General features: G+C 38.8%; 87 protein-coding genes, 1 tRNA gene, 1 other RNA gene and 1 pseudogene. 62 read left to right on the forward strand and 28 right to left on the reverse strand.

All coding sequences use genetic code 11. From position 1 onward, the window contains the following. Positions 1-392: 392 nt before the first annotated feature. From AC0N32_RS08055 to AC0N32_RS08080, 6 genes are all read left to right on the forward strand, one after another. On the forward strand, positions 393-1,103 hold the full coding sequence (locus AC0N32_RS08055) for a hypothetical protein (protein ID WP_476393348.1): 711 nt from the start codon (positions 393-395) through the stop codon (positions 1,101-1,103). After that, entirely contained in the window at positions 1,103-2,146 is a 1,044-nt protein-coding gene (locus AC0N32_RS08060; RefSeq protein WP_476393349.1) for a hypothetical protein, read from the forward strand. The genes AC0N32_RS08055 and AC0N32_RS08060 overlap by 1 nt, the downstream gene beginning before the upstream one ends. Positions 2,147-2,263: 117 nt before the next feature. Next, positions 2,264-2,908 carry a hypothetical protein gene (locus AC0N32_RS08065; RefSeq protein ID WP_476393350.1) on the forward strand — a complete coding sequence of 215 codons (645 nt, stop codon included), beginning with the start codon at positions 2,264-2,266 and terminating at the stop codon, positions 2,906-2,908. A gap of 6 nt (positions 2,909-2,914) precedes the next feature. Further along, positions 2,915-3,481, forward strand: coding sequence for a hypothetical protein (locus AC0N32_RS08070; RefSeq protein WP_476393351.1), 567 nt, complete (start codon positions 2,915-2,917; stop codon positions 3,479-3,481). A 114-nt stretch (positions 3,482-3,595) separates the two neighbouring features. Then, positions 3,596-4,240, forward strand: a complete 645-nt coding sequence (locus tag AC0N32_RS08075) for a DUF2931 family protein (protein ID WP_476393784.1) — start codon at positions 3,596-3,598, stop codon at positions 4,238-4,240. Between the two features lie 169 nt (positions 4,241-4,409). Continuing rightward, entirely contained in the window at positions 4,410-4,610 is a 201-nt protein-coding gene (locus AC0N32_RS08080; protein ID WP_476393352.1) for a hypothetical protein, read from the forward strand. 94 nt (positions 4,611-4,704) lie between these two features. Here the strand turns inward: AC0N32_RS08080 and AC0N32_RS08085 are convergent. After that, a tRNA-Gln gene (locus tag AC0N32_RS08085) sits at positions 4,705-4,775 on the reverse strand. Positions 4,776-5,082: 307 nt separating this feature from the next. On the opposite strand from AC0N32_RS08085, the gene der reads away from it, so the two are divergent. Together der and upp are read left to right on the forward strand one after the other, a co-directional pair. Beyond that, complete coding sequence (gene der / locus AC0N32_RS08090) at positions 5,083-6,393, forward strand: ribosome biogenesis GTPase Der (RefSeq protein ID WP_476393353.1); 1,311 nt, start codon at positions 5,083-5,085, stop codon at positions 6,391-6,393. Positions 6,394-6,473: 80 nt separating this feature from the next. Then, positions 6,474-7,127: a uracil phosphoribosyltransferase gene (gene upp, locus AC0N32_RS08095; protein WP_476393354.1), complete on the forward strand. Its 654-nt coding sequence runs from the start codon at positions 6,474-6,476 to the stop codon at positions 7,125-7,127. A gap of 53 nt (positions 7,128-7,180) precedes the next feature. Here the strand turns inward: upp and AC0N32_RS08100 are convergent, their stop codons facing one another. Then, positions 7,181-7,834, reverse strand: a complete 654-nt coding sequence (locus tag AC0N32_RS08100) for a ComF family protein (RefSeq protein WP_476393355.1) — start codon at positions 7,832-7,834, stop codon at positions 7,181-7,183. A gap of 151 nt (positions 7,835-7,985) precedes the next feature. Between AC0N32_RS08100 and AC0N32_RS08105 the strand changes: the two genes are divergently transcribed. Further along, positions 7,986-8,369, forward strand: a complete 384-nt coding sequence (locus tag AC0N32_RS08105; protein WP_476393356.1) for an acyl-CoA thioesterase — start codon at positions 7,986-7,988, stop codon at positions 8,367-8,369. Here AC0N32_RS08105 and AC0N32_RS08110 read toward each other — a convergent pair whose 3' ends face one another. Then, positions 8,370-8,876: a TlpA family protein disulfide reductase gene (locus AC0N32_RS08110; protein WP_476393357.1), complete on the reverse strand. Its 507-nt coding sequence runs from the start codon at positions 8,874-8,876 to the stop codon at positions 8,370-8,372. It abuts the gene before it with no gap. Positions 8,877-9,005: 129 nt separating this feature from the next. Here AC0N32_RS08110 and AC0N32_RS08115 point away from each other — a divergent pair, with 129 nt between their 5' ends. Both AC0N32_RS08115 and AC0N32_RS08120 read left to right on the forward strand, forming a co-directional pair. Continuing rightward, positions 9,006-9,452 carry a 6-pyruvoyl trahydropterin synthase family protein gene (locus AC0N32_RS08115; RefSeq protein ID WP_476393358.1) on the forward strand — a complete coding sequence of 149 codons (447 nt, stop codon included), beginning with the start codon at positions 9,006-9,008 and terminating at the stop codon, positions 9,450-9,452. 24 nt (positions 9,453-9,476) lie between these two features. Then, positions 9,477-10,268: a UDP-2,3-diacylglucosamine diphosphatase gene (locus AC0N32_RS08120; protein WP_476393359.1), complete on the forward strand. Its 792-nt coding sequence runs from the start codon at positions 9,477-9,479 to the stop codon at positions 10,266-10,268. Here AC0N32_RS08120 and AC0N32_RS08125 read toward each other — a convergent pair. Beyond that, entirely contained in the window at positions 10,258-10,431 is a 174-nt protein-coding gene (locus AC0N32_RS08125; RefSeq protein WP_476393360.1) for a hypothetical protein, read from the reverse strand. The two genes, AC0N32_RS08120 and AC0N32_RS08125, sit on opposite strands and share 11 nt — an antisense overlap. A gap of 9 nt (positions 10,432-10,440) precedes the next feature. On the opposite strand from AC0N32_RS08125, the gene AC0N32_RS08130 reads away from it, so the two are divergent. The 15 genes from AC0N32_RS08130 (at position 10,441) to AC0N32_RS08200 (ending at position 28,724) form a co-directional block, all read left to right on the forward strand. Further along, on the forward strand, positions 10,441-11,421 hold the full coding sequence (locus AC0N32_RS08130; protein WP_476393361.1) for a long-chain-fatty-acid--protein ligase: 981 nt from the start codon (positions 10,441-10,443) through the stop codon (positions 11,419-11,421). A 99-nt stretch (positions 11,422-11,520) separates the two neighbouring features. Further along, complete coding sequence (locus AC0N32_RS08135) at positions 11,521-12,075, forward strand: hypothetical protein (RefSeq protein ID WP_476393362.1); 555 nt, start codon at positions 11,521-11,523, stop codon at positions 12,073-12,075. 127 nt (positions 12,076-12,202) lie between these two features. After that, entirely contained in the window at positions 12,203-12,823 is a 621-nt protein-coding gene (locus AC0N32_RS08140) for a DUF5715 family protein (RefSeq protein ID WP_476393363.1), read from the forward strand. Between the two features lie 83 nt (positions 12,824-12,906). Continuing rightward, the gene (locus AC0N32_RS08145) at positions 12,907-13,638 is read left to right on the forward strand and encodes a hypothetical protein (RefSeq protein ID WP_476393364.1); all 732 of its coding nucleotides are present in this window, start codon (positions 12,907-12,909) and stop codon (positions 13,636-13,638) included. 146 nt (positions 13,639-13,784) lie between these two features. Continuing rightward, positions 13,785-14,261 (forward strand): hypothetical protein, encoded by a 477-nt coding sequence (locus tag AC0N32_RS08150; protein WP_476393365.1) that lies wholly within the window; start codon positions 13,785-13,787, stop codon positions 14,259-14,261. A 50-nt stretch (positions 14,262-14,311) separates the two neighbouring features. Continuing rightward, positions 14,312-15,040 (forward strand): sensor histidine kinase, encoded by a 729-nt coding sequence (locus AC0N32_RS08155; RefSeq protein ID WP_476393366.1) that lies wholly within the window; start codon positions 14,312-14,314, stop codon positions 15,038-15,040. Continuing rightward, positions 15,009-15,686 (forward strand): response regulator transcription factor, encoded by a 678-nt coding sequence (locus AC0N32_RS08160; protein WP_476393367.1) that lies wholly within the window; start codon positions 15,009-15,011, stop codon positions 15,684-15,686. The genes AC0N32_RS08155 and AC0N32_RS08160 overlap by 32 nt, the downstream gene beginning before the upstream one ends. Before the next feature lie 136 nt (positions 15,687-15,822). Next, on the forward strand, positions 15,823-17,169 hold the full coding sequence (locus AC0N32_RS08165; protein ID WP_476393368.1) for a T6SS phospholipase effector Tle1-like catalytic domain-containing protein: 1,347 nt from the start codon (positions 15,823-15,825) through the stop codon (positions 17,167-17,169). A 210-nt stretch (positions 17,170-17,379) separates the two neighbouring features. Beyond that, a complete protein-coding gene (locus AC0N32_RS08170; RefSeq protein WP_476393369.1) occupies positions 17,380-19,311 on the forward strand; it encodes an ABC-F family ATP-binding cassette domain-containing protein in 1,932 nt (643 codons plus the stop codon). 444 nt (positions 19,312-19,755) lie between these two features. Continuing rightward, positions 19,756-20,112: a hypothetical protein gene (locus AC0N32_RS08175; RefSeq protein ID WP_476393370.1), complete on the forward strand. Its 357-nt coding sequence runs from the start codon at positions 19,756-19,758 to the stop codon at positions 20,110-20,112. 178 nt (positions 20,113-20,290) lie between these two features. Continuing rightward, on the forward strand, positions 20,291-22,663 hold the full coding sequence (locus AC0N32_RS08180; RefSeq protein ID WP_476393371.1) for a TonB-dependent receptor: 2,373 nt from the start codon (positions 20,291-20,293) through the stop codon (positions 22,661-22,663). Positions 22,664-22,681: 18 nt separating this feature from the next. Further along, complete coding sequence (locus AC0N32_RS08185; RefSeq protein ID WP_476393372.1) at positions 22,682-23,269, forward strand: hypothetical protein; 588 nt, start codon at positions 22,682-22,684, stop codon at positions 23,267-23,269. Between the two features lie 141 nt (positions 23,270-23,410). Further along, complete coding sequence (locus tag AC0N32_RS08190) at positions 23,411-24,745, forward strand: trigger factor (RefSeq protein ID WP_476393373.1); 1,335 nt, start codon at positions 23,411-23,413, stop codon at positions 24,743-24,745. A gap of 107 nt (positions 24,746-24,852) precedes the next feature. Next, a complete protein-coding gene (locus tag AC0N32_RS08195) occupies positions 24,853-25,539 on the forward strand; it encodes a hypothetical protein (RefSeq protein ID WP_476393374.1) in 687 nt (228 codons plus the stop codon). Positions 25,540-25,862: 323 nt separating this feature from the next. Next, positions 25,863-28,724, forward strand: coding sequence for a M16 family metallopeptidase (locus AC0N32_RS08200; RefSeq protein ID WP_476393375.1), 2,862 nt, complete (start codon positions 25,863-25,865; stop codon positions 28,722-28,724). A gap of 111 nt (positions 28,725-28,835) precedes the next feature. On the opposite strand, the gene AC0N32_RS08205 is transcribed toward AC0N32_RS08200, so the two are convergent. Further along, positions 28,836-29,420 (reverse strand): DUF3109 family protein, encoded by a 585-nt coding sequence (locus AC0N32_RS08205; RefSeq protein WP_476393376.1) that lies wholly within the window; start codon positions 29,418-29,420, stop codon positions 28,836-28,838. Positions 29,421-29,426: 6 nt separating this feature from the next. After that, a complete protein-coding gene (locus tag AC0N32_RS08210; protein WP_476393377.1) occupies positions 29,427-30,332 on the reverse strand; it encodes a DUF6427 family protein in 906 nt (301 codons plus the stop codon). 42 nt (positions 30,333-30,374) lie between these two features. Here AC0N32_RS08210 and AC0N32_RS08215 point away from each other — a divergent pair, with 42 nt between their 5' ends. Further along, positions 30,375-30,608 (forward strand): DUF6341 family protein, encoded by a 234-nt coding sequence (locus AC0N32_RS08215; RefSeq protein WP_476393378.1) that lies wholly within the window; start codon positions 30,375-30,377, stop codon positions 30,606-30,608. 77 nt (positions 30,609-30,685) lie between these two features. Here the strand turns inward: AC0N32_RS08215 and AC0N32_RS08220 are convergent, their stop codons facing one another. The 5 genes from AC0N32_RS08220 to AC0N32_RS08240 all read right to left on the reverse strand — a co-directional run bounded on the left by AC0N32_RS08220 (position 30,686) and on the right by AC0N32_RS08240 (position 33,964). Further along, positions 30,686-31,123: a universal stress protein gene (locus tag AC0N32_RS08220; protein WP_476393379.1), complete on the reverse strand. Its 438-nt coding sequence runs from the start codon at positions 31,121-31,123 to the stop codon at positions 30,686-30,688. Between the two features lie 60 nt (positions 31,124-31,183). After that, on the reverse strand, positions 31,184-31,789 hold the full coding sequence (locus AC0N32_RS08225; protein WP_476393380.1) for a fumarylacetoacetate hydrolase family protein: 606 nt from the start codon (positions 31,787-31,789) through the stop codon (positions 31,184-31,186). Between the two features lie 232 nt (positions 31,790-32,021). Further along, positions 32,022-32,420, reverse strand: a complete 399-nt coding sequence (locus AC0N32_RS08230) for a putative signal transducing protein (RefSeq protein ID WP_476393381.1) — start codon at positions 32,418-32,420, stop codon at positions 32,022-32,024. A gap of 2 nt (positions 32,421-32,422) precedes the next feature. Then, positions 32,423-33,187, reverse strand: a complete 765-nt coding sequence (locus AC0N32_RS08235; protein WP_476393382.1) for an exonuclease domain-containing protein — start codon at positions 33,185-33,187, stop codon at positions 32,423-32,425. A 63-nt stretch (positions 33,188-33,250) separates the two neighbouring features. Continuing rightward, positions 33,251-33,964 carry a CDP-alcohol phosphatidyltransferase family protein gene (locus tag AC0N32_RS08240; protein ID WP_476393383.1) on the reverse strand — a complete coding sequence of 238 codons (714 nt, stop codon included), beginning with the start codon at positions 33,962-33,964 and terminating at the stop codon, positions 33,251-33,253. A gap of 196 nt (positions 33,965-34,160) precedes the next feature. Here AC0N32_RS08240 and AC0N32_RS08245 point away from each other — a divergent pair, with 196 nt between their 5' ends. The 9 genes from AC0N32_RS08245 to AC0N32_RS08285 all read left to right on the forward strand — a co-directional run bounded on the left by AC0N32_RS08245 (position 34,161) and on the right by AC0N32_RS08285 (position 45,266). Continuing rightward, a complete protein-coding gene (locus AC0N32_RS08245; RefSeq protein WP_476393384.1) occupies positions 34,161-36,092 on the forward strand; it encodes an LTA synthase family protein in 1,932 nt (643 codons plus the stop codon). Positions 36,093-36,260: 168 nt separating this feature from the next. Beyond that, complete coding sequence (locus AC0N32_RS08250; protein ID WP_476393385.1) at positions 36,261-36,677, forward strand: DUF2147 domain-containing protein; 417 nt, start codon at positions 36,261-36,263, stop codon at positions 36,675-36,677. A gap of 111 nt (positions 36,678-36,788) precedes the next feature. Further along, the gene (locus AC0N32_RS08255; protein ID WP_476393386.1) at positions 36,789-37,769 is read left to right on the forward strand and encodes a pyruvate dehydrogenase complex E1 component subunit beta; all 981 of its coding nucleotides are present in this window, start codon (positions 36,789-36,791) and stop codon (positions 37,767-37,769) included. A gap of 124 nt (positions 37,770-37,893) precedes the next feature. Next, positions 37,894-39,888 (forward strand): KUP/HAK/KT family potassium transporter, encoded by a 1,995-nt coding sequence (locus AC0N32_RS08260; protein WP_476393387.1) that lies wholly within the window; start codon positions 37,894-37,896, stop codon positions 39,886-39,888. 67 nt (positions 39,889-39,955) lie between these two features. Continuing rightward, complete coding sequence (locus tag AC0N32_RS08265; RefSeq protein ID WP_029294631.1) at positions 39,956-40,429, forward strand: Fur family transcriptional regulator; 474 nt, start codon at positions 39,956-39,958, stop codon at positions 40,427-40,429. Continuing rightward, the gene (locus AC0N32_RS08270) at positions 40,422-42,182 is read left to right on the forward strand and encodes an OstA-like protein (protein WP_476393388.1); all 1,761 of its coding nucleotides are present in this window, start codon (positions 40,422-40,424) and stop codon (positions 42,180-42,182) included. The genes AC0N32_RS08265 and AC0N32_RS08270 overlap by 8 nt, the downstream gene beginning before the upstream one ends. A gap of 390 nt (positions 42,183-42,572) precedes the next feature. Beyond that, complete coding sequence (locus AC0N32_RS08275; protein ID WP_476393389.1) at positions 42,573-43,748, forward strand: aspartate aminotransferase family protein; 1,176 nt, start codon at positions 42,573-42,575, stop codon at positions 43,746-43,748. A 246-nt stretch (positions 43,749-43,994) separates the two neighbouring features. Then, entirely contained in the window at positions 43,995-44,381 is a 387-nt protein-coding gene (locus tag AC0N32_RS08280) for an START-like domain-containing protein (RefSeq protein ID WP_034709946.1), read from the forward strand. A gap of 75 nt (positions 44,382-44,456) precedes the next feature. Further along, positions 44,457-45,266: an aminotransferase class IV gene (locus AC0N32_RS08285; protein WP_476393390.1), complete on the forward strand. Its 810-nt coding sequence runs from the start codon at positions 44,457-44,459 to the stop codon at positions 45,264-45,266. 81 nt (positions 45,267-45,347) lie between these two features. Here AC0N32_RS08285 and AC0N32_RS08290 read toward each other — a convergent pair whose 3' ends face one another. Next, complete coding sequence (locus tag AC0N32_RS08290) at positions 45,348-45,932, reverse strand: N-acetylmuramoyl-L-alanine amidase family protein (protein ID WP_476393391.1); 585 nt, start codon at positions 45,930-45,932, stop codon at positions 45,348-45,350. Between the two features lie 107 nt (positions 45,933-46,039). After that, positions 46,040-46,588, reverse strand: a complete 549-nt coding sequence (locus AC0N32_RS08295) for a YqgE/AlgH family protein (protein ID WP_476393392.1) — start codon at positions 46,586-46,588, stop codon at positions 46,040-46,042. 24 nt (positions 46,589-46,612) lie between these two features. Between AC0N32_RS08295 and pdxH the strand changes: the two genes are divergently transcribed. Further along, positions 46,613-47,254 (forward strand): pyridoxamine 5'-phosphate oxidase, encoded by a 642-nt coding sequence (gene pdxH / locus AC0N32_RS08300; protein WP_476393393.1) that lies wholly within the window; start codon positions 46,613-46,615, stop codon positions 47,252-47,254. Positions 47,255-47,318: 64 nt separating this feature from the next. Here the strand turns inward: pdxH and AC0N32_RS08305 are convergent, their stop codons facing one another. After that, positions 47,319-47,609: an HU family DNA-binding protein gene (locus AC0N32_RS08305; protein ID WP_476393394.1), complete on the reverse strand. Its 291-nt coding sequence runs from the start codon at positions 47,607-47,609 to the stop codon at positions 47,319-47,321. A 400-nt stretch (positions 47,610-48,009) separates the two neighbouring features. Here AC0N32_RS08305 and panD point away from each other — a divergent pair, with 400 nt between their 5' ends. The 4 genes and pseudogenes from panD to AC0N32_RS08325 all read left to right on the forward strand — a co-directional run bounded on the left by panD (position 48,010) and on the right by AC0N32_RS08325 (position 50,865). Beyond that, positions 48,010-48,360 (forward strand): aspartate 1-decarboxylase, encoded by a 351-nt coding sequence (gene panD, locus AC0N32_RS08310; RefSeq protein ID WP_029294648.1) that lies wholly within the window; start codon positions 48,010-48,012, stop codon positions 48,358-48,360. A 4-nt stretch (positions 48,361-48,364) separates the two neighbouring features. Beyond that, positions 48,365-49,444, forward strand: coding sequence for a lysylphosphatidylglycerol synthase transmembrane domain-containing protein (locus AC0N32_RS08315; protein WP_476393395.1), 1,080 nt, complete (start codon positions 48,365-48,367; stop codon positions 49,442-49,444). 165 nt (positions 49,445-49,609) lie between these two features. After that, a complete protein-coding gene (locus AC0N32_RS08320; protein WP_476393396.1) occupies positions 49,610-50,185 on the forward strand; it encodes a TerD family protein in 576 nt (191 codons plus the stop codon). 2 nt (positions 50,186-50,187) lie between these two features. Further along, a pseudogene (locus AC0N32_RS08325) lies at positions 50,188-50,865 on the forward strand (TerD family protein). A gap of 55 nt (positions 50,866-50,920) precedes the next feature. On the opposite strand, the gene AC0N32_RS08330 reads toward AC0N32_RS08325, so the two are convergent. The 4 genes from AC0N32_RS08330 to AC0N32_RS08345 form a co-directional block, all read right to left on the reverse strand. Beyond that, positions 50,921-51,526, reverse strand: a complete 606-nt coding sequence (locus AC0N32_RS08330) for a hypothetical protein (protein ID WP_476393397.1) — start codon at positions 51,524-51,526, stop codon at positions 50,921-50,923. 273 nt (positions 51,527-51,799) lie between these two features. Further along, the gene (locus tag AC0N32_RS08335) at positions 51,800-52,183 is read right to left on the reverse strand and encodes a tetratricopeptide repeat protein (protein WP_476393398.1); all 384 of its coding nucleotides are present in this window, start codon (positions 52,181-52,183) and stop codon (positions 51,800-51,802) included. Between the two features lie 25 nt (positions 52,184-52,208). Then, positions 52,209-52,679, reverse strand: coding sequence for a GNAT family N-acetyltransferase (locus tag AC0N32_RS08340; protein ID WP_476393399.1), 471 nt, complete (start codon positions 52,677-52,679; stop codon positions 52,209-52,211). Between the two features lie 87 nt (positions 52,680-52,766). Next, positions 52,767-54,800: a M3 family metallopeptidase gene (locus AC0N32_RS08345; protein ID WP_476393400.1), complete on the reverse strand. Its 2,034-nt coding sequence runs from the start codon at positions 54,798-54,800 to the stop codon at positions 52,767-52,769. A 211-nt stretch (positions 54,801-55,011) separates the two neighbouring features. Here AC0N32_RS08345 and AC0N32_RS08350 point away from each other — a divergent pair, with 211 nt between their 5' ends. The 6 genes from AC0N32_RS08350 to rimM all read left to right on the forward strand — a co-directional run bounded on the left by AC0N32_RS08350 (position 55,012) and on the right by rimM (position 58,900). Next, the gene (locus AC0N32_RS08350; RefSeq protein ID WP_476393401.1) at positions 55,012-55,545 is read left to right on the forward strand and encodes an SRPBCC family protein; all 534 of its coding nucleotides are present in this window, start codon (positions 55,012-55,014) and stop codon (positions 55,543-55,545) included. A 258-nt stretch (positions 55,546-55,803) separates the two neighbouring features. Beyond that, positions 55,804-56,253 carry a hypothetical protein gene (locus AC0N32_RS08355; RefSeq protein WP_476393402.1) on the forward strand — a complete coding sequence of 150 codons (450 nt, stop codon included), beginning with the start codon at positions 55,804-55,806 and terminating at the stop codon, positions 56,251-56,253. Between the two features lie 89 nt (positions 56,254-56,342). Beyond that, on the forward strand, positions 56,343-56,978 hold the full coding sequence (locus tag AC0N32_RS08360) for a DoxX family protein (protein WP_476393403.1): 636 nt from the start codon (positions 56,343-56,345) through the stop codon (positions 56,976-56,978). A 48-nt stretch (positions 56,979-57,026) separates the two neighbouring features. Continuing rightward, positions 57,027-57,545 carry a nitroreductase family protein gene (locus tag AC0N32_RS08365; RefSeq protein WP_476393404.1) on the forward strand — a complete coding sequence of 173 codons (519 nt, stop codon included), beginning with the start codon at positions 57,027-57,029 and terminating at the stop codon, positions 57,543-57,545. A 241-nt stretch (positions 57,546-57,786) separates the two neighbouring features. Then, the gene (locus AC0N32_RS08370; protein WP_476393405.1) at positions 57,787-58,344 is read left to right on the forward strand and encodes a 30S ribosomal protein S16; all 558 of its coding nucleotides are present in this window, start codon (positions 57,787-57,789) and stop codon (positions 58,342-58,344) included. 13 nt (positions 58,345-58,357) lie between these two features. Beyond that, positions 58,358-58,900 carry a ribosome maturation factor RimM gene (rimM, locus tag AC0N32_RS08375; RefSeq protein ID WP_294225429.1) on the forward strand — a complete coding sequence of 181 codons (543 nt, stop codon included), beginning with the start codon at positions 58,358-58,360 and terminating at the stop codon, positions 58,898-58,900. Positions 58,901-58,920: 20 nt separating this feature from the next. Here rimM and AC0N32_RS08380 read toward each other — a convergent pair whose 3' ends face one another. Then, positions 58,921-59,850 (reverse strand): helix-turn-helix domain-containing protein, encoded by a 930-nt coding sequence (locus tag AC0N32_RS08380; protein WP_476393406.1) that lies wholly within the window; start codon positions 59,848-59,850, stop codon positions 58,921-58,923. Positions 59,851-59,955: 105 nt separating this feature from the next. Here AC0N32_RS08380 and AC0N32_RS08385 point away from each other — a divergent pair, with 105 nt between their 5' ends. The 6 genes from AC0N32_RS08385 (at position 59,956) to rpoN (ending at position 64,907) form a co-directional block, all read left to right on the forward strand. Further along, positions 59,956-60,522 (forward strand): hypothetical protein, encoded by a 567-nt coding sequence (locus AC0N32_RS08385; protein ID WP_476393407.1) that lies wholly within the window; start codon positions 59,956-59,958, stop codon positions 60,520-60,522. A gap of 5 nt (positions 60,523-60,527) precedes the next feature. After that, the gene (locus AC0N32_RS08390) at positions 60,528-61,127 is read left to right on the forward strand and encodes a CDP-alcohol phosphatidyltransferase family protein (protein ID WP_476393408.1); all 600 of its coding nucleotides are present in this window, start codon (positions 60,528-60,530) and stop codon (positions 61,125-61,127) included. A 134-nt stretch (positions 61,128-61,261) separates the two neighbouring features. Then, the gene (asnS, locus tag AC0N32_RS08395; RefSeq protein WP_476393409.1) at positions 61,262-62,710 is read left to right on the forward strand and encodes an asparagine--tRNA ligase; all 1,449 of its coding nucleotides are present in this window, start codon (positions 61,262-61,264) and stop codon (positions 62,708-62,710) included. Between the two features lie 77 nt (positions 62,711-62,787). Beyond that, positions 62,788-63,003, forward strand: coding sequence for a DUF2683 family protein (locus AC0N32_RS08400; protein WP_476393410.1), 216 nt, complete (start codon positions 62,788-62,790; stop codon positions 63,001-63,003). After that, the gene (locus AC0N32_RS08405) at positions 62,991-63,284 is read left to right on the forward strand and encodes a type II toxin-antitoxin system RelE/ParE family toxin (RefSeq protein ID WP_476393411.1); all 294 of its coding nucleotides are present in this window, start codon (positions 62,991-62,993) and stop codon (positions 63,282-63,284) included. Before AC0N32_RS08400 ends, AC0N32_RS08405 begins: the two co-directional genes overlap by 13 nt. 159 nt (positions 63,285-63,443) lie before the next feature. Further along, positions 63,444-64,907 carry an RNA polymerase factor sigma-54 gene (rpoN, locus tag AC0N32_RS08410; RefSeq protein ID WP_476393412.1) on the forward strand — a complete coding sequence of 488 codons (1,464 nt, stop codon included), beginning with the start codon at positions 63,444-63,446 and terminating at the stop codon, positions 64,905-64,907. A 64-nt stretch (positions 64,908-64,971) separates the two neighbouring features. Here the strand turns inward: rpoN and AC0N32_RS08415 are convergent, their stop codons facing one another. From AC0N32_RS08415 to AC0N32_RS08425, 3 genes are read right to left on the reverse strand one after another with little or no spacing between them, the layout of a single operon-like run. Further along, the gene (locus AC0N32_RS08415; protein ID WP_476393413.1) at positions 64,972-66,594 is read right to left on the reverse strand and encodes an AMP-binding protein; all 1,623 of its coding nucleotides are present in this window, start codon (positions 66,592-66,594) and stop codon (positions 64,972-64,974) included. A gap of 58 nt (positions 66,595-66,652) precedes the next feature. Further along, positions 66,653-67,327: a beta-carotene 15,15'-monooxygenase gene (locus AC0N32_RS08420; RefSeq protein ID WP_476393414.1), complete on the reverse strand. Its 675-nt coding sequence runs from the start codon at positions 67,325-67,327 to the stop codon at positions 66,653-66,655. Continuing rightward, the gene (locus tag AC0N32_RS08425) at positions 67,320-67,811 is read right to left on the reverse strand and encodes an RNA polymerase sigma factor (protein WP_042722258.1); all 492 of its coding nucleotides are present in this window, start codon (positions 67,809-67,811) and stop codon (positions 67,320-67,322) included. Before AC0N32_RS08425 ends, AC0N32_RS08420 begins: the two co-directional genes overlap by 8 nt. A 180-nt stretch (positions 67,812-67,991) precedes the next feature. Between AC0N32_RS08425 and rnpB the strand changes: the two genes are divergently transcribed. Next, positions 67,992-68,316, forward strand: an RNA gene (gene rnpB, locus AC0N32_RS08430) — RNase P RNA component class A. Between the two features lie 70 nt (positions 68,317-68,386). On the opposite strand, the gene AC0N32_RS08435 is transcribed toward rnpB, so the two are convergent. Beyond that, the gene (locus tag AC0N32_RS08435) at positions 68,387-69,256 is read right to left on the reverse strand and encodes a polyphosphate kinase 2 family protein (RefSeq protein ID WP_476393415.1); all 870 of its coding nucleotides are present in this window, start codon (positions 69,254-69,256) and stop codon (positions 68,387-68,389) included. Positions 69,257-69,460: 204 nt separating this feature from the next. After that, entirely contained in the window at positions 69,461-69,928 is a 468-nt protein-coding gene (locus tag AC0N32_RS08440; RefSeq protein WP_476393416.1) for a DUF1573 domain-containing protein, read from the reverse strand. 128 nt (positions 69,929-70,056) lie between these two features. Here AC0N32_RS08440 and AC0N32_RS08445 point away from each other — a divergent pair, with 128 nt between their 5' ends. The 6 genes from AC0N32_RS08445 to AC0N32_RS08470 all read left to right on the forward strand — a co-directional run bounded on the left by AC0N32_RS08445 (position 70,057) and on the right by AC0N32_RS08470 (position 76,505). Continuing rightward, complete coding sequence (locus AC0N32_RS08445; protein WP_476393417.1) at positions 70,057-72,669, forward strand: valine--tRNA ligase; 2,613 nt, start codon at positions 70,057-70,059, stop codon at positions 72,667-72,669. A 68-nt stretch (positions 72,670-72,737) separates the two neighbouring features. Further along, the gene (locus AC0N32_RS08450; RefSeq protein WP_476393418.1) at positions 72,738-73,373 is read left to right on the forward strand and encodes a DUF4241 domain-containing protein; all 636 of its coding nucleotides are present in this window, start codon (positions 72,738-72,740) and stop codon (positions 73,371-73,373) included. Between the two features lie 43 nt (positions 73,374-73,416). Next, the gene (locus tag AC0N32_RS08455; protein WP_476393419.1) at positions 73,417-74,307 is read left to right on the forward strand and encodes a ribokinase; all 891 of its coding nucleotides are present in this window, start codon (positions 73,417-73,419) and stop codon (positions 74,305-74,307) included. A gap of 87 nt (positions 74,308-74,394) precedes the next feature. Then, positions 74,395-75,249 (forward strand): alpha/beta hydrolase family protein, encoded by an 855-nt coding sequence (locus tag AC0N32_RS08460; RefSeq protein WP_476393420.1) that lies wholly within the window; start codon positions 74,395-74,397, stop codon positions 75,247-75,249. Continuing rightward, complete coding sequence (locus AC0N32_RS08465) at positions 75,233-75,904, forward strand: HD domain-containing protein (protein ID WP_476393421.1); 672 nt, start codon at positions 75,233-75,235, stop codon at positions 75,902-75,904. The genes AC0N32_RS08460 and AC0N32_RS08465 overlap by 17 nt, the downstream gene beginning before the upstream one ends. 13 nt (positions 75,905-75,917) lie before the next feature. Then, positions 75,918-76,505, forward strand: a complete 588-nt coding sequence (locus AC0N32_RS08470; protein ID WP_476393422.1) for a hypothetical protein — start codon at positions 75,918-75,920, stop codon at positions 76,503-76,505. A gap of 48 nt (positions 76,506-76,553) precedes the next feature. On the opposite strand, the gene AC0N32_RS08475 is transcribed toward AC0N32_RS08470, so the two are convergent. The 4 genes from AC0N32_RS08475 to AC0N32_RS08490 form a co-directional block, all read right to left on the reverse strand. Continuing rightward, complete coding sequence (locus AC0N32_RS08475; protein ID WP_476393423.1) at positions 76,554-76,784, reverse strand: hypothetical protein; 231 nt, start codon at positions 76,782-76,784, stop codon at positions 76,554-76,556. A 193-nt stretch (positions 76,785-76,977) separates the two neighbouring features. Further along, complete coding sequence (locus tag AC0N32_RS08480) at positions 76,978-77,868, reverse strand: DUF72 domain-containing protein (RefSeq protein ID WP_476393424.1); 891 nt, start codon at positions 77,866-77,868, stop codon at positions 76,978-76,980. Positions 77,869-77,969: 101 nt separating this feature from the next. Further along, positions 77,970-79,628 carry a ribonucleoside-diphosphate reductase subunit alpha gene (locus AC0N32_RS08485; RefSeq protein ID WP_476393425.1) on the reverse strand — a complete coding sequence of 553 codons (1,659 nt, stop codon included), beginning with the start codon at positions 79,626-79,628 and terminating at the stop codon, positions 77,970-77,972. A 135-nt stretch (positions 79,629-79,763) separates the two neighbouring features. After that, complete coding sequence (locus AC0N32_RS08490) at positions 79,764-80,738, reverse strand: ribonucleotide-diphosphate reductase subunit beta (protein WP_476393426.1); 975 nt, start codon at positions 80,736-80,738, stop codon at positions 79,764-79,766. Positions 80,739-81,165: 427 nt separating this feature from the next. Here AC0N32_RS08490 and AC0N32_RS08495 point away from each other — a divergent pair, with 427 nt between their 5' ends. Both AC0N32_RS08495 and AC0N32_RS08500 read left to right on the forward strand, forming a co-directional pair. Further along, a complete protein-coding gene (locus AC0N32_RS08495) occupies positions 81,166-81,855 on the forward strand; it encodes an ABC transporter ATP-binding protein (protein ID WP_476393427.1) in 690 nt (229 codons plus the stop codon). Positions 81,856-81,970: 115 nt separating this feature from the next. Then, positions 81,971-83,200 carry an ABC transporter permease gene (locus tag AC0N32_RS08500; RefSeq protein WP_476393428.1) on the forward strand — a complete coding sequence of 410 codons (1,230 nt, stop codon included), beginning with the start codon at positions 81,971-81,973 and terminating at the stop codon, positions 83,198-83,200. Positions 83,201-83,534 lie beyond the last annotated feature (334 nt).

Here is an 83,534-nt window from a genome sequence, read left to right on the forward strand (position 1 = left end):
CGGAAAGGCTTTGAAAACGGATAGTATCCGTATTTATCAATGGTCTGGGGGTTACAAAGAGAGCTATAAGTAATAAAATAAATCTTTCTGCTTTTAAACGGCAATCCCTGATCTCGAATGAAGTGGCGGGAGAAGTTTCCATGTTTAGCGAAAAAGAGAATATGACGATTCAGAGTGGTAAAATGGTAGAGTTCAACAGCGCAGAAAAATCTAAACTTTTTTAAACTTAAACGATATAGCGATAAAAAAGAATGCTAAGAATATTTCGATAAGAGTGCAAAACGAATATCATCTTATTGTTGGAGGGAAATTGGAGAAGATTGCGGATGAGATATTTATTCATGCTACTAAGAAAAATCTAACGCTCGGCAGTAACAAGAAAATTGTATCAGATGGGAACAAGCATTAATTTCGGAGAGGTCAGAGAAAGAAAATTAGACTTCCTGCCATTGGATGTAGGTATTAATGGGCACATTATTTTTTGTAATGGATATTTAAGCAGTCCTACAAAAAATCCTCAGTCCTATCTAAATGTTATTATGGATAAAGTTCCTGATGATTTATCTCAAAATCCATTCAGAGGAGCAGATATGAGTGAAAAAATGTTGACGAAAGGAGATGATATTGTCAGCAATAAAGAGTTGAACTTAATCGACAGGAAGGGAGGAGAATGGTTGTTTAGTGACGAAATGTATGCTAAATCAGAATATGGACGCTGGTTTTTTGCAACCAAAGAGCAGTTTGAAGGATACTGGAATGGATATGATAATGTTTCTAGAAAAAGATTATCAAAAGTTTTTGAAGAATATTTTCATGCAAAGAATAACTCCCACTTTATAAATGGTTCGCATGGATTACAATCTTCTGGTGCCCATAGGGTTGATCATGGTATTGCACAAGGTTATGCTTGGGCTAAAAGTAATTGGAAAATAAAGAAATATTCTGAAGTAGAACAAAAAAAAGAAGAAGATGCAAGCATTTTAGCCTATTCTCCTTCCTATCAGCCAATAACGGTGGTTGGACATAGCCAAGGGGCAGCTGTAGCAGCAGGCGTTGCGATAGGTGTTATATATTATATGAAATGGGTTGGCAGGAAATTCTGATGAACCTCTTGTTTTTGGGAACACATCAACCACAGGGGCTATATGAAAATGATTACGAAGTTTTTGAAAAATATTATTTTGAAGATTTTATCAATGAATGGCTGTTGGAGTGGGTTTCGGATATCTTTAGTAAAGAAAAGCTAAAACAAAAAGAGGGCATATACGAAAGGATGAATGACTTTTTGGGTTCAGGCTGGGGAGGACTCATTAAAAGAGCTGTACAATTTACTTTCCCAAATGACAGAGCTCTTTTTGTGACCAGGATGGGGGATATTCCCTATGTAAAAAATGCCTGTAGTGAAACTGATGCTTTGCAAATTGCAAGCTGGTATTTTGCCGCTGAAAACAATATTCCAAATTTCGTTAGAGAAAAAGATGGCTATATCTTTCCTAGGAGGCTTTTAGATAAACATTTTAATGAAGATGGAAGTATTAATCCTAAAGCATTAACCTTTAAAAATACCATTAAAAAATATTGGCAAACCTATCATAGTTATAAAAATTACAGGGATTTGGTGAAAAATAATCCACAACTAAAATATGAAAAAGCAAAATATCAGATTCCGGATATTAAGTTTCTGCCGTATTGGTTTGAGATCATGATTAATAAGTCCATAAAGAAAGCGGAAGGAGAAAAAGCAAACCTGTATTTGCAAAGTGAATTATATAGAAAAAAGCTTGATGCTTTAATGGCTTTTGCTGCTGTGCACGAATTGGAATTGCAGGCACATTTCGCTCCGGTTGGATTAATGTTCAACCAAGGAACCCTTTCTGACTGGGACAAATATCAGGATCAGACTATTTGGGATAGGATAAGAGAAGCAGGCCATGATATTTTTTACAGAGTAGAATATTCTTCACAGAATATTGGAATTCCTGAAAGGATGAAGCAAGATAAAGCATATACGGAAAGTAAAGGAAAAGAGCTTATGGTAAGTACGTCTATTGCCAATAATGCTAAAGTCAAGGAATGGATTGATAAAGCCAAAGGCGAGATGGCAGAAGAAAGTGGTTGGCTGGCTGATATAAAGGCGTGGTGGTAAGGAGATAAAGAATATGACGGCTCAGGCTGGGGACATGGCGCTCGTACTGAACTGGCAAAAGTTATAGGATTTGAAGATGGTAAAATAGACAATATTTTCGAGGCGGGTGTTTACTCTATGTTACAAAGAGGAGAAGTAATTATTGATGATAAAAGTAAACTGAAGAAAAGTTTGAATGAAGATCCCGCACTGAAGGATAGGGAAAAAATAGTTTCTAAAACTATTTTTAATGATTCTAGATATTTGAAAGAAAGTTTTAAAATTGAGTTACCAGTGAAATCTATTCAATTTGGTGGCAAAAGAGCAAAGGGAGCTATGTGGAAACAATTTGTAAATCCTTTGAATTCAAAATATAGAGATACATGGAAAGTTGCAGCCAATGATTTGTCTTGGCTAGTTCGCAGTGTAGGCTTATATACTACGGCTAATATAAAAAAAGATGGAAATGTAAAGTTTGAGCATACATTTAACGATAAGTTTGATTTGCGTCCTTCCGTTGGAAGAGACTGGGAATATAATGTAGTCAACATTATTTTAGGATTTCTATATCATGATGCGGCAGGAGGAAATGATTTGATGCGGATAAAAGCGGACTGGCATAATGAATATACCAAAGAAAAAGTTGATTGGATGGCAAACGGAGATAAATACTTCAGAAGTACAATGGATAATATAAAGCAGCAGCAAAACTCATTAAATAATGAGTTGGAAAAAGCTGATCAGTGGAATAGAAATACGTCCTTTTTCGAAAATTTAGAATAGGAATATATGAAATATTTTAAAGTAATAATTATAGGGTTATTAACTACCTTATTTAGCTGTAATAAAATTAAAAAAATTAAAAATAATTTGGATACGGTAGATTTATATAAAAAATCAAATATTGATAGGTTTTACTGGGAAGATAGCGGATATGATTATGAGGTGTTACCTGTGCTTAAACCTTTTAAGCTTATAAATCTCCAGGGAAATAGTGAGTGGATTCTAAATTCATCTGAAATGCCAGATGAAATAAATGATATAAGCCCTGTTGCGTCCATCAATCTCTACAATAATAAAATATATGGATTTCAAGATAATCAATATCAATTAAATTCTAATGAAGTAAGAATTCCAGCAAGGTGGTTTATCATAGATACCCAAGCAAAAAAAATATCATATTTCGAAAAAGAAACTGAATTTAAGGCAGCATTAAAAAGACACAACCTTCCAGAAAAGTTTTTAAATCCCGACGAAGTGTATGAAGAATTCAAGCAAGACCCTGTTTTAGAGTGGTTCCCGCGAAATATTAAAAAACAATTGAACGAAGTAAAGTCCAGTCTTAAAAATAAATAATTTTTGCACCAAAGAGTATGATAAGTAGAACAAAGTACATGAATGAGACCAGATGTTTTGATATAGAGACTGACATACCAGCGAAATGAAATTTTTAAAAATTTTGCATATCCCATACGTCCTTACAATAGCTTTAGCGACTTGGTGTTTGGCTTCGCCCCCAAAGGTATGGTGGTGGTGTGGCTGCGTTTCGGAGCAGGAGTGCAGATCGAATTAGGGCGTTATCAAGCAGAAGTAATAACTAATAAGCAAGAAATTACAGGAATAAAAGAAAAATATCTTAAAACCTATCGCATTAGCCAAGAGAGATTTGAAGAAGCCAAAAAAGAATTGGCTATCCCCGATGCTTCTCCAAAAGAATGGGACAATTACAGGGAAAGGTATAATTACGCTGCTGTTTTTACATCGGAAAACAGAGGGTTGAGGTTATTTAGAATGTGGATAGATTACTTCAACGGAGAGGAAGAATTATTTTATCGCCCATGGATTGGTGAAGTCTCTTATGAAAAAAGAGCCATCCCCAAAGAACTGAATTTTACTTGGGAAACAGGCAAAGATCAACAGTATACGGGATATGCATACTTTAATTGGGAAAAGGTCAATGACGTTTTTAAAAAAACAGGTAACCAAGTCAGGCTGGAATTTAAAATAGCTTCTGACAACGGTTCTTTTGAGGTGTTATTAGATAATCATCCTGTACCAACGGATAGTATAAGGGTTTTTAAAACCAATGACAAGTTCAATGATTCTTACAAGTAATTATAATTTAGGAATTTGTTAGACTAATGAGACTACTTAGAAAAAATGTTCTGAAGATATAAGCCCTATTACATTCATCAATCTATACAATAATACAATATATGGATTTCAAGATAATCAATACCAATTAAATTCTCATGAAGTAAGAATTCCTGCAAGGTGGTTTATTATGATAATTCAATCAAAAAAAATAATATTCTTTGAAAAAGAATCTGAATTTACAGCAGAATTAAAAAGACTCAACCTTCCGGAAAAGCTTTTAAATCCGGATGAAGCGTATGAACAATTTAAACAAGATCCTGTTTTAGATTGGTTTCCTGAAGATGTTAAAAATAAGTTAGAGAAAGTAAAAGCAGAATTAAAGAGATGATTTTGAATAGATAAAATAACGCCTTTTTGGCGACAAGATTTAGTAAGGTTAAAAAAAAAGAGAAACAATCAAAATGATCATTTCTCCTCAAATGTAGACCCACAGGGATTCGAACCCCAGATGACTGAACCAAAATCAGTAGTGTTACCGCTACACCATGGGTCTGTATTTCTATGTCGCGAAATTATATAAATTATTTTAAAAATAAAAATGAAATATTAAGATTTATACATCCCCGAAACAATATGAGCCTTTATTTACTGATAGTCAAAGAATTATTTTTTCCTGAAATGAGAGTAGGTAAAAGGCTTATTCCCGGGATTCCGGCGCTGGGATTCACCTTGATATTGGCCTGTCGTAAACTACAATTAAATAAAAACAGTATCTTTGCAAAAAAATTGGGCTCCAAAAGTTGGAGAAACCCATTAATAACTTGTCCCGAGCTTCGGCAAAGGATTATTAAACATTTTTTATGTCGAATATTGTCGCAATCGTTGGGCGCCCCAACGTAGGAAAATCCACGTTATTTAATCGTTTATTGGAAAGGAGAGAAGCCATCGTAGACTCTACGGCTGGGGTAACCCGTGACCGTCACTACGGGAAATCCGACTGGAATGGAGTAGACTTCACCGTTATCGATACCGGAGGGTATGATGTGAATAATGATGATGTGTTTCAGGGAGAAATTTCCAAGCAGGTTCAGCTGGCCGTAGATGAAGCCACGTCGATCATTTTCATGATGAATGTGGAAGAAGGACTTACCGATACGGATTATGAAATCCATGAAATGCTCAGAAGATCCAATAAGCCAGTGTACATTGTCATCAACAAGGTAGATTCGTCTAAAGAGGAACTGGCCGCTACCGAATTTTACCAGTTGGGAATCGAAAAATATTATACTTTATCGTCTGCAACGGGTTCAGGGACGGGTGATCTGCTGGATGACATCGTAAAAGATTTTCCGACCACGGAATACAAAGACCCTTTTGAAGGATTGCCGAAAATCACCATCGCCGGCCGTCCGAACGTAGGGAAATCTACGCTGACCAATGCTTTGCTGGATACGGACAGGAATATTGTAACCGATGTGGCAGGAACCACGCGGGACAGTATTCAGACCCTGTACAATAAATTCGGACATGAATTCGTACTGGTAGATACTGCCGGAATGAGAAGGAAATCAAAAGTTTCCGAAGACCTTGAATTCTATTCGGTAATGCGTTCTATCCGTTCCATCGAATATTCTGATGTGGTAATCATCATGGTGGATGCGACCTTAGGCTGGGAATCCCAGGACATGAATATTTTCGGACTGGCACAGAAAAACAGAAAAGGAATCGTTATCGTGGTAAACAAATGGGACCTGGTCGAAAACAAGCAGACCAATACTACCCGTGATTTTGAAAAATCCATCAGGGATAAAATCGGACAGTTCAGCGATATTCCAATCCTTTTTGTGTCTGCACTCACGAAGCAGAGAATCTTAAAAGTGGTGGAAACCGCCATGATAGTGTACGAAGACCGTAAGAAGAAAATCAAGACTTCAAAACTGAACGAGGTAATGCTTCCGATTTTCGAAGGTACGCCGCCGCCGGCCAACAAAGGAAAATACATCAAAATCAAATACTGTGTACAGCTTCCGACGCCATCGCCACAGTTTGTGTTCTTCTGCAACCTGCCACAGTATGTAAAAGAGCCATACAAAAGATTTACTGAAAACCAGCTGAGAAAAGAATTCGGGTTTACCGGAGTTCCTATCGAAGTTTATTTCAGACAAAAATAATATACAGTCCCTTTTAGATCTTTCTAAAAGGGATTTTATTCTTAGATTAATTTTATATTTTAGATAAAAGTTTCACAACAATGAATACAGTTGTATTATCAGAACAGTTTTCTCTGGTGAATTCATGGATCAATGAACTCAGAAATGTCGACATTCAGCATGACAGGTTGAGGTTCCGCAGGAATATGGAAAGGATCGGTGAAATTGCAGCCTTTGAGATCAGTAAAAGTTTAGAGCAGAAAGAAATCGAAATTCAGACCCCTCTCGATAAGATTAAAGTAAAGGAAATTGCTGTTCAGCCTGTCATTACAACCATCCTGAGAGCTGGAGTTCCTCTTTTTCAGGGTATTTTAAATTACTTCGACAAAGCAGACTGCGGTTTTGTGGCAGCGTACAGAAAGCATGATGCCAACGATTATTTCTCTATCAAACAAGACTATCTTACATGCCCGGACATTGAAGGAAGGCCTCTGATCGTCGGAGACCCGATGCTGGCCACCGGAGCCTCTCTGATTGAAGCGATTAAAGACCTGTTGACCAACGGCAAACCAAGCCAGCTGCATATTGTTGCCGCCATTGCCTCAAAGCAGGGCGTGGAAACCATTGAAAAAGAGTATCCGGAGGCGAAGATCTGGGTGGGAGCCATCGACGAGCAGCTTACCTCAAAAGGTTACATCACTCCGGGATTAGGCGATGCCGGAGATTTAAGCTATGGCGAAAAACTTCAGCGGTAATTTTAAATCTGAATTAATTTAACCATAATCTTTCGTAGCGATTGGTTTTGATGCTAAATATCAATCGCCATGACGAGAATACTTACTTTATTGTCGCCGGCGCCCAGGATTTCCCAGGCCATGGCGGCTAAAGTATTTCCCGTTGTAAAAACATCGTCAATGATCAAAATATGTTTTCCGGAGACTTTCCTGGTGATTGAAAATATATGTTCCGTTTCAAGGCGGTGTTGTTTGCTTTTCAGGGCCTGGGCTTTCGAATAATGATTTCTTTTAATGAGATCGTGATCAAACGGAATTCCATAGAATTCGGAAAGTTTCTCTGTGAAGGCGTGCAGCTGGTTGTAGCCTCTTTCCCTTTGTTTTTTCGGGTGAAGAGGTACCGACACCAGTAAATCAGGGGTCTTATCCTTAAAATCCAGGCGTTCATTTGTCCATTCGGCTAAGGTTTTTCCCACCCGTTCCCTGTTTCTGTATTTCAGTTGGTGGATGATTTTCCTGCTTAGGTTTTCTTTTTTGAACTGCATCAGAGCAAAAGTGTGCTCGACCGGAAAAAGCAGTTTGCACTTTTCGGTAATAAAATGATCGTCAAAAAAGGTGAAGTGTGTAAAATCGATCTGCTCGAAACAAAGCTCACAGACCAGAAGATCGTCGTCAATAATACGATTGCAGCCCAGGCAGCGGTTCGGAAATAAAATATCTAAAATCATTTGTGCGGAATTTTTTTGCTAATATACTAAGTTCCGGCAAGCAAATGTTGAATCCGATCCGTTATTTGATGTTAATATTGCAGACCGGAATGGTTTACAGAGGGTTTAAATTTAATTTTTAAGCCTTATTTTTGATTAAATATTGAAGAAGATGAGTTTGATTTATGAAAAACAAATACAGGTCACGGAAGAACATATCGACAGGAATAATCACGTCAATAATGTGCAGTATGTGAAATGGGTAGAGGAAATTGCCGCAGAGCACTGGGATTTTGTGAAACATGAAACAGACCATCCTGAAGATATATGGATGCTTCTCGATCATCATATTCAATACAAAAAACAGGTCTATCTTGGCGATATTCTTACGGTAAAAACATATCCTAAAGCACCCGAAGGAATCCGGCAGCCCAGGAAAGTGGAATTTTACTGCAATGACCGGCTGGTAGTCGATTCGTTGACACTCTGGGTTTTCATCCATAAAGAAACGGAAAGAATCATCAGGCTGGAAAGCAACTGGCTGGATGTTTTGTAATTATTGCTCAAGGAGAGTGGCAAGCAGGTCCATTTTCGATTCGTCGATAATCCCGGTAATTTCCTGCACATTTCCTTTTTTATCAACAATAAAAGTAGTGGGATTTCTGATTGTCGAAAAATAAGACTGCAGTTCTTTCAGAGAATCTGTGATATGGATAAAATTGAATTCATGAGCCGTTAAGAAACGGTCGACTTTCTCTTTCGGGTCGTGGGTGATGGCAATGAAATTTGCTTTCGTACCCAGGGTTTTCCTCAGCTTGTTCAGATAAGGAAGCTCTTCGATGCAGGGCGCGCAGGTGACCGACCAAAAGTTAATCAGCGAGACTTTGCCCTCAAGCTCGTCAGCACTGAAGTTTTCCCCTTGATCGTTTTTATAGTTTTCAATCGGAAAATGTTGCCCGATCTTCTTTTCCAAAAGCGGGTGGGCCTGGAAATACCTCTGGGCATTTAGCGATAAACTTAAAAACAGCAGGATCGATAAGAAGAATTTCGGGACTCCGAACATTTGATTATTGATTTCTTTTACCAACGTGATCCGGGGCTTGTTTCGTATGTGATGGAATTGGAAGTTAGTCAACGGGCATTTATAATATGGCCAAACCAAAACTCAAATCAAATTCCTTATCTTTGTCCTATGATACGTATTACAAAAATTTTTACATTCGAGACGGCGCATGTTCTGTATAATTATGATGGGAAATGTAAAAATATGCACGGGCATTCCTACAAGCTGTTTGTAACGGTAAAAGGGAAACCTGTAAATGATCTGGAGCACCCTAAAAACGGGATGGTGGTTGATTTTGGAGATATAAAAAGTATCGTAAAGTCAGAGATTGTAGACGTCTGGGATCACGCAGTGCTGATCAACGGGTTGTCTCCTCATAAAGAGCTGGGAGAAGATCTGGAAGAGAAAGGGCATAAGGTGATTTACTGTACCTTCCAGCCGACCTGCGAAAATATGCTCTATGCGATTGCTGCCAAAATAAAGTCTAAACTTCCCGACGGGATTTCTTTAGCTTATCTTAAGCTTCATGAGACGGAAAACTCTTACGGAGAATGGTTTGCAGAAGATAATCAGTAATTTATTTCAATAAACATTTCAGAAGTGTTAAAAACAACCATCAATTTAGAGCCGGGGAAAAAAGTATATTTTGCTTCCGATCAGCATTTTGGCGCGCCGAATCCAAGAGAAAGTAAGGTACGCGAAGAGCGGTTTATCCGCTGGATGGATGAGATCAAGCATGATGCACAGGTTCTGTTTTTAATGGGTGACCTGTTTGACTTCTGGCACGAATGGAAGCATGTGATCCCAAAAGGATATGTTCGTGTTTTAGGGAAAATTGCTGAGTTGAAAGACCGCGGGATTCACATCTATTTTTTCGTGGGAAACCATGATCTCTGGATGAAAGATTACCTGGAAGAAGAGATCGGATGTACGGTTTTCTACACTAAGCAGTATTTTGAAATGGGCGGAAAACAGTTTCTGCTGGCTCATGGAGATGGCCTGGGGCCAGGTGACAAAGGATATAAAAGAATGAAGAAAGTTTTTACCAATCCTGTCGCACAGTGGTTTTTTAAATGGCTGCACCCGGATATCGCCATGAAGATCGCGTTGTATATGTCCCAGAAGAATAAAATGATTTCCGGTGATGAGGACAAAGAGTTCCTCGGTGAGGATAAAGAATTTCTGATCATCTATTCCAAAGAAAAGCTTAAAACACAGAAAATCGATTATTTTATCTATGGCCACCGGCATCTTCCCATGGTCATGGAACTGGAGGGAAAAGCAAAATACATCAATCTCGGAGACTGGATTTCTTATTTTACCTACGGGGTTTTTGAACATGAATTTCAACTGAAAACGTTCGGCGACAGCACAAAAAAAATTACCCCATAAGAGGTAATTCTCCGAATGAACCGAAGTTCACTCTTGTTTTTAATCCATATTCCGGTTTTGTAGTTGCAATAACCTGACCAAAATTTAATTTTTTAATTAAAAAAATATTAAAAACCTTATTTGTTTTGTTAATAGATTTATAATGAGGCAGTAAGAAAATCATTTTTTACAAGTGAAAACAATATTCGACATACAAACCGACCGGGATTTCCTGGATGCAGCGCTGAAAACTTTCCGTTATCAATACGATCATGTTGACGTATACCGGCGTTTCGTGGATTATCTTACTATTGATCCGAATGATGTGGATAGTCTGGATAAAATTCCTTTTCTTCCCATCGAAATGTTTAAAAATCATGAGATTCTCGATAAAAATGTCTCAGCCGGTCTTTTTTTTCAAAGCTCAGGCACCACGCAGATGAATTTGTCTAAACATTATATTGCAGATGAAGAAATCTACAAAGAAAGTATTTATAAAAGCTTTGAACAGTTTATCGGGAAACCGGAAGATTTTATTTTCCTCGGCTTACTGCCAAGTTATCTTGAGCGGCAGCATTCTTCCCTGATCTATATGGTTGATTTTTTAATGAAGAAATCGGCAAAGCCCGAAAACGGGTATTTTCTTTACAATCATGAAGATCTGTTTACCCTTTTAAACCAATTGGAACATAAGAAAGTCATTCTTTTCGGAGTTTCATTCGCCTTACTCGATTTCCTGGATTATTGCAGCTCGAATTCCAGAACGCTCACATTCTCCGACTCTTTAACGGTGATTGAAACCGGTGGCATGAAAGGACGAAAGGAAGAAATGACCAAAGATGAACTCCTGCAGCTCCTGCAGAATGGCTTTAAAACAGAAAAGATCTACTCAGAATATTCCATGACCGAGCTTCTTTCCCAGGCGTATTCCCTTGGAAACAATGAATATAAATGCCCCAACTGGATGAAGATCATGATCAGAAATGCGGAAGATCCTTTTAATTATGAGAAAGAAGGCAGAACAGGGGCGATCAACATTATCGATCTGGCAAACATCCATTCCTGCTCATTCATCGCGACCCAGGATTTGGGGAAAACTCTGGACCGTAAATTTCAGGTATTGGGAAGGATTGATCATTCAGATATTCGCGGATGTAGTCTTCTGGTGAGTTGATCGTGTCTAAGGATGGGAAAGTCTGGAAGTGAATTTAAAACAAAAAAAATCGAAATCCCGAAGGGAGTACTTAAATAAGAATAGGCGCAGTCCTGTGAAATGAAAAACGTTTTAAAAATAGAAGAATTGGTGCATGCCTTCATATATTCTCAATGTGATTTTGAGAAGGAAATTGTACTCACCAACCATTTTCAGGCAGATTGGGAAGCGGATATACTGGTTGTGGACTCTGAAGGCTTCAGCCACGAGATTGAAATAAAGCTTTCCAAAAGTGACTTTAAAAATGATTTTAAAAAATCCTATACCAATGCCAGTACCGGCGAAAAATTCCTGAAGCACGACAAAATATCCTGTGGCGACTATATGTGCAACGCGTTCAGTTTTCTGCTTCCGATGGGAATGGTCGATCACGACCTCATTCCCGAACATTGCGGGATCATTGAGTTTTACCATAATGTTGATTCCTGGGATACCGAATTTTATGTGATCAGAAAACCCCGGAAAGTTCATGAAGATCCTTACTGGAAACTGAACGACAAAGATCTTTTTATCCGGAAAATGGCGCTCAGTTTATTGCAGCGTAAAATGGAAATCAAAGGAAAACATGAAGAGCTCATCTTTAAGAATCCTTTCGAAATTAAAAAACAGAAATGATATTCTGTTAATTAATCTGATGGTTTTGAACCATATTTTTATTTAAAAATCTAAGATAAATTGTTCTTGCAGTTCATTCGTGTAAAATATTTTCATTATTTTTAGTTGAATAATTAAAACATCTTTAATGAAAAAGTTTTTATGCGTGGCGTTTGTTTCCGTTATTCAGGGGACATATTCTGCTCAGGTAGCCAAAAAAACTTTACCATGTTACGATCTTACCGAAGTATTGAGAGTAGAGCCGACGCTGTTGTACAAGCCTCATCTGGATGCTTCCAAAAGTTTTGGGGTTAAACTTCTGAAAGATTCTAAAACGGTTCTGAAATATATCAACAACGGAAAATTTCATAAAGTCAATAAATCCGGGAAAGGATATCGGGTGCAGAAACTCGACTACAGCAGGGCCTGGATGGTTTCCAAAGGCAAGTTCATGCTGGAAAGAATAGGTGCACGCTTCAGCAAAGAAACGAAAGGCAAAACCTTTACGGTGTCGTCTATCACAAGAACACTGGAAGACCAGTGCAGATTAAGAAAAGTTAACAGTAACGCTTCTCTTGGGATCAGCTCCCACAATTACGGCAATTCTTTCGATATTTCTTATGTACGCTTCGATGGGGTTTTAAGATATAATTCGGGGTTAGAGAAGGCTTTAGAGAAGGTTTTGAAATATTATTACGACGCGGGACGGATTTATTACATTAAAGAAAAGCAACAGAGCTGTTTTCATATTACGGTTAGGAATTATTAAATGATTTTCATTTACATGTGATATACTTGCACAGATAATTTAGTTTCTTTAATTTTATGGCACTTTAAAAAAACCATGAAATTATGAATGCACTCAGCAAAGAACAGTTTAATGATGCCACAACAGAATGGGCTGCGCGTTGTTCGGATTATACTGCAATTACAAAACTGATTCCTTCCAACTACGTGTTCACTTTTGAAGCGGAGCAGATCATGTGGATGAAAAAGTACAACAGGTATAAAGATTTTTGTACTGAAATAGGTGTTTTCCAGGGACAGCTTGTCGCTGTACTTTGTCCGCTTGACGATAAAGGGCAGAGACTGGTAGTCGATCAATTTCCTTACAGTCCGCTTAAACCGTTGGACGGAGACCTGAGACTTGTAGAAACTGAGCAGTATACGGTGACCAAAAACGCTATTCTTTCTAAAGATCTGCAGAGGATAGATGATAATTCAGACACCTATTTGCCGGTAACCAATAAGCCGATTCTTGCGCAGGATATCGCTGTTGCTGCCATTGAAGAATGGAGAGACGAGGCCATGATGTGGTTCTACAGAGAGTGCTCGGAATTCAAAGGAAGCCGCGTTTTCAAAAAATTCTATGTGCCTTCTGAAGATATTTATCCTACGAAAGACAATCTTAAGCGTATTATCTGTTCTTTCGGGCTTAAAAATTCAGCGGTGTACCAGAGACTTTTGCCGACGCTTATCTTTATCTCTTTCTACGAAGAGTTGCAGGGGAACGGCAGTGCTTCTACCATTTCAAATACTTACGACTGGTCTCAGCCTTGCCCGCCGATGTGCCCGTTTAATTAATATTTAAATCTATTGTGGATACGTACAAAGTAATACTTTATCTTAATAATAGTTTACTTTTCATTTGTGCCGTCATAGGACTTATCCGGTACAAATTTTTAAAAAATACAGAAAAATGGTATGTCTATTATATCATTTTTCTTTTTTTGATTGAAGCTGTTGTTAAACTCTGTTTTTATATTTTCGGAATAAAGGATGTCAATTTTGTTTTTCCTTTTTATGTAGCCGGAGAATTCCTGTTGCTGGGGATTTTATTTATCAGGAAGCTGAAGATGCCCAATTACTGGTATATTCCGGTGGGGTTGCTTGCCGTTTTGTTCCTTGCAGACTTCCATCTGCTGGAAAATGATGTGAAAAAAGCAATATCAAATATTGTTGTGATCTGTTTTGCAGGATATGCATTGCTCACGGAGATCAAAAGCAGTAAGGTGAATGACCGCTTTATGCTCGCGGACAGCATGATTTTCCTGTATTACGGGCTTTCAGTATTTCTGTTTTTTCTTCTAAGGCAGTTTTCAGAACTGGCGAAGGATGAAGCCGTGACGCTGTGGAGCATTAATAATATCTTAAGCAGTGTTTTGTATGTAACGTTTATTTATACCTTTTTAAAATTAAAGAAATAACCCTCAATATCAGCTTTTTTATCACGCTAATTGTCGTTCTGATAATTATCATGACCTTTATCCTTCTTGCGTACAGAAGCTTTATCAAAAGAATAATTGAAGAGAAAAACGTACAGCACGAGGCTGAAGTACTCCATCAGAAAAATCTGGTGCTCGAAAACATAAAAGCCCAGGAGTCTGAAAGAAAAAGAATTGCCGTTATGATTCACGATGATATCGGAAACAGGCTGAATATTTTGTCATTATGGCTGAATAATCTTGATACGAAAGGGGATGAGCTGATCAGAAAAAATATCACGACACAGATGTCTTCCCTGATTGATTCGGCCAGAAGCATTTCACACTCATTGTATCCGGTGAACCTAGAGTCTGTGGGTTTGGTCTTATATATTGAAGAACTGATCGCCAACCTGTCCGGAAGAATAAATATCTCTTTGAGTGTAAGCCCGAAATTTCAGAAAAAGGATATTTTTATCGAAGTGCAGCTGTACAGGATTATTCAGGAGTTTACCACCAATGTCCTCAAGCATTCGGAAGCATCAAGAGTCTGGATTTATATTAAAGATAACCAACCGAGCCTGGCAGTGGTTATTTCGGATAACGGAGAAAGCTTCGACTATGAAGAAGTGAAGAAAGGAATGGGGATTAAGAATATAGAATCCAGAATAAAATCCATGAACGCCATACACAAATGGAAAAACGTTTTAGATAAAGGCAGTCGGTTAATCATTAAAATTCCGTATCATAATGAATTCACAGATCAAAATAGCGTTAATTGATGATGAGCAGCTCATCCTTGAAGGGGTGAAAATGCTGTTGTCTTCCGAGCAGAATATTTCCGTAAAGTTCACTTCCGGCAACGGACCCGATTTTTTGGAAATTCTGGAAAGCACTTCACCGGAAAACTTCCCGGATATTGCCCTGGTTGATGTCCAGATGCAGCCGATGAATGGTTTTGAACTGGTGGAAATCCTCAAAGAAAAATATCCTGATCTTAAAATCATCATACTTTCTTCTCACTACAAAACGACCATCCTTGGCTATATGGTGAAATTGGGAGTTGCAGCGTTCCTGCCTAAAAACTCAAACCGGAATGCTTTCATAGAAGCCATCACCATGGTATATAAAAACGGGATATTCTTTACTCCCGAAGATCATCAGATGATCTTTTCCTACATGAACAGCCCCACCAAGAAAAGAACACTTTTTGAAATGGACGACGAGCTGTCCGACCGGGAAAAAGACGTCGTAAAACTGATTTGCCAGGAATGTACCAATAATGAGATCGCCGAAAAACTCTTCATCAGCCCCAGGACGGTAGAAAGCCACCGCCAGCGGATCGTGGAAAAAATTGGCGCTAAAAATACCGTTGGAATCGTCATTTATGCGATCATTAATAATATCCATCCTTTAGAAAGAATATGATTCCGTAGAAATACGGAATTTTTTATTTGGTACTTTTTACGCTACTGTTCCTGTTTTTTTTAGCGTTACTTTGAAAAATTCATAAAAATAAATCCTTCATTATCAGAATATATGCAGGATAAAATCACAAGGTGACATGAAAAGCAACATAATATCCGTCGGGATTTTTTTTGACGGAACCGGGAACAACGGGATGAATGCCACTTCTCCCGGAAAACCTCCGAAAAACAATGAAAGCTATTACGGAAATATGACCAATATTTATAAATTGTTTACGCTGTTTAATGGTGAGGAAAAACTTTATATTGAAGGAATCGGAACGCTTACTGCCAGGGAAGACAGTGACTTTGCGATGGCTACCTGCAAGAATCCTTCCGGTTTTCAGGGATATTCTTCTGATGACAAACTTCAGAAAGCATTTTCTTTTGTTCAGGATGTAATGGCTGATCATGAAAAATATTATGAATTTTATATTTACGGATTCAGCAGAGGAGCCATGCTGGCCAGAAGCTTTTGCCACGAACTGTTGAAGCCGGATTCGTCGTTACCGGGGAATTTTAAAGTGAAATTTCTCGGCGTATTTGATACAGTGGAATCTGCACCTTTCAATGACTATCATGTAATGGTGCCGCCGGCTGTAGAAAAAGCCCTTCATATCTGTGCGGTGAATGAATGTCGGTTTTTCTTTCCTTTAACCGGTTTTTTTGAAGATTCAGGTTTGATGGAAGATTCGGAATTTCAAACAGGACACACGACCTGGAAAGAAATATTTGTTCCCGGTGCTCATGCGGATATTGGCGGCGGATACCTCGAAGGCTCACAGTCGGTGTACGTGTCCCCGAATTTTCTGCTTGCTGATGAGTTGGATGGCTATATCAATACAATCAGAACAACGGCGACCGATATTACTGGTCAGGAAATATGGAGCGCCCTTCTTGATGGATATAAGATAGACCAGGGAGAGGTTTTCGCTCAGGCATACATTTCCAGAACACTTGTTTATAATGAACTTTCGAAAGTCTACGGAAAACTTATGCTGGAAGAATCAAATGCCGAAAAGCCTGTTTTTAATACAGATCCGGAGCATTCACATTTCGCAATTGATCCTGAAAAACATCCTTATTTGACCCTGCTTTCGGAAGACTTGGAAAAATACATTAAAAATATTTCTCAGGAAATGAAACCTGCCTACGACTATAATAAGCTGAAGGATTATATTCATATTTCAGGAAACTTCGGTTTGTATCATCTTGCTATCAGTAAAAATTCCAACAGCGCCGGCAGTACGGAATTGATCAACAACGGATTGAATGTTCCCGGAAATTCAGACGATCAGTTTATGGCCAACCAGTCGAAGCTGCAGCAGGAAATTCATCATATAGAAGATTCTATAGTAGATTATGCATACGGAACAAATATTCCAAATAATGACCTTTGGAATCGCACGATATTGATTAAGGAAAATTTATACTATAAATGCTAGTACTTTTTCAGTTTTAAATTTAGGTGTGGAGCTGCCTTGGTAAGGCAGCTCTTTTTTTGTTTAAATGATATGTTTAGGCTAAAAAACGACAATATTAAAAACAGGTGCAATCTATTCGAAAATAGCCATTCTTTTTATTTTCGGCTATTCATTTCTTTTTCCGTATTTTTGCACGCGAAAATTCATTATTCACATTAATCATTATTCAACATGCTTTCGGTTCAAGGTTTAGGATTACATCATTCGGGAAACTATCTGTTTCAAAACGTAAATTTCACCATCAAAAAAGATGATAAAATCGGTTTGGTTGGTAAAAACGGAGCGGGAAAATCCACATTGCTGAAGATGCTTTCCGGAGAAATTACGTTTTATGAAGGAAATGTGGTTCCCGAGGGAAATATCACCATCGGATTCCTGAAGCAGGATCTCGATTTTGTAAAAGGAAGAACCGTATGGGCAGAAGCGATGCAGGCCTTTGAGCAGATTAATGCATGGAAAGACGAACTGGAGGAAGTTAACCATCAGATGACGGTAAGAACCGATTATGAAAGCGATTCCTACACGGATCTTATCAATAAAATGACGGAGCTTAATGATCTCCTGATGCATCACGATGCCTATAATCTGGAAGGTGATGTCGAGAAAGTTCTTTTCGGATTAGGTTTCAAAGCTGATGATTTCCAGAAGATCACCGACGAGTTTTCAGGCGGCTGGAGAATGAGGATCGAGCTGGCCAAGCTGCTGCTTCAGAAAAACGACCTGATGCTTCTCGATGAGCCTACCAACCACCTGGATATGGAATCCATCATCTGGCTGGAAAACTTCCTGAAAGATTATCCCGGAGCAATTGTGCTGGTAAGTCACGATAAGCAGTTCATGACTGCAGTCTGCAACCGTACTTTTGATGTGAATAACCGAAAAGTAGATGATTATAAAGCCAATTATTCCAAATACCTTATCATGCGCGAAGACCGCCGCGAAAAACTGATTCAGGCTAAAAAGAACCAGGACGCGGAGATCAAGCAGATGGAAGACAACATCAACAAATTCCGGGCAAGTGCCACCAAAGCATCTTTCGCCCAGTCGTTGATTAAAAAGCTGGATAAAATCGAGCGTATCGAAGTGGACAACGAAGACGTGTCTAAATTCAACATCCGTTTCGTGCAGTCTGTCGTTCCGGGGAAAGTAATCTTTGAAGCGGAAAAATTAGGAAAAGCATACGGTGAAAAACAGATCTTTGATGATGTGGATTTCATCGTTCAGCGAGGCGATCGGATTGCTTTGCTGGGCCAGAACGGACAGGGAAAAACAACCCTGGCAAAAATCTTAGCGGGTGATATCAAAGATTATTCAGGAAACTGGAATCTTGGCCACAATGTAAACATCGGCTACTTTGCCCAGAATCAGGAGGAAGTTTTAACCCCGAATAAAACCGTTCAGGAGGAAGCGGAAGATGCCGCGACGGAAGAAACGAGACCGAGAGTCCGTGACCTTTTAGGATCTTTCCTGTTCCAGGGAGAAGCGGTGAATAAAAAGACAAAAGTACTTTCCGGAGGGGAAAGAAACCGTCTGGCACTCTGTAAATTACTATTGCGTCCTTTCAACACCCTGATTATGGACGAACCTACAAACCACCTTGATATCCAGTCCAAAGAAATCATCAAGCTGGCCTTGCAGAAGTTTGAAGGTACTTTGATCGTCATTTCGCACGACCGGGAATTCCTACAGGGGCTTTGCGATAAAATTTATGAATTCCGTGACGGAAAAATGAAGGAATTCTTAGGAGACATCAACGAATATCTTGAATTCAGACAGAAAGAATCAATCCGCGAGATCTCTGCTGAAAAGGCAAAGCTTCACAATGAAGTGCCGAAAGCGGAAGTGAAAAAGACGGAAGAAAAACCTGCGGCCAACAGCGGTCAGCCGGCAACGATCGTCAGCAAAGAGCAGAAAAATATCCAGAATAAGATAAAGAAGGTCGAAGAAAAAATTTCTGAGCTTGAAACAAAAGTAGAGGAGTTTGAAGCTTCTTTCGCCAAAGAAAACCCTTCCGAAGAAACTTTGGAAAAATACAGCAAGACGAAAGAAGAGCTGGAAGTCGCTCTTCAGGAGTGGGAGTATCTGGGTACTCAGCTGGACTAATTCCTAGATTCCCTTCGGAAAATCCCGGATTCGACGTAGTCAACAACAAATGGGGTTGCAGAAACTTTGCTATAGAAAATAAACAATTGCATTAATACGTCAAATTTGTCATTCTGTAAGAATCTAAACGCGAATCTTTCCAGCTTGTCTCTAATACTATGCTTAGATTCCCTGCGGGAATGACAAATAGGATACGGAAGCTATCTAATAAAAAGTAACGCGTATGTTAACCTTCAAATTTGTAACCCCGGTGGAAGTTGGAATTTGTAGAAATTATTTATACTGCATAGTCTAAATCAACGGCAATATCTTAATCGAAGACACGCTAAGATTCGTGAAAATCCGTGTCATCCGTGGGAGATTCTTTCACTTTTATTTATCAATTAAAATATTTTAAGAAAACTTTAATCCCGATCTTTTAAAATATTTTTATAATTTTGAAGCATGATTTTTAAAGAAAGCAGAAATCTGAAAAATTTCATTTCCAAATTGCTGTTTGGGATCTATTTTCTTGCGCTGTTTTCCCAAAACTTCCACAGCCACAGCTCAGAGGAAGTTTTTAAAAATTTCAGCTTTAAAAAATCGGAAAATACCGTAACCAAAAACGTAGCGAAAGAAAAGGCGGCCGACTGTCTGGCCTGTCATTTTATGGCTACGGGACATACCTTAATTCCTGAAGAATTCAGTTTTTCTTTTGAAAGCTATACCCATGAAGTACAGCAGATCATCAGCATTCAGGAAAAGATCTGGTCTCAGACCAAATTTACGTTTCAGCTCCGCGGTCCGCCGGCAATTTCATAACGTATAGATTCTTATTGGTTTAAAGTTTAATGTCTTAAGTTCAGGATGAATTTTCCTGGCGGTATATAGGTACATACATTTCACTTTATCCGATTCCAACCATTAATTTTTTACGAAAAAATGTATCTGAAAGGGTACGCAATCAATCTATTTAACAATGAAATTGATATACAGTGTTATGCTTATCCTATGTGGATTCGCATTGACCAACGCGCAGCAAACTTATACCGTAGAAGGAACTGTTCAGGATTTTCATGACAAAACCATGCTGGAAAATGCCGTGATAAAAATCGGAAACTTCTCGGCAAAAACTGATAAAAGCGGTAAATTTTCCATTGGCAAAATTCCTGCGGGAAACTATATACTCATTGCTAAACATCCGGATTGTAATGATTATACTGAAAATGTAGGAGTTACAAAGGATTTGCATTTGGCAATCACACTTGAGCATCATATCCAGGATATTGAAACGGTAACGGTACATGGGAGCCATAAAAACAACGGAAGCATGGTGGTTAAAACCATCGATAAATCCACGATTTCCAGGAATATAACCGAAAACCTGGGAAACCTGCTTACCAATATTTCAGGAGTAAATACCCTTAAAACCGGGAATAATATTGCAAAACCTATTATCCATGGTCTTTATGGAAGCCGTGTAGCCATTCTGAACGACGGTGTAAAGCTGGCAGAACAGGAATGGGGCGTAGAGCATGCTCCCAACGTAGACGTCAATAATTTCGAACATATTGATGTGGTAAAAGGAGCATCTGCGCTGAAATACGGAAGTGGTGCCGTAGGAGGCGTTGTGGTTTTGCAGCCTCAGGTATTACCTAAAAAAGATACGATCATGGGGGCGGTTTCTCTCTCAGGGATTTCCAACGGGCGTGGCGCAGATCTTAATGTAAGGCTTGCAAAAACCTGGGAAGATGGCTGGGCCATCAAAACCAATGGAAGCTTCAAAAAGCTCGGAGATCTTGAAGCGCCAGATTATGGGTTGATGAATACAGGACTTCAGAGCTCGGGATTTAATTTCGGAGTCCAGAAAATGACTTTTAACAAAGGTTTTTCTTTTGATTACTATCTTACGAAAAGCTCCATAGGAATTCTCAGAAGCTCCCACGTCGGAAATTCTGAAGATCTTCTGACGGCCCTTACTTCTCCGGAGCCTATTTATCAGAGAGATTTCAGCTATGATATCGATAATCCGAGACAGGATATTGAACATCATATTGCTAAAGTTTCCGCTTATCAGAGATTTAAAAATTTCGGTAAAATCACGGCTACATACAGTTTTCAGTACAACCACCGAAAAGAATATGACATCCGCCGCGGAGAGGAACTGAGTAAAAAACCTGCTCTCGATCTTGAACTGATCACCAATGACCTGAATATCGACCATCTTATCGAAAGAGGAAAGTGGAATCTGGAATCAGGAATTAATGCAGGATATCAGAACAATTACTCCAACACAGAGACCGAGGCGAGGAGACTTGTACCGAACTATGACCGGTATTACGCCGGAATTTATTCGGTTTTGAAATACAAACTTACACCTGATCTCGATCTTGAAGCGGGCGGAAGATATGATTTTGATCATTACGAAGTAACCAAATGGTATGATCTCAGTGACTGGAATAAATTATATGCCTCGGATTATCCGCAGTTTGTTGTACGCATCAATAAGAACAGGATTCTTACCAAACCTTCATTAAGCTACAATAATATTTCGGCAAATGCAGGAATTACATACCGGCCCGCACCGAATTTTGACCTTAAATTCAACTACGCGAGAGTCTCAAGATCACCGAATGTTGCTGAACTGTTTTCAGATGGCTTGCATCATTCGGCGGCCATTATTGAAAAGGGAGACATGAGAATTAAAAATGAAACGGGAAATCAGTTTAATTTCGTAGCCGATGTAAAGGCGAATGTCTTAAAGGGATTGAATGTTTCGGTAAACCCTTATTTCTTTTATACCAAAAATTTCATTAATGAGATTCCTTCAGGATATCAGAATACCCAATGGGGCGGTGCTTTTGTCGTGTACCAATATGAGCAGATCGATGCGAAAATGTATGGGGTAGATCTCGATGTTCAGCTTAAGATCACAGATAATCTGGCTTATAAGGGAAGTGCGGCTTATGTATATGGCCAGGATCTTACGCATGATGTACCTTTAATCATGATGATGCCGCCAAATTTAAATAATTCATTGGAATTCAGCAAGAAAGAATGGGGCAACTTTTATGTAAATGTAAGTAACAATACGTATCTGAAGCAGACAAGATTTCCAATTTATAATGTACCGATCAGACTATTCGATTCAAACGGTAATGCGTACAACCAGGAAGTGGATATTTCGACACCTCCAAACGGATATTCGCTTTGGAACCTTCAGGCAGGGGTAAAGCTGTCTAAAAATTTCGGCGTTGATTTTTCAGCCCGAAATGTATTCAATAAAGCCTACAGAGATTATCTCAACAGGCTTCGTTTCTTTGCCAATGACATGGGAAGAAACTTTATTTTAACTTTTAAATATCAGTTTTAATTACTTAAATCAAAAAAAATGAAAAATATTTTTAAAAATACAACACTTATCGCAGGACTATTATTTTTATCAGCTTCTTTAAGCTTAACGTCTTGTAACAGAAGCGACGACGAAGCAGATGACCTTCCTCAGGAAGAATTATCGGACGTTTTGTTGAAAGTAACCGATGCCTCAACAGGAACTTCTGTGGTGTACGATTATCAGGTAAACAGTACCAGCAACCCGAATGTTAAACTGGTGGATGGGCATACTTATAATGTGGAAGTAATCTTCAAAAACGGTGACGAGGATGCTACCCAGGAAATTAAAGAAGCAGTGAATGAACATTTCCTGGTTTATAATTTCCCGAATTCGGATATTACTTTGACGCGTACTGACGATCCGGGATTTGTAAGAGGAGATGGAAACCATGTCGGGATAAAAACAAAGTGGGTGGTCAACACAGCAATAAAAAATACTTCCGCTCCCGCACAGCTTGTTCTTACCCTTTATCACGAACCGGTGACGGTTTCTGAAGCCTCTTCTGTAAGCGGAAACGGCGTGATCTACGGAACTCATACCGGTGGTGAAACCGACGCTCAGGCAACTTATAATATTATTCATTAATATATTCTTCAATCTTGTTATGAAAACCACTGATTTTTTCGGTGGTTTTTTATTTAACAATTATTTGGCTTTTTAAGTTCATTTTAATTGAGGATTTTCATAAAATTTTCCTATTTTTGCAACCTAAAATTTTAATCAATAATGAAGGTTACCGCACAAAACCATGATGATGTAAGTGCATTGCTTACAGTGACATTGGAAAAATCTGACTATAAAGAAAGAGTTGAAAAGCAGTTAATTAATTATGCTAAAAATGCGCAAGTTCCTGGTTTCAGAAAAGGAAAAGTGCCTTTAAGTATGGTTAGAAGACAATATGAAGCAGGTATTGCTTTCGAAGAAATCAACAAACAGGTTTCTGATGCTTTAAACAGTTATGTCAACGAAAACAAATTAAGATTAGTTGGTCAGCCTGTACCTCAGCCTGTAAACGAATTCGATTACAATGCTGATCAGTTGGAAGTGGCTTTTGAAGTAGGATTTGAGCCTGAATTCAGCATCGATTTAGCTAAATATGAAGCCCCTCACTACAAAGTGGAAGCTTCTGAAAAAGAAATCAACAAGAGTATCGAAAACATGCAGAAGCGTTTCGCAGAGCAGGTTCCTCAAGATAAAATCACTAAAGATTCTTACATTGCCTTAGAAGTTTCTCAGGTTGTGGAAGAAGATGCGGAAGGAGAACACCACCACCATCCTAAAAACGTGACCATTACCGCTGAAAACAAAGAAGCTTTCAAATTGGTGAAAGGTCTGAAAATGGACGGGTCTGTAAAAGTTTCCAAAGAAACTCTTGCCGGAAGCGAAGAATTGGCTAAGGAATTAGGATTCTCCAAAGAAGAAGTTGAGCACTTACACCACAATGAAGTGGAAGTAAAAGTGAAAGATTTTTATTCTTTGAATCTTGCTGAACTGAACCAGGATCTTTTCGATAAAGTATACGGAGAAGGAAACATCAAGTCTGAAGAAGAATTAAAAGAAAAAGTGAAATCTGAACTTGACGAATATTTCCAGCAGAATGCAGACGTTCACTTTGTGAATAAAGTATTGGAGCAGGTTTCTGAAAAAGAAGAAGTAAAATTACCGGAAGAATTCCTTGTAAAATGGTTAATGTTCTCCAACCAGAACATCCAGTCTACGGAACAGGCAAAAGAAATCCTTGAGTCTGAGAAAAACCAGTTGAAATATCAGATCATTGAAGGTAAGCTGATGAGTGAAAACGAAATTCAGTTAGACTATGCTGATGTTCTGGCTCAGGCAGAGCAGTTGGTAAGAAACCAATTGGCGATCTATGGAATTCACCACCTGGGTGACGAAGAAATTCAGAAATACGCTGTTGAGATGTTGAAAGATCAGGAGCAGGTAAGACAGATTTCTTCAGAAGTTGCGATGACAAAACTTAAAGATGTTATCCTTGAGAAAGCAACGAAAAAAGAAACGGTAATCTCTCACGATGAGTTTTTAGAAGAGCTTAAAAAATAATGTATTTTCTATAAATATTTTGAAACCACCATTTTGGTGGTTTTTTTTATGATTAACTCAAAACTTTATCACTCAATATTCATATATTTACGGTCTAAATTTAGTATATGAAAAAGATCATCGTTCCGTTTTTATGCGCTGTGCTGTACGCTGCCCCGGTAGCTGCACAAACTACTACGGCTGCTCCCGCTAAGACGGAAGCCGTAAAATCGAAATTAACACCCAAAGAAGTTATTGATAATTATCTTAAAGCTTTGGGAGGTAAAGATAAACTGGAAAACATCAAAACAACACTTATCGATAATACCCTTACCGTTCAGGGAATGGAAGTGATGATGACCACAAAGAAAATGGGTAACAAATTCAAATCTGAACAATCGGTAATGGGCCAGAAAATGGTTCAGTTTTTCGATGGTGAAAAAGGATATTTTGAGCAGGGAGGCCAAAAAATGGATATTCCGGCTGACAAAATTACAGAATTGAAAAAAAGCAAAGTTATTGATGCTTTAGCTTATGACCCTGCTACTTTCTCAAGCGTTACCATTGAAAAAATCGACGGGAAAGACTACAATGTTTTGACTTCGGATAAAGGTACTTTCTACTTTGATGCTACTACGGGATTGTTGTATAAATCTAAAGCCGCAGAAGGAACTGCCACTGTAAAAAGCTATATGACGGTAGACGGAATCAAATTCCCACAGGAAATAGAAGCTGAAGGAGGAGGCCAGAAAGTCGTAATCAAAACGACAAAAGTCACGGTCAATTCAGGAGTTTCCGATGCTGATTTTAAATAAAAGTTAGTTATTTAACATATTATAGCCGGGTTTTCCCCGGCTTTTTTTATTGATTTTATATTTTTAACTAAAAGTTTAACCAAAATAATGAACGGCGTTTTCTTTAAATATATATTTTTATCTGAACTAAAATACAACTTGATAAAAAATATTCAAAGTGCATCATGAGTTCTCCGAAATAAATTATCATTAAGCAGTAAGATGACAACCAGTAAAAGTTTAACGATAATTACGAATATTTAACTTAATATAATAATTTAAATATTTCTTCGTTTTGGGAATAAAGATTACTTTTGAACCATAAAAATTAATAATCAGAATATATGAAGAAAATGCTATCTTCATTTGCAGTCGTTTTTTTATTCTCTGCAAATGCATTCGCACAGAATCTTCCTACAGATCCTTCTGTAAGAATCGGTACTCTTTCAAACGGAATGAAGTACTACATCAAAAAAAATACGTTACCCGAAAAAAAGGTAGATTTCAGATTGGCCATCAATGCCGGATCTATTCTTGAGGACGAAAACCAAAGAGGTCTTGCGCACTTTATGGAGCACATGAACTTCAACGGGACAAAAAATTTCCCGGACAATAAACTGGTGGATTTCCTGCAGTCGATCGGGGTAAAATTCGGCCAGCACCTAAATGCGTATACAAGCTTTGATGAAACCGTTTATATGCTTCCGGTACCGCTGGATAAGCCGGGAAACCTGGATGCAGGTTTAAAAGTGATGGAAGACTGGGCATTCAATGCCACCCTTTCCGACGAACAGATCAATAAAGAAAGAGGTGTTGTTCTTGAGGAATTACGATTGGGTCTTGGGGCCGATAAAAGAATGTCGGATAAATATCTTCCTAAGTTGTTGTACAATTCTCAGTATGCCAACAGGCTTCCGATAGGGAAGAAAGAAGTTTTGGAAAACTTTAAGCCTGAAGTCATCAGACAGTTTCATACAGACTGGTACAGACCCGATCTCATGGCAATCGTAGTTGTGGGAGATATTAATGTAGATGAGGTTGAAAAGAAGATTAAGGATAATTTCAGCAAATATAAAAATCCTCAGAAGCCGAGAGAGCGGAAAACATTTGACCTGCCTAACCATAAGGAAACTTTAGTCGCAGTAGAGACTGATCCTGATGCGACGAGTTCAATGGTGCAGTTCATCATGAAAGATTCTGAAGCTTATAAGCCGGATGTTACGGTTGAACAGTATAATCAGAGCATTGTTGAAAACCTGACCTCTACCATGCTGAATAACAGACTGAGAGAGCTTGTAAACTCCAATAATCCTCCGTTTACTTACGGATCGGTGTATCATGGCGGTACTTATGCAAGGAGCAAAGAGGCTTTCCAGGGGTTTGCTATGGTAAAAGATGGCGGCCAGATCAACGCATTGAAAGTCCTTCTTGAAGAAACGGAAAGAGCAAAAAGATTCGGATTTACACAGACGGAACTCGACAGGGCAAAAGCGCAGGTTTTGTCTAATTTAGAAAGATCATACAACAACCGTGATAAAACGGAAAGTGATATTCTAATGGATGAATACGTAAGAAACTTCCTAGAGCAGGAGCCGATTCCGGGGATCGCGTGGGAGTATGAAGATACGAAGAAATTTTTACCATCTGTAACACTTGCTCAAACGAATGATATTATCAAAAAATTCGTAAAAGACGACAGCAGGGTCATAGTGATCACGGGTCCTAAAAAAGACAATGTTCCGATGCCGACAGAGGCGATGGTTTTAAATACTTTCGAAAGCGTAAAAATGGCTGATCTTAAGCCTTACCAGGAAAAAGAAACCATTAAAAATTTAGTAAAACCTTTCAAATCCGAAGGTAAAATTGCCAAAACAGAAAGCGATGCCAAGCTGGGTACCACAACCTGGACGCTCAGCAACGGTGCAAAAGTGACTTTCAAGAAAACGGATTTTAAAGATGATGAAATTGTTTTCACGGCCAGAAGTATGGGAGGAAGCTCTCTGATCAACGATGCAGATTACAATAAAACACAGTTTGCTTTTTCTGCCCTTTCTGAAGCAGGGGTGAACGGTTATTCAAAATCTGATCTTACGAATTACCTTGCCGGAAAACAGGTAAGCGTAAATACTATGGTAAGCTCTATGTTTGAAGGTGTTTCAGGACGTACTACACAAAAAGACCTGGGTACGGCTATGGAGTTGATGTATGCTTATTTCACAGGTTTAAACTACAACCAGGACGCTTTCAATGCCTATAAAACGAAACAGTCTGCGATGTTGGATAATCTGTTGTCGAACCCGCAGTTTTACTTTTCAAGCGAGCATGCTAAATTCATGAACCAGAAAAACCCAAGGTTCATCGGGATCATTCCAACGGAAAAAGAATGGGCAAATACGGATTATAAAAAAGCTTACGACATTTATAAAGAGAAATTTGCCAATGCCGGAAACTTCCATTTTTATTTTGTAGGAAACATTGATGAGGCTAAATTTAAAAATGAAGTGCTGCAGTATATTGCCAGCCTGCCGTCTACAGGGAAATCCACAAACTTCAAGGATACGGGATACCGACAGATGACGGGAGATTTTACAAAAACCTACAAAAAAGGTAAAGACCCTAAAAGTATGGTTACCATTTCCTATTGGGGCGAAACGCCGTACAATGAGAAAGAAGCCCTGGCGTTGGAAGCCCTTGGAGAAGTAGCGACTATAAAAGTCATTGAAAAGCTTCGTGAGGATGAAAGCGGAATCTATGGAGGCGGAGCAAGAGGCGGAATGTATAAAGCACCTTTCAATAATTACAACTTCAGCATCAGTTTCCCTTGTGGCCCTGAAAATGTAGAGAAGCTTACAAAAAGTGCGATGACAGAACTTCAGAAGCTTATCGAGAAAGGTCCTGAACAGAAAGACCTCGACAAATACAAAGAAGGGGAATACAACGATTATAAAACCAGCCTCAGAGATAATTCGTACTGGATGAATGCGCTGACCAAAAACCAAATGGATGGAAGCGACAAGTACGAGATCCTGAATTACGAACAGAAAGTAAAAGCTTTAACAGTAAAAGACCTTCAGGATGTAGGCAAAAAATACCTTACCAAAGGGAGAATAGTAGCTACTTTAATGCCGGAAGACGGTTGGGAAAATGCCAAAAAAGACGAAACCAAAACCGAAACGGCAGTAATCAAAGCCGGTGCGGTGAATTAATATTCCATTTTAAACGATATAAAATTTCAAATAAAAAACCGTCTCATCAATATGGGACGGTTTTGTTTATTATTAAAATTCCCAGGCAGTCAGGCCCAAAAACTCAACGGTTTACGATTCGTATTCCTTTTTCCACTCTTCGGCTACGTCACTCAGGACATCATAAAAATCTTCACCGTATTTCCTGATCAATGGTGTTTTGAGGAATTTATAGACAGGAACCTGAAGCTCTTTCCCAAGTGTACAGGCATCATTGCACACACTCCATTCGTGATAATTTAAAGCTGTAAAAGATGAATATTCCGTCACACGGATCGGGTAGAGGTGGCATGAGATCGGTTTCTGCCAGTCTATGGCTCCGTCTTCATACGCCTTTTCGATTCCGCATTTTGTGATGCCCTTCTCATCAAAAGTTACGTATGCGCATTCACGGTCTTCCACCATCGGGGTCACATACATTCCGTCCATAGGATCGGTGGTCCATGTTCCCTGTTCTTCGAGGGCTTTAATGCCTTCCTGCGTAAGGTAAGGCTTAATTTTATCAAAAATATTATCTAAAATCACCAGCTCGTCTTTATCCAAAGGAGCACCTACGTCCCCTTCCACACAACATGCCCCCTTGCATTTGGTAAGGTTGCAAACAAACTCTTCAGAAAAAATTTCTTCGGAGATCAATTTATCGTCTATCTGAATCATAATCTTTTAAAATAAATCAAAATAATTTCCGGCTTTAAAGCCGATTAAACTAAAAATTATCAGCCATAAGCTCAGCTCCTGCATCCAGTATTTCGGTAAAAACCTCAGCATCCGGCTGATGATGATGGTAGACGGAAATGCAAGAAGCAGTAAATATTCATAGGCCTTATTCATGTACAGGATAATGGTAATCAGCTGTGCTACGGAGAAAACCAGTAAGAAAGTGTATTTGTACCGGCTGACCGGGCTTTTCTTATTGTAATTTCTGAAGTGGTCATACACGGCATAGATCAGCATCAGGACAATAGGGATCAGTGGCAGAAGGCCTGTATAATCTGTCACGAAGGTCATTTTCCCAAAAGGAAAGTAATTCATATTCCATGACGTGTAATCCATAAAAAACATTACGGAAAAATAGCTGAACACAATAAGCAGGATTCCCAGGAAAAATCTGAAAATATTCAGGCCTATTCTTTCGGAGGTGGCAATAACGTGAATGATCACAAAAACTGCCATGGGCCAGGTCGTAGGAAGAAAAATAAAATTCAGCGCCACGATCGATCCTACCAGTACGTAAGATTTTTTTCTGATGTCTTCATTGGTGCTCGTCAGAAGAAGCAGAAGAAAGGAATTGGTAAGTAAGGCAACGGCAATTCCGATATCAAGGGTTCCGGGATACAACCCGATAATAAAAAATGTATATAAAAATAACGGCAGATGAGTCTGATAATTCAGCGCGATGCTGTGAAAGCAGAAATATCCCAGAGCAATTCCCAAAAACGTAATCACCGCGATAATCGCTTCATAAGTGTTGAAATTCAAAAAGTTAAAAGTTATTACTACTAAAAGAAGAAACCCAATATAGACCGGGATGGAAAAAATATTGCTTTCTTTTGAAAGTAATCTAAACATTTTTTATAAATTTGTACAAAGTTAATTTAAAAAAGGAAAATAATGACGTCTTTCTTTCTATTCTTAAGCAAAGTTTTCAAATGGTCGTTTGGATTTTTTGATACATTTGGAAACGTGTTAAACTGGATTTTATTTATTGTTTGCTGCGTATTGTTTACCTACTGGTGCTATGTGTTGGTGGTTACGCTTGGTGGCGATAAAGATAAAGACTACTATTCTCCAACGGAAGGTAAGTTTCCTTACTACGATCCGAATATCTACAAAAACGAAGGTTAATTAATTGGTTATATAGTAAAAAGCCGGTCAAACAGAATTTGACCGGCTTTTTTATTTGTTTAAGCTAAGACTTTCCACTATTCATGAATGGGCAGTACCAGCACAGGAATATTTGAATCTTTCGTAATTCCTTTGGTCAGGCTTCCTACGAAGACATCATAAATACCGCTTCTACCATGAGACCCCATCACAATGAAGTCCGCTTTTTTGTCCTGGGCATGCTCCAGGATAATATCTTTAGCGAGACCCTGTTTCAGGATGTGTTCACAATCGACATCGTGGGCCAGTATTCTCTGCTGTATTTTATTAAGCTGAACCAGCTCCTCTCTGATCTCGTTCTCTTCAACTTCCGGGAAATATTGAAATCCCATATCCCCAATGGCAAAACCGATATCCGACGGTGCCACATGGATCAGAAAAATTCTGCCATTCACCTGCTTTGCAAATTTTACCGCACCTTCTATAAGCTGCTCTGTTTTGTCCCCAAAATCTACGGGCAATACAATATTTACCATAACCTTTAATTTTGTTTACTAAAGTTAAGAAAAATATGCCGGAAAACCGTGTTAAATTATCTATAATATTCTGATATCAATCACTTTTTTATCTTCCAGGTAGGCTTCAAGAATATCGTTTTCATCAATCTTTCCGACGCCTTTCGGAGTTCCCGTGAAAATCAGATCACCGACCCTCAACGTAAAATATTGGGAAACAAAGGCGATAATATCATCAATACTGAAGATCATATCTTTCGTATTTCCGTCCTGAACTTTTTCTTTATTCTTTAGTAATGAGAAACTCAAAGTTTCAAGGTTAAAATCCTCTTTTTTAAAGAAATTTCCAACTACTGCAGAGCCGTCAAACCCTTTGGCAAGCTCCCATGGCAGGCCTTTCGACTTCAGTTCGCTTTGCAGGTCTCGCGCTGTAAAATCAATTCCTAAACCGATTTCTTCATAATGTTTATGGGCGATTTCTTTCTGAATATATTTTCCGCCTTTGGAAATTTTCACCACCACTTCCAGCTCGTAATGAACATCATCCGAAAATTCCGGGATGTAAAAGTCATTGCCTTTCAGAACAGCGGTGTCCGGTTTCATGAAAATAACCGGTTTTTCAGGGATTTCATTTCCCAGTTCTTTGGCATGTTCGCTGTAATTTCTACCTATACAGATTATTTTCATAATTATTTAATACTAAATGTTGTGTCGATATTAAGTTCTTTATCAATCAGTTTACTTTTGATTTTTTTTCAGGAGCTTTTTCCCGCTTTCCACTGTATCTTTTTGGTCTGCAACCAAAAAGGATGTCGTTGCAATCGGGGCTATGAACACTGAATGGTCAATTTTATCATTAAAAATAGAAAGACTTTAGATCAGATGAATATCAGGATGTCTTACTAAGCTTGTTGATACATTAATGCATAAACTCATTTCCGCAGTAATAGCAGACAAATTTATGGCTCGTCAAAATTGAAATCCCAAAGAAACTTGTCGCACTGTCGTCCCTGTAGATGTGATTGGAGCCGCATTTCGGGCATACAAAATCAAATTCGGGATCTGCAATGGTATGTTCTACTTCCAAAGAAAACGCGTCGTTTTCTTTGTACTCCTCCAACACCCGATGGGCCTTTTCCAGGTCTTCCTCGAAAACCTGCAGCTGAATACCGCCGACAGCCTGCGACAGAAGCCAGTCCGACTGGATCAGCTGTTCGTTGGCAATAAAGCTGTTGATGCCTTTTTCGGCCAGGATCTGCTTGTCACGGTTAGCCTGGAGCGCCGTTTCATAAAATTTGAATTTTACCAGTTCGCTCATCGTTAAAATCTGCTGGATAATTGAATTTTAGTAAAAACTTTCTTTGTATACAGAGGGAATTCTGCATTCTGAAGCCATCCGAAGTAGCCGAGATCTTTTTTGAAAACGACTTTTACACACTGTCCTTTATATTTTCCGAAATTAAAAACCTCTTCCAGTTTTTCGTTGTACCCGATAAATCCGGCAAGATCTGCGTGTTTATTGTGGAAGGTAAATTCGCTCAACGGTCCTATTTCATTCGGAATATCGTCGTATTTTCCGACCTGGGCATCCAGTACCTCAAAAGTTGCCATGACGTCTGCTTCAGCAGAGTGCGCATTTTCCAGGGTCTTTCCGCAGTAAAACTGATAAGCCGCGCTGAGATTTCTAGGCTCCTTTTTATGAAAAATAGTCTGCGCGTCTACCAGCCTGAACTTGCTCAGATCAAAATCAATCTCTACCCTCAATAATTCTTCGGCCAGCAGAGGAACATCAAAACGGTTGGAATTAAATCCACCCAAATCGCTTCCTGAAAGCATTTCCATGATTTTCGGCGCAATTTCCCTGAAGGTAGGTGCGTCTTTCACATCTTCATCATAGATTCCGTGGATTTCGCTGCTCTCTTTCGGGATCGGCATTTCAGGGTTTACTTTCCATGTTTTACTTTCTCTGGAAGCATCAGGATTCACTTTTAAAATACAGATTTCAACGATACGGTCTTTTCCGATGTTGGTTCCTGTTGTTTCCAAATCGAAGATACAGAGCGGTTTATGTAATTTTAAGTTCATTTGTTGTAATTTGAAAATTTGAGAATGTGTTAATTTGAAAATGGAATTGCATTATCATCAATCCTATTTCAATTGTTTTTGAAAGACTAAAGAGACCAGAATATAGTAGATGATGACTAAAGGAATTCCGACCGTTTTAAAAATAATCAAGATAATAATTGAACCGATTAATAAAGCTATTTTTGGATAATTATCCTGTAATTTCATTGATTTGAATTTCATGGCGATCATCTTTATAGGCGAAATCAGAAGCCATGATAAAAATACGGTTAAAAAGATAAGTACTAAGCTGTTATTTAATAAAGAAGCAAAAACCTCCTCGTGTCTGAAAGCGTAATACAATCCGAAAATTAATATCGTATTGCTCGGCGTATTGAGACCTTTGAAATAATATTTCTGTTCTTCATCCAGGTTGAAGATCGCAAGACGTAAACATGAAAAAAGCGTAATAAGCAAGCCGAAATACTTGAGTTCAAAAGGTAATGCGATTCCTGCCAGATTGCTGCCGAACGGTTCAAGAATTTTAAACATCGTAAGTCCCGGAACCAATCCGAAACTCACCATATCCGCCAATGAATCGAGTTGAACCCCAAGATTGGAATTGGCTTTTAAAGCGCGGGCCACAAAACCATCAAAAAAATCTAAAATCAACGACAGAAGCAGGCAGATCGCAGTCGTCTGATAATCACCCAGAATCAGATGAATAGCCCCTACGCAGCCTGAAAAAAGATTTCCCAGCGTGATGATATTGGCTACGTTATTTTTAATAAAATTCATAATCACAAAATTAAAACAATAAATCTGTTAAACAAGGTAGCAATTTAACAGCAGAACAATTTAACAATAATTATTGAATTATTTCAGGGCCTGCCCCTCATCCGTACACTGCCGGATTGATAAACTATTACATTGATACACTGTTACATTGTTGCATTGATATACGGTTACATTATTTATTTTGGTAAATTTGCGCATGAAATTTTTTAAAGAATTTAGAAAACAAGAGGTTCTGGTATTGTTATACCGGATTTTTTTAGCCTATTTTTTCTATCAGATTGCCCGGTTTTTATTCTGGTATTTCAATCGCGGATTGATAAAAATAGATTCTGTGTCAGATTATTTTAGCCTTTCTTTCCATGGAATTGCGTTTGATACCACGGCAATTTTATATGTGAATGCACTTTTTATCCTGTTGAGTATCATTCCTGTTATCATCAATACCAAGGCAGCATATCAGAAGTTTCTGTTCTGGCTGTACTTCATCACCAACGGAATTGCCTATGCCATGAATTTCGGTGATATGGTATACTTCAGATTCTCCCAAATGAGGCTTACTTCCGCAGCACTTCAGGTGGCACAGCACGAGAATAATATTTTGAAGGTTTTTACCTCTTCGGTCACTCAAAACCCTTTTGTGATCATCTGGTTCGTGATATTAATGGGATTGTGGATTTTCCTTTACAGAAAGGTAAGAATAACAGAACGTAAGCCGGCAAAACTGGTTCCGTATTTTATCTGGTCTGTCGTTGTACTCTGCTTGACGGCCGTTCTTACCGTTGGCGGAATACGCGGCGACTTTAAACACAGCACAAGACCCATTAACCTTGTTGATGCAAACCGTTTTGTAAAACTGCCTGCGCAGGGAAATATAGTGCTGAACAGTACGTTTTCCTTTTTCCGGACTTTAAATACCAATAATTTTAAGGAAGTACATTTTGTCGATGAAAAATTTATTGATGACAACATCCACCCGTATAAACTGTACGAAAGAATGGTAACGGAAAAACCGAATATCGTGATTTTTATTGTGGAATCTTTCAGCAGGGAGTATTCCGGAGCATTTAATAAGGATAAAAACATCAAGGATTATGTTTCCTATACTCCTTTTATGGACAGCCTCGCGGGGCAGAGCCTTATTTTTCCCAATACTTTTGCCAACGGACGGCAGTCCATCCACGGGATGAGTTCCGTTCTGGCAGGAATTCCGAGTTTAACGGACGCTTTTACGAGCTCACCGTATTCCAATCAGAAAATTCAGTCCATTGTTTCTGTCTGTAACGAAATGGGCTACGATACGTCATTCTATCACGGTGCCCCGAATGGTTCCATGGGCTTTTTGGGCTTTGGGAATATTTTAGGCTTTAAGCATTATTTTGGTAAGACCGAATATAATAATGACAGCGATTTTGACGGAATGTGGGCCATCTGGGATGAACCTTTCCTGCAATATTTTGCGAAAAATGTAGGTAAAAAGCAACCTTTTCTGGCCACCGTATTTACAGCATCTTCACATCATCCGTTTAAAATTCCTGAAAAGTATAACGGTAAATTTAAAAAAGGAAAGAACCCGATGCATGAGCCGATTCAGTATACCGATTATGCGATTAAAAAATATTTTGAAACGGCAAAAAAACAGCCATGGTACAAAAACACGATCTTTGTTTTCACAGGAGATCATACCAATGAAGTGTATTATCCCGAATATGAAAAAATTATGAACCGTTTTGCTGTTCCTCTGATATTTTATTCACCAAATCCTGAATATCATTTAAAAGGCGTAAATAATGAACTGGCTCAGCAAATTGATATTTATCCTACACTGGCCGACCTGATCGGTTATAATAAAAAAATCCGAAGCTGGGGCCGAAGCCTGGTAAGCGAAAATCAGTATCCTCCGGTTATTGCCAATTCAGACGGTTCCGTAGAGCAGTTTATGATCGGAAATTACATTTATCGGTTCGATGGCAAAGAAGTCGTGGGAATTTTTGATATAACTGATCTGGGACTGGAAAAGAATCTTATGGATCAACTAAAGAATAATCCTGAAACAAAAAAGGGTATACTGATTGCCAAGGCATGGTATCAGGATTACATGAACAGGGTGATCAACAGGAAATTGTATTGATCTGAACATGAATTTTCAGCAATGCCCGTTTTAACTATTTGAGTTAAAGCGCATCTATCTTAATGTATGTTCCGGATAATAATATTTTTTGTTATTTGGAAATTAATTTCTATTTTTAAAGATAGATACGTAACAGAATTATTTTATTACAATTAAAACTATAAGAAAATGAGAAAATTATTATTAACATTTATTCTTTCCTTTTTCGGAGTCCTGTCATTTGCCCAGATCGAAGGAAAATGGAAAACAATAGATGATGAAACCGGAAAACCGAAATCGATCGTGGAAATTTTTAAGAAAAACGATGGTAAGTATTACGGGAAAATTGCTCAGCTCCTGATCAAACCGGAAAACAACAATTGTGTTAAATGCAAAGATGACCGAAAAAACAAACCCCTGATCGGTTTGGAGATCATCAGAGGTTTATCGAAAGACGGAGACGAGTTTAGCGGAGGAACGATTACCAATCCTAAAGACGGCAAAAGCTATAAAACCGAAATCGTAAGAGAAGGAAATACTTTGAAAGTGAAAGCTATTGTTCTGGGGATTGCCGTAAAAACACAAACGTGGCATAAGGTAGATTAAGAAACAGAACACCAGTATAAAAATATGAGACAATTCAGCAATGAGTTGTCTTTTTTTGTGATATAAATAATAAAAAACACTATTTTTGTACTCTAAATTTTTCAAAAAGATATGGCAGAATATACTTTTCGTGAGGTAATTGCACAGGCAATGAGTGAGGAAATGCGTAAAGACGAATCCATTTATTTGATGGGGGAGGAAGTCGCAGAATACAACGGTGCATATAAAGCTTCAAAAGGAATGCTGGATGAATTCGGTCCTAAAAGAATAATCGATACACCTATTGCTGAGCTTGGTTTCGCAGGAATCTCTGTGGGAGCTGCAATGAATGGGAACAGACCAATCGTAGAGTTCATGACGTTCAATTTCTCATTGGTGGGGATTGACCAGATTATCAATAATGCTGCAAAAATCCGTCAGATGAGCGGTGGTCAGTGGAACTGCCCTATCGTTTTCCGTGGTCCTACGGCTTCTGCAGGACAATTGGGAGCAACACACTCGCAGGCTTTTGAAAGCTGGTATGCCAACTGCCCGGGGTTGAAAGTGGTAGTGCCTTCCAATCCTTATGATGCAAAAGGATTGCTGAAAACAGCAATTCAGGATAATGATCCTGTAATTTTCATGGAATCTGAGCAGATGTATGGTGATAAAATGGAGATTCCTGAGGAAGAATACTATTTACCAATCGGGAAAGCAGATATCAAAAGAGAAGGAAGCGATGTAACGCTGGTTTCTTTCGGTAAAATCATGAAACTGGCGATGCAGGCCGCTGAAGATCTTGCGAAGGAAGGAATTTCTGTAGAAGTGATCGACCTTAGAACTGTTCGTCCTTTGGATTATAATACGGTTTTGGCATCTGTTAAAAAGACAAACAGGCTGGTTGTTCTTGAAGAAGCCTGGCCTTTTGGTTCTGTAGCTTCGGAAATTACCTATATGGTTCAGCAGAAAGCATTCGATTATCTGGATGCTCCTATTAAGAGAATTACAACCCCTGATGCACCTGCTCCTTACTCCGCTGCTTTATTTGCAGAATGGTTCCCGAAACTTGAAAAAGTGAAAGAGGAAATCAAAAAAGCGATGTACGTGAAATAATTAACATAATTATAGAGAAAAACTTCCGAAAGGAAGTTTTTTCATTTATTATATTCATGAAGAAAAATTCTCAGGGTTGTAAATTTGATTTAAATTTGCGCGTTTAAAATAAAATTTAGCTGATATGGCAGAAGTTACAGAAGGCGGTCAACACTTTGACATTAAGAAGCTTTCTTTCATTGGGGTTCTGGTTTCTCTGGGTATTGTTTTTGGAGATATCGGTACTTCACCGCTTTACGTAATGAAAGCAATAGTAAATGCTAGAGACGTTGGAAGCACAATGCCTTTTAACGAATATATCGAAGGGGCGCTTTCCTGTATCATCTGGACGCTGACTCTTCAGACCACCATAAAATATGTTATTATAGCCCTTAGAGCGGATAATAAGGGAGAAGGTGGGATTCTCGCCCTTTTTTCACTGGTGAAAAACCTCAAGAAAGGATGGCTTTATCTTATTGCTATTGTCGGAGCGGCGGCACTTATTGCCGATGGGGTTATCACGCCTTCGCTTACCGTAATGTCGGCTATTGAAGGTCTTGAAATTTATAATCCGCATACACCGGTAGTTCCGATTACCATTGCCATTTTAATTGTTATTTTCGTTGTACAGCAGTTCGGGACAAGTTTTATCGGTAAGTTTTTCGGACCGGTAATGGTGATCTGGTTTCTGGTATTAGGCGGTTTGGGACTGTCTCATTTAAGCGAAAATATAGAGATCCTCAGGTCTTTTAATCCATATTATGCCTATAAGCTTATTGTAAATTCTCCGAGTGCGATCATTATTCTTGGCGCGGTTTTTCTTTGTACTACAGGGGCTGAAGCTCTTTATTCAGACCTGGGACATTGCGGTGCGAAAAATATCAGGGTAAGCTGGGGATTTGTAAAAGTAATGCTTATTCTAAACTATCTGGGACAGGGGGCATGGCTTTTAACCAACTATAATAAACCGGGCTTCTCTGTGGTTAACCCTTTCTTCGGAATCATGGAAGAGTGGATGGTCATTCCGGGCGTAATTCTGGCAACAGCGGCTGCGATTATTGCCAGCCAGGCCCTTATTACAGGTTCATTTACGATTTTCTCAGAGGCCATGTCGCTCAATTTATGGCCCAACCAAAAAATCGACTATCCTTCAGGGGTTAAAGGGCAGATGTACATTCCGAGGATCAACTGGGGATTATTGTTGTTCTGCATTATTGTTGTCCTGCATTTTAAAGAATCCGGGAAAATGGAAGCGGCGTATGGGCTGTCGATTACCGTCACCATGCTGATGACCACTGTTCTTTTGGTGTACTGGTTGTTGAAACACAGAGTCAATAAGCTTTTAATCCTCGTCTTTGCCTTAGTGTATATGGCTATTGAGATGGGCTTTTTCAGTGCCAATGTCATCAAATTTATGGAAGGAGGCTGGATCACGGTCGTGCTGGCAGGTTCCATAGGAGTATGTATGTACGCCTGGTACAATGGCAGGCTTATCAAAACCAAATTTATCAAATTTATCAAGCTCGAAAACTATATTCCAATCATCAAGGATATGAAACTTGATGAGACGATTCCCAAGTATGCAACCAATTTGGCTTATCTCAGCAGGGCAAAAAGAAATGATGAAATAGAATCAAAAATTATCTATTCTATCATTAAAAAGCAGCCGAAAAGAGCCGATCACTATTTCATTCTTAATATTACCAACCAGGAAGACCCATATACCTTCAAATATGCCGTAGATGAGGTGCTGCCCGGAACAATTTATAAGATCAACTTCATGTTAGGTTTTAAAATCGACCGGAGGATCAATGATTATTTTGATATGGTTTTAAGGGATATGATGGCCGATGGCACAATCCCTTCAAGAAGCAGCCATCCTTCGCTGAGGGCACACAATATTCCGCCGGATCTGAAATATGTCATCATAGATAATACCTATATCAACGATATATTACTTACCGTAAAAGAGAAAATTATTCTTAATATTTATAATTTCGTTAAGTATATCGGAAGTGATGATTTCAAAGCATGGGGAATCACTTCGCACAACGTAGAGGTCGAATCTGCGCCGATGACAGAAGACTGTGTAAGCAAATCGAGAATCGAGCAGTGTGGTTTTATACGCCATAATAGTTAAATTCTTTAACATTTGGGTACAATAGGTATTTAAATAAAAATCAATAAATTTGTACATAAATTTTTTGATGGATACGATACAAAAGGAAAAAAATATTGCACTTATTAAAGACGTTTTAAGGAACTATTTGCTTGAAAAAGGTTTTCGGAATACTCCTGAACGATATACAATATTAGAAGAGATTTACAGTATGGATCATCACTTTAATGTTGATGATCTGTATCTCCTGATGCTGCAGAAAAAATACCATGTTTCCAAAGCAACCATTTACAATACCATTGAGATTTTCCTGGATGCAGGGCTGATCCGTAAGCACCAGTTTGGTGAGAAAACACTTACCTCTTCATCTTACGAAAAGTCTTATTTTGATAAACAGCACGATCATCTCGTGATCTATAAAAAAGATTCCGATAAGGAAATTGAGGAAATCATAGAATTCTGTGATCCGAGAATCCAGGGAATTAAAGAAGCTATTGAGGAAGCATTTGGGGTAAAGATCGATTCTCATTCGCTGTATTTTTATGGTACAAAGAATGACTAACCTTTCTGTGAGGCTGATGTACGGCCTTCTCATATGTATTTCTTCGGTCCTTTTTGCACAGGATAATCCTAAGCCTTTGCAGAAAGATCCTTATTTTACACCGAAAACGGCCCCGCAGAAAAATGCCCCGCCACCGGAAAAGGTGAAGCATATCCATTCTGATGAATTGCGGAAAGATGCTGGCAAATATGACGGAAACAACTACTTTACGGGTAATGTTCAGTTTGAGCATCAGGGCTCGTTGCTGAATGCGGATCTGGTAATCGTTTATGAGGAGCAAAACTTTGTGAAGGCAATCGGTAATGTAAAACTACAGAATGCCGACGGGTCGGTGATCACCGCAGATGAAATGGAATACGACGGGAATACCCAGAGAGGGATTGCCCGGAAAAATGTCGTGCTCACAGACCCGAAAGGGACGGTGATTAAAACCGAAACCATGTATTATGACAGGATTTCTAACCAGGCATATTATAATACAGGAGGGACGATTAATGACGGTAAGAGTACGACGTATTCAAAATCGGGAACCTACTTTCTCAGTACACGGACGATCGATCTTTCGGGAAGAGTGAAAATCGAAGATGCGCAGTATGTTCTGGAAGGTGATAATGTCGTCCAGAACCAGAATACCAATGTGGTTAACATCAACGGCCCGACAACCATCGTTAATAAAAAAGATCCTAAAAACCGTATCGTCACAGATAAAGGAAATTACAATACCAATACCAAAGAAGCATTCCTATACAAGAATTCAAGGGTGTATTACAACGATAAGATTCTTACCGGTGACGAGATGTACTACAATCAGCTCACGGGTTTTGGAAAGGCGACCGGTAATGTAACATTGGATGATCCCAATGAAAGACGATGGATAAAAGGCGGATATGGTGAAATTTTCCAAAAGAAGGATTCTGCGATGATGACCAAAAATCCGTATGCCGTAAAAGCGCTGGAGAAAGATTCCATGTATTTTGCCGCCGAAAAGATCATATCCTTCCAAAAACCTGATTCTTCGGATGCCACAGTTAAAAAAAGTTTTCTGAGGGCATTCAGAAAAGGAAGGTTTTATAAGTCGAATGCGCAGGGTAGAGCCGATTCTATTGCTTTTAATGAAACCGACGGCGTATTGCATATGTACAGAGAGCCTATTCTTTGGAGCAATGGGAAGCAGGTGACCGGAAACAAGATAGAAGCCTATTTTAATACCCAGAAAGAAAATATAGATTCCCTGAAAGTCATTGGGAATGCCTTTGCCATCAGTAAAGTCGATTCGTTGAATATGAAAGACGAATTCAATCAGGTTAAAGGAAAACTGATGAGTGTCTATTACGGAGAAGATAACAATATACGCGAAGCAAAAGTAATCGGAAATGCACAGGCCATTACGTATTCTGATGACGAAAATACCCAGACCAAGCAAAAGGAGCGGATCGGGATTTCCGTAAGTACTTGTGGAATCATTGATGCCATCTTTGAAGAAAGAGCTTTATATGTGGTGGAATGTAATATCGGTGCGTCTTCAGACACTTATCCGATGAGTATGATTGAACCTTCCAAACGGAAGTTCCCCGACTTCAACTGGAATACGAAAGACAGAATCCTGAAATGGCAGGATATTCTGGTCGACACGCCGAATTATCCGGAAATTAAATATGAATCTGATACGAAACTTTATGATTCTGCACAGAAGGTGATAGATGACGAAAAAGCTAAAGAGGAAGCCAAAAAACCAAAACGCGTCAGACGATAATCTTTATTGAAATAATACAAACTCACTGTCGAAAGATAGTGAGTTTTTTTATGGAAGAGTTTACAGGGAATTAAAGACGAATTCAGTATAAAAAACATCTCATAAATGTGAAGTTTTCATGTTATTGAGCTGTTTGAAGTTTTTGATATTGTGAATCAATTTATTACTTAAATTATATCCATCAGAACGTAAAATTCTTTGTTAATTGTGTATTTTGATTCGTTTTTTACATATCTTTGAGTTAGAAAATAATTAAGCATATTAATATTTTGTGATTTGGTGGTGTCGCTTACAGTTAAATCTCTGTAAGCGATTTTTTTATTCTATCGGTTATATTTCGAAGTGTGACGAATGTTTTTTAGCTTTGCTGAAATTTTTCAATTGATAGAAATGCAAAAAGATTTTTTTACCTACCAGGCACAAACCACGCGGTTTGCGGCAGGTTTTGAAGTGGAAAAAGCGGAAGGAAGCTATATTTATGGCACCGACGGAAAGAAATATCTGGATTTTGTAGCGGGGGTCTCTGCGAACACCCTGGGACATTCTCATCCGAAAGTAGTTAGTGCCATTAAAGAGCAGGCAGAAAAATACCTTCATGTTATGGTTTACGGAGAATATGCGCAGGAAAAACCGGTGGCTTTATGTAAACTGCTGGCGGAATCTACTCCCGATCCTTTGGAAATCACGTATCTGGTAAACAGCGGCGCTGAAGCCATCGACGGAAGCCTGAAGCTGGCCAAAAGATATACCGGGAGAGAAGAAATTGTTTCCTTTAAAAATTCTTATCATGGCAATACGCATGGAGCATTGAGCGTCTCGGGAAATGAAACCCATAAAAGAGAATTCCGGCCGCTTCTGCCGATGATAACCTTCATTGAGTTCAACAATGAGAAAGATTTTGATAAAATTACCAAAAAAACAGCTTGTGTCATCCTGGAAACCATTCAGGGGGCAGCAGGCTTCCTGGTTCCTGATCCGCATTATTTAATCAACCTGAAAAAAAGATGTGAAGAAGTCGGGGCATTATTAATCCTTGATGAAATACAGCCGGGATTCGGAAGAACCGGGAAATTATTTTCTTTTGAACATTTCGGAATTGTTCCTGATATTCTGGTCATGGGAAAAGGAATGGGAGGCGGTGTTCCTGTCGGCGCATTTATGAGTTCTGCGGAAATCATGGGAACCCTGGCGCATTCTCCAAAGTTGGGACACATTACAACGTTTGGCGGAAACCCACTGATTGCCGCCTCCAGTTATGCCACGCTTAAGGAAGTTCTTGAAAGCGGCTTAATGGATGAAGTTGAAGAAAAAGAGAAATTATTCAGAAGTCTTCTGGATCACCCGAAAATTAAAAATATCAATGGAAAAGGCCTGATGCTCGCAGTAAATCTGGGCGCTCCGGAATATACCTTACAGGTCGCCAAAAAATGTATGGAAAAAGGGCTGATTGTCTTTTGGCAGTTATACAGAAATGAATACTTACGCATATCGCCGCCTCTCACGATTTCAAAAAAAGAAATTGAAGAAGGCTGCCGTATTATTCTGGAAGTTCTGGATGAAAATTAATTTGTAATGGCATACATACGGGCATCGAATTTTTTCGATGTCTTTTGTTTTGATTCAATATGAAGCAATAAGTATACTCTCTGATGGAGAAAGCACTTATAAAGGTAAATTTATTACAAAATATCATTAAACAAATATTTGAAAATCTCTGACAAATGTCATGAAGATTATGTAAAAAAGTAAACACATTTTTGTGTAATAAAAAAATTAATTTATATATTGCGGGACGATTAAAACAAAGATTATATGGCGAAACATAAAGTCCATTACGAATTCCCAATGCATTGCTTATCAGAGATTTTATACGAATATCTGGCCACTGCAGAAGGGTTGTCTGAATGGTTTGCGGATGAGGTAGTAGAGAAAGGAGATGACTTCTTTTTTAGTTGGGGAGGCGGCCCTGCCGAGAAGGCGACTTTAATTAGATATAAGCCTGAAGGTTTCGTACGTTTTAGATGGGAAGAAGATGAAGGGACCAAGCATTTCTTTGAAATGACCATCACGATTGATGATATTACAGAAGATCTGGCTTTAAATATCACAGACTTCTGCGAAGAAGGAGACGAAGAAGAGAATGCCATGTATTGGGAAAACCTTATCGAAAACCTTAGAATAAAATTAGGTGCTGCTTAAACGTAAGCAGTATTTGCAGATAAAACTGATGAACGATTTATCGTTCATTATTTTTTTATAATAAATCATATTAAATTGGAAAATCAATATTTTACATCGGGAGAAATAAATGTGGCAAACAGGGCTTTTCTATCAGGAGATGCAGTGAAGGTTTCTTTTTTTATAAGAAACTCGAAATTGATTATGGATGAAGAATGTTATTTTTTTCTGATGGCTTCCATGAGAAAAATGAGACTGAATATTCCCCTGACATACACCCTGGAATTTTTCCAGTCCACTTTTACCAAAGATGTGATCGAAGGCAAAGGAATCGGCAACGGAATCATTAATTTCCATGTCTTCAGAAACAGGGACGGAATTACTTTATCCAAATCCTCCGTATCGTATTATTATGAAGTGACGCCTGTGGATGATGTTTTATCTGTTCACGAAAGGCTGCTTGAATTGGATTTAATCAAGGAAATTAACGTCAATAATAATCTTTTGAGCAATATCCGTGTTCATAGTCCTGAAAATATTTATGGAGAGATTTACGCCCAGGAGAACGATCTCGACGACGTTATATTCCTGAATCCCAATAAAAGGATTGCCAGGACCATATCCGGAAATCTTTTGCTTCTTGAAGGAGATGTTATTAAAATTCCAAAGCAGACGGAAGGAGCCTATATTTCGCCTCTGATGGAAAATTTTGTCACCTTTTTGCATAAAAATAATCTGGCGGATATCCAGGAGCAGGAAATTATTGCATTCGAATCTCAGAAAGCTGAAGAGATCTTTTTGATCTCCGATGAAAAAGGAATTTTTTCGGTAGGTAAAATAAGAAATAAAACTTTTGAAAGTTCCAGGTTTGCAGGATTTGCAGAAGCTTGGCGCAATAGTTTTTAAAATTGACAAACCCGGTAAACAACGAAAGTTCCAAAGTCCTTTACCGGGTTTTATTCTGAAAAATCAGAATTGTTTCTTTATTTAGTATTCATTAAAAACATCAATGAATTTTTGGGCAACTTCCTTCTGGCCTTTCTCGCTGGTCAGATATTTCCGGTCTTCCGTATTGTTGATGAAACCTAGCTCCATAAGTACTGAAGGTGCATTGGATTCCCTTAAAATATGAAGGTTTTTTTCGCCTGCAATCTCACAGGGATTAAATTTTTCAGAAACCAGCCGGGCCAGCTTTTTTGAAGCCTCTGTGTTTTGAGTAAAAATTTCCGGTCCATGCCTTACGGATTCGTCGTGCGGACTGCTGTTCAGATGAAGGGAAATGACCATTACCGGGTTCAGTTTATTGATCAGGTTTGTTCTTTCCGACAGTTGGAAGTCGGTGTCATGATCTCTGGTTAAAACTATTTCGTATTTATCCTGGGCAGCATTGAGCTTCAGGATTTCCCTGCTGATATTGAGAGCAATGTCCTTTTCATAAATACCGTTTTTTATAGAGCCCATATCATTGCCGCCATGGCCGGCATCGATCACGATTATCTTTTTATGTAATGGGGTGAAAGAAAGAAAAGCAGTAGAAAAAACGGATATTGCAAGTAGTCTGATTCCTTTCATATTAGCTGAGTTTTTGGTTAGACAAATAACGTGAATTATTTGCTTAAAAAAGGTTAATGCTTTCCTAAAAAATTGTTAAAAGAAAATGGGTAATCAGTTGATTTGTTTTAATTTAGAGAAATGTCTTCGGGAGCATTCGCCCAAAGTAAGAATTCACCACCGAGATTCTGCATGATGGATTTCCAGAGGGTCTGGTCATTGGGCAAGGTGTAATCGAGATTGTAAACGTCGACTACCGTCCATACTTTTCGCTGGATTTCTTCATCGAGCTGCATCGACGTCCATCCCGAATAGCCGGAAAATATTTTGACATCATTGATATTCAATTCATTGCTTAGAACGGCGCTGATGATATTTTCGATGTCTTCTGTTAAATAAAATTCAGGGGTGATCTCTACCAGATTTTCTGTTACTTTCTTGCCTTTAACGATAAAGAAAACCTTGTCGTTTTCTACCGGTCCGCCGTCGTAAACTTCAATTTTAAACTCAAAAAGATCTATGAATTTATCGCTCATCTGGCTGTTTTTCTTATTTAATATCAAGCCGAATGCGCCCTGTTCGTTATGTTCAATAACCAATACTACCGATCGGGAAAAAATATCACCGGAAATGTCAGGTGTGGAAATTAATATTTTACCTTTGTAGGAGTAATTCATACTCAAATTTAATAAAAAATATTTATGGAAAACCTGCACGATAAAAGAAAAGTGTACGAGAGATCCCAACTTATTGAAAGTGAGATAAAACAAAATCCTATTGAGCAGTTTCGCGAATGGTTCTCGGAAGCAGGCGACAATCCGGTTATTTCTGAAGCTAATGCAATGGCGGTTTCCACGGTAGAGGCAGACGGATGCCCGCGTACCAGAATGGTTTTGCTGAAGGCGTACACCTATGAAGGTTTTATTTTTTACACCAATTACGAGAGCAGAAAAGGAAAGGCTATTGAAACGACCCATAAAGCCTGTCTTCACTTTTTCTGGCCGAATCTTGAGCGCCAGATTATTATTAAAGCTTATCTCGAGCGTATTGCTGAAAACCTCAGTGACGGATATTTCCATTCAAGGCCAAAAGGGAGTCAGCTGGGGGCGGTGGTTTCGCCGCAGAGCCAGGTTATCCCAAACCGTAATTTTTTAGAGGAAAAATTGAAAGACCTTGAACAGGAGTTTGAAAATAAAGAAGTTCCGAGACCGGAAAACTGGGGCGGATATATCGCAAAACCTTATGAAATAGAGTTCTGGCAGGGAAGGCCCAACCGCCTTCACGACAGGATCCTGTATACGTTGGAGGATTTGGACTGGAAAATAGAAAGACTCGCTCCTTAGTTCCAGGAGTTTACATAAAAAAACCTCATCGTGTGATGAGGTTTTTTTTACTTAATCTGAATGATTATTTTTTCTTAGCTCCTGAAACTGCATTTGATAAATCAGCACCAGCTTTGAATTTAGCAACTTTTTTAGCAGCAATTTTGATTGGTTTTTTAGTGGCAGGGTTAATACCTTGTCTTGCAGCTCTTTCTGCTACTGAGAAAGTACCGAATCCTACTAAAGAAACTTTTCCGTCTTTTTTCTTTAAAGTAGTCATTACGTTATTGATGAATGATTCTAAAGCAGATTTGGCTGCAACTTTAGTGATACCTGCATCTTTTGCGATTGCGTCGATTAATTCAGACTTGTTCATAATTTTTCTAATATTAAAGTTAGTTCGTAATAATAGCAAATATAATACTATTTTGTATATGTGCAATTTTTTTATAAAAAAATAAATAATTTTTTTGTTTTTAGGTAAAAATGATTAAAATATCATAATTTACTTTTCTACGTAAAATGTACGTTACACGTTACTAAAATCATGCCAAATGCTTATGTACATTGACTTTAGCAAAATTGAGGTATTGTTTTTTGTTTTTATTAAATCCTGAATTTAAGGTAAAGTATTAATGGTTTTCAGATATATTTGTTGATTTTGCAATTATTGAGAGAAAAAATTGTGTTTAAAGAAATTAAAATGCTGTGATTCTGATAGTTTTAAAATCCATCTAAAAAGCTGTTTTATTGATTTTTATTAATAAATTTGCAGTATGTTAATAGAAGTTTTTAAGTCTAAGATTCACAGGGTGAGAGTTACGGCTTCTGACCTTAATTATATCGGAAGTATCACCATAGATGAAGACCTTATCGAAGCCGCCGGTCTTGTAGTAGGAGAGCGGGTATATATCGTTAATGTAAACAATGGCGAGCGCTTTGATACCTACGTCATTAAAGGAAAAAGAAAATCGGGAGAAGTTTGCCTGAACGGGCCTGCAGCAAGGAAAGTACAGAGAGACGATATCATTATCATCATCGCTTATGCACAGATGACTCCCGAAGAAGCTAAAGATTTTCAGCCTAAAATTGTCTTCCCGGATGAAAAGACCAATCTTTTGACATAAACCGATGGAGAAAAATACGAAGAGTCCCCTTAAATCAATCTTAACAATAGTAATCTCGCTTGCTTTTGCAGGCTTTTTTTTATGGTTTGCCTTAAAAGGATTAGACTTTAAAGTCATACAGAAATCATTATCGAAAGCCAATTACTGGTGGGTGGCCTTTGCAGCCTGCTTCGGAATTGCGGCGTATTGGTTCAGAGCCATACGCTGGAATCTTATGCTGGAACCCATGGGGCACACCATCTCAAATTCCAATTCACTGTGGTCGATTTCGTTTGGATATTTAATGAACCTTACTATTCCGAGAAGTGGTGAAGTTGCCAGGGCGACCGCTTTATATGGAGTGGAGGAAGTTCCTGTAGACCAGTCCTTCGGGACGATTATTCTGGAAAGAGTTGTAGATCTGGTGTGTATGGTTATTTTTCTTTGTCTAACTGCTATATTTAAATTTAATACGATTTTATCGGTCTATAATTTTATAATGGAAAAGAAGGAGAACGAAGAAAAATTTGTTCCTAACTTTTTTGAAAGGCAGATGATGAAATTGGGAGTAAACGATTTCGGTTCTTTTTATCTTTATTTAAAAGTAAGTATCGTATTATTGGTGATAATAGGCCTTGCTTTTTTTTATAAATACAAAAAGGAAATGCTTATTAATTTTGGTAAGGGCATTCTTCAGGGACTCACTTCGATATTTAAACTGAAACAAAAAGGAAAGTTCGTCTTATATACCACAGGAATCTGGGTGTCTTATTATTTTGCAGCATATCTCGTATGTTTTGCATTGCCGGAAACTTCAAATTTTACTTTTGACGATGGGTTTCTGATTCTTGTCGTTGGTACTTTCGGAATGATCATTCCGGCAAGCGGCGGGATCGGCGCTTTCAATCTTGCCATGAAATATGGCTTTATGGCGTTGTTTATTTCCATGGGAAAAAGCGGTGAAGCAGGCGGCGAAATAGGCCTGACTTACTCTTTTATTTCATTGCCGCTGCAGATCATTATTATGTTGACGATGGGCCTTATTTCAATTCCTATGCTGGCCGGAGCGAGAAATAAAAAGACTGCGGAAAAGGAAATTGCTTAATCATTCTTTACGTTTTTAAAATACAAATCCGTTTGCCTTCCAAGGGAATCGGATTTTTTATTTTGTAATCTACAAGGTACATATTTTTTTGTCATGAAATATTTTGGAAAATTCCTAAATCAGCCATAACTTCGAAGAAAGATACATAAAACACATAACATTATTATGGCAATTAATTTACAGAAAGGACAAAGAATTGATCTAGGATTCACAAAAATGACCATCGGCCTAGGCTGGGATCCGAATGAAGGAATGGGATATGATTTTGACCTTGATGCCTCAGCGATCATGATCGATGCTGAACGAAAGCTGGTAAGTGAAGAATACTTCGTTTTTTATAATAATTTAAATTCTCCCGACGGCTCACTTACCCACACCGGGGACGACCCAAGTGGGAAAAACAGTGACGGTGATGATGATGAGGCCATCATTATCGACCTTGAAAAAGTGGATGAAAGAGTACAGGAAATTCTTTTTGTGGTCACCATCGAAGATTTTGAAAGAAGAAAGCAGAATTTCGGACAGGTAAGAAATTCATATATCAGGATCATCGACAATCTTACCCATCAGGAAATCGCCAAATACGAGCTTGATGAAGATTTCTCCATAGAAACCGGCATAGAGTTCGGAAGACTCTACAAACGCAACGGAAGCTGGAAATTTGAAGCTTCGGGAATCGGATACAGGGCAGATCTGGGATTTTTCCTCGAGAAATATTATAAAGGACAAATAATCAAATAATCATGGCTATTAATTTACAAAAAGGCCAGACCATCAATCTCCGTAAAAATGAACTTGGAAATGAAGTCCATGATCTTTCGTCCGTAACCATAGGATTGGGTTGGGATGTCCGCAAAACCGGCGGATTTTTCAGTCGCCTGCTGGGAATCACTGACGGTCCGGAATATGATCTTGACGCGATTGCCTTTCTGCTTGATGAAGACGGTAACGTCGCCAATATGGGGAAAACTTTTCCCACCGGAAACGGCAGGGAAGTGGTTTTGTACCAGAGCGATGTGATTTATTTTAATTCAATGCGGCATCCCAGCGGCAAAATATAGCTTACCGGAGACAACCGAACCGGTGCGGGAGAAGGAGACGATGAACAGATTATCGTAAAACTGGATCAACTGGATCAACGGTTTCATAAAATTGTTTTTGTGGTGTCAATTTATCAGGGAATCAGCAGGAAACAGCATTTCGGGATGATTGAAAATGCTTTTATCCGGGCCGTTGATGCAAAAGGAAAAGAAATTACAAAATTCAGCCTCTCCGGCGATGTAAGTTTGAACGGAATGTGTACCATGACTTTTGCGGAAGCATACCGGTACAACGGTGACTGGAAATTCCGGGCTATCGGAGAGCCGCACCCCACCGACAATTTTATTGATGTGCTGGTGCCCTACACCTATCGCCATTGATTTCTGAATTTGAATACAATTATGAAAAGAGACTTGCGTGAAGTGTTTTTATCTATTAAATCATGATGACAGAATCCTTATAAAATCTGGTATTGTCGTAAAGATCCGAAAAATACTGATACATCTCCGGCTGCAGTATAAGGCCGTATCTCTTCTCTTCATAGCCTTTTTCTGCGAGGGCGTACAATACTTTATGCTCATGCTTTAAGAAATCAAAAAGATATTTTTCTTCAGAATGATACATGCCTGTAAAAAATATACCATAAATCAGAAAATGATTAAAACTTTCGGAATTGATAAGGAAAGAAAACCGGTAGTCTAAATACACTTCATAATCCGTAAGAATTTTTGAAAAATTTTCGACGCATAACGGGTTTGAAATATCATAAAAAAGATCAATGCCGTGAATGAAAAGCTGGGTTTTCAGCTCTTCATCATCCGAACCGTAGCGGGCGTTAAACCAGTTGAAAATGCATAAAAATTCTTCCCGTGACAGATCTTTGATATTGTCTGCCGTTTTTCTTTTAATGATTTCAAGACTTGCCTTTTTATCATCCTCCATAAATTCAAGCATGCTGTTTTCTTCGCCGCAGAGTTTGTGGTAGAGGTTGATCTTTGCGCTCACAGGATTGGTCTTAATGAAATAGAGTCTGTCTTTCATGGTGCTATGTAATCCCTTGTTTATTTGGTGTTTCCAATACTAAAGGTAGTGAAAAAAAATACATGAAAATGAAGACCGGTAATATTTCATATCAGCTTCCCCGGTGATTTTGCCAGGTCGGCTGTGAAAAACAGTAACCGGAGATAATATCCTGCTTTTTGCGGTTTATTCATTCTGTTTGTCTGTTGTTGAAAACTGCAATGGCGCTATAATTTGTTTTTTAATTTAAAATATTGGAAAATAGGGAATTGAATGCTGTTTCAGATTGTATAATCAGTGGGACTGAGGATCGAAATAGGCTTTGAAGGTCAGCGGATCTTCAGATTTGTCTTCGGCGGTTTCCAGATATTCATGATATTCTTCAGGGTGCATTTCCATGTATACCATGACGATGGCCAGATTGATGAAGAGGTTTTTATCAACGGATCCAAGCTTCAGTGCGTGTTGTAAATACTCCAACGCTTTTTCGTTTTCCCCCATATCCGAATATACGGCGCCGATATTAATCAATGCTGCAGTATTCCGGGGTTCTGCCAATAAAATATCGTCAAGTTCCTGAATCAGAAGATCGTTGATTTCGTCCCAGTGGTCTTCGTTTTCCCATCTTTTGGCCTGGAGTTTTTTTACGTTTTCCAGTCTTTGGTTGATCGTATTCATAATTTAAATGATAAAGGTGAACGACTCAGTTTAAAATTTTCTCCATTTTGATATCTGCCCGTTCATACAAGTCCGATTCGAGCGGTACTTCCTGAAACCCATACTTTTTATAAAGGTGAATGGCCGACTCTAACCTCGTATTGGAATACAGGATCAGTTTTTCGATGGAAAGTTTTTCTGCAAATTTAATACAATGATCCAGCAATACTGTTCCAATCCCGTAACCCTGCACTTTTCCGGAAACTGCCATTTTACCGAGTTCAAAAACAGATCCGGATTTTTTAAGTAAGGAAGCTGTCCCTACGATTTCACCGTGTAGTTTTGCGTAAAATATAAATCCGCCTTGGTCAATAATTTCCTTTCTCGGGTCTGATAATGAAATACGGTCGCCTTTTTCAACCCGGAAATATTTTTCCAGCCATTCATAGTTGAGGATTTTTATATGATCCTGAAGGTCATCGGAGAAGGGGATGATTTCAATGTGGGTTTGTTTCATAGGTTTGCTCTATGCATATTTAATTAAATGGAAAATAATAAAGCCTTTATCGTTTTTTTAGACAAAGGCTTTATCGTTAAAGTTTTTCTACCCAAACGCCCTCTTCAGCAGACTCTCCACCTTCGGCTCACTTCCTCTGAAACTTTTATAAAGCTCCATCGGATCTTTGGTACCGCCGGAAGACAGCAGGACCTTATATTTTGCGGCAATTTCGGGATTGAAGATCCCGTTCTCCTTGAAATATTGGAATGCATCGGCATCCAGTACTTCCGCCCATTTGTAAGAGTAATATCCAGCAGAGTATCCGCCCTGGAAAATATGCGAGAAGCTTGGACTCATCGCTGTTTCCGGATTGGCAGGATACAATTGGGTCGCTTTCGTATATTCATCCTCAAACTCCTTCACGCTTTTGCTCTCTAGCTCATTAATCTTAGTATGGTAATTCATATCCAAAAGCCCGAAACCTATCTGTCTTAAGGTTTGGTAGCCTTCCATGAAGTTTTTGGATTGTGCTATTTTTTCAATTTTCTCGTCAGGAAGCACTTGTCCAGTTCTGTAATGTCTGGCAAAGGTTTTCAGGAACTCCGGTTCGTAACAGAAATTTTCCAGGAACTGGGACGGCAATTCCACAAAATCCCATTTCACGGAAGTTCCGGAAAGGGTAGGGTATTGCGTATTGGCCAGCATTCCGTGAAGAGCGTGTCCGAATTCATGGAACAGCGTAGTTACTTCCTGGAACGTCAGTAAACTCGGCGTATCTTTCGTCGGTTTCGTAAAATTGCAGACAATGGAAATATGCGGGCGCGAATTTTCTCCGTCTTTTTGGTACTGATTTTTGTAGCTGGTCATCCAGGCTCCGGCTCTTTTGCCTTTTCGCGGGAAATAATCGACGTACAGAAGCGCTTTAAATGCTTCCGGCTTCTGGCTTTCCCCTTCCCAAACTTCATAGACTTTTACATCCTCATGGTATTTCGGGATATCGTTTCTTTCTGTAAAGCTTAACCCGAAAAGCTGTCCGGCCAGTCCGAAAACAGCATCCTGAACCTGATGTAAAGGGAAATACGGTCTAAGCTCTTCATCATTTAAATCAAATTTGGCTTTACGTAATTTTTCAGCATAAAAAGCATGGTCATAAGACTGTATGTCTTCGATTCCGTCTGCCTTTGCCAACGTTTTCAGCTCTTCAATTTCTTTATTGGCGTAAGGTTTGGCTTTGGTTAAAAGCTCGTTCAGGAAATCAATGACTTTCGCCGGTGATTTTGCCATTCGCTCTTCCAGAACATAATCGGCATAGTTGTTATAGCCTAATAATTCTGCCTTTTGTTGTTTTAAAGAAAGGATTTCTTTAATTAATTTCTGATTATCAAATTCACCGCCATCAAAAGATTTTTTGCCGTTGGCAAGGGCCAGCTCCTTTCGCAACTCACGGTTTTCGGCGTATGTCATAAACGGCACATAGTTTGGATACTGCAAGGTCACCACCCAGCCGTCGAGGTTGCGCTCTTTTGCCTCTTCAGCGTACTGTTCAAGAATGGCATCCGGAATTCCGGCGAGATCTTCTTTATGGGTGATGTGTTTAAAATAATTATTGGTAGAAGCTAAAACATTCTGCCCGAACTGAAGAGACTTTACGGATAAATCCATACTGATTTTTTTTAGTTTTTCTTTGTCTTCATCGCTAAGCAGGGCGCCGCTTCTTACAAAACCTTTGTATGTCTCATTTAAAAGCATTTCCTGTTCTTCGTTCAGGGCATATTTCTCTTTTTCATCGTAGACTTTTTTTATCTTTTTAAACAATGCCTCATTTTGGGAAATTTTTGATGAATATTCGGTTAAAACCGGAGATACTTCTTGGGCGATCTGCTGCAGTTCATCACTGGTTTCCGCTGAATTCAGGTTGAAAAAAATATTGGAAACCACATCAAGCTTCTCACCGGAATAAGCGAGTGCCTCAATGACATTTTCAAAAGTAGGTTCGTCCTGGTTGCTTACAATTGCATTGATTTCTTCCTCGGATTTCCTGATCAGTTCCCTGAAGGCGGGAAGATAATCCTCAATTTTAATCTGATTAAAAGGGGCCGAATGATATGGTGTGTTAAAATTTTCTTTTAAAATATTCATATTCTGATTTTTAATTCCTGTAAATTTAATGATTCTGCCGAACCGTCAGCGAAGATGCTCAAAAATGATGCCTGAACAGGAAGATGTGACAGAATTACGGAACAGGATAAATCTTGTCATATGCGAAGTTAAGATGAGATGGTATTTGATTAATTTTAAAGCTTTGAAATATGATTAATTGTTTAAAATTTAACTTCTAAATACAGTCACTATGAAAACATTTTTAAAAATTATCGGCATCCTGATTCTTATGATCGTGATTTATGCTATAATTGCCATGCTGGCTTTCGGTAAAAACTATCATTACGAAAAATCCATGGTGATCCATGCGTCGAAAGAGAAAATCTGGCAGCAGATCAGCTCTATGCAGGCTGTCAACCAATGGAATCCATGGCTGAAACTGGATCCGAAAATGAAGCTTGTCTATTCGGGAACTGCAGGACAGGTTGGAGATAAATACTGCTGGGACAGCCAAAACAACGATGCAGGAGCAGGCTGCCAGGAAATCAAAGAACTGGTTCCGTACCAAAGACAGAAAACGGAAATGATTTTTAAAAAACCGTTTAAAGGACAGGCGACTTCCGAAATGATGCTGTCACCCGAAGGAAGCGGAACGAAAGTAACATGGACCATGGATACGGAGCAGGATCCTATGATGAAAATAATGCGCCCGGTGATGGATTATCAGATGGGAAAATCCTATGAGGAAGGGCTCAATAACCTGAAAAAATTAACTGAAAAATAAATGAAAGCCTTGTCTCTGTGCAGGGCTTTTTTGTATCATATTTAGTAAGGAGTTTTTAAATATCTATTTTAAAATCTATCTGGAACTCTTTTAATACTTTGCATTCTCCTGTTTTATACTGAACTTAAAAATGTTTTTCAATCCCGAATAAATGCATCCGAAATGTCATAATTGCACATGAATAACGTTGTTATAATATTTACAAGGTTCAAACTATAATTATCTAAAAAATATTATCTTTATATAAAGATTTGATGTATGGAGAAGACAGTATTTGAGAAAAATAACATAAGAGATTATGTAAAAACCGTTATTGCAGAAAAAATAGAGAAGCTGAAAAACTTCATTGAATTCACCCTTGAAGCAAGCCGCGATATAAAAAAAACTCCGAAATATGACAGTATGCGTGAAGAGATGCAGGAGGAGATCTACCAGATGCAGCGACAACTGGCCGCTCTCAATGATCTTCGGAGAAATATGGGAAGAGTGCTGAATACCGCTACCAACAGAGTACAACTCGGCTCTCTCGTTATTACCAATAAAGCGAGATTTTATATTTCGGTTTCTCTGGGAGAGTTCTTTTTTGAAGGCGACCGGTTCTACGCTATTTCTTCCGAGAGCCCAATGGCAAAAAAGATGATGGGGATGAAACCAGGAGATGAGTTTACTTTAAATAAGATCCATCAGAAAATTATCGAGGTTCTCTAAGTTATGGTTGAAAAAACTTCAGATTTTATTTGGAGTTTTATTTTTAATTAGTACCTTGCAATGCATATTATATTGCGTTAACTATTATTATGGAATTTAAACAACTGAGAACAAGCTCTTTTAGTCAATGGGTGATTATTCATTTACGTTATCTGGTAGGATTTGCTTTTTTTCCTTCAGGGCTTGTGAAAGTGATGGGTGAAAGGTTTACACGGGTTTCTGCTTCGGAACCGATAGGATATTTTTTTGAAGCGTTATACCAATCCGGATTTTATTGGAATTTTCTGGGATGGGCACAGGTTTTTGCCGGAATTCTGCTGATGACCCAACGGTTTGCAACACTGGGAACACTGATATTTCTCGCTATACTAACCAACATCTGGGTGATTACCCTCAGCTTGTCGTTTAGCGGAACCTGGATCATCACTTCCCTGATGATGGTGGCTGTTTTAATCCTGCTGATTTGGGATAAACATAAACTGATGCCACTCTTCAGCTACAACAGTTCATTCAAGACCAAAAAATACCCGGATCCACACTTTATCTGGATCGTTTCAGGAATGATATATGCGACCTGCTTTATAGGCCTTCAGCTGCTGGGACCTGCGAATGCAAGCCCTTTTACACGATGGTTTTCACTTTTTCTCGGGGTCGTAATTCTCCTGACTTTCGTAACCAGTACCGTTATGGCCTACCGGAAAAGGAAAATATTATTGAATACTTAAAAACGAAAAAACAACAGGAATAAATCAACATGTCGTAAATTTGCTTTTATGAACAAATCAGAAATTTTAAAAGAAATCATAGAGCAGAGAAGAAGTATTTTCCCAAAAGATTATACAGACGGGGAAATCCCGCAGGGCATTTTGGATGAAATTGTACATTCTGCCACATTTGCGCCCAATCATAAACGCACAAAACCATGGCGCTTTAAAATATTCAGAGGCGAAGAAAAAGCAAAACTGGCGTCTGAGATGCAGGCTATCTATAAAGCGACCCAACCCGGACATCTTTTTTTGGAGAAAAAATACAACGACATCGGTTTTAAAATCAACAAGGCCGACACCGTGGTTTCCATTGTGGTGAATTTCAGCGGCATGGTTCCGGAGTGGGAAGAAATCGCCGCCGTTTCCATGGCCGTTCAGAATATGTACCTGACGTGTACCGCAAACGGGATCGGCTGCTACTGGAGTTCCCCGAAGCTGGTAGACCACCTGAAAGAATCTCTGACCATTGAAGAAAACCAGAAATGCCTGGGCTTGTTTTATTTGGGCGTCGCAGATGCAATGTAACAATATAACAATGTAACAATGCAGAGATTACCAATACAATAGTGTAGCAATGTATTATGAAAAAATAAGACAATAATACCACGTAAAAATGATTTTTCAGATAGATAAGGTCATACTGCTAGATTGGTAAACCGTTACATTTATTAATTGTTACATTTATTGATTGTCCAATAATTTTTTTTGTTTATATTTGCACTCTTAAATATTTAACTGGGACGAGTTCCCTTAAAATTCAAACATTATGTCAGTAAAAATCAGATTACAAAGACACGGTAAAAAAGGAAAACCTTTCTTCCACATCGTGGTTGCAGATTCAAGAGCTAGAAGAGATGGTAAATTCATCGAGAAGTTAGGAACTTACAACCCAATCACCAACCCTGCAACAATCGATTTGAATGTTGATTCTGCAGTAAAATGGTTAAACAATGGTGCTCAGCCAACTGATACGGCAAGAGCCATTCTTTCTTACAAAGGTGCCCTTTACAAAAAACACTTACAAGGTGGTGTGGCTAAAGGTGCTTTTGACGAAGCTGAAGCTGAAAAAAGATTCAATGCTTGGGTAGAAGCTAAAGATGCTAAAGTACAAGGTAAAGTAGAAGGTTTGGCTACCGCTAAATCGGATGCTAAAAAAGCGGCTTTAGATGCTGAAACTAAAGTAAACGAAGCGAGAATTGCTGCTGCTGCACAAGCTGAAGCGGATGCTAAGGCTGCTGAAGAAGCTGCAAACGCACCTGCTGAAGAAACGACTGAAGGAGAAGCTCCTGCTGCTGAATCTACAGAAGAAAACACCGAAGCTTAAGAAAAAATTCCGTATGCGTAAAGAAGATTGCTATTTATTAGGAAAAATCACACGCAGACACGGACTTGCGGGAAACGTTATCCTTAAACTGGATACCGACCAACCCGAGCTTTACAATAAACTGGAATCAATATTCGTTGAAATCAACGGATTATTGGTTCCTTTTTTTATTGCCAGATCATCCTGGAGCAAACTGGATGCGCTGAATATTGCCTTTAAAAATTCTACGGAAGCCCTGGTAGACCAGTCTTTAGGAAAAGACGTTTATCTTCCGCTTTCCACGCTGCCGAAACTTACCGGCAAACAATTCTATTATCACGAAATCATCGGATATACCATTTACGATGAAAACGACAATGACTGCGGCGTGATCCGGTCTGTAAACGACCAGACGGCACAGGTTTATTTTATTACCAATCTTGATGGCAAAGAAGTTGTGATCCCGATGATTAAAGACTGGATACTGGAAGTAAACCGGGAAGAACGGTTCATCAAAATGCAGCTCCCGGAAGGCCTTATCGATGTTTTCCTGGTACCGTCCAAGAAAGACGAATAATTTTGCCATAAGCCATAAACTCAGCTTAATTTATCTCCCACATTTTCAATCTGCCTATACATTTTATTGAAAAATATTTTCCGGTCCCTGTTTCCGGAAGTATTCAGCGATTTTGAATTTTTGATCTGGTGCTCAAAATAATTCAGGGTCTCTTTGCAGGTTTTTTCATCATTGATGAGGATGTAGCCAAACATATTCGTAGGAATCGCAAAAAGTGACTGCTGCGGGTGATGGAAAAAGATGTCGTTGGACAGGTGCATCAGCTCATTTTCGTACAGATGGAATCTGGGGTTATTTTCCGTTTTCCTTTCGATGTATCCGATCAGTTCCTTTAATTCTTCCAGTATGGTTACGGCTTCCTTTTTTCGGAGAAGTCCTGTTTCAAAATAATACAAAATCTGTTGCAGAATGCTTGAAACCGTCATGTCGTTCCACAATTCCACCACATCCTGTTCTTCGTATTTCTTTTTTAATTCCTGGGCAGCCGGTTCAAAATCAGGCGGTGAGAACTGCAGAAAGGGAATGAACACCTGTTTCTCATTCAGCAGATTCATCCACACATAAATTTTAAATCGTGAAAGTAACGTGTCCGACAGTGTATAAAAGAACGGGATATCTTTCGCAGAATAGTAAATCGTCATTCCATCTGAAATCGGCAGGCTCTCAAAAACGTTCAGGTTGTGTCTGAAAAATGACTGCAAGTCGTTTGTTTCGGTGACGGCTGTTGTTTTCTGGACTAAAATATGATGATCCGAAGTCAGGAACTGGTCCAGGGAAATCTGATAATATTTTGCGAGTTCCAGGGCTTCTTCAAAACTGAATTTCGCTTTCAGGGAGGTCCTGCGGTGGGCAGCATCATAACTGATGTTAAGGATATTCGCAATCTCGTCATTCAGAGATTTGTCCCCTATTTTTTTACGGATTTGCCTGAGTAAAATTTCCTGATGCATGCTTTTGCGATTTTCACAAATGTAAGTATTTATTTTAATTTTTTTTCACATTCGTTCCGGCGATTTTCACCAGTATTTTTGAACCATAATTCTAAATAATGTGCTATGAAAAAGTATGTAATATCTCTGCTGTTCATTTCTATTCTCACATCTTGCGTGGGCTTCAGCAGAAAAATGATTAAAGATGATCTATCCGTGATCACCAGGAGTAATGTATCTGCAATTGATGGAGCTTACGAATTTAAAGGATACGAACATATTAATGCCGGGAATGAAAAATCTGCCAATTCAACAGATTTCTCTGAAATGCTGGATATTAGGCGTTCCGGGATTTCAGATTGTGACAAAGTTGTGATACAGTCTACCGCTTTAGAAAGAAAGAAAAAATATTCCATCCATTTTAAATTGCTTAAAAGTGATTCCGTGAAATATCATTTTGCTTATGATGGAAGATTGAAAAACGGAATACTGGTTTTGGACAATTACACTTCAGGATGCCATGGAATTCCTTTTCTATTTGGGGGCTGCAGGAGTTTTCAGAGCAGAATAGGACTTACGAAGGAAAAAAACCTGATGGTTCAGGATTATTATGACAATAGTGGAGCCCTTTTATTTGTGTTATGGGCTGGATATACGATTAATTATGCAGAAAAATTTAAACGAATTCAATAATTATCATGAAAACAATACCTTATCTTTTAACTGCTGTAAGATTTATTCTTGCACTGGTCATTGTTTTACTTTCTTATTCCAATAGTGAAAATTCCAGACATTTAATTTTAATCCTGATGTATTTGGGACTACTGACCGATATTTTTGACGGAATCATTGCCCGGAAAGTCGGTGTCTCTTCTGAAAAATTACGCAGGCTGGATAGCCAGACAGACCTTGTATTTTGGCTGTCGTTAGGTATCGCCGCTTACCTCTTAAACCCTGATCTGATCAAAGGGGAATGGAAAGGGATTCTTTTAGTCTTTGTTATGGAAGCACTTTGCTATATTGTCAGCATCCTGAAATTCGGCAAAGAAACGTGTACCCATGCTTTTTTATCAAAAATGTGGGGACTGAGCCTGCTGGTTGCTTTTACGTATTTAATCGGATTTCAGCAGACCGGCTGGGCTTTTTATCTTACCGTTGTACTGGGATTTATTTCTCACCTTGATGTTATCCTGATTATTCTGTTGCTTCCCAAATGGCAGTACGACATTCCTAGTTGCTACCATGCCTGGCAAATCCGTAGAGGAAAGCAGCGGAAAAAATCCATTTTCTTTAATTGATTTTTATGCAGAACATTATTTTTTGTATGATAATTGATAAGGATTCTTTAATTCAGGCAGCGCGGCCATCAGATTGCGCTGTTTTTTTGTACCTTTGCAGACATTAATTTTTACACAAAAATTTTAATCAACAAATGAAAAAGCAGACCATTAAGGAAATCCTACAGGATTACAAGAAAGTACTACATCATGACATTACGGTTTACGGCTGGGTAAGAACATTCCGGGCCAATCGCTTCATCGCGCTTAATGATGGTTCTACAATTAATAATTTGCAGATTGTTGTTGATTTCGAAAATTTCGACGAAGAAATTATCAGTAAAATCAGTACCGCTTCTTCCCTGAAAGTAGTGGGTGAAGTGGTAGAAAGCCAGGGAGCCGGGCAGGCTGTGGAAATTATCGCTAAAAAAATCATTATTTTAGGCGATAACTTTACGGAAGATAGGGACAAAACCATTCTTCAGCCTAAAAAACACTCGCTGGAAGTGCTTAGGGAACAGGCGCATTTAAGATTCAGAACGAATCTGTTTGGTGCGGTGTTCAGAGTGCGTCATGCCGTAAGCTTTGCCGTGCATTCATTTTTCAACCAAAACCAGTTCTTTTATATCAACACGCCGGTGATTACCGGTGCCGATGCAGAAGGAGCGGGTGAAATGTTTGGAGTAACCAATTTTGATTTAAATAACATTCCGAGAGACGAGCAGGGAGACATCGATTTTGCTCAGGATTTCTTCGGAAGAAAAACCAACCTTACCGTTTCCGGACAGCTGGAAGGAGAGACGGCAGCCATGGGATTGGGAAGAATCTATACCTTCGGGCCGACGTTCCGTGCCGAGAATTCCAACACGACGAGACACCTTGCCGAATTCTGGATGATCGAGCCGGAAGTCGCTTTCAATAACCTGGAAGACAACATCGACCTGGCGGAAGACTTCCTGAAATATGTGATCCAATATGTACTGGATAACTGCAAGGATGATCTTGATTTCCTTGACAAGCGTTTTGCAGAAGAGCAGAAATCCAAACCGGAAAAGGAAAGAGCGAAGGAAGGTCTTATCGAAAAGCTTGAAAATGTGGTAGCTAAACGATTCAAAAGAGTAAGCTACACGGAAGCGATTGAAATTTTATTGAATTCAAAAGAAAATAAGAAAGGAAAATTCCAGTATCCGGTTGAAAATTGGGGAACCGATCTTCAGTCTGAGCATGAAAGGTATCTTGTGGAAAAACACTTCGAAAGTCCGGTGGTGCTATTCGACTATCCGAAGGAGATCAAGGCATTCTACATGAAGCTGAACGACGATAATAAAACTGTTGCGGCCATGGACGTTCTTTTCCCGGGAATCGGAGAAATCATCGGCGGGTCCGAGAGAGAGGCAAGACTGGATGTATTGAAGCAGAAAATGGCTGAAATGCACGTAGACGAGCACGAACTTTGGTGGTATCTGGATACCCGTAAATTTGGTTCCGTGCCGCATGCCGGATTCGGATTAGGACTCGAAAGGCTGGTGCTTTTCGTAACGGGAATGACGAACATCAGGGACGTAATTCCTTTCCCGAGAACGCCAAAAAATGCGGAATTCTAAAAAATTCGCTGAAACATATCAAAATCCTTCTGAAATACCGGAAGGATTTTTTTATTAACTTTACTAAAAATTTACAAATGAGTACCATTACCATCCATACGGAAAACGAAAACCAGATCAATCTTTTGAAAGCCCTTCTGAAAGAACTGAAGATCAGTTTTGAAATCAATAAAGAAGAAAATCTTACGGATTGGCAGAGGGAAAGAATTATGAAAGGAATTTCAGATATTGCGGAAGGTAAATTTTCTTCCAGTAAGTCTGTAAGTGATAAAGCCAGAAAATGCTTAGGGTAATTTGGTCACATCAGGCTGAATCTGACTATCTTGACACTTTGAAATATTGGATTGGTCACAACCAATCTAATAAATACTCATCTAAATTAATAAGGGAAGTCGAAAAGAAAGAGAAACTGATCTCCAAAAACCCGGATATGGGTTCCATCTGTGAAATAGAAGGCATACGATATGTTTTAATTGATAAAAATTTTTCCCTCTATTACAAAACTAACCAAGATGTCGTTGAAATTCTCGCCTTTTGGGACAATCGGAGAAACCCTGAAAAATTAAACTTATAAACAACAAAAAGCCCTGAAAATAATACTTCAAGGCTTTTCCGTTTATTTAAAATAGCTTATTATAGACACTCAAATGCAAAAATCGTGCTAAAATTCAGTTTTATCAAAAATTTTTACTAAATTCGTAAAATATGTTATGTTAAAACACAATCTAGTAATATGCTTAAACAACACCTACAGCTCAAATTAGGACAAAAGCTGGCTCCTCAGCAAATCCAGCTCATGAAGTTGATTCAGCTTCATACCCTGGAATTTGAAGAGGAACTTGAAAGAGAGTTAGAAGAAAACCCTGCCCTGGAAATTGTAAAAGAAGAATCTAAAGAAGACGAATTTTCTTCTTTGGAAGATACCTACGAAGGTGAAGGTACGGAGAGCATTGAAACGGATTTTGATGTAGACCAATATCTTTATGATGATGAACCTAACTATAAAACTGCTTCCAGCAACTATTCTCCTGATGACGAGGAATTTGATAACGAAAGCCTTTTAACGGAAGGTCAGTCTCTTTATGATTATCTCCTGGAGCAGATTCATCTTGTCAATATCAGTGAAGAAGACGAAAAAATTGCAGAATACCTTATCGGAAATCTTGATACCGACGGTTACCTGAGAAGGGAAATTAAATCGATAGTAGATGATCTTGCATTCTCACAGGGAATTTATACGACTAAAGAGAAGGTAGAAGATATCCTAGAAAATTATATTCAAAAACTCGATCCGCCGGGAGTAGGGGCCAGAGGTCTTCAGGAATGCCTTCTTCTGCAAATCGAGAAAAAAGTAAGTTCTGATAAAGCGGTTTCCCTTGCGGCTAATATTCTGAGATATCAGTTTGATGCGCTTACGAATAAGCATTACAATAAAATAATTCAGAAATATGATATTGAGGAAGATGATCTGAGAGATGCGCTGGATGAAATCTCCAAATTATCTCCTAAAGTAGGAGGGAACTTCGATACCCAGACGATTACGATCAATCAGGAAATTATTCCGGATTTCGTGATCCAGGTAAAAGACGGGCAGGTAATTCCGATGCTGAACAGTAAAAATGCACCTACGCTAAGGGTTTCAGAGGAATATAAAGATATCCTGACTACCTATTCCCACGATAAAAACTCGTCAGAACATAAGCAGGCCGCGTTATTCATCAAACAGAAACTCGATGCGGCAAAATGGTATATCGATGCCATCAACCAACGTCAGAATACCCTGTTGCAGACGATTACAGCGATTGTTAAATTCCAGAAAGATTATTTCATTACGGGCGACGAAAAGTCTTTAAAACCGATGATCCTGAAAGATGTGGCAGATATTACCGGATTTGATATTTCTACCATTTCAAGGGTGGTAAAAAGTAAATATGCCGATACTCCGAACGGAATTGTATATCTGAAAGATCTTTTTTCGGACAGTCTTACCAATGACGACGGAGAGGAAGTTTCTACCAAGGAGATCAAAACACATCTCCAGGAAGTCATCAGCAAAGAAAATAAGCGAAAACCTCTTACCGACGATGCTTTGGTGGTAATTTTGAAAGAGCAGGGCTATAACATTGCCAGAAGAACCATCGCCAAATACCGTGAGCAGCTCAATATTCCGGTAGCGAGATTAAGAAAAGAACTTTAAAAATACAAAAGCACTTCAAAATAAAACGAAGTGCTTTTTTAGTTTAAAATTCAGATTCTGAGACTTAATTTTTAATATTTTCAAGGCCAAGTTCCCTGATAGAAATTTCTCTCATTTCTACTTTCCTTATTTTTCCGGAAATGGTCATGGGAAATTCATCTACAAATTTCCAGAATTTAGGGACTTTATAATGGGCAATTCTGTCTTTGCAGTACTTCAGGAGTTCTTCTTCAGTTACGTTAAAACCTTTTCTCAGCTTCACCCATGCCATTACTTCTTCCCCGAACTTTTCGCTCGGAACACCTATGATCTGAACATCCAGAATGTTGGGGTAAGTGTAAAGGAAATCTTCAATTTCTTTAGGAGAAATATTTTCACCACCCCGGATAATAAGATCCTTTATTCTTCCTGAAATCGTAATATATCCTTCATCGTCCATTGTCGCGAGATCTCCGGTATGCATCCATCGTGAATCATCGAGAACTTTCCTCGTGTTTTCAGGGTCATTCCAGTATTTCTGCATCACTGAATAACCCCGGGTACAAAGTTCACCATGTTCTCCCCTTTTAACGATCTTTCCGTTTTCATCAATAATTTTTATTTCCAAATGATCCTGTACGGTTCCTACGGTGTGAACCTGTTTTTCAAATGGCGTTCCTATCAGCGTCTGTGTTGAAACGGGTGAGGTTTCCGTCATCCCGTAGCAGATACTCATTTCTCTAATGTTCATCAGGTTTTCCACCTTTTTCATAATTTCGGGAGGACAGACGGAGCCTGCCATAACACCGGTCCGCAGGCTTGAAAAATCAAAGCTGTCAAAGTTTTTTACGGCTAATTCGGCAATAAACATGGTGGGAACTCCGTATAAGGAAGTGCACTTTTCATCGGAAACAACTTTTAAAGTAAGGTCAGGATCAAAGCTGTCATTAGGAATCACCATGCAGGCACCATGGGCGGTACAGCAGATATTTCCGATCACCATTCCGAAACAGTGGTAAAATGGTACAGGAATGCAAACCCTGTCTTTTTCTGTGTACTTCAACCGTATTCCGATGAAATATCCGTTGTTTAAAATATTATGATGAGATAATGTCACTCCTTTCGGAAACCCTGTAGTTCCGGAAGTGTACTGAATGTTTACCGCGTCGTCAAACTGTACATGCTCTTCAAAGCTATGCAGAACGTCGTCTGAAATATCCTGTCCGTTATTGAGAAAATCGTCCCAGTTGTCATCAAAGAAAATCTCCGATTTTAAGATAGAGCAAAATTCACGTGCATCGGAAATCATATTCTTATAATCGCTTGATTTAAAAGATAATGATGAAAAGATGTGAGACATCTCCGACTGGTTTATAACGAAAATCAGTTCACTCGTGCGGTATGCCGGATTGATATTGACCAGAATGGCCCCTATTCTTGCTGTGGCATATTGTAAAAGTACCCACTCGTAACGGTTGGCCGACCAGATTCCGATACGGTCGCCGGCTTTTACACCAAGAAAGATGAGTGCCTTGGCAACGGCTGTGGTCTGATTGTAGAATTCCTGATAAGTGGCACGATAATTCTGGTGAACACATATTAAAGCTTCTTGACCGGGAAATTTTTCAACGGTTCTCCTGAGATTATTTCCGATGGTTTCGCCTAATAAAGGGATATCAGAAGCACCATGAACATAAGATATTTGCATAGTGTGAAGATTTGAATATTAAAATTAATAATAATATCCCAAACTTCCTGCCTGTATGCTAAATTTCCTGAGAATCGATTTCTTTAAGCTGTTTCAGGTTCTTATCGAGTTTACTCATAATAATTCCGTAAACAAGTCTGTAATAAAGCCAGATCAGCAATACCGAAAATACCGTTGTCACGATTACGCCTACAACAAATATCATCATCTCCGAATTTTTAGGCTCTATATTCTGTACATGTAACGAATAAACGATAAAAATGGTAAAAATGGAGGTGAAAGCAACCAGTAAAAGAATACTGATCAGTATAAAAGCATTTACGGTTTTCTTGAATTTAATAATTCTGGTGATGAGTCCCTTCAGGTTTTCTTCAATTCTGATTTTGCGGTAATTCAGGTAAAATTTGTAGACGAAATATGCCGTAACCACAATGCTTAAAACTTTTAGTATCCAGTAAATGGTATCAAAGCTGTTTTCAACTTCGGGTGTTTTCTGAGCGCCCAGTTTTTCGAGAATATTCAGGAAGCCGTTGTCTTCTTCAGTTTTAAAGAAATAAAATATACCCATCACCGAAAACAGCAAAAACTCCGCAACACTGATCCAGAAGATATATTTTACGTAATTCCGCGATTTTCTGTTGAGCATCTTCAGGATTTCGTTATCGTCGTATTTCTGCTGAACAGGTTGTTCCTGCCATGTTTTCTTAAAGCTGTCTAAGTCAAATTCAGGCATATTTTTCCATCTTTTCTTTAAGGGTTTTCTTTAATCTGTTCATTTTCACACGAGCATTAACTTCAGTGATCCCGAGGTTTTCTGCGATATCCTTGTAAGGCAAATCATCCAGGTACATCATAACGATCGCCCTTTCAACATTGGGGAGCGTCTTTATTACCGTATACAAAAGTGATACCTGCTGCTGTTTTTCATCATCGTCTTCAATAAAATCTGCGTGGTTTATGTCCAGCTCATTGGTTGGCAGGCTCTTGCTTTTTTTTCTGAAAAGGGTAATGGCTGTATTGAGGGCAACACGGTACATCCACGTAGAAATCTTTGAATTTCCTTTAAATGAGTCATAACTTCTCCATAATTGTAACACAATTTCCTGAAAAAGATCTTCTTCATCCTCCAAAGAATTGGTATAAAGCCGCGAAACTTTGATAATCAGCCCCTGATTATCTTTAATAAGCTGCGCAAATTCTTTTTCCTTTGAAGCCAATGCAGATGTATAATTTTAGTGGTACGAAGATATAATATAATTTGAGAATTTGAAAATTAAGTAATTTGAAAATGAACGATTAAAGTCTTTTTTCTTAATAGCTATAATAATAATCGGTTGAATTAAAAATTTTCAAATTATCACATTGCCGAATTTTCAAATTATCTATCTTTGCACCCACGAGAAAGTCGGCTTGTTGATTTCCCGTTTTTCGGGAGGTAGGAAAGTCCGGACACCATAGGGCAGCAAAGCGGATAACATCCGTCACCCGCGAGGGTAGGACCAGTGCAACAGAAAGGATGTACAGTTCGGCTGTAGTGAAATCAGGTAAACTCTTTGTGGTGCAATGATAAGTATATCGGTTCTTTTCAGCAATGAAAATAGGAGTTGCCCGCTCTGAAAGCCGAGGGGTAATCAGCTAAAGTCTTGCAGCAATGTAAGATGCAGATAAATAACAGGCACTTCTTCGGAAGAACAAAATCCGGCTTACAGATTTTCTCGTGGTTTTTAAAAGCTGGAAGCTAGAAACTCAAAATTTAATTATTGAGCTAAAAACTATCATCTTCCATCCAGGTTTATTCATTTTCCAGTTGTTTTTTAGCTTCTTCTAGTCCTGCTTTATCTTCCTCGGAAATTTTAGGGTATTTAAGGCTCATTTTTTCCAGGGCATCTATAATAATCTGAACGGCGGCAACTCTGGCAAACCATTTATTATCTGCCGGAAGAACATACCAGGGTGCATTATCCTTTGACGTTTCATTGATTGCAGTTTCATAGCAGTTCATATATTGATCGAAGAGAGCTCTTTCAGGAAGGTCGGCGGCAGAGAACTTCCAGTTTTTTTCCTGCTCGTTGATCCGGTCAAGCAGCCTTTTCTTTTGCTCTTCTTTGGAAACATGTAAAAATATTTTTACAATCGTGGTTCCGTTGTCGGTTAGATGTTTTTCAAAATTTCTGATGCTTTCGTACCGGTTTTCCCAGAATTTGTCATCAAAATCTTTTACCGATTTCCATGTCTTTTCATTGAGGTTATATTCGGGGTGAACTTTGCATACCAGTACGCTTTCGTAATGAGAGCGGTTAAAGATTCCGATCATGCCTTTTTGGGGTACTGCAAGGTAATGTCTCCACAAAAAATCATGCGAATATTCACGGGAACTTGGCGTTTTAAAACTGGTAACATTGCAACCCTGCGGGTTTACTCCCCCGAAAACATGTTCGATCATGCTGTCTTTTCCGGCGGCATCCATGGCCTGAAGAACAACCAAAAGTGCCTGGCTCCCGTCAGAGTATAGTTTTTCCTGAAGTTCTCGAAGTTTCACCTTTTCCGTAATGAGCAACTGCTCACCCTCTTCTTTCGTGAGCTTTCCGTTGTACTCCGTTGAATATTTTTTGATTGAAAATTTTCCTTTTACCAGAAAGTCATCTGAAAAGTTGGTATCCATATTTTTACAGTATTAAAAGATAAAAGATAAAAGATAAAAGATAAAAGATAAAAGATAAAAGATAAAAGATAATGATTAAACATTAAACATTAAACATTAAACATTAAACATTAAACACATATCTAAATTCCAGCCAAACCTGATATTGATGTATAAAAAAAACCGCCTCATCTGAGACGGTTCTTTTATTTTTTGGGAGTAGAATTACTTTGCAGCTGCTACTTTTTTAGCATCTTTGGCTGCTTTTTTATCAGCTTTAGCTTTAGCCTTCAGTTCTGCAGGAGTTAAAGGTTTTGGTTCCGGAGCGTTAGGATCTACATTTCCTTTGATGTAAATTACACTTCTGTTATTTACAGGGTCATTAGAAAATACCTCGATTGTTTTGTTGAATCCACCATTGATTGCGGTGTTGTATCCTACTTTAATCTTAGCAGATTTTCCTGGCATGATAGGATCTGTGCTGAATTCAGGCGTTGTACATCCACAAGATGCTTTTACATTCGAAAGGATAAGAGGCTTATCTCCCGTATTGGTTACGGTGAAGAATCTGATACCGTCTGAACTAGGTTTAATTGTTCCGTAATCGAAAGTCGTTTTATCAAATGTGATCGTTTGTGCAGATGCTAATGCGAATGTTCCGAATAATGCAATTCCTGCGATTAATTTTTTCATATTCTTGAATATTAAATATGTTGTTAGATAAATTTTGAGAAACAAAGTTAAAAATTATTTTAATTCATACTGAAAATTTTTTTTCTTTAGACTATTTTTGCAAATTGTAAATTAAAGTAAAAGAATTTATGCAGATTTCAGAAAAGTACAATTCACAGGAAACAGAGCAGAAGTGGTACAATTACTGGTTGGAAAACAAGTATTTCCATTCAGAACCGAACGACAAGCCGCCTTACACTGTTGTCATCCCTCCACCAAACGTGACGGGGATTTTACACATGGGGCATATGCTGAACAATACCATTCAGGATGTTCTGGTCCGCCGTGCAAGAATGCAGGGCTTCAATGCCTGCTGGGTTCCGGGAACAGACCACGCCTCCATCGCTACGGAAGCCAAGGTTGTTGCCAAACTGAAGTCTGAAGGTATTAATAAATCTGATATTACCCGCGAAGAATTTTTAAAACACGCCTGGGACTGGACCGATAAATACGGAGGAACCATCCTTGAGCAGCTGAAAAAACTGGGCTGTTCCTGCGATTGGGACAGAACCCGCTTCACCATGGAGCCGAAACTTTCCCAGCAGGTAATAAAATCTTTCGTAGACCTTTACAATAAAGGGTTTATCTATCGTGGTTACAGAATGGTCAACTGGGACCCTGAGGCTAAAACCAATATTTCCGATGAGGAAGTGATCTTTAAGGAGCAAAATGGAAAATTATATTTCCTGAAATATGCCATCGAAGGATCGGAGGAATTTCTTTCGGTAGCAACCACGCGTCCTGAAACGATTTTCGGGGATACTGCGGTGTGCATTAATCCTAATGATGAAAGATATGCTCATTTAAAAGGTAAAAAAGTAATCGTACCGATTGTTAACAGAGTTATTCCGATTATTGAAGACGAATATGTAGATATCGAATTTGGTACCGGAGCGTTGAAAATTACCCCGGCACACGATATTAATGACTATGAAATCGGACAAAAACACAACCTTCAAATGATTGATGCTCTGGATGATGATGGTAATCTGAATGATTACGGACTGCATTATGCCGGGAAAAATAGGTTTGAGGTAAGAAAGCAGATTGCCAAAGAACTGGAAGAAAAAGATCTTTTGTTAAAGGCAGAAGATTATGTAAACAAAGTGGGAACGTCGGAAAGAACCGGCGCGGTGATCGAGCCTAAAGTTTCTGTTCAGTGGTTCCTGAAAATGTCTGAGATTGCAAAGCCGGCTCTGGATGTTGTAATGGATGATAAGGTTAAATTTTATCCTGAAAAGTTTAAAAATACCTACAAACACTGGATGGAAAACATCCGCGACTGGAATATTTCCCGCCAGCTTTGGTGGGGACAGCAAATTCCTGCGTTTTATTATGGTGATGGCGAAAATGATTTCGTTGTTGCCGAAGACAAATATCAGGCTCTTGTAGTATTAGAAGAACAAAAAGGCATTATTGCGAATCTTGATGACCTGAGACAAGACGAAGACGCTCTTGATACGTGGTTTTCATCATGGCTTTGGCCGATGTCGGTTTTCGACGGATTGCTGGATCCTGAAAATAAAGACATCAATTATTATTATCCGACTTCCGATCTGGTAACCGGTCCGGATATTATTTTCTTCTGGGTCGCCCGTATGATTATGGCAGGACTGGAATACCGTAAGGAAGTTCCGTTTAAAAATGTTTATTTTACAGGAATTGTAAGGGATAAGCAGAGAAGAAAGATGTCCAAACAATTAGGTAATTCGCCCGATCCTTTGGATTTGATTGATAAATATGGTGCTGACGGTGTTCGTGTCGGGATTTTATTAAGTTCTGCAGCCGGAAACGATCTTCTTTTTGATGAGGATTTAATGCTCCAGGGAAGAAACTTCATGACCAAGATCTGGAATGCCTTCCGTCTGATCAACATGTGGAATCATGAAGACAAACCGGCTAATGATACTGAAAACCAGACCATCGAATGGTTTAACCATAAATTAAATAAAACCATTGCCGAAATCAATGACCAGTTTGAAAAATTCAGAATTTCTGATGCTTTGCATTTGATTTATAAATTGATCTGGGACGATTTCTGCGGATGGTATCTGGAAGCCATCAAACCTAATTATGGTGAAGGAATCTCAAAAGAGGTATATCATACAACTATCGGATTCTTCGAGGAACTAATGAAGCTGTTACATCCGTTCATGCCTTTCCTGACTGAGGAATTATGGCAGACGATTTCTGAAAGAAGTATTGAAGAAGCCTTGGTGATTGCCCAGCAGAAAAAAGCAGAAGCATTTGATGAGGTTATCATTAAAAACTTTGAAACGGCAGCGGAACTCATTTCGGGCGTTAGAAACTATCGTCAGACCAAAGGAATTTCACCAAAAGAAGCCGCCGAGATTTATACCAACGCTTCCGCCTTTGCAAATGAATCGGTGATCAGAAAGCTGGCCAATGTTTCCCAAATTTATTTCGGAACAAAAACCGATAAGCCAAGTTTTACCTTTTTAGTAGGAGCTACGGAAGTTTCAATTCCTTTGAGTGAAAACCTGGATTTGGAAGAAGAGAAAAAGAAAACAGAAGAGGAATTAAAATATTTGAAAGGATTTTTAATTTCGGTAGATAAAAAGCTTTCCAACGAAAAATTTGTTGCGAATGCAAAGCCTGAGGTTGTGGAAGTTGAGCGCAAAAAGCAAAAAGATGCCCTTGATAAAATCGCGATCTTAGAAGAGAAATTGAAAAGTTTGTAACGTAAAGGTTTAGGTTAAGGCTGAGTCTCCAACTTATCCTTAACCTTAATTTTAACCTAAAGTAGAACATGACACATTTAGAAAACATAAAAAAAATATTCTCCAAAAACTTTGTAGAAAGTCCATTGCTGGAAAGCTTTGAGGTCGGAAAAATTTATCTTTCCAGTGGGAAACTTGTCGCTTGTGATCCTTTAATCACTAATGATATGAAACCTTTTTCGGCTGAGTTTCCGAAAGGAGATTTCCCGGTCCTGGTACATAGAGAAAGAGAAAGCAATTGTGTGGCTTATGTGGAAATCATATTCGGTACGGCGGAAATTACAGAATGGAAACTGGCTACCACAGAGGGACAGGATGTGAAAGAGCTTGCCGAAGAGGAAGTTTTTGGATATCCTGTAGAAAGCGGAATGGGATGTTTTATGGATGCCGATACGCAAAACAGCCTCAATGGGCTGGAACAAAGACTCTATCATAGCAAAGGAGTAGATTTTATGGGCATTTATGAAGAGTTTTTTCATGAATATTTTTTTGATGAAAACGGTGCCATTGATCAGTATGCGTTTTTAAAACCTTCTGAAGATCATCCTGGAACTATTTTTGCCTTTGAAACGGGATACGGCGAAGGATTTTATGCAAGCTATGTTGCGTATGACAAAACTCAGACACCGGTAAAAATTGTGACCGAGTTTATCGAGATCAGCTAAATGTGTTCACCAATACAACACCAAATTATTAAATCTATTAAGAATGAATTTCTCATCAGCACAACCGAAAATTATTGTGGTCGGAAGCTCATCGGTAGACCTTATCCTGGAAACCGAAAAGATTCCCTCTCAGAATGAAACAGTGATTGCCAGTACATCTGAAAGTTTTTTTGGTGGAAAAGGAGCCAATCAGGCAGTGGGAGCGGCCAGACTTGGAGCTGCTGTACATTTTGTAGGTTGTGTCGGAATGGATCCGCTTGGGCAGCAGATCATGAGAAATCTGATCACTGAAAATGTAAATGTGGATTTTGTTTTTGAAACGGACCACGAAGCAAGCGGAACGGCCTATGTGACAGCTTCAGACGGAAACTCAGCCATCGTTGTTGTTCCCGCCGCCAACAATTATTTAAGTACACAGCATATTGACTCCGCGGACCGGTATTTTCAGACTGCAGATCTTATTCTTGTCCAGCTGGAAGTTTCTATGGATGTCGTTGAATTTACGGTTGAGAAAGCTAAAAAATACGGCAAAAAAGTCGGACTTTATGCGTCACCGGCACAGAGACTGAAAGATGAAGTTATTGAAAATCTTGATTTTATCGTCGTGAAGAGCAACGAAATTCATATTCTTTTCGGGGAAGGTCGTAGAGAAGAAATCCTTAAGAAATATTTCAATAAAGTGTTTGTACGGGATGATATCAATTCTACCGTATACTTCGACGGCACTGAAATGAAATATTGCAGGAACGACAACGAAAAAGCGGTCTATAAAATGGGAATGGGAGATGCATTTACGGCAGGATTTTCCGTGGCGTTGTGTCATGATAATGATGTTCATGAATGCGTAATATTCGGGAATGAAGTTTCTGCACGGGTTTCCGCTAAGAAAGGTTCTCAGACAGGTCTTCCGAGATTGTCGGATTTTACTTCATAAGCTATTTGTTACATATCGAAAAGCATCTTCACCGATGAAAAATTAAACTAATATTTCCACTTTTATAGTGGATTTTTCTTTTTATCTATGGAAAAGCTGATATTTACCACCAAAGATTCTTTCTCAATAACAGCCCATCTTTTCTTGCCCGGTAAGAGCAATCATAAACTTCTGCTTATTAATTCTGCAACAGGCGTAAAGCAGCAGGTCTATTTTTCTTTTGCCCAATACTTTTCTGAAAAAGGTTTTACCGTTCTTACTTACGATTACCGGGGAATAGGACTTTCAAAGCCGGAGAACATGAAAGGTTTTAACGCTTCGATGAGAACCTGGGGATCACTTGATTACAAAGCCTTAACGGATTATATTCAGCTTAATTTTAATGATTTTCAGAAATATGGTCTCGGGCACTCTGTCGGAGCGTTGATTCTGGGGATGAATGAAGACTCAAAGATCTTCGATAAATTTATTTTTGTGGGGACTCAAAATGCGTTTGTCGGCCATTTGAAATTCAGGACGAAAATAGAAGCATATCTTGGCTTTGGGGTGGCCCAGCCGCTAATCACTACATTATTAGGCTATTTTCCGGCACATTGGTTCGGATTGGGAGAAAGTCTGCCAAAAAATTGCGCATATGACTGGAGAACCTTAATTTTAAACAGGAAATCGACCAACGGCCTACTGGATAAAACTCATGATTATTCAAAAACTTTGACGCAGAAAGTATTTGTGATCAGGGCTGAAGATGATGTATGGCTTACCGAAAAAGGAGTGAAAAGCCTCCTCAATGATACATATCCGAATATGAAGCCAAAGTACAGGCTGGTTAGAACTTCCGAATCCGAGAAAAAAGAGATCGGGCACGTTAACTTTTTCAGAAGCTATAACAGGAAGCTTTGGAATATTATTTTAAATGAATTGATAAATGAAGAATCTGATTGAAAACACCGTGGAATTTGTTAAAGAAAAATTGAAAGGGGCTGAAGCCGGCCATGATTGGTACCACATCGAACGGGTGTGGAAGCTGTCTAAAAGTATTGCAGAATCTGAAAACTGCGATCTTCAGGTGGTAGAACTGGCAGCGCTTCTGCACGATATTGCCGATCCCAAATTTCATAATGGTGACGAGACATTGGCCTTAAAGGTTTCCCGGGAGTTTCTGGAAGGGAAACATACTTCTGAAGAGGTCATTGAGAAGGTTTTATTTATCATTAAAAATATTTCATTTAAAAACAGGGCAGAGGTTTCGGGAGATCTTCCCATTGAGCTTAAAATCGTTCAGGATGCTGACAGAATTGATGCGATCGGCGCGATCGGGATTGCCAGGACATTCAATTTCGGGGGATTTAAAAATAACCTGATGTATGATCCTGAAATCGCGCCAAAGCTTCATATGTCGAAAGAAGAGTATAAAAAGTCAGACGGAACAACCATTAATCATTTCTATGAAAAGCTGCTGCTCCTTAAAGATCTGATGAATACGAAGAAAGGAAAGGAGATAGCCCTTGAAAGGCATGATTTTATGCTGAAGTTCCTGGACCAGTTTTACAAAGAATGGAACGTCGGTGATATTTCCGCTGAAAGCTTACTAAAATAAGTATCTTTGCAATATGGTATTCATCGTTCTGGCGATTTTCTGGGCTTTGGTGATTTCTCTTCTGCTGTATAAAATAAGAAGAGGAAAAGGAGCCGAATGGGCAAAATTGTTCCGCATTGTTACGGTTGTGTTTTCAATTTCGATTTTTACGTACTGGTTTATTAAAAAAAGTGCCGTAGGAATCGTAGAGGATTCCGTAACCCTGCAGGTCATCAATAAACTTCCGCAGCCGCTGGATTTCTACGTTATAACACTCAATGATGCCGAAGTCGGAAAGATGACGGATACCAAGCATATCGGGAAAGTACGCCCGGAATATTACAGGATAGAATACCTTAAAATGGATAAGTCGGATGAATACTGGATCGTCGGCTATCTGGGGAAAAATCTCGTTTATTTTTCGCAGCATTCCCTTCCCAATAAAAATATAGATCAGATTGTAGAAACCCGCAATTATATCAATCAGAGTGTAAAGCTTTCAGATTTGGCAAAAAAGCAGATTGAAATCTACAACTATGAGAATACAAAAGTGGGAATTTGGATCACCCTTGATTTTCTGCTTTTGTTCCTTAATATCATGTTGCTTATCAGAAGAAAATAAAAATTCCGGATTGCCTGGCAATCCGGAATTTTTTATAGATACTTAAAATCAAGGGTAATCAAGAATGATCATAATTCTTTCCTTGAGTTCTTCGGGACATTTTCTGATGATTTTATCTTTGTTCAGTTTGCTGATCTGTTTGGGTTCCAGCCATTCTGTGACATCGGAACTTAAGCTGTTGTTGTCATAAACCCTTTTTATTTTTTCGTCCTCGTAAAAAGTATACTCATCTCCGAGAAAACCCGACGAAATGCTTATTTTGCATATCTCCTTTTCCATATTTGTATTTTTAAAAAATGTGTTATTAAATTAAATTTATCACGGGTTTAATTTAATAATTTTTATAATATGAAAAGGTTTTTGGTATTTAATTTTTAGATTCCGTAAAAAATGTTTATTTTTTTTATTTAAAATATAATTCGCGTTAATGTCATTCCACAAAAAGGTGAATAAAAGAAAAAAAATTCAGGTGCTAAAATAGTGTTCCGGTGCTTTCCGTCGCCATTTTTGGGATGTGAAGGTCTGTTTTCCAAGCTTCATTCATTTTTTTTATGAAATAGGCAGACAAAAGAGGTGAAGCTTTTTCGATATTCTGATGTACAAAAAAGTATACATTTCGGAGGCCTTCTTTCTTCCATTTTGTAAGATGCTTCATCCAGTCATCCAGTCTTTCATAGTCACTTTCCGCATTGGCTCCCACATAACGGATGAATGCTGTCGGGGTGGTAAGGCGCATGTGTAGCATATCTCTTCTTCCGGCAGTATCTACAATAATATTTGTGATATTATGGGTTTCAAAAAGCTCACAGGTCGTATTCAGAACGTTTTCATCTGTAAACCATTCCGTATTTCTTAATTCAATGGCGAGCGGTACTTCCTTTGGCCATTCTTTAACAAATTTTTCAAGCCTGTCGTAATCTTTAGGTTTAAAGTTGTCATGAAGCTGAAGAAATACCATTCCCAGTTTTTCATCAAACTGCATGACGGAGGTTGCAAACTGAGTCACAGGCTCAGTGACATCAATCAATCTTCTGAAATGCGAAACCGTATTGGTGATCTTGGGGAAAAATTTAAAATCTGCGGGCGTTTTCTCCTTCCAGGTCTGTACCTGATCCGGTGTCGGCATGCCGTAGAAGGTAGCGTTCAGTTCGATGGAATTGAATTGGGTTGCATAGTAGGTAAGTTCGTCTTTTGTTCCTTTCGGGTAAAAACCTTTCAGGTCGGTTTTGTTCCATTTGGCGCATCCGACAGAAATATTTTCCAGTCCGTTTTTATTCTGACTTAAAATTTCCTTGGTTCTGGTGTGGTCTTTAGGTAATGTAAAATCTATTTGTGAGGGATCTTCTACTTGTCCGAATTTCATATCTTAATTTTTTTGGGTTACGCTTTAAACAAATATAAAATAAAAAAGCACGCCGGAAAAGCGTGCTGAAATGAATATGTAGTGTTTATTATTTGAGAGCCTTATGCTTCGCAGGCGGTGCAGGTAACAAAGTTTACCATCATCTCTTTTGAAACAGAAGAACTTCTTTGATAATAAAGAGTTTTCACCCCTTTTTTCCATGCTTCGATGTAAAGATAGTTCACATCTTTCACCGGCATTGTGGAAGGAATCTGCAGGTTCAGCGACTGAGCCTGGTCGATATACTGCTGTCTTTGTGCAGCCTGAGAAATAATTTCCATCGGAGAGATTTCTTTAAATGTTTTAAATACTGCTTTCTCCTCATCTGTCAATTCTTTCAGGTGCTGTACTGAACCGTGATTCAACATGATTGTTCTCCATGTTTCCTCATTGTCCAGGCCTTTCTCAGCCAGTAGCTTTGCCAGGTATTTATTCTTACGCATAAAGTTTCCTTTGGCAAGACCCGCTTTAAAATAATTGGAAGCAAACGGCTCAATTCCCGGAGAAGTCTGTCCCAGAATGGCAGAACTTGAAGTGGTAGGAGCAATAGCCATTGTCGTGGTATTTCTCAATCCGTATCCTTTAAGCAGTTCCGGTTCTCCATAGATATTGGCAAGTTCTCTTGAAGCCTGCTCTGCCTGCTCCTTGATTCTTCTGAAAGCCCTGGCGTTGAACTGGGTAGCCTCAAAACTTTCGAAAGGAATCATATTTTTCTGAAGATAAGAATGATATCCTAAAACACCTAACCCCAGCGCTCTGTGTCTCATGGCGAAATTTCTCGCGCCCTGAAGATAATAATTACCTTCCGTCTTATCGATAAATTCGGATAAAACGGCATCAAGGAAATAGATGGCCAGTTTTACGGCATCCGTATCTTTCCATTCGTCGTACAGCTCAAGGTTCATGGAAGATAGGCAGCATATAAACGATTCATCCATGGTGGAAGGAAGCATGATTTCAGAACAAAGGTTACTGGCGTTTACCGTTAATCCTAAATCTTTGTAAACCTGAGGTTTGTTTCTATTTACGTTGTCGGTAAAGAAAATGTAAGGAAGCCCTTTTTGCTGACGGCTTTCCAGTACTCTTGCCCAAACCTTACGTTTCTCCATATCCCCGTCGATCATATCCTGCATCCAGTAATCCGGAACACAGATTCCGGTGAACAGGTTCTGAATCGGACTTCCGATATCTTTAATGGATAAAAATTCTTCGATATCCCCGTGGTCAACATCCAGGTAAGCGGCGAAAGCCCCCCTTCTTACACCCCCCTGAGATACAACATCCATTGCGGTATCAAAAAGTTTCATGAAAGAAACGGCTCCTGAAGATTTGCCGTTATCGGTTACTGCGGTTCCCCTGTTACGGAGCTCTCCGAAATATCCTGATGTTCCGCCCCCGATTTTGGTCTGCATGATGACCTCACCCATTTTGTGGGTAATACCTTCGATGCTATCCGGGATGTGAACATTGAAACAGGAAATAGGAAGACCTCTCTGGGTTCCCATATTGGCCCAAACCGGTGACGAGAAGCTGATCCATCCTTTGGTGATCATTTCTTTGAAAGCCGGCTGAAGCTCGGGTTTATACAATCTTTTTGCGGCTGCCGTGGTAATTCTGTCGATCGCTCCTTCTACCGTTTCCCCTTTCAGCAAATAGCCTCTGTTCAGCATTTGCTCAGACTCTTCATTGAGCCACCATATATTTGTACTTTGTTCCTCCATAGTTGTTTATATTTTCGAATTCCTGAGCATTAGATCACCCAGGAATTTTGTTGCTTTTAAATAATAATTACTTAAAAAGATTGTAAATAGGTCTCGCCGAGTGCTTATTTGTCTCACACTCAGGATAAGATTAATTTAGAAAAGATCGTTCGCCGTAATACTCTTATCGTGTTTTGTATAATCTACCGGTCTTTTAGCAAAGAAATCATCCATGGAATTGGCAAAAACCTCCTCTTCGAACCACACCATCGGGCGGTATTGTTCCGGAGTGACATTGTATTTTGTATTCATGTTGATCTTCTTCAAACTGTCGTCTACACGGTATTTCATGAAGTTTAACAGATCTTCTTTTGAGAATACGTTTAATTCTCCCAGTTCGAAGATCCAGTCAAGGATTTCTCCTTCAAGCTCTACCGATTGGTCAACGAGGGTATAAATATCTTCAATATCAGAATCCGTTAAAAGATCAGGTTGTTCCTCGCGGATTTTATTGATCAGGTAAATTCCTGCATTGGCGTGGATCTGCTCATCAACAGAAGTCCATGCGATGATGTTGGAAACATTTTTCATGTATCCTTTGAATCTTGTAAAAGAAAGGATGATGGCAAATTGTGAGAAAAGCGAAACATTCTCAATTAAAATACTGAATAAAAGAAGAGAAGACACATACTCTTTCGGCGTGGCTGAATTGGCGTGCTTCAATACATTTGATAAGAAATCAATTCTCTTTTTTACAGCGGGAATTTCAATGACATTCAGAAATTCTTCGTTATAACCTAAGACTTCCACCAAACGGGAATAGGCTTCGGAGTGACGGAATTCACACTCAGCAAAAGTTGCCCCCAGACCATTGAATTCAGGTTTTGGAAGATGGTTGTACAAATTTCCCCAGAATGTTTTTACGGATACTTCAATCTGGGCAATGGCTAAAAGCGCATTTTTCACAGCGTGTTTTTCATGCGGCTCCAGCTGTGAATGAAAATCCTGAACATCTGCCGTAAAATCCACTTCCGAGTGTACCCAGAACGATTTGTTGATCGCCTCTACGAATTGAAGAACCTCAGGGTATTCAAATGGCTTATAGCTTACTCTTTTATCAAAAATTCCCATATTTTTTAGAATGTCTTAAAAAAATTAAATAATAGATCGATGTGGATAAAGTTCAAAAAATAAACAATCTGTTGATTTGTTGTCACTTATGGCTGAAAGTTATCAACCTGAAAAGTGTTTTATTTTTTGTGATGTACAAGTACAAAGTTAGAAAACAAGAACTGTATTTGAAAGGGTGAATGACTAAATGATTGAGTTTTAACCTTAAAAGTTTTCCACATTTACATGAAAACCGCTTAGATACTGGCTTACACAACCATAGGCGGTTAAAATAGATAATATAAGCAATTTGATATTAAACGGTTGTTCTAAAAGTATTATTAATAAAGACTAAATGAGTTAAACAATAAATTAATTGAAGAATTTTTCAATCTTCGTAACAAATTAAAATTTAAATCTACTTATTGGATAAAACATATACCACTTAATGTTAGTAATTCAGGATTTACATAAGTCATACGATACCGGGAAAAGTAAGCTGCACGTTTTAAAGGGCATCAACCTTACCATTTCCGAGGGTGAATTTGTTTCGATCATGGGAAGTTCCGGGTCCGGAAAATCTACGCTTCTTAATATTATCGGTATTCTGGATGAAAAAGATTCGGGGATCTATGAGCTTGATGGTGTTCCGATCGAACATCTTTCGGAAATAAAAGCAGCGGAATACAGAAGTAAGTTTCTGGGATTTATTTTCCAGTCATTCAACCTGATCGGATATAAAACGGCCTTGGATAATGTTGCCCTTCCGTTGTACTACCAGAATGTTCCAAGGAAAGAACGGGAGCGCAAAGCCATGGAATATCTTGAGAAAGTCGGGCTCGCCCAATGGGCCAATCATTTGCCCAATGAGCTTTCAGGAGGGCAAAAGCAGAGGGTGGCCATCGCCAGAGCTCTGATCACGGACCCTAAAGTGGTCTTGGCTGACGAACCTACCGGAGCGCTGGATTCAAAAACGACTCACGATATCATGAAACTTCTTCAGGACATCAATAATGAAGGGAAAACCATCATCGTTGTAACACACGAACCCGATGTGGCTGCCCAAACCAAAAGGAATGTCATTCTGAAAGACGGAATTATAGAAAGTGATGCGTTTATCAAGCAGCTGGTGCTGTAAAGTGAATGGTGAATTTTGCTTCGCAAGTCAATTTTAGAGTCAGGAAAATTGACCATTGACTCGCAGAAATTCACATGAAATAATTCACTTTTTATAAAGTAAAAAAAATAAAACTATGTTCGACCTAGATCGTTGGCAGGAAATATTCAGCTCGATTCGCAGTAATGTATTGCGGACGGTACTTTCTGGCTTTACTGTGGCTTTGGGATTATTTATTTTCATTGTCCTTTTCGGAATCGGGACCGGGCTTCAGAATGCCTTTACACAGGGTTTTGCGAGAGATGCTCAAAACCTGATCTCTATTGTAACAGGAAAAACCACAGTGGCCTATAAAGGACTTCAATCCGACAGGGTCGTGACCATGAATAATGATGATTATGATTTTCTGGTAAATATCGATAAAGAAAAAGTAGGAAGCTCAACGCCCCGCTACACCGCAAATCTGTTGGTGAAGTACGGTAAGGAGAGCGGGAATTACCAGATCAACGGTGCGAAGCCTGAAGAACAGGTGATTGAAAACCGTAAAATGCTGGACGGAAGATATCTCACGCCTACCGATCTCGACAGAAAGCAAAATATAGCGGTAATAGGAAGAATGGTTCAGCGGGATCTTATTAAAAACGGAAGCCCCGTCGGTAAAGAACTGAACATCAACGGAACCATATTCAAGGTAGTCGGCGTATTTTCCGATGACGGAGGTGACTGGGATGAAAGGCATATCACCATTCCTATCACTACCCTGCAGCAGATGAAAAAAGGCTCGGATACGGTAAGCATCAACTATATCGCCTATAACGATAAACTGACACCGCAACAGGCTATTAAATATGGTGACGAAATCAAAGAAAAATTAAAAGCCAGAAAGAATGTTGCTCCCAGTGATGAAAATGGAGTACGGGTCTGGAACAATGCCCAGAATATGGAAGATACGTTTGCATTCATGGCTGTGCTTACCGGAATTGTAGGATTTATCGGCCTGGGAACATTGGCCGCCGGAATTATCGGGATCAGCAATATCATGGTGTATATCGTAAAAGAAAGAACAAAGGAAATCGGGGTAAGAAAAGCGATCGGTGCAAAACCACGAAGCATTGTTGCGCTGATTGTCCAGGAAAGTGTAGTGATTACAGTTATTTCCGGCTTTGTCGGAGTAGGGCTGGGGGTGCTTGCATTACATCTAATTGGCAACAGTCTCGAAGAATATTTCATTACAGACCCGAGTGTGGGCTGGGGATCTATTTTCATGGCATTTGTGGCTCTCGTATTTTCAGGGTTGATTGCAGGTTTTGTTCCGGCATACCGGGCCTCGAAAATTAAGCCGATCGAAGCACTGAGGACGGAATAATTAAAGGTGAATGGTGAATGGTGAATTTTGCTTTGCAAGTCAATTTTGCTACGCAAGTGAATTTTAGAGTCATGAAATTGACCATTGACTCGCAGAAATTGACCATTAACATTTAAAGGGTGAATAGTGAATTTTGCTTTGCAAGTCAATTTTGCTACGCAAGTGAATTTAGGGTTATGAAAAATTGACCATTGACTCGCAGGAATTGACCATTGACATTTAAAGGGTGAATAGTGAATTTTGCTTTGCAAGTCAATTTTGCTTCGCACGTGAATTTAGGGTTATAAAAAATTGACCATTGACTCGCAGAAATTGACGATTGACATTTAAAGGG

The sequence above is a fragment of the Chryseobacterium endophyticum genome (assembly GCF_056333165.1).

Bases quoted from the DNA above. Each gene is read 5' to 3' on its own strand.
- AC0N32_RS08320 (WP_476393396.1), top strand. From the start codon at position 49,610: ATGGCAATTAATTTACAGAAAGGACAAAGAATTGATCTAGGATTCACA.
- AC0N32_RS08460 (WP_476393420.1), top strand. From the start codon at position 74,395: ATGGAAAAGCTGATATTTACCACCAAAGATTCTTTCTCAATAACAGCC.
- AC0N32_RS08450 (WP_476393418.1), top strand. From the start codon at position 72,738: ATGACACATTTAGAAAACATAAAAAAAATATTCTCCAAAAACTTTGTA.
- AC0N32_RS08225 (WP_476393380.1), bottom strand. From the start codon at position 31,789: ATGAAAATAATCTGTATAGGTAGAAATTACAGCGAACATGCCAAAGAA.
- AC0N32_RS08415 (WP_476393413.1), bottom strand. From the start codon at position 66,594: ATGCAAATATCTTATGTTCATGGTGCTTCTGATATCCCTTTATTAGGC.
- AC0N32_RS08465 (WP_476393421.1), top strand. From the start codon at position 75,233: ATGAAGAATCTGATTGAAAACACCGTGGAATTTGTTAAAGAAAAATTG.
- AC0N32_RS08330 (WP_476393397.1), bottom strand. From the start codon at position 51,526: ATGAAAGACAGACTCTATTTCATTAAGACCAATCCTGTGAGCGCAAAG.
- AC0N32_RS08205 (WP_476393376.1), bottom strand. From the start codon at position 29,420: ATGATTCAGATAGACGATAAATTGATCTCCGAAGAAATTTTTTCTGAA.
- AC0N32_RS08265 (WP_029294631.1), top strand. From the start codon at position 39,956: ATGGATACGATACAAAAGGAAAAAAATATTGCACTTATTAAAGACGTT.
- AC0N32_RS08235 (WP_476393382.1), bottom strand. From the start codon at position 33,187: ATGAACTTAAAATTACATAAACCGCTCTGTATCTTCGATTTGGAAACA.
- AC0N32_RS08135 (WP_476393362.1), top strand. From the start codon at position 11,521: ATGAAAAACGTTTTAAAAATAGAAGAATTGGTGCATGCCTTCATATAT.
- AC0N32_RS08270 (WP_476393388.1), top strand. From the start codon at position 40,422: ATGACTAACCTTTCTGTGAGGCTGATGTACGGCCTTCTCATATGTATT.
- AC0N32_RS08105 (WP_476393356.1), top strand. From the start codon at position 7,986: ATGAGTTTGATTTATGAAAAACAAATACAGGTCACGGAAGAACATATC.
- AC0N32_RS08065 (WP_476393350.1), top strand. From the start codon at position 2,264: ATGTTACAAAGAGGAGAAGTAATTATTGATGATAAAAGTAAACTGAAG.
- AC0N32_RS08360 (WP_476393403.1), top strand. From the start codon at position 56,343: ATGGAATTTAAACAACTGAGAACAAGCTCTTTTAGTCAATGGGTGATT.
- AC0N32_RS08160 (WP_476393367.1), top strand. From the start codon at position 15,009: ATGAATTCACAGATCAAAATAGCGTTAATTGATGATGAGCAGCTCATC.
- AC0N32_RS08435 (WP_476393415.1), bottom strand. From the start codon at position 69,256: ATGGATACCAACTTTTCAGATGACTTTCTGGTAAAAGGAAAATTTTCA.
- AC0N32_RS08355 (WP_476393402.1), top strand. From the start codon at position 55,804: ATGGAGAAGACAGTATTTGAGAAAAATAACATAAGAGATTATGTAAAA.
- AC0N32_RS08240 (WP_476393383.1), bottom strand. From the start codon at position 33,964: ATGAATTTTATTAAAAATAACGTAGCCAATATCATCACGCTGGGAAAT.
- AC0N32_RS08060 (WP_476393349.1), top strand. From the start codon at position 1,103: ATGAACCTCTTGTTTTTGGGAACACATCAACCACAGGGGCTATATGAA.
- AC0N32_RS08445 (WP_476393417.1), top strand. From the start codon at position 70,057: ATGCAGATTTCAGAAAAGTACAATTCACAGGAAACAGAGCAGAAGTGG.
- AC0N32_RS08080 (WP_476393352.1), top strand. From the start codon at position 4,410: ATGATAATTCAATCAAAAAAAATAATATTCTTTGAAAAAGAATCTGAA.
- AC0N32_RS08405 (WP_476393411.1), top strand. From the start codon at position 62,991: ATGCTTAGGGTAATTTGGTCACATCAGGCTGAATCTGACTATCTTGAC.
- AC0N32_RS08255 (WP_476393386.1), top strand. From the start codon at position 36,789: ATGGCAGAATATACTTTTCGTGAGGTAATTGCACAGGCAATGAGTGAG.
- AC0N32_RS08220 (WP_476393379.1), bottom strand. From the start codon at position 31,123: ATGGTAAATATTGTATTGCCCGTAGATTTTGGGGACAAAACAGAGCAG.
- AC0N32_RS08315 (WP_476393395.1), top strand. From the start codon at position 48,365: ATGGAGAAAAATACGAAGAGTCCCCTTAAATCAATCTTAACAATAGTA.
- AC0N32_RS08335 (WP_476393398.1), bottom strand. From the start codon at position 52,183: ATGAATACGATCAACCAAAGACTGGAAAACGTAAAAAAACTCCAGGCC.
- AC0N32_RS08115 (WP_476393358.1), top strand. From the start codon at position 9,006: ATGATACGTATTACAAAAATTTTTACATTCGAGACGGCGCATGTTCTG.
- der (WP_476393353.1), top strand. From the start codon at position 5,083: ATGTCGAATATTGTCGCAATCGTTGGGCGCCCCAACGTAGGAAAATCC.
- AC0N32_RS08185 (WP_476393372.1), top strand. From the start codon at position 22,682: ATGAAAAATATTTTTAAAAATACAACACTTATCGCAGGACTATTATTT.
- AC0N32_RS08230 (WP_476393381.1), bottom strand. From the start codon at position 32,420: ATGAGCGAACTGGTAAAATTCAAATTTTATGAAACGGCGCTCCAGGCT.
- AC0N32_RS08260 (WP_476393387.1), top strand. From the start codon at position 37,894: ATGGCAGAAGTTACAGAAGGCGGTCAACACTTTGACATTAAGAAGCTT.
- AC0N32_RS08280 (WP_034709946.1), top strand. From the start codon at position 43,995: ATGGCGAAACATAAAGTCCATTACGAATTCCCAATGCATTGCTTATCA.
- AC0N32_RS08180 (WP_476393371.1), top strand. From the start codon at position 20,291: ATGCTTATCCTATGTGGATTCGCATTGACCAACGCGCAGCAAACTTAT.
- AC0N32_RS08290 (WP_476393391.1), bottom strand. From the start codon at position 45,932: ATGAAAGGAATCAGACTACTTGCAATATCCGTTTTTTCTACTGCTTTT.
- AC0N32_RS08350 (WP_476393401.1), top strand. From the start codon at position 55,012: ATGAAAACATTTTTAAAAATTATCGGCATCCTGATTCTTATGATCGTG.
- pdxH (WP_476393393.1), top strand. From the start codon at position 46,613: ATGGAAAACCTGCACGATAAAAGAAAAGTGTACGAGAGATCCCAACTT.
- AC0N32_RS08440 (WP_476393416.1), bottom strand. From the start codon at position 69,928: ATGAAAAAATTAATCGCAGGAATTGCATTATTCGGAACATTCGCATTA.
- AC0N32_RS08070 (WP_476393351.1), top strand. From the start codon at position 2,915: ATGAAATATTTTAAAGTAATAATTATAGGGTTATTAACTACCTTATTT.
- AC0N32_RS08275 (WP_476393389.1), top strand. From the start codon at position 42,573: ATGCAAAAAGATTTTTTTACCTACCAGGCACAAACCACGCGGTTTGCG.
- AC0N32_RS08100 (WP_476393355.1), bottom strand. From the start codon at position 7,834: ATGATTTTAGATATTTTATTTCCGAACCGCTGCCTGGGCTGCAATCGT.
- AC0N32_RS08055 (WP_476393348.1), top strand. From the start codon at position 393: ATGGGAACAAGCATTAATTTCGGAGAGGTCAGAGAAAGAAAATTAGAC.
- AC0N32_RS08155 (WP_476393366.1), top strand. From the start codon at position 14,312: ATGACCTTTATCCTTCTTGCGTACAGAAGCTTTATCAAAAGAATAATT.
- AC0N32_RS08370 (WP_476393405.1), top strand. From the start codon at position 57,787: ATGTCAGTAAAAATCAGATTACAAAGACACGGTAAAAAAGGAAAACCT.
- AC0N32_RS08365 (WP_476393404.1), top strand. From the start codon at position 57,027: ATGAACAAATCAGAAATTTTAAAAGAAATCATAGAGCAGAGAAGAAGT.
- AC0N32_RS08190 (WP_476393373.1), top strand. From the start codon at position 23,411: ATGAAGGTTACCGCACAAAACCATGATGATGTAAGTGCATTGCTTACA.
- AC0N32_RS08245 (WP_476393384.1), top strand. From the start codon at position 34,161: ATGAAATTTTTTAAAGAATTTAGAAAACAAGAGGTTCTGGTATTGTTA.
- AC0N32_RS08475 (WP_476393423.1), bottom strand. From the start codon at position 76,784: ATGGAAAAGGAGATATGCAAAATAAGCATTTCGTCGGGTTTTCTCGGA.
- AC0N32_RS08380 (WP_476393406.1), bottom strand. From the start codon at position 59,850: ATGCATCAGGAAATTTTACTCAGGCAAATCCGTAAAAAAATAGGGGAC.
- AC0N32_RS08210 (WP_476393377.1), bottom strand. From the start codon at position 30,332: ATGTTTAGATTACTTTCAAAAGAAAGCAATATTTTTTCCATCCCGGTC.
- AC0N32_RS08345 (WP_476393400.1), bottom strand. From the start codon at position 54,800: ATGAATATTTTAAAAGAAAATTTTAACACACCATATCATTCGGCCCCT.
- AC0N32_RS08110 (WP_476393357.1), bottom strand. From the start codon at position 8,876: ATGTTCGGAGTCCCGAAATTCTTCTTATCGATCCTGCTGTTTTTAAGT.
- AC0N32_RS08455 (WP_476393419.1), top strand. From the start codon at position 73,417: ATGAATTTCTCATCAGCACAACCGAAAATTATTGTGGTCGGAAGCTCA.
- AC0N32_RS08140 (WP_476393363.1), top strand. From the start codon at position 12,203: ATGAAAAAGTTTTTATGCGTGGCGTTTGTTTCCGTTATTCAGGGGACA.
- AC0N32_RS08490 (WP_476393426.1), bottom strand. From the start codon at position 80,738: ATGGGAATTTTTGATAAAAGAGTAAGCTATAAGCCATTTGAATACCCT.
- AC0N32_RS08165 (WP_476393368.1), top strand. From the start codon at position 15,823: ATGAAAAGCAACATAATATCCGTCGGGATTTTTTTTGACGGAACCGGG.
- upp (WP_476393354.1), top strand. From the start codon at position 6,474: ATGAATACAGTTGTATTATCAGAACAGTTTTCTCTGGTGAATTCATGG.
- AC0N32_RS08470 (WP_476393422.1), top strand. From the start codon at position 75,918: ATGGTATTCATCGTTCTGGCGATTTTCTGGGCTTTGGTGATTTCTCTT.
- AC0N32_RS08420 (WP_476393414.1), bottom strand. From the start codon at position 67,327: ATGCCTGAATTTGACTTAGACAGCTTTAAGAAAACATGGCAGGAACAA.
- rpoN (WP_476393412.1), top strand. From the start codon at position 63,444: ATGCTTAAACAACACCTACAGCTCAAATTAGGACAAAAGCTGGCTCCT.
- AC0N32_RS08295 (WP_476393392.1), bottom strand. From the start codon at position 46,588: ATGAATTACTCCTACAAAGGTAAAATATTAATTTCCACACCTGACATT.
- AC0N32_RS08250 (WP_476393385.1), top strand. From the start codon at position 36,261: ATGAGAAAATTATTATTAACATTTATTCTTTCCTTTTTCGGAGTCCTG.
- AC0N32_RS08125 (WP_476393360.1), bottom strand. From the start codon at position 10,431: ATGATTTTCTTACTGCCTCATTATAAATCTATTAACAAAACAAATAAG.
- AC0N32_RS08480 (WP_476393424.1), bottom strand. From the start codon at position 77,868: ATGAAATTCGGACAAGTAGAAGATCCCTCACAAATAGATTTTACATTA.
- panD (WP_029294648.1), top strand. From the start codon at position 48,010: ATGTTAATAGAAGTTTTTAAGTCTAAGATTCACAGGGTGAGAGTTACG.
- AC0N32_RS08170 (WP_476393369.1), top strand. From the start codon at position 17,380: ATGCTTTCGGTTCAAGGTTTAGGATTACATCATTCGGGAAACTATCTG.
- AC0N32_RS08195 (WP_476393374.1), top strand. From the start codon at position 24,853: ATGAAAAAGATCATCGTTCCGTTTTTATGCGCTGTGCTGTACGCTGCC.
- AC0N32_RS08495 (WP_476393427.1), top strand. From the start codon at position 81,166: ATGTTAGTAATTCAGGATTTACATAAGTCATACGATACCGGGAAAAGT.
- AC0N32_RS08215 (WP_476393378.1), top strand. From the start codon at position 30,375: ATGACGTCTTTCTTTCTATTCTTAAGCAAAGTTTTCAAATGGTCGTTT.
- asnS (WP_476393409.1), top strand. From the start codon at position 61,262: ATGAAAAAGCAGACCATTAAGGAAATCCTACAGGATTACAAGAAAGTA.
- AC0N32_RS08175 (WP_476393370.1), top strand. From the start codon at position 19,756: ATGATTTTTAAAGAAAGCAGAAATCTGAAAAATTTCATTTCCAAATTG.
- rimM (WP_294225429.1), top strand. From the start codon at position 58,358: ATGCGTAAAGAAGATTGCTATTTATTAGGAAAAATCACACGCAGACAC.
- AC0N32_RS08500 (WP_476393428.1), top strand. From the start codon at position 81,971: ATGTTCGACCTAGATCGTTGGCAGGAAATATTCAGCTCGATTCGCAGT.
- AC0N32_RS08340 (WP_476393399.1), bottom strand. From the start codon at position 52,679: ATGAAACAAACCCACATTGAAATCATCCCCTTCTCCGATGACCTTCAG.
- AC0N32_RS08200 (WP_476393375.1), top strand. From the start codon at position 25,863: ATGAAGAAAATGCTATCTTCATTTGCAGTCGTTTTTTTATTCTCTGCA.
- AC0N32_RS08385 (WP_476393407.1), top strand. From the start codon at position 59,956: ATGAAAAAGTATGTAATATCTCTGCTGTTCATTTCTATTCTCACATCT.
- AC0N32_RS08145 (WP_476393364.1), top strand. From the start codon at position 12,907: ATGAATGCACTCAGCAAAGAACAGTTTAATGATGCCACAACAGAATGG.
- AC0N32_RS08390 (WP_476393408.1), top strand. From the start codon at position 60,528: ATGAAAACAATACCTTATCTTTTAACTGCTGTAAGATTTATTCTTGCA.
- AC0N32_RS08400 (WP_476393410.1), top strand. From the start codon at position 62,788: ATGAGTACCATTACCATCCATACGGAAAACGAAAACCAGATCAATCTT.
- AC0N32_RS08485 (WP_476393425.1), bottom strand. From the start codon at position 79,628: ATGGAGGAACAAAGTACAAATATATGGTGGCTCAATGAAGAGTCTGAG.
- AC0N32_RS08305 (WP_476393394.1), bottom strand. From the start codon at position 47,609: ATGAACAAGTCTGAATTAATCGACGCAATCGCAAAAGATGCAGGTATC.